89 protein-coding genes and 3 pseudogenes (2 of these 92 cut by a window edge) are annotated in these 115,343 nt (G+C 72.1%); 40 read left to right on the forward strand and 52 right to left on the reverse strand.

What is annotated here, in order from left to right:
• The 5 genes in view from AB0950_RS19030 to AB0950_RS19050 are tightly spaced (each overlapping or abutting the next) and all read left to right on the forward strand, a layout consistent with a single transcriptional unit that may run on beyond the window.
• Nucleotides 1-589: the 3' portion of a sugar phosphate isomerase/epimerase family protein gene (locus AB0950_RS19030; protein ID WP_366779011.1), read on the forward strand. Its footprint begins 287 nt before the window's first position; 589 of the gene's 876 nt are visible here — the last part of the coding sequence; its start codon lies off the left edge, out of view; its stop codon occupies nucleotides 587-589.
• On the forward strand, nucleotides 586-1,884 hold the full coding sequence (locus tag AB0950_RS19035) for a M20/M25/M40 family metallo-hydrolase (protein WP_366779012.1): 1,299 nt from the start codon (nucleotides 586-588) through the stop codon (nucleotides 1,882-1,884). The genes AB0950_RS19030 and AB0950_RS19035 overlap by 4 nt, the downstream gene beginning before the upstream one ends.
• Nucleotides 1,881-3,023, forward strand: a complete 1,143-nt coding sequence (locus AB0950_RS19040) for an Ldh family oxidoreductase (RefSeq protein ID WP_360158633.1) — start codon at nucleotides 1,881-1,883, stop codon at nucleotides 3,021-3,023. Before AB0950_RS19035 ends, AB0950_RS19040 begins: the two co-directional genes overlap by 4 nt.
• Nucleotides 3,020-3,958 carry a Gfo/Idh/MocA family oxidoreductase gene (locus AB0950_RS19045; RefSeq protein WP_366779013.1) on the forward strand — a complete coding sequence of 313 codons (939 nt, stop codon included), beginning with the start codon at nucleotides 3,020-3,022 and terminating at the stop codon, nucleotides 3,956-3,958. Before AB0950_RS19040 ends, AB0950_RS19045 begins: the two co-directional genes overlap by 4 nt.
• Nucleotides 3,955-4,389 carry a hypothetical protein gene (locus AB0950_RS19050; protein ID WP_366779014.1) on the forward strand — a complete coding sequence of 145 codons (435 nt, stop codon included), beginning with the start codon at nucleotides 3,955-3,957 and terminating at the stop codon, nucleotides 4,387-4,389. The genes AB0950_RS19045 and AB0950_RS19050 overlap by 4 nt, the downstream gene beginning before the upstream one ends.
• Nucleotides 4,390-4,480: 91 nt before the next feature.
• Here AB0950_RS19050 and AB0950_RS19055 read toward each other — a convergent pair whose 3' ends face one another.
• From AB0950_RS19055 to AB0950_RS19090, 8 genes are all read right to left on the reverse strand, one after another.
• Complete coding sequence (locus tag AB0950_RS19055; RefSeq protein ID WP_360158642.1) at nucleotides 4,481-5,014, reverse strand: EF-hand domain-containing protein; 534 nt, start codon at nucleotides 5,012-5,014, stop codon at nucleotides 4,481-4,483.
• 202 nt (nucleotides 5,015-5,216) lie between these two features.
• Entirely contained in the window at nucleotides 5,217-6,476 is a 1,260-nt protein-coding gene (locus AB0950_RS19060) for a nucleotide sugar dehydrogenase (protein ID WP_366779015.1), read from the reverse strand.
• Nucleotides 6,477-6,611: 135 nt separating this feature from the next.
• Nucleotides 6,612-6,920, reverse strand: a complete 309-nt coding sequence (locus AB0950_RS19065; RefSeq protein ID WP_360158648.1) for a hypothetical protein — start codon at nucleotides 6,918-6,920, stop codon at nucleotides 6,612-6,614.
• A 236-nt stretch (nucleotides 6,921-7,156) separates the two neighbouring features.
• On the reverse strand, nucleotides 7,157-8,440 hold the full coding sequence (locus AB0950_RS19070; protein ID WP_360158651.1) for an FAD-dependent oxidoreductase: 1,284 nt from the start codon (nucleotides 8,438-8,440) through the stop codon (nucleotides 7,157-7,159).
• 235 nt (nucleotides 8,441-8,675) lie between these two features.
• Nucleotides 8,676-9,650: an L-threonylcarbamoyladenylate synthase gene (locus AB0950_RS19075; RefSeq protein ID WP_360158654.1), complete on the reverse strand. Its 975-nt coding sequence runs from the start codon at nucleotides 9,648-9,650 to the stop codon at nucleotides 8,676-8,678.
• A gap of 234 nt (nucleotides 9,651-9,884) precedes the next feature.
• Nucleotides 9,885-10,712, reverse strand: coding sequence for an SAM-dependent methyltransferase (locus AB0950_RS19080; RefSeq protein ID WP_366779016.1), 828 nt, complete (start codon nucleotides 10,710-10,712; stop codon nucleotides 9,885-9,887).
• A gap of 81 nt (nucleotides 10,713-10,793) precedes the next feature.
• Nucleotides 10,794-11,045, reverse strand: coding sequence for a DUF397 domain-containing protein (locus AB0950_RS19085; protein ID WP_360158660.1), 252 nt, complete (start codon nucleotides 11,043-11,045; stop codon nucleotides 10,794-10,796).
• A complete protein-coding gene (locus AB0950_RS19090; RefSeq protein ID WP_360572151.1) occupies nucleotides 11,042-11,914 on the reverse strand; it encodes a helix-turn-helix transcriptional regulator in 873 nt (290 codons plus the stop codon). The genes AB0950_RS19085 and AB0950_RS19090 overlap by 4 nt, the downstream gene beginning before the upstream one ends.
• A 383-nt stretch (nucleotides 11,915-12,297) precedes the next feature.
• Between AB0950_RS19090 and AB0950_RS19095 the strand changes: the two genes are divergently transcribed.
• From AB0950_RS19095 to AB0950_RS19115, 5 genes are all read left to right on the forward strand, one after another.
• Nucleotides 12,298-12,531, forward strand: coding sequence for a hypothetical protein (locus AB0950_RS19095; RefSeq protein WP_360158666.1), 234 nt, complete (start codon nucleotides 12,298-12,300; stop codon nucleotides 12,529-12,531).
• A gap of 276 nt (nucleotides 12,532-12,807) precedes the next feature.
• Complete coding sequence (locus AB0950_RS19100; protein ID WP_366779017.1) at nucleotides 12,808-15,348, forward strand: Helicase associated domain protein; 2,541 nt, start codon at nucleotides 12,808-12,810, stop codon at nucleotides 15,346-15,348.
• A gap of 64 nt (nucleotides 15,349-15,412) precedes the next feature.
• Nucleotides 15,413-15,940, forward strand: a complete 528-nt coding sequence (locus AB0950_RS19105) for a DinB family protein (RefSeq protein ID WP_360572155.1) — start codon at nucleotides 15,413-15,415, stop codon at nucleotides 15,938-15,940.
• Complete coding sequence (locus tag AB0950_RS19110; protein WP_360158675.1) at nucleotides 15,937-16,062, forward strand: hypothetical protein; 126 nt, start codon at nucleotides 15,937-15,939, stop codon at nucleotides 16,060-16,062. Before AB0950_RS19105 ends, AB0950_RS19110 begins: the two co-directional genes overlap by 4 nt.
• Nucleotides 16,059-16,604 carry a hypothetical protein gene (locus tag AB0950_RS19115; RefSeq protein ID WP_366779018.1) on the forward strand — a complete coding sequence of 182 codons (546 nt, stop codon included), beginning with the start codon at nucleotides 16,059-16,061 and terminating at the stop codon, nucleotides 16,602-16,604. Before AB0950_RS19110 ends, AB0950_RS19115 begins: the two co-directional genes overlap by 4 nt.
• 59 nt (nucleotides 16,605-16,663) lie before the next feature.
• Here AB0950_RS19115 and AB0950_RS19120 read toward each other — a convergent pair whose 3' ends face one another.
• Nucleotides 16,664-17,323 carry a DUF1707 domain-containing protein gene (locus AB0950_RS19120; protein WP_366779019.1) on the reverse strand — a complete coding sequence of 220 codons (660 nt, stop codon included), beginning with the start codon at nucleotides 17,321-17,323 and terminating at the stop codon, nucleotides 16,664-16,666.
• A gap of 502 nt (nucleotides 17,324-17,825) precedes the next feature.
• Between AB0950_RS19120 and AB0950_RS19125 the strand changes: the two genes are divergently transcribed.
• Entirely contained in the window at nucleotides 17,826-20,003 is a 2,178-nt protein-coding gene (locus tag AB0950_RS19125) for a SpoIIE family protein phosphatase (protein WP_360158684.1), read from the forward strand.
• A gap of 33 nt (nucleotides 20,004-20,036) precedes the next feature.
• Here AB0950_RS19125 and AB0950_RS19130 read toward each other — a convergent pair whose 3' ends face one another.
• The 5 genes from AB0950_RS19130 to kdpF all read right to left on the reverse strand — a co-directional run bounded on the left by AB0950_RS19130 (nucleotide 20,037) and on the right by kdpF (nucleotide 26,329).
• Nucleotides 20,037-21,221, reverse strand: a complete 1,185-nt coding sequence (locus AB0950_RS19130; RefSeq protein WP_360158687.1) for a type III polyketide synthase — start codon at nucleotides 21,219-21,221, stop codon at nucleotides 20,037-20,039.
• Nucleotides 21,222-21,730: 509 nt separating this feature from the next.
• Complete coding sequence (locus tag AB0950_RS19135; RefSeq protein WP_366779020.1) at nucleotides 21,731-22,438, reverse strand: potassium-transporting ATPase subunit C; 708 nt, start codon at nucleotides 22,436-22,438, stop codon at nucleotides 21,731-21,733.
• 5 nt (nucleotides 22,439-22,443) lie between these two features.
• Nucleotides 22,444-24,570, reverse strand: coding sequence for a potassium-transporting ATPase subunit KdpB (kdpB, locus tag AB0950_RS19140; protein ID WP_366779021.1), 2,127 nt, complete (start codon nucleotides 24,568-24,570; stop codon nucleotides 22,444-22,446).
• A complete protein-coding gene (kdpA, locus tag AB0950_RS19145) occupies nucleotides 24,570-26,231 on the reverse strand; it encodes a potassium-transporting ATPase subunit KdpA (RefSeq protein ID WP_360572165.1) in 1,662 nt (553 codons plus the stop codon). The genes kdpB and kdpA overlap by 1 nt, the downstream gene beginning before the upstream one ends.
• A gap of 8 nt (nucleotides 26,232-26,239) precedes the next feature.
• Nucleotides 26,240-26,329 carry a K(+)-transporting ATPase subunit F gene (gene kdpF, locus AB0950_RS19150; RefSeq protein ID WP_037727062.1) on the reverse strand — a complete coding sequence of 30 codons (90 nt, stop codon included), beginning with the start codon at nucleotides 26,327-26,329 and terminating at the stop codon, nucleotides 26,240-26,242.
• Nucleotides 26,330-26,704: 375 nt separating this feature from the next.
• Here kdpF and AB0950_RS19155 point away from each other — a divergent pair, with 375 nt between their 5' ends.
• Complete coding sequence (locus AB0950_RS19155) at nucleotides 26,705-28,282, forward strand: Na+/H+ antiporter (RefSeq protein WP_360158699.1); 1,578 nt, start codon at nucleotides 26,705-26,707, stop codon at nucleotides 28,280-28,282.
• Nucleotides 28,283-28,405: 123 nt separating this feature from the next.
• Here the strand turns inward: AB0950_RS19155 and AB0950_RS19160 are convergent, their stop codons facing one another.
• Nucleotides 28,406-28,606, reverse strand: a complete 201-nt coding sequence (locus tag AB0950_RS19160) for a cold-shock protein (protein WP_360158702.1) — start codon at nucleotides 28,604-28,606, stop codon at nucleotides 28,406-28,408.
• A 577-nt stretch (nucleotides 28,607-29,183) separates the two neighbouring features.
• On the opposite strand from AB0950_RS19160, the gene AB0950_RS19165 reads away from it, so the two are divergent.
• Nucleotides 29,184-29,480, forward strand: a complete 297-nt coding sequence (locus tag AB0950_RS19165) for a hypothetical protein (RefSeq protein ID WP_360158705.1) — start codon at nucleotides 29,184-29,186, stop codon at nucleotides 29,478-29,480.
• Between the two features lie 200 nt (nucleotides 29,481-29,680).
• Here the strand turns inward: AB0950_RS19165 and AB0950_RS19170 are convergent, their stop codons facing one another.
• The 6 genes from AB0950_RS19170 to AB0950_RS19195 form a co-directional block, all read right to left on the reverse strand.
• Complete coding sequence (locus tag AB0950_RS19170; RefSeq protein WP_366779022.1) at nucleotides 29,681-30,718, reverse strand: PP2C family protein-serine/threonine phosphatase; 1,038 nt, start codon at nucleotides 30,716-30,718, stop codon at nucleotides 29,681-29,683.
• Between the two features lie 141 nt (nucleotides 30,719-30,859).
• Nucleotides 30,860-31,480 carry a DUF6230 family protein gene (locus AB0950_RS19175; protein ID WP_366779023.1) on the reverse strand — a complete coding sequence of 207 codons (621 nt, stop codon included), beginning with the start codon at nucleotides 31,478-31,480 and terminating at the stop codon, nucleotides 30,860-30,862.
• A gap of 150 nt (nucleotides 31,481-31,630) precedes the next feature.
• Entirely contained in the window at nucleotides 31,631-31,855 is a 225-nt protein-coding gene (locus AB0950_RS19180; RefSeq protein WP_360158714.1) for a hypothetical protein, read from the reverse strand.
• Nucleotides 31,856-31,980: 125 nt separating this feature from the next.
• Nucleotides 31,981-35,316, reverse strand: coding sequence for a lectin (locus AB0950_RS19185; RefSeq protein WP_360572173.1), 3,336 nt, complete (start codon nucleotides 35,314-35,316; stop codon nucleotides 31,981-31,983).
• Nucleotides 35,317-35,782: 466 nt separating this feature from the next.
• Nucleotides 35,783-38,185 carry a glycosyl hydrolase family 65 protein gene (locus AB0950_RS19190; protein ID WP_360158720.1) on the reverse strand — a complete coding sequence of 801 codons (2,403 nt, stop codon included), beginning with the start codon at nucleotides 38,183-38,185 and terminating at the stop codon, nucleotides 35,783-35,785.
• 310 nt (nucleotides 38,186-38,495) lie between these two features.
• A complete protein-coding gene (locus AB0950_RS19195) occupies nucleotides 38,496-39,092 on the reverse strand; it encodes a gamma carbonic anhydrase family protein (protein WP_360158723.1) in 597 nt (198 codons plus the stop codon).
• A 164-nt stretch (nucleotides 39,093-39,256) separates the two neighbouring features.
• On the opposite strand from AB0950_RS19195, the gene AB0950_RS19200 reads away from it, so the two are divergent.
• On the forward strand, nucleotides 39,257-39,949 hold the full coding sequence (locus AB0950_RS19200) for a DUF899 family protein (protein WP_360158726.1): 693 nt from the start codon (nucleotides 39,257-39,259) through the stop codon (nucleotides 39,947-39,949).
• A 41-nt stretch (nucleotides 39,950-39,990) separates the two neighbouring features.
• Here the strand turns inward: AB0950_RS19200 and AB0950_RS19205 are convergent, their stop codons facing one another.
• Nucleotides 39,991-41,274, reverse strand: a complete 1,284-nt coding sequence (locus tag AB0950_RS19205) for a phosphatase PAP2 family protein (protein ID WP_360158801.1) — start codon at nucleotides 41,272-41,274, stop codon at nucleotides 39,991-39,993.
• A gap of 277 nt (nucleotides 41,275-41,551) precedes the next feature.
• Nucleotides 41,552-42,052: a DUF3592 domain-containing protein gene (locus tag AB0950_RS19210; RefSeq protein WP_366779024.1), complete on the reverse strand. Its 501-nt coding sequence runs from the start codon at nucleotides 42,050-42,052 to the stop codon at nucleotides 41,552-41,554.
• A 147-nt stretch (nucleotides 42,053-42,199) separates the two neighbouring features.
• Here AB0950_RS19210 and AB0950_RS19215 point away from each other — a divergent pair, with 147 nt between their 5' ends.
• From AB0950_RS19215 to AB0950_RS19240, 6 genes and pseudogenes are all read left to right on the forward strand, one after another.
• Complete coding sequence (locus AB0950_RS19215; RefSeq protein ID WP_366779026.1) at nucleotides 42,200-42,772, forward strand: dihydrofolate reductase family protein; 573 nt, start codon at nucleotides 42,200-42,202, stop codon at nucleotides 42,770-42,772.
• A gap of 30 nt (nucleotides 42,773-42,802) precedes the next feature.
• Nucleotides 42,803-43,000, forward strand: a pseudogene (locus AB0950_RS19220) (hypothetical protein); the annotation flags it as partial.
• Nucleotides 43,001-43,202: 202 nt separating this feature from the next.
• The gene (locus AB0950_RS19225; protein ID WP_360158735.1) at nucleotides 43,203-43,631 is read left to right on the forward strand and encodes a hypothetical protein; all 429 of its coding nucleotides are present in this window, start codon (nucleotides 43,203-43,205) and stop codon (nucleotides 43,629-43,631) included.
• Nucleotides 43,632-43,703: 72 nt separating this feature from the next.
• Nucleotides 43,704-44,771, forward strand: a complete 1,068-nt coding sequence (locus tag AB0950_RS19230; RefSeq protein WP_360158738.1) for a glucose-1-phosphate thymidylyltransferase — start codon at nucleotides 43,704-43,706, stop codon at nucleotides 44,769-44,771.
• Nucleotides 44,772-45,207: 436 nt separating this feature from the next.
• Complete coding sequence (locus AB0950_RS19235) at nucleotides 45,208-46,020, forward strand: amidohydrolase family protein (protein WP_366779027.1); 813 nt, start codon at nucleotides 45,208-45,210, stop codon at nucleotides 46,018-46,020.
• Between the two features lie 72 nt (nucleotides 46,021-46,092).
• Entirely contained in the window at nucleotides 46,093-46,851 is a 759-nt protein-coding gene (locus AB0950_RS19240; RefSeq protein WP_366779028.1) for a hypothetical protein, read from the forward strand.
• Between the two features lie 58 nt (nucleotides 46,852-46,909).
• Here the strand turns inward: AB0950_RS19240 and AB0950_RS19245 are convergent, their stop codons facing one another.
• Complete coding sequence (locus tag AB0950_RS19245; RefSeq protein WP_366779029.1) at nucleotides 46,910-47,851, reverse strand: hypothetical protein; 942 nt, start codon at nucleotides 47,849-47,851, stop codon at nucleotides 46,910-46,912.
• Between the two features lie 301 nt (nucleotides 47,852-48,152).
• Here AB0950_RS19245 and dnaK point away from each other — a divergent pair, with 301 nt between their 5' ends.
• Together dnaK and grpE are read left to right on the forward strand one after the other, a co-directional pair.
• A complete protein-coding gene (gene dnaK / locus AB0950_RS19250) occupies nucleotides 48,153-50,024 on the forward strand; it encodes a molecular chaperone DnaK (RefSeq protein WP_360158750.1) in 1,872 nt (623 codons plus the stop codon).
• Between the two features lie 2 nt (nucleotides 50,025-50,026).
• Complete coding sequence (gene grpE / locus AB0950_RS19255; RefSeq protein WP_360158753.1) at nucleotides 50,027-50,554, forward strand: nucleotide exchange factor GrpE; 528 nt, start codon at nucleotides 50,027-50,029, stop codon at nucleotides 50,552-50,554.
• Between the two features lie 57 nt (nucleotides 50,555-50,611).
• Here the strand turns inward: grpE and AB0950_RS19260 are convergent, their stop codons facing one another.
• Both AB0950_RS19260 and AB0950_RS19265 read right to left on the reverse strand, forming a co-directional pair.
• Complete coding sequence (locus AB0950_RS19260; protein WP_366779030.1) at nucleotides 50,612-51,577, reverse strand: asparaginase; 966 nt, start codon at nucleotides 51,575-51,577, stop codon at nucleotides 50,612-50,614.
• Between the two features lie 95 nt (nucleotides 51,578-51,672).
• Nucleotides 51,673-52,263, reverse strand: coding sequence for an XRE family transcriptional regulator (locus AB0950_RS19265; protein ID WP_366779031.1), 591 nt, complete (start codon nucleotides 52,261-52,263; stop codon nucleotides 51,673-51,675).
• On the opposite strand from AB0950_RS19265, the gene AB0950_RS19270 reads away from it, so the two are divergent.
• Nucleotides 52,262-52,783, forward strand: a complete 522-nt coding sequence (locus tag AB0950_RS19270; RefSeq protein WP_366779032.1) for an N-acetyltransferase family protein — start codon at nucleotides 52,262-52,264, stop codon at nucleotides 52,781-52,783. The two genes, AB0950_RS19265 and AB0950_RS19270, sit on opposite strands and share 2 nt — an antisense overlap.
• Before the next feature lie 50 nt (nucleotides 52,784-52,833).
• Here AB0950_RS19270 and AB0950_RS19275 read toward each other — a convergent pair whose 3' ends face one another.
• The 4 genes from AB0950_RS19275 to AB0950_RS19290 are packed head-to-tail and all read right to left on the reverse strand — an operon-like array spanning nucleotide 52,834 to nucleotide 57,338.
• A complete protein-coding gene (locus AB0950_RS19275) occupies nucleotides 52,834-54,213 on the reverse strand; it encodes a GH1 family beta-glucosidase (RefSeq protein WP_366779033.1) in 1,380 nt (459 codons plus the stop codon).
• A gap of 31 nt (nucleotides 54,214-54,244) precedes the next feature.
• Nucleotides 54,245-55,072, reverse strand: coding sequence for a carbohydrate ABC transporter permease (locus AB0950_RS19280; RefSeq protein ID WP_360158768.1), 828 nt, complete (start codon nucleotides 55,070-55,072; stop codon nucleotides 54,245-54,247).
• Nucleotides 55,073-55,077: 5 nt separating this feature from the next.
• Entirely contained in the window at nucleotides 55,078-56,031 is a 954-nt protein-coding gene (locus tag AB0950_RS19285; RefSeq protein WP_366779034.1) for a sugar ABC transporter permease, read from the reverse strand.
• 11 nt (nucleotides 56,032-56,042) lie between these two features.
• Nucleotides 56,043-57,338, reverse strand: a complete 1,296-nt coding sequence (locus AB0950_RS19290) for a sugar ABC transporter substrate-binding protein (RefSeq protein WP_366779035.1) — start codon at nucleotides 57,336-57,338, stop codon at nucleotides 56,043-56,045.
• A gap of 285 nt (nucleotides 57,339-57,623) precedes the next feature.
• Here AB0950_RS19290 and yicI point away from each other — a divergent pair, with 285 nt between their 5' ends.
• Complete coding sequence (yicI, locus tag AB0950_RS19295) at nucleotides 57,624-59,894, forward strand: alpha-xylosidase (RefSeq protein WP_360158777.1); 2,271 nt, start codon at nucleotides 57,624-57,626, stop codon at nucleotides 59,892-59,894.
• A 98-nt stretch (nucleotides 59,895-59,992) separates the two neighbouring features.
• On the opposite strand, the gene AB0950_RS19300 is transcribed toward yicI, so the two are convergent.
• From AB0950_RS19300 to AB0950_RS19325, 6 genes and pseudogenes are all read right to left on the reverse strand, one after another.
• Entirely contained in the window at nucleotides 59,993-61,234 is a 1,242-nt protein-coding gene (locus AB0950_RS19300; RefSeq protein WP_366779036.1) for a sigma-70 family RNA polymerase sigma factor, read from the reverse strand.
• Nucleotides 61,221-61,562, reverse strand: a complete 342-nt coding sequence (locus AB0950_RS19305; protein WP_360158783.1) for a YciI family protein — start codon at nucleotides 61,560-61,562, stop codon at nucleotides 61,221-61,223. Before AB0950_RS19305 ends, AB0950_RS19300 begins: the two co-directional genes overlap by 14 nt.
• An 84-nt stretch (nucleotides 61,563-61,646) precedes the next feature.
• Nucleotides 61,647-62,885: an FAD-dependent oxidoreductase gene (locus AB0950_RS19310; RefSeq protein WP_366779037.1), complete on the reverse strand. Its 1,239-nt coding sequence runs from the start codon at nucleotides 62,883-62,885 to the stop codon at nucleotides 61,647-61,649.
• 319 nt (nucleotides 62,886-63,204) lie between these two features.
• Nucleotides 63,205-64,347 (reverse strand): enolase C-terminal domain-like protein, encoded by a 1,143-nt coding sequence (locus AB0950_RS19315; protein ID WP_366779038.1) that lies wholly within the window; start codon nucleotides 64,345-64,347, stop codon nucleotides 63,205-63,207.
• Entirely contained in the window at nucleotides 64,344-66,143 is a 1,800-nt protein-coding gene (locus AB0950_RS19320; RefSeq protein WP_366779039.1) for a thiamine pyrophosphate-requiring protein, read from the reverse strand. The genes AB0950_RS19315 and AB0950_RS19320 overlap by 4 nt, the downstream gene beginning before the upstream one ends.
• A gap of 316 nt (nucleotides 66,144-66,459) precedes the next feature.
• A pseudogene (locus tag AB0950_RS19325) lies at nucleotides 66,460-67,380 on the reverse strand (sigma-70 family RNA polymerase sigma factor); the annotation flags it as partial.
• Nucleotides 67,381-67,578: 198 nt separating this feature from the next.
• Here AB0950_RS19325 and AB0950_RS19330 point away from each other — a divergent pair.
• The 3 genes from AB0950_RS19330 (at nucleotide 67,579) to AB0950_RS19340 (ending at nucleotide 70,396) form a co-directional block, all read left to right on the forward strand.
• Nucleotides 67,579-67,947, forward strand: a complete 369-nt coding sequence (locus AB0950_RS19330; RefSeq protein ID WP_360572204.1) for a sensory rhodopsin transducer — start codon at nucleotides 67,579-67,581, stop codon at nucleotides 67,945-67,947.
• A gap of 46 nt (nucleotides 67,948-67,993) precedes the next feature.
• Nucleotides 67,994-68,545, forward strand: coding sequence for an HPP family protein (locus AB0950_RS19335; RefSeq protein WP_366779040.1), 552 nt, complete (start codon nucleotides 67,994-67,996; stop codon nucleotides 68,543-68,545).
• 69 nt (nucleotides 68,546-68,614) lie between these two features.
• Nucleotides 68,615-70,396 carry a glycoside hydrolase family 15 protein gene (locus tag AB0950_RS19340; RefSeq protein ID WP_360162965.1) on the forward strand — a complete coding sequence of 594 codons (1,782 nt, stop codon included), beginning with the start codon at nucleotides 68,615-68,617 and terminating at the stop codon, nucleotides 70,394-70,396.
• Here the strand turns inward: AB0950_RS19340 and AB0950_RS19345 are convergent.
• From AB0950_RS19345 to AB0950_RS19390, 10 genes and pseudogenes are all read right to left on the reverse strand, one after another.
• Nucleotides 70,297-71,418, reverse strand: a complete 1,122-nt coding sequence (locus tag AB0950_RS19345; RefSeq protein WP_360162962.1) for an SDR family oxidoreductase — start codon at nucleotides 71,416-71,418, stop codon at nucleotides 70,297-70,299. The genes AB0950_RS19340 and AB0950_RS19345 overlap by 100 nt on opposite strands.
• Nucleotides 71,415-73,217 (reverse strand): thiamine pyrophosphate-requiring protein, encoded by a 1,803-nt coding sequence (locus AB0950_RS19350; RefSeq protein WP_366779041.1) that lies wholly within the window; start codon nucleotides 73,215-73,217, stop codon nucleotides 71,415-71,417. The genes AB0950_RS19345 and AB0950_RS19350 overlap by 4 nt, the downstream gene beginning before the upstream one ends.
• 121 nt (nucleotides 73,218-73,338) lie before the next feature.
• On the reverse strand, nucleotides 73,339-74,007 hold the full coding sequence (locus AB0950_RS19355; RefSeq protein ID WP_360161987.1) for a flavin reductase family protein: 669 nt from the start codon (nucleotides 74,005-74,007) through the stop codon (nucleotides 73,339-73,341).
• Nucleotides 74,008-74,113: 106 nt separating this feature from the next.
• The gene (locus AB0950_RS19360; protein WP_360161985.1) at nucleotides 74,114-75,130 is read right to left on the reverse strand and encodes a cytochrome c oxidase assembly protein; all 1,017 of its coding nucleotides are present in this window, start codon (nucleotides 75,128-75,130) and stop codon (nucleotides 74,114-74,116) included.
• 298 nt (nucleotides 75,131-75,428) lie between these two features.
• A complete protein-coding gene (locus AB0950_RS19365; RefSeq protein WP_360161983.1) occupies nucleotides 75,429-75,890 on the reverse strand; it encodes a lamin tail domain-containing protein in 462 nt (153 codons plus the stop codon).
• 345 nt (nucleotides 75,891-76,235) lie between these two features.
• Complete coding sequence (locus AB0950_RS19370; RefSeq protein WP_360161981.1) at nucleotides 76,236-76,784, reverse strand: YciI family protein; 549 nt, start codon at nucleotides 76,782-76,784, stop codon at nucleotides 76,236-76,238.
• Between the two features lie 127 nt (nucleotides 76,785-76,911).
• A complete protein-coding gene (gene argS / locus AB0950_RS19375; RefSeq protein ID WP_366779042.1) occupies nucleotides 76,912-78,573 on the reverse strand; it encodes an arginine--tRNA ligase in 1,662 nt (553 codons plus the stop codon).
• A 90-nt stretch (nucleotides 78,574-78,663) separates the two neighbouring features.
• Nucleotides 78,664-79,290 (reverse strand): PAS domain-containing protein, encoded by a 627-nt coding sequence (locus AB0950_RS19380; protein WP_366779043.1) that lies wholly within the window; start codon nucleotides 79,288-79,290, stop codon nucleotides 78,664-78,666.
• Nucleotides 79,291-79,409: 119 nt separating this feature from the next.
• Nucleotides 79,410-81,314, reverse strand: a complete 1,905-nt coding sequence (htpG, locus tag AB0950_RS19385) for a molecular chaperone HtpG (RefSeq protein ID WP_366779044.1) — start codon at nucleotides 81,312-81,314, stop codon at nucleotides 79,410-79,412.
• A 65-nt stretch (nucleotides 81,315-81,379) separates the two neighbouring features.
• Nucleotides 81,380-82,625: pseudogene (locus tag AB0950_RS19390) on the reverse strand (RNA-guided endonuclease TnpB family protein).
• A gap of 27 nt (nucleotides 82,626-82,652) precedes the next feature.
• Between AB0950_RS19390 and tnpA the strand changes: the two are divergent.
• Nucleotides 82,653-83,069 carry an IS200/IS605 family transposase gene (gene tnpA, locus AB0950_RS19395; protein ID WP_366779045.1) on the forward strand — a complete coding sequence of 139 codons (417 nt, stop codon included), beginning with the start codon at nucleotides 82,653-82,655 and terminating at the stop codon, nucleotides 83,067-83,069.
• A 244-nt stretch (nucleotides 83,070-83,313) separates the two neighbouring features.
• Complete coding sequence (locus tag AB0950_RS19400; protein WP_366779046.1) at nucleotides 83,314-83,931, forward strand: TOPRIM nucleotidyl transferase/hydrolase domain-containing protein; 618 nt, start codon at nucleotides 83,314-83,316, stop codon at nucleotides 83,929-83,931.
• 27 nt (nucleotides 83,932-83,958) lie between these two features.
• On the opposite strand, the gene AB0950_RS19405 is transcribed toward AB0950_RS19400, so the two are convergent.
• Nucleotides 83,959-86,811 (reverse strand): AAA family ATPase, encoded by a 2,853-nt coding sequence (locus tag AB0950_RS19405; RefSeq protein WP_366779047.1) that lies wholly within the window; start codon nucleotides 86,809-86,811, stop codon nucleotides 83,959-83,961.
• A gap of 1,264 nt (nucleotides 86,812-88,075) precedes the next feature.
• Nucleotides 88,076-89,278, reverse strand: a complete 1,203-nt coding sequence (locus tag AB0950_RS19410; RefSeq protein WP_366779048.1) for a helix-turn-helix domain-containing protein — start codon at nucleotides 89,276-89,278, stop codon at nucleotides 88,076-88,078.
• A 203-nt stretch (nucleotides 89,279-89,481) separates the two neighbouring features.
• Here AB0950_RS19410 and AB0950_RS19415 point away from each other — a divergent pair, with 203 nt between their 5' ends.
• From AB0950_RS19415 to AB0950_RS19435, 5 genes are all read left to right on the forward strand, one after another.
• A complete protein-coding gene (locus AB0950_RS19415) occupies nucleotides 89,482-90,207 on the forward strand; it encodes a response regulator transcription factor (protein WP_360161967.1) in 726 nt (241 codons plus the stop codon).
• A 4-nt stretch (nucleotides 90,208-90,211) separates the two neighbouring features.
• The gene (locus tag AB0950_RS19420; protein WP_366779049.1) at nucleotides 90,212-91,696 is read left to right on the forward strand and encodes a HAMP domain-containing sensor histidine kinase; all 1,485 of its coding nucleotides are present in this window, start codon (nucleotides 90,212-90,214) and stop codon (nucleotides 91,694-91,696) included.
• Nucleotides 91,697-92,386: 690 nt separating this feature from the next.
• Entirely contained in the window at nucleotides 92,387-93,610 is a 1,224-nt protein-coding gene (locus AB0950_RS19425; protein WP_366779050.1) for a HAMP domain-containing sensor histidine kinase, read from the forward strand.
• Between the two features lie 1,011 nt (nucleotides 93,611-94,621).
• Nucleotides 94,622-97,312 (forward strand): ATP-binding protein, encoded by a 2,691-nt coding sequence (locus AB0950_RS19430; RefSeq protein WP_366779051.1) that lies wholly within the window; start codon nucleotides 94,622-94,624, stop codon nucleotides 97,310-97,312.
• Between the two features lie 69 nt (nucleotides 97,313-97,381).
• Nucleotides 97,382-100,279, forward strand: a complete 2,898-nt coding sequence (locus AB0950_RS19435; RefSeq protein ID WP_366779052.1) for an AAA family ATPase — start codon at nucleotides 97,382-97,384, stop codon at nucleotides 100,277-100,279.
• A 316-nt stretch (nucleotides 100,280-100,595) separates the two neighbouring features.
• On the opposite strand, the gene AB0950_RS19440 is transcribed toward AB0950_RS19435, so the two are convergent.
• Entirely contained in the window at nucleotides 100,596-100,814 is a 219-nt protein-coding gene (locus AB0950_RS19440) for an acyl-CoA carboxylase epsilon subunit (RefSeq protein ID WP_360161957.1), read from the reverse strand.
• Between the two features lie 38 nt (nucleotides 100,815-100,852).
• Nucleotides 100,853-101,623, reverse strand: coding sequence for a thioesterase II family protein (locus AB0950_RS19445; RefSeq protein WP_366779053.1), 771 nt, complete (start codon nucleotides 101,621-101,623; stop codon nucleotides 100,853-100,855).
• A 295-nt stretch (nucleotides 101,624-101,918) separates the two neighbouring features.
• Between AB0950_RS19445 and AB0950_RS19450 the strand changes: the two genes are divergently transcribed.
• From AB0950_RS19450 to AB0950_RS19475, 6 genes are all read left to right on the forward strand, one after another.
• Entirely contained in the window at nucleotides 101,919-102,770 is an 852-nt protein-coding gene (locus AB0950_RS19450) for a metallophosphoesterase (protein WP_366779054.1), read from the forward strand.
• Nucleotides 102,767-105,460: an NDP-hexose 2,3-dehydratase family protein gene (locus tag AB0950_RS19455; RefSeq protein ID WP_366779055.1), complete on the forward strand. Its 2,694-nt coding sequence runs from the start codon at nucleotides 102,767-102,769 to the stop codon at nucleotides 105,458-105,460. Before AB0950_RS19450 ends, AB0950_RS19455 begins: the two co-directional genes overlap by 4 nt.
• Nucleotides 105,444-106,208 carry an NAD-dependent epimerase/dehydratase family protein gene (locus AB0950_RS19460; RefSeq protein ID WP_360161947.1) on the forward strand — a complete coding sequence of 255 codons (765 nt, stop codon included), beginning with the start codon at nucleotides 105,444-105,446 and terminating at the stop codon, nucleotides 106,206-106,208. The genes AB0950_RS19455 and AB0950_RS19460 overlap by 17 nt, the downstream gene beginning before the upstream one ends.
• Before the next feature lie 111 nt (nucleotides 106,209-106,319).
• Nucleotides 106,320-107,288 (forward strand): ABC transporter ATP-binding protein, encoded by a 969-nt coding sequence (locus AB0950_RS19465; protein ID WP_360161946.1) that lies wholly within the window; start codon nucleotides 106,320-106,322, stop codon nucleotides 107,286-107,288.
• 3 nt (nucleotides 107,289-107,291) lie between these two features.
• Complete coding sequence (locus AB0950_RS19470) at nucleotides 107,292-108,059, forward strand: ABC transporter permease (RefSeq protein WP_366779056.1); 768 nt, start codon at nucleotides 107,292-107,294, stop codon at nucleotides 108,057-108,059.
• Nucleotides 108,060-108,158: 99 nt separating this feature from the next.
• Entirely contained in the window at nucleotides 108,159-108,935 is a 777-nt protein-coding gene (locus AB0950_RS19475; protein ID WP_366779057.1) for an FkbM family methyltransferase, read from the forward strand.
• Between the two features lie 95 nt (nucleotides 108,936-109,030).
• On the opposite strand, the gene AB0950_RS19480 is transcribed toward AB0950_RS19475, so the two are convergent.
• Together AB0950_RS19480 and AB0950_RS19485 are read right to left on the reverse strand one after the other, a co-directional pair.
• Nucleotides 109,031-110,089, reverse strand: a complete 1,059-nt coding sequence (locus AB0950_RS19480) for a ketoacyl-ACP synthase III family protein (protein ID WP_360161942.1) — start codon at nucleotides 110,087-110,089, stop codon at nucleotides 109,031-109,033.
• 85 nt (nucleotides 110,090-110,174) lie between these two features.
• Nucleotides 110,175-115,343, reverse strand: partial view of a type I polyketide synthase gene (locus AB0950_RS19485; RefSeq protein ID WP_366779058.1) — the final stretch only. Its footprint extends 5,406 nt past the window's final position; 5,169 of the gene's 10,575 nt are visible here — the last part of the coding sequence; the start codon falls outside the window, past its right edge; the stop codon is at nucleotides 110,175-110,177.

The raw sequence follows: 115,343 nt of genomic DNA on the forward strand, positions 1-115,343 counted from the left end.
CGTCCTCGCCGAGCGGTGCGCCGCCCTGGGCTGCCGGTTCGTGCGGATCATGTCGTACCCCAACGACGGCCTGGGCGAGACCGAGTGGGCCGATCGGGTCCTCGCCCGCATCGCCGTCCTGGCCGACCGTGCCCGGCGTGCGGGCCTGGTGCTGGTGCACGAGAACTGCGCGGGCTGGGCCGCAGAGCGCGCCGACCGCACGCTCAGGCTGCTGCGCGCCGTCGACAGCCCGGCCCTGCGCCTGCTGTTCGACACCGGCAACGGCGTGCCGTACGGCTATCGCGCACTGGATCTGCTCCGCGAACTCGCCCCGTACGTGGCCCACGTCCACATCAAGGACGCCGTGCGCACCCCGGACGGGGACACCGCGTACACCCTGCCCGGTGAGGGGGACGCCGAGGTGGCCGCCTGTCTGCGGATCCTCGCCGCCCACGGCTACACCGGCGCCCTCTCGCTCGAACCGCACCTCGCCGTACGCCCCCACGAGGGCCTGCTGCGGGCCGGTGAGGACGCAGCCGGCCTGTTCGTACGGGCCGGGCAGGCGCTCACCCGGCTGCTGCGGACCCTCGACTCGGACGGTACGGCGTGACCCCTCTGTTCACTGACCGGGACCGGAACCTGCTGCTGGACCTGCTGCGGTTGCCCAGCGTCAACCCGCTGGAGGCCGGACCGGACGATCCGCCGTCGCAGCTGCCCGGCATCCTCGAGCGGTACGCGGCGGCCGCGGCCGAGGCCGGGTTCCGCACCCTGCGTCTCGCCGCTCCGCCTGCCGCCTGCCTGGAACGCCCCGGGATGCCCGCCACGGTCCGCGCCGCCGCACGCGACCGGCGTTTCCTCGCCGGCCAGCCGAGCCTGCTGCTGCGGCTGGGACCCGAACGGGCGCGCGCGGACACCGTGATGTTCAACGTCCACCTCGACACCGTCGCCGGACACGTCCCGCCCGCCTTCGACGGCGTGACCTTCACCGGGCGGGGCGCGGTCGACGCCAAAGGTCCCGCCGTCGCCCTCCTCGCCGGGCTGCGGGCCGCCGCGACGCACCCGGCCGTCGGACGGAACGTCACCGTGCTGCTCCAGGCCGTCGCGGGCGAGGAGGGCGGCGCCCTGGGCAGCTACGGCACCCGCCCCCTGCTGGAGGCCGGCCACTACGGGCGCCTCAACGTGTTCTGCGAGCCGACCGGACTGCGCGCGCTGCCCCGGGCCACCGCCTCGATGACCGCCCGGATCACCGTCACCGGCGAGGACGCCGTGGACGACCACCCGGACGCCGGGCACAACGCCACCGTACTGCTCGGCTTTCTCGCCCAGCACCTCGCCGCCCGTCTGGACGGGGCCGTGCCCGGGGCCCGGGTGTGCCTGGCCGGGCTGCACACCGGCAGCACCCACAACCGCGTCCACGGCACCGGCACCCTGCTGGTGAACCTCTCCTACCGCACCACCGAAGCCGGCCGGCGCCTCGGGGACGCGGTGGCCCGGCACGTCACCGGCGGCTTGGCCCGCTTCGCCGAACTCTTCGCCAGCACAAGGGAGTTCGCCCGCACCGCACGGGACGCGGCGGACATCACCCGGCTCGACTGGGACAAGCACGGTCTGCCCGCGCTGGACAACCGCGATCCCTGGGCCGAGGCCCTGCTGGCCCGCGCCGGAGCCCGCCCGGCGGCCGACGACCCCGGTTTCACGTGCGACGCCATCTGGGCCGCCGGCCTGGACGACGACGCCTTCACCGCCGTGCTCGGCCCGGGCGACCTGGCCGCCAACCGCGCCCACGCGCCCGGGGAGTTCGTCGCCCTCGCCGACCTGGAGGAGTTCGCGGGCGTCGTCCACCGCCTCGTCACGCTCTTCGCCGAAGACCGCCGACCCACCTCTCCCCTAAGGAACCCTGGATGACGGCACCCACCCGCTCCCCGGCACCCGCCCCCTCCCCGGAGGCCGACGAGGACTCCACTGTCGTCGTCGGCCACGCCGAGCTGCACGCCGCCCTCACCGGCCTGTTCACCGGGCACGGCATTCCGGAGCCGAGGGCCCGGCTCGCCGCCGACGCGCTGTGCCACGGCGACCTCACCGGCCTGGACTCGCACGGGGTGTTCAACCTCGCCCGGCTCTACGTGCCGCTGCTGGAGTCGGGCCGCTGCGACCCCCGCGCCGAACCGCGGACGCTCACCGACCTGGGCGCCTGCGCCGTCGTCGACGCCCGCCGCGCCCTGGGCCTGTGGGCCGCGGCCGAGGCGATGGACGACGCCGTGGCCAGGGCCCGCCGGCACGGCGTGGGCCTGGTGTCCGTGCGCGGCGCCACCCACTTCGGATGCGCCGGCTTCCACGCCGTGCGCGCCGCGCACGCCGGGATGATCGGCGTGGTCACGAGCAACTGCGGGGGCCAGCGCCTCGCACGGCCCCCGGGCGGCGCCGTGGCCATGCTCGGCACCAACCCGCTGAGCGTCGCGGCCCCCGCCCTCGACGGCCACCCCTTCCTGCTGGACATGAGCACCACCGTCGCGCCGACCGGCCGGGTGCGCGTCGCCGCCCGCCGCGGCACCCCGGTGCCCGCGGGCTGGCTGGAGGACGCCGCGGGCAACCCGGTGACCGACCCGTCCGCCTTCGACCGCGGCGAGGCGTTCCTGCGCTGGCTCGGCGGTACGGCCCAGACCGGTGTCCACAAGGGCTACGGCCTCGGCATCGCGGTGGAGCTGCTGTCCGCGGTGGTGTCCGGAGCGGCCACGGGACCGGCGCCCGCCGCCCTGGAAGGGGACGGCCGGCCGCACGGACGGGACGACGACATCGGCTTCTTCCTCCTCGCGATCGCCCCCGACGTGCTGCGTCCGGACGCGGACATCGCCGGTGCCGCCCGGTCCCTGTTCGGCGCGCTCACCGACTGCCCGCCGGTGCCCGGCGGCCGGCCGGTGCGCTACCCGGGCTGGTACGAGGCGGAACGCGCCGCCGAACGCCGCCGCACCGGCATCCCGCTCCCCGCGCACCTGTACGACGAACTGGCCGGACTCGGCCTCTTCGGCCCGGGGAAGCAGCCGTGACCCGGCCGCTGCGCCTGGGCGTCATCGGCCTCGGTGCCATCTCCCCGTACTACCTGGCCGCCGCCGAACGGCTGCCCGGCTGGGAGCTGTCGGCCGTGTGCGACACCCGCGCCGAGGCCCTGGACCGGTACACGGGCCCGGCGGCCCGCTTCCGCGACCATCACGCGCTGCTGGCCGGAGCCCGGCCGGACGCCGTGGTCGTGGCCGTGCCCAACCACGCGCACCTCGCGGTGTGCCGGGACGTGCTGGACGCGGGTGTCCCCGTGTGCGTCGAGAAACCCCTCGCCCTGACCGTCGCCGAGGGCCGCCTGCTGACGGACGTCGCCCGGCACCGTGGAGTGCCGCTGATGACGGCGTTCCACCGCCGCTACAACACCGCCGTCCGCGCCCTGGCGTTCCGGACGGCGGGCCGGGAGATCCGCGCCGTCCGCGTGCGCTACCTGGAGCGGATCGAGGAGCATCTCGGCGGCGAGGACTGGTATCTCGACCCCGCCCGCTGCGGCGGCGGCTGCGTGGCCGACAACGGCCCGAACGCCCTCGACCTGGTGCGGCTGCTGCTCGGCGAGGTCACCGTCACCGGCTGCGAGACCCACCGCGACGGCGCGGGCGTCGACCGGCAGGCCATCATCCGCCTGCACAGCCCCGCCGGGGCCACCGCGTCGGTCGAGCTGGACTGGTCGTACCCGGGCGAACTCAAGGACGTCCAGGTGACCATGGCCGGCGGAGAGGTCCTGCACGCCGACATGCTGGCCGGCCACACGGGCTTCAAGGCGTCGCTCTGGCACGAGTACGAGGCGATCCTCACCGAGTTCGCGGCGCTCGCCGCCGGCCGCACCCCGGCCGGAGCGGGGGCGCACGGCGGCCTGCCGGCGCTGGAGCTGGTGGAGGCGGCCTACCACCGGGCTGACGGCCCGGCGGCGGAGGCGGACCGGTGAACCCGGCGGAGGACGGTGCGAAGCGCGTGGTGCGCGGCGCCCTGGTCAAGGTGCTCACGCACCACCGCACCGACCGCGGTATGCGGCTGGAGGACCACGCGGCCCGCTGTGTGCGGCGGGGCGAGGTGCACGAACTGGTCAGCACCGACCAGTGGGACCCGCGGCCCGGCGCCCGGATCGACCGGGTGGGCTTCCTCGGCTTCGCTGAGCTGGTGTGCGGCGGCGTGATCGACCGCGGTGACCTGGTGAGCATCGGGGACACGCCGGTCGGCACGGTCCTCGGCTTCGACGCCTGCCACCTTCCCAACCACTACAACATCCTCATCCACACCGCCCGCCCGGTCAGCGGCCGCGACCTGCGGCTGTCGCCCGAGGCCCGCGTCACCTTCGTCCAGGGCGCTCCCCTGGACCAAGGCGCGGCGCCTGGCTGAACCGGTACGGCGTCGGCCGTTCGGCCACCGGCGCCGTACAGGGCTGTGACCCCGGAGGATCTCCCTCCGGGGTCACAGCGTGTCAGACGGTTCAGCCGAGGAGTTCGACCTCCAGCCGACCGAAGTGGAAGTCACGGACCACCTGCAGCAGTTCGTCCTCGGACAGGCGGCCGTCGCCGTTCGCGTCGACCTTGCGGAACATGTCGCCGGCCTGCGAGGCGGGCACGCCGACGGCGGTCAGCCAGGCGCGGAACTCGCGGTCGTCGATCTGTCCGTCGTGGTTGTCGTCGCACAGGGCGATCAGCGCCTTGACGATCGGGGACAGGGCGCGGTTGAAGCCGGCCTCACCCTCCTTGAACAGCATGTCCCCCGTGGCACTGAGGAACTGCTCCCGGCTGATGCCGCCCCCGGCGGGGACGCCGGCGCGGTCGGCCAGGTGCTCGTAGAGCCCCTGGAACGCGCTCACGAGCGCCTGGGCCTCCGGGGAGCCGGCGTCCCTGCCCAGGTTGTCGAGGATCCGGGCGGCCTCGCCCTGGAAGTCGCTGGGCTCGAGGACGCCGTTGCCGTCGGTGTCCCACTTCTCGAAACGCTTGGCCAGACGGTCGTTGGCGACAGCGGTGCTCATGTGGTGTCTCCTTCTGTGCTTTCTCGGGTGGCCTTGTCTCGCAGAGACGACGGCCCGCGGCGCCTGGTCAGGGGCCGCTACCGCGCAGGGCGGTGCGCTGCGCGGAGTGTGGGGATGCCGGCGGCACGCCGGCCGAAGGCGCCGTACGGCGGCGCCGGGTGAGGGAGTGACAGGGTGCGGGCGGCGCAGGGCCCGCCCGGGGTCAGAGCAGCGTGACCTTGCTGCCCACGGCCTTGCCGCGGGTGTCCAGCAGAGCGCACCGGGCTCTGCCCAGCGCTTCTCTGGCGTAGCAGGCGTGGTCCTGCAGCAGGACCGCCACGTCCGCCTCGTCGAGGGCGGCACGCAGATCCGTGGCGCGCGGCAGGGGCCGGCCGTCCACGGTGAAGTCGGTGACGTACGGGTCGTGGTAGGACACCCGGACCCCGGCCGCGAGCAGCCCCGCGGCCACCGGTCTCGCCGGTGTCTCCCGTACGTCGGCCACGTCGGCCTTGTAGGTGACGCCGAGCAGGAGGGCGCGTGCGTCCTCGGTCCGGCCGCGGGCCTCACCGAGCAGGGCCAGGGTCCGGTCCACGACATGCCGCGGCATCCGGGTGAGGACTTCCTGCGCGGCCGCCAGCATGCGGAAGGGGAAGCCCTGGGCCTCGGCCCGCGCGGCCAGATAGCGGGGATCGACGGGGATGCAGTGCCCGCCGACGCCGGGGCCGGGGGTGAACGGTGCGAAACCGAAGGGTTTGGTCGCGGCGCAGTGCAGGACGTCCCAGACGTCGATGCCGGTCCGGTGGCAGAACAGCGCGACCTCGTCGGCCAGGGCGATGTTGACGTAGCGGTAGGTGTTCTCCAGGAGTTTGGCCATCTCCGCCTCCCGCGTGCCGCGGGCGACGACGAGCTGGTCGACGAACCGCCCGTAGAAGGCGGTGGCGTACTTGGTGCACAGAGCGGTGCAACCGCTCACGATCTTCGGGGTGTTGGCGACTCCCCAGGTGGGGTTGCCGGGGTCGATGCGCTGGGGCGAGTACGCCAGATGGAAGTCCTCGCCCGCGCGCAGGCCGCTGCCGTGCTCCAGCAGCGGCCTGACGACGTCCTCGGTGGTGCCCGGGTAGCTGGTGGACTCCAGCACGACGAGCATGCCGGCGCGCAGTCGGGCCGCGACGGCCCTGGAGGCGTCCTCCACCGCGGACAGGTCGGGTAACCCTTGCGGGGTGAGCCCGGTCGGCACGCAGATCACCACCGTCTGCGCGCCGTCCAGAACCGCGGGGTCGGCGGTGGCGCGGAAACCGGCGCCCAGCATGGCCGCCACGTCCGCGTCCGAGACGCCGCCGACATGGGAGCGGCCCTCGGCGAGACCGGACACCACCGTGCCGGACACGTCGTATCCGGCGGTGGCGAGGCCGGCCGAGAGCGCGGCGCGGGCGAGCGGTAAGCCGACATGGCCGAGCCCCATGACGACGACGTCGACGGTCATGTGCAGCAGTTCTCCTGGTCCGAAGGGGAAACGCAGGGCGGACGGCGCCTGGTTCGGTTGGGTTCGGGTGATCCGGGGGGTCCCGGTGATCCGGGTGGTGGCTTGATCGGCCGAGGTGTTCTGTCCGCTTCCGTTTCAGGCGGAGAAGCTGCCGCTGCCGGGCGCCACGTGTGCTCCGTATCCCGGTTGCACGATGAGGCCGGGGGTCAGGCAGAACGGGTCGCCGTACACCGTGACCGGACGGTCGGTGCGGTTCGTCAGCACATGCGCGTCCACCGGGAGTTTATGGCAGCCGTGCGGATTCTGGTAAACGGTCAGCGGTACGAATTCATTTCTGAAGACGACGACATCGCCGGAATCCGCCGCCACAGCCGTACCGGAAGCCGCAATTCCCGCGAGCAGCACACTGCTCACTGCAAGCCCAAAAATCCTGGTGAAGCGCATGGTCAACCTCCATTGGAGTGCGTCCCTGTGATCATTCTCCGCACGACAACGGCGATCTAATCACCTGATCTCCGGCATGCGCCCGAATCAGCGATACCGTCAAATCAGATTGACGCAAGCAGGGGGCTGAAGCGCTTTGAGGGCCTGGTGGGAAAGCCGCCGCGCGAATAAATGCGGCGGCGAGACTTTCATGCCTTGCCCTCGTGGTCCAGGGCTGCTGAGCGATCGCTGATCGGTCAGTGGCGGATCGTACGTTGAAGGGCGCCGGCGGCGATGCGTGTGGCTGCGAAGCGGGTTCCTGCCACGAAGCGCAGCATCGGGCCGAACGTGGGGGCGGCGAGGGAGCCGGTGAAGTAGAGGCCGGGTACGGAGGACTCGAACCGGCTGCTCAACCGGGGCGCCTTCGAACCGGGTACGCACTCGACGTCGCGGAGCACCGCCGGGAGGAGGAAGGGGAGGGTGCCGAGGTCGAGCCGGTAGCCGGTGGCGGCCAGCACATGATCGACGGCCAGCGTCTCGGGCTCGCCGGGCGGCCCGGCCAGCTCCAGGCGTGCCTCCGTCCCGGCTGCCTCGGCGCGGACCACGCGGCATGCGGTGCGTACCGGCACCACGCCCTCGACCCGGTCGCGCAGCCACCAGCCGCCCGAAGGTCCGAGCGCCCGCCGGAACAGCAGCATGCGCGCCGCGGGCGGCAGGCGCCGCACGGCCCCGGGCGCCCGGCACACCGCCGCCAGCGTCCAGCCGGGCCCCAGGGGCGAAGTGGGCCGGGCGAGCCGTCGCGGCATGGGCTTGTCCGGCTGCGGGACCGCTCCCCACCGGACCTTCCGCTCCCGCACCAGTACCTGCACCTGAGCCCCGGCTTCATGCATCAGCGCGGCGCTCTCCAGGGCGGACTGGCCGCCCCCGATGACCGCGACCCGTTGTCCGGCGAAGCAGGAGAGGTCACTGTGGTGGCTGGTGTGCGACACCAGGGCCTCGGGGCCGATCCCCTCGGGTGCCAGGCGCTGTAATTCGGCGGGCACGTGGGCCAGCCCGTTCAGGCCGGTGGCCACCACCACGGCGGCCGCCGCGATGTGCTGTCCGTCGTCCAGTCGGACGGTCAGCGCGCCTTGGTCCTCCGCGCGGTCGACGCCCACGACGCGGACCGGATCGACGTCACCGACGTACTGTTTCTGAAACCACTGGCCGTAGCGAACGAACACCTCGCACGGGATCGGCGTCAGTTCGGTCAGCTTCGGTTCGCCGTGCAGGCGCCGGAAGTCCGCGAGCCGACCGCCGGGCTCCGGGGCCGACAGATCCACGGCGTCCGGGGTGGACTTGAGGAACATGCCGGTGGCCATCGCATGCCGCCAGCTGCCCATGACCTCGCCGTAGACCCGCACGGGGACTCCGGCGGCCCGTAGATGCGCCGCCACCGACAGCCCGTAGGGGCCGGCGCCCACCACGACCCACGGAAGCCCGCGATGGCCGTCGGCCACCCTCCTGCGGGCAGGGCGCTGCCCGGAAAGCGACTGCGTCATGCATCCCCCACCGATCGACCGCCGCCCCTCCCCAGGGCGGCGCGTCACCTCGGGACGCCCTGCTGGGCCGTCGCCGGCGCAGGACTTCCCCCCTCCGCGCCCCAGTCTGCCCGGACTCGCGGAACACACCCACGGAATGGACACACCTTGACCAAAATCTGGTCGAAGCGCCACAACCGCCCCGGTGCGCGGGTGGCTCGGGCATGCCCCGCCCCGACAGTGGGGGTACGCCGCCTCAGGAGGGCCGGGGTCCCGCGGCGCGGCGGAGCCGGTTGGCGATCGCCAGGCCCAGGCCCTCCTCCACGGGCAAGGACGCGATGATGAGGTCGCACCCCCGCTCGTCCAGCTCGCGCAGGAACCCGTACAGCCTCTGCGCGTAGGCGGCCGTCGAACCGGGGACCGCCACCACGGCGTGCGCCTTCACCGGAGTGTCGGCGAGGGCGGGGGGAAGGAAGACGCCGACCTTGTGCCCCAGCTCCTGCGCGAGCTCCGCTTCGATGACGACCTTCTCCGGCTCGACGAGGACGACCCGCGCCCGCGGCGCGTAGTGCGAGGGATGCTGGCCCGGCACCCGGACAGGGCTCGTCGAGGGCACCGCGACCGGGCCGCCCAGCACCGCTTCGAGGTCCTCGCGCGTCACCCCGCCCGGCCGGAGGATGCTCGGGGTCTCGCCCGTGGCGTCGACGATGGTCGACTCGACACCGACCTCGCAGGGGCCGCCGTCCAGGACGAAGTCGACGGCGTCACCGAGCTCCGCGCGGACGTGGTCCGCCGTGGTGGGGCTGACCGAGCCGAAGCGGTTGGCGGACGGAGCCGTGACACCGCCGCCGAACGCCGACAGCAGCGCGAGCGCGACCGGGTGGTCGGGGACACGCACGGCCACCGTCTCCAGTCCGCCCGTGGCCTCGAGGGGCACCCGTCGACCGCGCCGCAGGACCAGCGTGAGGGGGCCCGGCCAGAAGTGTTCGGCCAGCAGCCGCGCGGTCGCGGGCACGTCCGCGACCCAGTCGTCCAGGTGCTGGGCGCCGCCGATGTGGACGATCAGCGGGTGGGACGGCGGGCGTCCCTTGACCTGGAAGATGCGCGCGACGGCGGCGGGATCTTCGGCGTTGGCGCCGAGGCCGTAGACCGTTTCGGTCGGGAGAGCCACGAGGCCCCCGGCGCGCAGGACCTCGGTCGCCTTCTCGATGTCACTGGTTCTTGCTGTCACTCTCCTAATCCTCTCACTGTTCCGCTCCCCCACTGCCGCCGGCAGCGACGCACCGGCGCCTCGCCAAGATCATCGCCTGGTGTCCATGGCTCCCGCGGCGTGCGAGCCGTCGCCGCGGAGGCCCGCGGACCGGGGCATGCCTGGCCGGCGCCGCTCACGGCGGCACCGCCGGGCGGCCGCCCGGCGGTGCCGGCACGCAGGAACAGCTCAGGAAGGGAAACGCCGCTGCGATGGCTACGGCTTGATGCCGACACCCGTCCACAGGCTGACTTCGGCGTCCGTGGGCGGCTGGGCCGCGGTGGCGTCCCCGCTCGGCGGGTCGGGACGCCAGTGGTGACCCAGCGTGATGCCGGGGTCGAGGAGTTCCAGACCGTCGAAGAAGCGGGCGACGGCGGCGCGGGTGCGGAACTGCACGGGTGTTCCCGCGTTGACGTAGATGTCGGTGACCTTCTGCCAGGTGTCCGGATCGAAGTCGGGCGTGCAGTGGCTCAGTGCCAGGGCGCTGCCGGAGGGCAGGACGTCGAGCAGACGGTTGACGATCCCGTACGGGTCCTGCCGGTCCGGCACGAAGTGCATCAGGGCATTGAGGGACAGCGCCACCGGCTTGTTGAGGTCCAGCACCTCGGTGAGGACGGGGGCGTCCAGCAAGGAAGCGGGGTCGTTGACGTCGGCCTCGATGTACGCGGTGCGGCCCTGGGCCGTGCTGCGCATCAGGCGCTCGGCGTACTTCAGCACGAGAGGGTCGTTGTCGGCGTAGACGACCCGGGCGTCGGGGACGACGGACTGGGCCACCTGGTGCAGGTTCGGCTCGGTCGGGATGCCGGTGCCGACGTCCAGCCACTGGCGGATGCCGTACTCCCGCGCCAGCACGCGAGTCGCCCGGTGCATGAAGGACCGGTTCTCACGGGCGCACACGAAGATCCCGGGGTAGACGGACGCGACGGCCTCGGCCGCCTGCTTGTCCACCTCGAAGTGGTCCTTGCCGCCGAGGTAGTAGTCGTACATGCGTGCGGAGTGGGGCCTGCTGGTGTCGATGTCCCGCGAGGCCGACGTGCTGCTCATGCTCTTCCCTTCCGATGGTTGCGTGGCGTTGAGGGCGAGGGTTCGGCCTCGTGGCGGCGGCTTCTCCCGATCGCGCTGAGGTCAGCCGGCCACCAGATGATCGGCTAGGCCCTTCTTGACTCCCTCGAGGAATGCGCTGATCTCCGCGGTGGTGTAGATCAGCGCGGGCCCCGAAGGATCCGTCGACTGCCGCAGCGCGACGCGGCCGTCGGCGAGTTGCTTGGTCTCCACGCACTGGCCCCCGTTGGGGCCGCTCCACGGGCACTCCCAGCCGTGCTCGCCGAGGTCGGAAGCGGGCATCCCGTTGTAGACACTGCCATGGCTAGTGGTCATGAGTACTCCTTGCGCATGTGTTGCAAGAGCGCCCTGCTGTCTGCGGACGAGGTCAGCAGCGACATCCGGTTGTGCGCTTCCAGATGGGCGGCGACGTCGGAACGCTGGTCCAGGTACATCGAGGCGGTGAGGATCTCGCTGTAGACGACGTCGGGCAGCTCCGGCTCCTCGAACCGGAAGTAGGTGAAGGGGGCGCACGCGCCGACGTGGGCGCCCGCGGAGAAGGGAACGACGTCGATGCTGACGTGTTCCAGCTCCGAGGCCTCGAGGAGCCGGTCGATCTGCGCGCGCATCACCTCCGCACCGCCGACGACGCGGTGCAGGACGGCCTCCTCCATCACCACCCACAGCGTGGGAGCGTCCTTGCCCTCCAGCAGGTTCTGCCGGCGCAGCCGCAACTGGACGCGCCGCTCGAGGTCTTCCTCGCTGTCGTTCGGGAATCCGCCGCGCAGGACGGCGCGCGCGTAGTCGTACGTCTGCAGGAGCCCGGTGACGTAGTGCGGCTCATAGGTACGCAGAGTCCTGGCGCTGGTCTCCAGGCTGACGTAGGCCGAGAACCAGCTGGGCAGCACGTCGCGGTAGGCGTGCCACCAGCCCGGCTCGTTGGCCCGCTCGGCCAGGGCGACGAACTCGTCGATCTCCTGCCGGTCCGCGCCGTACGCCTCCAGCAGCTTCTCCACATACAGGGGCTTGAGCGCGACCTCCGCCTTTTCCAGGCGCCGGATCGTCAGCGGCTTCACCCGCAGGGCCCTGGCAGCGTCCTCCAGCGACACGTCGGCGCTCTGCCGCCTCTCCCGCAGTCGCCGACCGAGGATCATCCGAAGCACTGTCGGCGCGCTGGTCCCCGCCCCCGAACGGCCCTCCATCACGCAGACCCCATTCCCTGACGGACAGTCACCATGGCGCGCAGCATAGCGCTTTGGCGGTGTTACCAACCGGATACCGCCTGGCTGAAATTATCAGGGAAGCAGTTGCAGCGTGAAGTCGACTGCGAGCATAGTTACATCGTGAGCGGTCCAGCCGAACGTCCAGGCCCCCATCGCCAACGTCCCGCGCGCTGTGGGGAGTTGGTACGCCCAGATGTTCGACGGTCCGCACATCGAATCGAACACGGCTGTCGGGAAGGCATCGCCGCCGCTCCACATCCTCGCGTCCCGGCCCCGGATGGAAGGCAACCACCATGTCCCCCCACAGAGCGCTCCTCACCACCCCGCCGACGGGCACTGGCACCGGGTCCCCACGCGGAGCAGCCGTGACCTCCACGGGCTTGATGCACCGCTCCCATCCCTGGCTCGGTCAGCTGGTGACGGACTCCGCGACAGGACGGCGCGGGATCCTCCGCGCCATCGCCCCCGAGGGCACGGCGCTGACGCCGGTCGCCTGGCTGGCCCCGCCGCGAGGCGGCATCGAGTGGACGACGGCACCGGAAAACCTCACCGACCCCATGCCGATCACGCCGGCCGGCCGCGGGGAGGAGAGGATCTGAGACGGCGGACCGGGACACCCTCGGCACGAGTCGGGGCACCTTGAGCGGGCCGGCCGGGCCTGCTCCGCCTCGACCGGCGCGACGTTCTCCCCGCCGGAGATGATCACATCCCCGCTGCGGTCGCGCAGTTCGACGCAACCGGCATGACCTCGCGGAGCACGGCCGCCCGGACGCCGCGGTCGGCCCGTGCACGTGCGTGACCACCCGCTAGCCTCCGACCTGGCCACCTGCATTCTTGAAGGCACAGGCGCAAGCCAGGACGTCGAGGACGGGAACGTGACGAAGACACTGCGCGCTCATCAGCGCGAGGCGGTCGACGCGGTGCTCCGCGCACTCGAGCTGCCTGCGGATCACACCGTTCCCGAGCGCGGGCTGCGGACTCAGGTGGTCATGGCGACCGGCTCGGGGAAGACTCTCGTCGCCGTGCGCAGCGCGGAGGAGCTGCGGGCCGGCCGTGTGCTGGTCCTCGTGCCCTCGCTGGACCTCCTCGCGCAGACCGAGGCCGCGTGGCGGGAGGGCGGCCGTGCGGGGCCGATGATCGGAGTGTCCTCCCTGCGCGGGGACGAGGCGGCGTTCCCCAACACCACGGACGTGGGCGAGCTGGTCGACTGGGTGCGGCCGTTCGACAAGGTGACCGTGTTCGCCACGTACGCCTCGCTCGGGCTGGGCACGCTGGAGCGCGCGCATGCCGCCGGCCTTCCGGGCTGGGGGCTGATCGTGGTCGACGAGGCGCACCGGACGTCCGGGCGGATCGGCAAGCCCTGGGCGGTCGTCCACGACAACACCCGCATCCCGGCCCTGCGGCGCCTGTACATGACGGCCACGCCCCGGCTGTGGCAGCTGGACGAGGACAGCGAGCCGGGTGTGCCGGGTGAGCTGGTGGCCTCGATGGAGGACGACCCTGCCGGGCCGTTCGGTGCGCGCTGCCACACCCTGACGCTCTCGGAGGCGATCGACAGGGGGATCTGCGCGCCGTACCAGGTCGTGTGCCTGGACATCACCGACACCCAGCTGCAGGCCGCCCAGCTCCTGGGCGTCGAAGGCCGCTCGGACCGGGTGCGCGGGGCGCGGCTCGCCGCCCTGCAGGCCGCGCTGGTGAAGGCGTCGGCCGAGGAGAAGTTCCGGCGCACGCTCGTCTTCCACCACCTGGTCAAGGAGGCGGAGGCGTTCGCGGCCGGCCTTCCCGACGTCGCCGCACGGCTGCATGCGCAGGACCCGGCGCCGTACCCCGGGACGGTCTGGGCCGACTGGCTGTGCGGCGATCACCCACCGGTCCACCGCAAACGTGTCCTCACCGAGTTCGCCCGGGGCGTCGCGACCGACGGCACGGCGGTGGAGAAGAGCTTCCTGGGATCCGTGAAGGTCCTGGGCGAGGGTGTCGACACCCGCACCTGCGACTCGGTCTACTTCGCCGACGTACGCGGCTCCATGCCCGACCTCGTCCAGGCCGTCGGCCGGGCTCTGCGCATGCGGCCCGGCGAGGGCAAGACGGCCTCCCTCGTCGTACCCGTCCTGCTGGGGCCCGGAGAGACACCGGACTCCATGCTCACCAGCAGGGCGTACGGCGGCCTCGCCAAGCTCCTGGAGGCGCTCCGGGCCCACGATGCCCGTGTCGTGGAGCAGCTCGCCCAGCCGCAGGCCCAGAGCCGGGTCAGGGGCGTGCAGAGCCGCAGCTCGGGCGAGGAGGACGAGGGCGCCGGCAGCGGCGGAAGCGGCCGGCTTTCGGTGCCGGCCCAGGAGCTGCTGAAGTTCTCCACCCCGCGTGACCCCGCCCAGCTGGCCGCCTTCATCAATCTGCGGGTCCTCAATCCCGAGCACGCCCACTGGCGGCGCGGCGTCGAAGCCGCCACCCTCTACGCCCGCGCGCACGGTGACCTGAGGGTCCCCTTCACCTACCGCGCGCCCGGCCGCGACGAGCAGGAGGCCGAGGCCGAGGGGTGGCCGGCCTCGCTCGCCGGGTTCCCGCTGGGGCAGTGGATCGCCGACGCCCGCAGGTTCCACGCCCGCGGGACGCTGGACGCCGACCGCGTCGAGCAGCTGGAACGGCTCGGCATGATCTGGAGCCACTTCGACGTGGCCTGGGAGGAGGGCCTGGCCGCCGCGCGCGGGTGGGCCGAGGAGAACGGGCACCTGCTGGCCCCGCTGGACGCCACGTACCAGGGGTACAAGGTCGGCATCTGGCTGAAGAACCAGCGGGCCGCCGCGCGCAGGGCCGCGGAGATCGAGCAGCAGGATGATGCCGAGGGCCTGCCGGTGGGGGCGTCGGCCGGAGTGCTGTCCCAGGAGCGACGCGAGCAGCTGGAGGACATCGACCCGTCCTGGTGCCCGGCCTGGCCGGTGGCATGGCAGCGCTGCTTCCATCTGGCCCGGCTGCACCTGGAGGCCGGCGGCACACTCCCCATGGCGCCGGGCGAGGTCGTACGCCAGGGCGAGGACCTCGGACGGTGGGTGCGCGCCCAGCGGCTCGGCTGGGACCGGCTCACCGCCGCGCAGCAGTGGCTGTGCGAGCACGTCCTCGGCATCGAGCCCGCGGCCGAGGACGAGAAACCCGGGCCGCGCCGCAGCCACGCCGACAAGTGGGCCCTCAACTACGCCGCCGCCCAGCAGTTCTACCAGCGCGAGGGACACCTCCGAGTCCCGCGCAAACACGTCGAACGGATCGTCCTCGAGGCCCGTCGGGACGGCGCCGCCGACGAGGGCCGGGAGATCCGGGAGCTCAGACTGGGCGCGTGGATCAGCAACCAGCGCAGCAGAGCGGCGACCCTCTCCCCCGACCGGATCAAGAAACTGTCCGCCATCGGCATGCGCTGGACGTAGCGAGTCCTGGGCGGCATGTCGAAGGCGGTCGTCGTCCGCGGTCATCTGCTGCCAGGGTGTGTTCATGACTACGACACCGGATGGACGACCTGTCCCGCCCCCGTACGCCGACGAGCGCGCCATGCTGGAAGCGTGGCTGGACTTTCACCGCGCGACGCTCGCCCTGAAGTGCTCGGGCCTCAACGACGACCAATTACGGCGTGCCGCGGCATCCCCGTCGTCTATGACGCTGCTCGGTCTCGTGCAGCACACGGCGGAGGTCGAGCGCACCTGGTTCCAGCGTGTCTTCGCAGGTCAGGACCTGCCGCCGGTCTTCGGGGAGGGCAACCTCGACGGCTTTGCCCTCCAGCCCGAACGAGGGATCGACGAGGCGATGGCCGCCTGGCGCACGGAGATCGCCCGGGGGCGTGAGCTGATTGCCGATGCATCGCTGGATGACTCCGGACGTCTGTCCGAGCAGGAAGCGCGACACGTCGGCGGCCACGGAGTTTCCCTGCGCTGGATCATGGTGCACATGATCGAGGAATACGCACGTCACAACGGTCACGCCGATCTCATCCGGGAGCAGATCGACGGAGTCACCGGCGCGTGAGGGTCGCCTGCGGCTTCGGCGGACCGGGCGGTGGCGCGCTGGTCTGGGTGGTGGAACTCGGCGCGGACTCGAACGCGCTGGGCGGGCGAGCCTCGCGTCGCTGGGTGAAGCTGAAAGCGTGAGCATGAGGAGCGAGCACCCGGTAAGTGCCGAGCAGATCCGCGCAGCGCTCGCCGCACTGGCGGCTGAGCCCGCGGCAGAGCCGGAGCGGCGGCCTGAGACGGCGCAGGAGGACGACCGTCTGCAGCTCCTGGGCCGGCTGCTGGCGAAGACGGAGCTCGAGATCACGGCCGCGACCCGGCTCACCGAGGACGGGGAGATCGAGGACGTCCTCGAGACGTTGCTCGGCTGGGGGGAACAGCTGAAAGGTGATCCCGGGCTGGCGGTCAACGTCCTCACGAACCGGCTGCAGCGCACCGCGGTGCAGGTCTCCGAACCCGAGGACGAAGAGCTGCCGCCGGGCCGAGAAGCCGCCTTCGCCGCCGTCATGACCGCCGTATACGTGCTCGGCGCGCAGGTTCACGCCGACCGCGGCGACACGGAAGGAACCCGGCACGCGCTGAGCGGGGCCGAAGAAGCCCTCATCGACATCCTGCAAGGCGTACACGACCTGCGTGTCGCCATCGGCGACGCGCCCGGGCCGGACGAGGAAGCCGGCGACTGACCCGCTCGCCACCGGACAGAGCCCCGGGCAGGGTTCGGGGGCAGTTCCCGACGACGGAGTCAGTCGCCTGACGCAGGCAACGCGGGCCTGCGCAGCAGCCACTGTCCGAACGTCCGGCGCGGGGGCCGTACTACGACGCGGCCGTGGGCCTTCTCACCGACGAGCTCCACTCGCAGAGTGACCGGAGTGCCAGGATCCGTCGGAGTGTGACGGTGCTTGACCCTGCTGTGCACCAAGCGCAGGCCATCGATGTCGACCACGACGCCCGGCCGCGTGACCAGCGTCAGGGTCTTCCCGGTCATGTTCACGTCGATCCGCAAGGCGTCGTGCGTGATCACGGCCTCGGTGAAGTCGAGCGTGACATCGCAGTACGTCACCGCGAGCTCCAGCTTCCGCGGCACCACCCAGCGCCCGGCGCGCTCCACCGCGCCGCTGAAGACCTGTTCGATCCGAACGACGTCCTTGACGTCTGCTCCCGTCACCCCGGCCGTGGCCGACACGGGCGGCAGGTCAGCGGTGAGCGCGGTCAGCTCGCTGAGAGTCCGCGCCGACAGAGCGGCTTCCAGGCGCTCGTCCAGCTCCTCGGCGGTCAGCAGGCCGTCCCCCGCCGCGATGCGCAGCACATCGACCACGCGGTCCCGGTCCGCATGCGAGGCGCGCAGCTCGGGCGGCGAGCCGTGGCCGGAGCGCTTCCCGGTGGGCGACATCTCTCCCGACATGCTTCCGTCCTGGTCTCGTCCGAACGTCTCCGAGCGGGCGCACGCGGCGGCGGTGCGAGGGAAAGAGTAACGCTATATCGCGTCATGGACACGGCCCCCCTCACGAGGAAGCGGGCAGCCGCTAAGGCACCCCACCGGGGCCTGTACGACCCGGTCGCGCCCGAGCTGGTCGCGGGCGACGATGGGGAAGAGGACTGAGCGTCACCCGACACGGGGCCGAGACGGGGCGGAGGGCGTGGTCGCCGTCCGAGGCTGCCGTCGGTCCACGTCATGGCGTCCTGCGCCGTCCGCCTCCCATGGCGGGCGGACTCCGCGAGATGCCGCTGTGGCTTGTCCGGTGGCGCACGGCCCTCCCGGGGTTCAGCCCTCGCTTTCGTCTCTTCGGCGGGCAGGGTATGTGTGCTATTCAGGAGGTGTGCGGTAAGGGATCTCGGGCTTGATCGCACGGACTCGGGAACGCTTTCCGGCATGGGCCGGGAGTCAGTGAGCTGGGTGGAGCTGCATGGACCCCACACCCTCCGCTTCCTCTGGTTCGCCGTTCGACATGGTCAGCGGCGCCCTGGCGAACTACATCCCCAGGGGCGGAAAGAGGGCGGGCACCGGCTCTGCCGCTCCCCCGGACGACCGTCGTGACCGCCGGCCCGCATGCTCCGAGCCGGAGAACGGGGGTCAGGAGCAGATTCTCGGGGCGGTCACCCTCGACCGGGATCTGAGGATCACCAGCTGCAATCTGGACTCGGCCCCTTTCGAGGGCGTGAAGGCCGCGCCGGGAGCGGCTTTCGCCGATCTGCTGCCGCCCGGTGACGTACCGACCGTGAGGCAGCGGCTGCAGCGGGTCCTCGAGACGCGGGAGGCGCACGTCGCCCGGGTCCAGCGGCTGCGGCGGGACGACGGGACGGAGCTGGTGGTCTCGATGAGCATCCTGCCGGCCGCGCCACCGCAGGAAGGTCTGACGGTCTCGCTGATCGCCATGGCCAAGCGGCTGCACCTGTACGCCTCGGCGACCGCGATCGGTACGTCCCTGGACATCGGCGAGACCGCGCAGTCCCTGGCCCAGTCCCTGCTGGCGTGGGGGGACGTGGCCGCCGTCGACCTCGACTACGCCGTGTGGACGGGAGAGGCCGTCACCGAGCAGGCGCAGGACCGCATCCGGTTGCGGCGCGCGGCCCTGGTGCCGGACCGCGCCTGGCCCGAGGGCTATCTGACGCCCGGGGACAACCTTCCCCGCGAGGCGAGCCGTCTGCTGGCCGGTGCGGTCATGCGCGACGACGTACCGCAGCCCATCGTCATCCCCGACCGTGAGGCGATCGAGCGGGTGCTGAAAGACCCGAAGCTGGTGCGCGCCCTGGTGCCCGGCGACCGGCCGGTGAGCGTGGCGTGCATACCGCTGGTCGTGGAAGGTCCGGAAGGCTCACCCGGGCCCATCGTGCTGGGCGTGACGGAGGTGTGGCGGCGGCCGGAGCGCCTCTTCCGCGACAGTGAGCTGCTCGATCTGCAGGAGCTCGTGGCGAAGACCGCCCGCCATGTGGATCTGGCCCGCCAGCATCAGCGTGAACACGCCCAGGTCCTGGCGCTGCAGCGCCGGCTGCTGCCGCGGGCCGGCAGCGACACGATCGAGGTCGCCAGCGTGTACGAGCCCACCACCCCCGACAGTGCCGGCGTGGGCGGTGACTGGGTGAACAGCTTTCCGCTGCCGGGCGACCGTACCGCGCTGGTGGTCGGAGACGTCGTAGGGCACGGTCTCGGGGCGGCGGCGGCCATGGGCCAGCTGAGCATGGAGGCACGCGCGCTGCTGTCGGCGGGGCTGGGCCCCGGGGAGGTGCTGGAGCGCCTGGACGAGACGGTCACCCTCCTCGACGACACGGAGGCGGGCCTGGCGGCGGGCTACAGCGCGCTCGGCTCGACGTGCTGCATCGCGGTCTACGATCCGGTCGACCACCGGATCGTGATGTCCAACGCCGGCCACCTGCCCCCGGTCCTCGTCCATCCCGACGGTTCCGCCAAGACCGTCGCGGCGCAGCCCCACCCGGGGCTGGGAGCCGAGTTCGCCGTGCGGGAGCCGTTCGACGTGCAGGAGTTCGCAGCGCCGCCCGGCTCGCTTCTCGCCCTCTACACCGACGGCCTGGTGGAGGATCCCACGGCCTCGATCGACGAGGGCATCGGCCGGCTGACGGACGTGGTGCGCGAGGTGCATCCCTGGGACGATCTGCAGTCGGCCGCGCGTCGCGTGGTCGCCGCGCTGGCACCGCAGGGGCGCCTTCGGGACGACGTGACGCTGCTGCTCGCCCGCATGTCCGGCCGCCACAGCCGGGACGCCGCGACCTGGCGCCTGCCGGCCCGCGGCGACACCGCCGCCCACAGCCGTGAGCTGGCCTCCCCGCTGCTGCGGCGATGGGATATCAGTGACCCGGTGCGGGACAGTGCGCTGCTGGTGATCAGCGAACTGGTCACCAACGCCGTCCGGTTCGGCACCGGTCCCGTCTCGCTGCGGCTGGTGCGGGCCGGACGGCGCCTGTCGTGCGAGGTCGGCGACAACGGCAACGGCCTGCCGCGCCTGCGCCGTGGTGAGCTGCTCGACGACAGCGGGCGCGGCCTGCACGTCGTCCACAAGCTCACCACGCGCTGGGGCGTGCGGTGGACCGAGACCGGCAAAGCCGTCTGGGCGGAACTGGGCGCATAACGCCCCGGCCGGCATGAGAGCGGCGGACCGCGGCTACAGCCACTCGCCTTCCAGGGCCGTGGCCGTCAGTCCGGGCGCGGCCGCGTACAGGACCGTACGGCTGCCCGGCTTCTGACCGGCGTCGCACGCGCGCCGCAGGATGTCGAGTACGGCGGCGCCGCCGCGGTTGCCGGTGGTGTAGCTGTCCCGGCTGTAGGCCAGCAGCCCCTCCGGCCACGCGTCGGGCATCGTCTGCTCCATGTACTCCAGCACCCGTGTGCCGCCGGGGTGCGCGAGCAGCAGATCGGGATGCCATGCCTCGGTGTCGTCCTGGTGGCGCTCGCGCAGCCACCTCCACATCGCGGCGACCGTCTCCTGCACGGCACGCGGCCCGCGGCGGTCCATCACGAAGTGCGTGCCGTCGGGCCGGGTGTCGAGCCGGTGCAGGTCCGAGGTGCCGGGCAGGGTGTGGTGCCAGGCCGCGTCCAGCCGCAGGACCGACTCCGTCCTGGGGCGGCCGGTGACCACCGCGGCCACGGCGGTGTCCGCGAACAGCAGCCGGACGATCAGGGACTCCAGCGTGTCGTCGGCGGGCTGGTAGGTGGTGCTCAGCGCCTCCGAGATCACGACCAGCACCACCCGGTCGGGGTCCGCGGCGACCAGATCGGCCGCCAGCGCCAGCGACCGGGTGCCGGCTATGCAGGCCCACTGGGTGGCCGGCAGCAGCAGCACGTCGTTGCGCAGAGGGAGTTGGTTGAGCAGGGACAGGTCCAGCCCGGGCAGGGCCGGGGTGGTGGAGTGACTGGTGATCAGGCAGTCGACGTCGCTGGTGTCCAGTCCGGCGATCTCCAGGGCCTGCCGGGCGGCGCGTTCCCCGTACGTCTGCACGGCCGCCCAGGCCGGCGCGGTGCGCTCCTCGACGGTCTGCGGCGCCGGTATCGCTTCCAGTGCGGCGATCACGCGGTTCACCTCCTGGTCGGTGAACCCGTCGCGGGCCAGTGCCTCACGGGCCGGACCGACGCCCGGAGTTCGCAGTCCGCTCCCCCTGCCGGGCGCGGTGGCCGCCTCCAGCGGCAGCATCCACCCGCGGGAGACGATGCCCGTGCTCTCGGCGATGCGGTCGATGCGCGGCAGCCACGGCGCCTGCGGATGCCGGCTCCGCACCTCCGCCAGGATCTGGCCGGTTTCCACGGCGTGTTCGCCGTGTATCACGGACGGAGGACACAAGTAGGCGCCCACGATATGTACCTTTCTCCGGAAATCTCACGGTTGGCAGGAAGCGCCCGAATTTCCGCCTTCTTTGGCGGAGTAGGGTCAAGACGCGGTCATCGCACTCTACTTCGCATTAGATCCTCATTGGACTGTGCGACGAGTGAACGACGTCACGACCGTTGTGTCCGACATGAGTGCAGCACCCAAGGAATGACATACCGTCAACAAACGGGTCATCAGCCATACGCCGACCTCGGCGTTCACCGCACCGCGCGGTCCGCGACCGGCACCGACCACGGCCTGAGCCCGGATGTCTGTCGCGGACATGACATGGCACTGTTCCGGCGTGAGTCATCACACACAGAGGGGTGTGCGCCGGACCACTGCGACACGAAGCCGCTCTGATGTATTCGGCGCGAGCGACGCACTGGGCCGGGCGCGCCGGCACCGGGGCGGCCGACGTCATGGCAGCGGAAGCCGGCGGCCCCGGGATGTCTCCCGGGGCCGCCGGCTCCCTCATCGTTCGGGCAAGGCCGTCAGTGTTTCGCGGTGAGATCCTTGAGCGCGATGTTCAGCTCCAGGACGTTCACCCGGGGTTCGCCGATGAAGCCGAGGGTGCGGCCGGTCGTGTGGTCACGGACCAGCTCCTCGACCGTCGCGACCGGCAGACGGTTGCGGGCCGCGACGCGGTGGACCTGCAGTTCGGCGTAGGCCGGGGAGATGTCCGGGTCCAGGCCGGAGCCGGAGGAGGTCACCGCGTCCGCGGGGACGTCCGAGGGCTTGACCGGGTAGCCGGGCACCGAGTTGTCCTTGACGACGGCGGCGCGGGCGGCGAGCACCTGGGCGCACAGCGTGCCGTCCGCGGGCTGGGCGGGGCATGCGCCGTGCACCGCGCCGCTGTCGGCGGACAGGTTGGTGGCGCCGGACAGGATCAGCTTGTACCGCGTGTTCACGCTGTTGGCGCCGAGGCCGTCGGCCGGGCGGCCCTGGAACCACATCAGGTCAGCCTGCGGGGTCTGCTGCCCCTTCTTCAGGGGCCGGGTGTACGACTGCCCGATCAGGGAGGAGCCGGCGACCTTGCCGTGCGCCGTGATCTCGGAGCCGTTGGCCTTGTCCTGGAACAGCGTCTGGGCCACCCCGGTGACGGCCAGCGGATAGATGACGCCCGTGAGCACGGTCAGCACCAGCAGCGCCCGCAGACCCGCGCCCAGCAACCGGGCTGTGTTGACAAAGGAGTTGTTCATGGCGGTCAGCCGACTCCGGGGATGAGGGAGATGAGCAGGTCGATGATCTTGATGCCGGCGAAGGGCGCGATCAGGCCGCCGAGGCCGTAGATGCCGAGGTTGCGCCGCAGCATCCTGTCCGCGCTCATCGGCCGGTAGCGCACGCCTTTCAGGGACAGCGGCACCAGCGCGACGATGATCAGCGCGTTGAAGACGACGGCGGAGAGGATCGCGGAGTTGGGCGAGGACAGGTGCATGATGTTCAGCTTGTCCAGGCCGGGGTAGACGGCCGCGAACAGCGCCGGGATGATCGCGAAGTACTTCGCGACGTCGTTGGCGATGGAGAACGTCGTGAGCGCGCCCCGGGTGATGAGGAGTTGCTTGCCGATCTCGACGATCTCGATCAGCTTGGTGGGGTTGGAGTCGAGGTCGACCATGTTGCCGGCCTCCTTGGCGGCCGACGTACCGGTGTTCATCGCCACGCCGACGTCCGCCTGCGCGAGCGCGGGCGCGTCGTTGGTGCCGTCACCGGTCATCGCGACCAGCTTGCCGCCGGCCTGCTCCCGCTTGATGAGGGCCATCTTGTCCTCGGGGGTGGCCTCCGCGAGGAAGTCGTCGACGCCCGCCTCCTCGGCTATCGCCTTCGCGGTCAGCGGGTTGTCGCCCGTGATCATGACCGTCTTGATGCCCATGCGGCGCAGTTCCTCGAACCGCTCCCGCATGCCGTCCTTGACGACGTCCTTGAGATGGATGACGCCCAGCACGCGGGCGCCCCGGTCGTCCTGGACGGCGACCAGCAGCGGAGTGCCGCCGGCCTCGGATATGCGGTCCGCCAACTCCCGGACGTCCTCGGCGACTTCGCCGCCGTGTTCGGTCACCCAGGCGATGACCGAGGCCGTGGCGCCCTTGCGTACCCTGCGGCCGTCGACGTCGACACCCGACATCCTGGTCTGGGCGGTGAAGGCGATCCACTCGGCGTGCGCCAGCTCGCCCCGGCGGCGTTCGCGCAGCCCGTATTTCTCCTTGGCGAGTACGACGACGGAGCGGCCCTCGGGCGTCTCGTCCGCGAGCGAGGACAGCTGGGCGGCGTCGGCGAGCTCCGCCTGCGTCGTGCCGCGGACCGGAACGAACTCGGCCGCCCGGCGGTTGCCGAGGGTGATGGTGCCCGTCTTGTCCAGCAGCAGGGTCGACACGTCACCGGCGGCCTCGACAGCACGCCCGGACATCGCCAGCACATTGCGCTGCACCAGCCGGTCCATGCCCGCGATGCCGATCGCGGAGAGCAGGGCGCCGATGGTGGTCGGGATCAGGCACACCAGCAGGGCCACCAGCACGACCATGGTCAGGTGCGTGCCCGCGTAGTCCGCGAGCGGCGGCAGTGTGGCGCAGGCCAGCAGGAAGACGATGGTCAGCGACGCCAGCAGGATGTTCAAAGCGATCTCGTTGGGCGTCTTCTGCCGGGCCGCGCCCTCGACCAGGTTGATCATGCGGTCGATGAAGGTCTCGCCGGGCCTGGTGGTGATCTGGATGACGATCCGGTCGGACAGGACCTTCGTGCCGCCGGTCACGGCCGAGCGGTCGCCGCCGGACTCGCGGATGACCGGCGCGGACTCGCCGGTGATGGCCGACTCGTCCACCGAGGCCACGCCCTCGACGACGTCGCCGTCGCCCGGGATGACATCGCCGGACTCGCAGACCACCAGGTCGCCGATCCTCAACTCGGTGCCGGGCACCCGCTCTTCGGTCTCCCCCACGATCCGGCGGGCGACGGTGTCCGTCTTGGCCCTGCGCAGGGTGTCGGCCTGGGCCTTGCCGCGGCCCTCGGCCACCGCCTCCGCCAGGTTGGCGAAGAGCACGGTGAGCCACAGCCAGGCGCTGATGGTCCAGCCGAACCAGTCGCCCGGGTCCGTGCAGGAGAACACGGTGGTCAGGACCGAGCCGATCCACACCACGAACATCACGGGCGACTTGACCATCACCCGCGGATCGAGCTTGCGGAACGCCTCGGGCAGGGACTTCACGAGCTGCCCGGGTTCGAAGAGGCCCGCGCCGACACGGCCCGGCGCGGGCGTGTGCCCGGCAGGCGTGTCCTGGTGGGGCGCAAGGGTGGGAGTGGACATCGCGTCCTCGTGCTTCTTGGTCTCGGTGGTCATCACGCCAGCCCCTCGGCGAGCGGGCCCAGCGCCAGCGCCGGGAAGTACGTCAGACCGGTGATGATCAGGATCGTGCCCACCAGCAGACCGGTGAACAGCGGCTTCTCGGTGCGCAGGGTGCCCGCCGTCACCGGCACCGGGCTCTGCTTCGCGAGGGATCCCGCGAGGGCCAGGACGAACACCATCGGCAGGAAGCGGCCCAGCAGCATCGCGAGCCCGGTCATGGTGTTGAACCAGTCGGTGTTCGCGTTCAGGCCGGCGAAGGCCGAACCGTTGTTGTTCGACGCGGACGTGAAGGCGTACAGCACCTCGGAGAACCCGTGCGCCCCGGAGTTGAGCATCGAGTGCGGCGGGGTCGGCAGCGCCATCGAGGCCGCCGTGAACACCAGCACCAGCGCCGGGGTGACCAGGATGTAGCAGGCGGCGAGCTTCATCTCGCGGCCACCGATCTTCCTGCCCAGGTACTCGGGCGTACGGCCCACCATCAGACCGGCGATGAACACCGCGATCACCGCCATGATCAGCATGCCGTACAGGCCGGAGCCGACACCGCCGGGCGCGATCTCGCCCAGCATCATCCCGAGCATGGCGATGCCGCCGCCGAGCCCGGTGAAGGAGGAGTGGAAGGAGTCCACGGCGCCGGTGGAGGTGAGCGTGGTAGAGGCCGCGAAGATCGACGAGGAGCCCACACCGAAGCGGACCTCCTTGCCCTCCATCGCACCGCCTGCCGCCTGCAGCGCCGGGCCGTGGTGGGCGAACTCGGTCCACATCATCAGCGAGACGAAGCCGACCCAGATGACGGCCATGGTCGCGAGGATCGCGTAGCCCTGCCTCACCGAGCCGGTCATCACGCCGAAGGTGCGGGTCAGCGAGAACGGGATGACCAGGATCAGGAAGATCTCGAAGAGGTTGGTGAAGGGGGTCGGGTTCTCGAAGGGGTGGGCGGAGTTGGCGTTGAAGTAGCCGCCGCCGTTGGTGCCCAGTTCCTTGATGGCCTCCTGGGAGGCGACCGCGCCGCCGTTCCATTGCTGCGATCCGCCCATGAACTGACCGACCTCGTGGATGCCGGAGAAGTTCTGGATCGCCCCGCACGCCACCAGCACGACGGCGGCGACCGCGGCGGCCGGCAGCAGGATGCGCAGCGTGCCCCGCACCAAGTCGGCCCAGAAGTTGCCGAGTTCACCGGTGCGGGACCGGGCGAAGCCGCGCACCAGGGCGACGGCGACCGCCATGCCGACGGCCGCCGACACGAAGTTCTGCACGGCCAGACCGGCGGTCTGCACCACGTGCCCCATGGTCTGCTCGCCGTAGTACGACTGCCAGTTGGTGTTGGTCACGAACGACACGGCCGTGTTGAACGACTGCGCCGGACCGACCGAGGAGAAGCCCATCGAGCCGGGCAGGACGCCCTGGAGCCGCTGGAGCAGGTAGAGGAAGAGGACGCCGACGGCGGAGAAGGCGAGCACACCGCGCAGATACGCGGGCCAGGTCATCTCGGCGTCGGGGTCGGCGCCGATGGCCTTGTAGAGCCACTTCTCGACGTGCAGGTGCTTCTTGGAGGAGTAGACCCTGGCCATGTAGGCGCCGGCGGGGACGTGGACGAGCGCCAGCGCGCCCACGAGGGCGAGCAGTTGCAGCACGCCCGCGAGTACGGGACCCATGTGTGCGCTCAGAACCTCTCCGGGAAGAGCAGGGCGAGGACGAGATAGCCCAGCAGGGCGACGGCCACGACCAGGCCGACGATGTTCTCGGCGGTCACAGCTTCGTCACCCCCCGGGCGACGAGAGCCACCAGCGCGAAAGCCGCGAGCGCGGTGACGACGAAGGCCAGATCGGCCATCGCGAACTCCTGGAGTGAGGTTCGACGGAAACGGACGTGTCCGAGGAAACCCCTTCTCCGTCCGGATCCGGCCACCGTTGACGGCCCTCTTACGGCGGCCCCGACACCCTTGACGGAACCCATACGGCTCCCGACTCGCACCGGCCGGCTGTTCCGCGGCGGCGGCTCCGGTGACCTTGACGCTTTTTTGACGTGGCCCGACCCGATAGGGTGAACGCAGGTGTGCCGGGAAGTCTGGTCGGCCGGGAGCCGGGGCGGCTTCCGCAATCCCCTTCCGCATCCCCCGGGGGACGGCATGCGCAGCGTCGGTACGGTTCTCTCCCTCGTGGTCCTCGCCACGGTGGTCGCCACCTTCGCGCGCCGCTGGCGGATTCCCGCCCCCTCCCTGCTCGTGGTCGCCGGTCTCGGTGTGGCGCTGCTGCCGGGCACCCCGGAGATCGAGATCAGCCCGGACGTCATCGGACTCGTGGTGCTGCCGCCGCTGCTGTACGCGAGCGCCGAGGACATGCCGTGGCGGGAGCTGCGCGCGGTGTGGAAACCGGTCGGGATCCTCGCCATCGGCCTGGTGCTGGCATCCGCGGCGGCCGTCGGCGTGGTGGCGTCCCTGGTGACCCCGCTGTCCTTGCAGATGGCGTTCGTGCTCGGCGCGGTGCTGGCCAGCACCGATCCGGTGGCGGTGACCGCGCTCGGCCGCCGGCTCGCCCTGCCGCCCCGGGTGCAGGTGCTGGTGCAGGCCGAGAGCCTGTTCAACGACGCCACCTCACTGGTGCTCGTGCGGGTGGCGGCCGGCATCGCCGTCGCCTCGGCCGCCGTGCACTGGGATGCGGCCGGGGCCGAGTTCCTGCTGCTCGCGGGCGGCGGCACGGTGATCGGGACCGCGGTGGCCGGCGTGATCACCCTGATCCGGCGCCGTACCGAGGACCCGGTGCTGGAGACGGTGATCGCGCTGGTCACCCCGTACGCCGCCTACCTGCTGGCCGAAGCGGCGCACACGTCCGGCGTCACCTCGTGCGTGGTGGCCGGAGTCGTCCTCGGGGGCCGGGGCGACCGGCTCACCAACGCCCGCATCCGGCTCCAGCTGCACGCCGTGTACGGCACGGTGGTGTTCCTGCTGGAGAGCGTGGTGTTCAGCCTGATCGGGCTGGCCCTCCCCGCCGAGGTGCGGGCCCTGCCCCACGGTGACCGGGCCTGGCCGCTGTACGCCCTCGCCGTCGCCGCCACGCTGGTCGCCGTACGCCTGCTGTGGCTGGCGCCGCTGTCGGCGGTCGTGCAGCGCAAGGGCGGGATCGGCAAGCTGAACTGGCGGATACCGATGGTGCTGACCTGGGCGGGGACGCGCGGGGTGATGCCGCTGGCGGCGGCGCTGTCCATCCCGGAGGTGACGAGGCACGGCACACCGCTGGCCGACCGGCCGCTGGTGCTGGTCCTGACCACGTCGGTCGTGGTGGTCACCCTGGTCGGACAGGGCTTCACCCTCGCGCCGGTCGTGCGCGCCTCCGGCATCGCCCTGGAGCCCGCGCACACCGCGCGGGAGGAGGCCGAGGCCCGCGCCCACCTCGCGCACGCGGGCCTGGCCCGCCTGGAGGAACTCGCGGAGCTGGAGGTGGTGCCCGAGGTGGTTCTCGACCGGCTGCGGCGCGGCCTGACCGCCCGCCTCGACGACGCCCGCGACCGCCTCGCCGAGAAGGACGGCGCCGAGGGCGTGGCCGCGGAGTCCGCCGACCTCGTCTACCGCCAGCTGCGCCGCGACCTGATCACCGTGGAGGCCGGCGAACTGCAGCGCCTCTACGACGCCCACGTCATCAGCGACACCACCCGGCGCCGGCTCCAGCGCGCCCTGGACCTGGAGGAGGCCCGGCTGACGGACGTGTGAAGCCGCTCCTGGAACACGGGTCGCGGCCGGCACGCCGGCCGAGCGGCCCGGGACATGCCGAGGGCCGGCGCCTCGCGGCACCGGCCCTGGTCATCGGGTACGGCAGGTCAGACCCGCCGTACCTCAGAGCGCGCGAACCCGTGCGGCCTGCGGGCCCTTGGGGCCCTGCACGACCTCGAACTCCACGGGCTGGTTCTCCTCGAGGCTACGGAAGCCGTGGCCCTCGATCTCGGAGTAGTGCACGAAGAGGTCCGGACCGCCGTCCTGGGCGATGAAGCCGAAGCCCTTCTCGGCGTTGAACCACTTGACGGTTCCCTGAGTCATTTCTTGCTCCTTGCAGGGGCTGGGTACGGGATCCGCACCGTGCGGTGTCCCGGGCCGGCCTGGACGCGACTTCTCCAGTTCCCTGAAGGAAGGCGCCCGCGACATCGTTCTTCGCGAGCGTGCGGTGAAACACAGACACAAAAACTTCGACCGTTATGTACAACAGGCCCCCCGTCGGATTCATTCCCGACGCCGAAGAGCCTGGTCAGAGCGCCGGCCGGGAGAGGCCGGGCGTCCCCCGAGCGGAGGCCCACCCATCGTTACAGAAGCGATTGGGCCATTCGGGAGAGTCGAGGCCGCGAGACGGCGAGGGGGTCAGGAGGTCTCCGTCGTGTTTTCGCTGCTCGGGGGGTGCTCCGGTGCCGGGACGGACCGGTGGCCGAGCCTCATTCCAGATGAATGGCCCATACAAGGGAGAGTTACGGATATATGCGTGCTTTGTAACGCGAACCCTGTCGCCGCTCCGGCGCCGCCGCGCCCGGCCACAGTGAGGGCCCTCGGCACCTAGCCGGGAATGTCTGGATTGCGCACCGGCCCTCACGAGGGTCGTGGCGCACGAACGTGAGGTGACAGATTCATGTCTGTGTCTCGTACGGCGGTCCGTCTGATCGCCACCTGTGTGGCCTCGGGCGCCCTCGTCGCCGCGGCCGCCATGCCGGCCCTGGCCGCCGGAGGCGACCACGACCGCGACAACGGGAGGGGCTACTCGCACAGCCGCTGGAGCGGCCACGACCACGACGGCCGCTTCGGCGACCGGGACGGCGGCCGGCACTGGGGCTGGCACCACGACCGGGGCTGGCACTCCGGCTGGCACCGGCACCACGGCTGGTACGGCGAGCACTGGGGTCACGACCGCTACCCCGGCCGCCGCTAGCCGGCCCGCCTCGGGCCGTGCTGTGGCGCGGAGGCCGACGACAGCCTGAGCCGCCCGCGTCGTGACCGGCACGGCCGGATGCATCCCGCCGGAGGGCCGAAGCACGTTCCTCGAACGTGCTTCGGCCCTTCGGCCATGTGCGGGGAAGCGGCGCCTTCCTCAATGGACAGGCACCCGTACCGGCGACGGTGACGGGTGGCTCAGGCGGTCTCCCCCCGCGGGCTGTCGCGGACGCGCACCGCGAGGGCCGCCACGTCGTCGTTGAGTCCGCCGCCGTGCCTGAGGAGATCCCGGTGCAGCCTGTCGAGCAGTGCCCTGGGCCCGTCCGGGGCCTGGCGACGCATCCAGTCCTGCAGGGCGAAGAACTCCCCTTGGCAGTTGCGGCTCTCGATGACGCCGTCGGTGTAGAAGAGCAGCTGGTCACCGGGGGCGCAGGCGATCGTGTCGGTGGTGTACTCGGTGCCGATGAGCGCCGCGAGGTTGAGCATCGGAGAGGCCGTGCTGGGGGCCAGGACGCGCAGCTCGCTGCCGCGCAGGAGCAGCGGCGGAGGATGCCCGCAGTTGAGCAGCCTGAGGCAGTCGCCCCGGTGCGGGAACTCGGCGAGCACCACGGTGGTGAACTGCTCCAGCAGGTCCTCCCCTGGCTGCGTACAGCTGTGCCGGGTGCTGCTGGTGTCCAGGCGGCGGACGATGTCCTCCAGGGTCGGCTCGTCGTAGGCGGCCTCCCGGAAGCAGTTGACCACCGCCGCGGCCGCGCCCACGGCGGGCAGGCCCTTGCCCCGCACGTCGCCGATGATCAGTCGCGTGCCGTACGGGGTGGCGACGGCTTCGTAGAAGTCCCCGCCGATGCGGGCCTGCGCGGCGGCCGCCACGTACATCGACTCGATCTCGAGGCGGCCGACCCGGCGAGGCAGGGGACGCAGGAGCACTTTCTGCGCCGCGTCGGCGACCAGCCGGAGCTGGAGGAAGGCCTGTTCCCGCAGGATGCGGACACGGCAGGCGTACGCGGCGGCCACCGTGACGGAGGCGATGGCGCCCACGGTGAACCAGGCGCCCAGGTCGGGGTAGACAAGGCTCAGCCCGATCATGATCGCGATGCAGACCGCTCCCAGCAGAACGGTGGGCAGCACGGGCCAGACGGACGCGGCGAGGGCCGGCACGGCGGTCAGCAGCCGGCTGAAGGCGACCTTTCGCGGAGTGGAGAACGCCAGGCACGTGATGACCACAGTCAGGATCACCGGTGCGAGCAGGGCGGGACTCCACCGCTTACGAAGCGGACGTCGGGGCCGCATCCACCCGATCCAGGGCATAAAAGGGAGCATAACGGCATATGCCAGGCATACGACTTAAGACGCGTCGGGCGTGGGCGGCATCAGCGGTCAGGGGCAGGCGCGGTTGCCGTGCTCGAGTCGTACGCGCAGGCCGGGGATGCTGAACGTGCCGGCGGACACCGCGACCGCGTTCACCCGCACGTCGGTCAGGGTGGTCGACACGGCCTGCTGGCTGACGCCGTCGGGATCGAAGAACCGCGAGTCCCGGTCCCCGGGCCTGACCGTGCCCTTGGTCAGGGCGCCCTGAGCGACGCCGATGTCCAGGCCTGTGAAGTTCGCGCCTGAGGCCATCTCGGAGGTCGCGTCGATGAACAGGTCCGACGCCTCGGCCGGCCGTTCACCGCCGGTGAGGCGCAGGGTCTGCGTGCCCAGCACCGGGATGTCGACGACGTAGGACTGGCACAGCCCGCGAACCGTGGCGCGCCGGAAGCCGCTGACCACGACAGGGACGAGGTCGTGCTTCCGGGTCACGTCGACCATGCCGTAGAGGCTGAACCCGCGCGCGGTCAGCGTGTCGGCGGTGACCTGGAACGGCCGGCCGGAGATGAAGAAGGAGGCGGCGAGCACTCCTTGCGCCATGGCGATGCAGACCGCCGCACAGGCCGCGACGCCGGGCAGCAGGACTACCGCGAACCGCCTCCAACGGGTTCTCCCGGCGCAGTGCGACATCCCGTCTCCTTCAGTTGCGCGGCCGACCCGTCCATGCCGCAAAAGGGCATGAAGATCACATTTGTCCGGTAATGGATCCTAGGGTTCCGGGCGCCGCGACGGGATGCACTCCACGCCCGCCGTACGAGTGACGACAGGTCCCGCCGGGCGCTACACCTCGCCGGTGGCGAACAGCTCCAGGTGCCCGCACTTGGGGCAACGGAACGCCTCTATCTGCCGGCGGGGCCGGCCCATCCGCTTGGCGCCCCCGAAGATGCCCCGTTCCAGCGCACCTTCGATCCAGCGCGCGTAGCCGCGCGAGTGCTCGCCGGCGTCCTCGATGAAACCTTCCACCAGTCCGACGGTGCCGCAATGGGTGCACGTGTTGTTGGTCATCCGGCGAGTGTAGGAGACGCTGCGCATGTCCATGACGCCGGTCACCGGCCTGACACACGCACGGCGGGCCGGCCCCGGCGCTCGCGCTCCGGGAACCGGCCCGCCGTCTCGGTGTCCGACGGGCCCTACTGGCCGAAGCCGTAGGCGAACAGGTGGTCGGTGCCTGTCGAGCCCGTCACGGGCAGGGTGATCGACGCGACCTGCTTGGCGGCGTCGAGCGGGACCTTGGTGGCGAAGACGTAGGTCTTCACCCCGTCCCGGCCTCCGCTGCCGGTGTTGCGGTAGGCCGTCGTGACGGCCGTGGTCTCACCCGGGAGCGGCTTGCTCGAACCGGCGTTGAGCGTCCAGTCGGAGAAGCCGACCGTCGCCTTCGAGGTGCTGCCGTCGGTGTAGGTGACGGTCAGCGTCCCCGAGACCCCGCTGCCGTCGGTCGGTGCGTTGGTCGCCGTGCCCAGCAGGCCCAGCGACGCGCCCGACGTGCCGGCCGGCATCGGGATGGTCTGGCCGGCCATCTCCAGGTTGTCCAGCCGGCCGGAGGCCACCGCCGGCCAGGTGTACGCGATGCCGTCGACCGTGACGGCGGAGCCGCTCGTGACACCGGCCGCCGACAGCGCGTTCTGCGAGAACGCCCAGCCGCCGCTGTCGAAGCCGCCCGAGAACTTCGCGCCGTCGGGGTAGATGCCTTCGTTGGTGTTGTACGGCCACAGCTCGCCGGCCTTCGCCACGGCCACGCGGAGGGCCGCCCCGCTCAGTGCCGTCCCGGTGCTGTGGTCGGTCAGCGCGAAGGTGACCGGGAACGTTCCTTCGTCCCCGCCCGCCGTCACGTGGATCTTCGCCTCGGCGCTGCCCGAGGCGGGCACGTTCACCGAGCCGGAGGAGGTCGCCAACGTGACGCCGGAGGGCGCGGTCGCCTTCCAGTCGACGGTGACGTCCTTGCCGCCGAGGTTGGTGAGGTCGAGCGTGGCGTCACCGGACGCGCCCGGCTGGAGCACCAGCCCGTCGGACGGGCCGGTCGCGGCCAGCACCCGGTCGCCGCCCGTGGTGTCCGACGGCGGCGCCGCCGACGGGTCGGACGCCCAGGACGTGTCGGGCTGGGTGCCGAGGGCGAAGTCGAGCGTGCCCGCGTCCTTGAACTGCTGGTAGGTCAGCCAGGAGGTCTTCCACTCCTTGCCCTTGACGTCGAGGGACTGCACGTACGGTGCGTCGGGCGCCGCCTGCGGCGCCTTGATCTGCACCGTCCTGCCGCCCGCGAGGGTCACCTCGGCGACCGGGAAGACCGGGCTGCCGAGCGCCAGCGTGTCCGTGCCCGGGGTCTCGGGGTACATGCCCAGCTCGGACCAGACGTACCACGAACTCATCGCGCCGAGGTCGTCGTTGCCGAACGAGCCGACCGGAGCGTTGAAGTACAGCTTCTGCTGGGCCTCGCGGACGGCCGCCTGGGTCTTCCACGGCTGGCCCGTGTAGTCGTACTCCCAGGGGATCTCCACGCTGGGCTCGTTGCTCAGGTTGGCGTCGGTGTTGCCGGGGTCGGTGATGTCGTCCAGCAGGCTGTCCAGGTAGGACGAGTACGCCTTGTCCCCGCCGCGCGCCTGGATGAGCTGCCGCACGTTGAACGGGACCATCGGGGTGTACTGGGCCGAGGTGCCCTCCACGAAGCCGTTGGAGGTGCCGGGGGTGAAGCCGCCCGCGAACTGGCCGTCCTTGTTCTTGGCCTGCATGTAGCCGGTCTGCGGGTTGAAGACGTTCATCCAGTCCTGGGCGCGGGTGGCGAACTTCGTGTAGACGTCCGTCTTCCCCAGCGACTTGGCGAAGGCGGCGAGGGCGTAGTCGGCGGAGTCGTACTCCAGCTGCGTGGAGACCGGGCCGTAGAAGTTGCAGCAGCCGTAGTCGTTCTCGTCCACCGGGAGGTAGCCCTTGGCGTCGCGGACCGACTCGCCGGGGCGGTCGTTGTTCGGGACGGTGGCCTCGTGCTGCAGGGCGGCGAGCGCCTTGCCCGTGTCGAAGCCGCGGGCGCCGAAGGCGTACGCGTCGGCGATGATGCCTGCGGCCGGGTCACCGACCATGACGTAGCTCTCGCCGTTGTTCGAGGCCCACTTGGGCAACAGGCCCGTCTGGTCGTAGCCGTTGAGCATCGAGGTGACGACGTCGCTGGTGACCTTGGGCTCGACCATGGCCATCAGCTGGGTCTGGGAGCGGTAGGTGTCCCAGCCGGAGTAGTTGGCGTACTGGGCCTGCTGGCCCTTGGCCAGCTTGTGGATCTGGTTGTCCATGCCCATGTACTGGCCGTTGTCGTCCGAGAAGACGTTGGGGTGCAGCAGCGCGTGGTAGAGGGCGGTGTAGAACTGCACCTGCTGGTCCGAGGTGCCGCCGCCGATCCGGACCTTGTTCAGCACCGCGTTCCAGGCGTCGTGGTTCGCCTGCCGCAGGGCGTCGAAGTTCCAGTTCCTGATCTCGGCGGCGAGGTTGCCCGCCGCATTGGCGTCACTGGTGTAGGAGATGCCGACCTTCGCCTTGACCGTCGTGTCGGACGAGGTGTCGAAGGTCAGGTACATGCCGTTGGCGCCCGTCGTCGGGGGCTCGGCTGCCGGCGTCCGGGGTGCCGCACTGGCGCTCGGGGCCGGCGACGACGTGCCGGAGGACTTGGCGGTGCTCCCGTGCAGGGTCGGGGACGGGGCCGCCGGCACGGTGAAGTGCTTTTCCTTCAGCGGTTTCGAAGGGTGTGTCTGCAGGTTCTGCCGGACCTTGCCGGCCTTCAGCGAGGTCGCGCCCGGGTTGATGGTGCTGCCGACCCAGGTGCCGCCGGCGGTGAACGGCTGGTCGAACTTGATGTCGAAATGCAGGGTGTAGCGGTTGTCCGCGCCGCAGAAGTGGCCGCTGTCGACCGAGCCGCTGATCTCCTTGTCGTTCACCACCTGGACGCGGGTGCCGTCCACCTGTGTGGCGCCGCCGCTCAGCTTGAACAGCAGGTTCGCCTGCTTGCCCGCGGGGAAGGTGAAGGCGCCCAGGCCGGCGCGGGTGGTGTCGGTCAGCTGGGTCGTGACCCCGTTTGCGTCGGTGACCTTGTAGTACCCGATGCCGGGCTGCTCGTCGTCGTGGCTGAAGCCGACGGACGCGCTGCCGAGGTTGCCCGACAGCGCGCCGGTGACCGGCAGGACGGGCAGGTCGCCCGCGACACCGCAGCCGGGTCCCGAGACATGGGTGAGGCTGAAGCCCGTTATTTTGTCGTCGTTGTACTCGTAGCCGCCGCCGGAGGGACGATCGGGCGTCGTGTCGGGACCCCACTGCATCATGCCGGCCGGCATGTCGGGGCCGGGGAAGGTGTCCACCTCTCCGGAGGTGCCGATGAGGGGGTTGACGAGGGACGCGGGGTCCGTCACCAGGGCCGGTGCCGCGGCGCTCGCGGCGTAGGCGCCCGCGGTCGCGGTCAACGGCAGTGCCGCGATGCCCAGGACGCAGATCACGGCCAGGCGTTGGCGGAGTCTTCTTCGGTTACGTGGCGCAGCTGGACGTCGAGGTCGGACCATCGGTTGCCTCCGCAGCGGTTTGTGCTTCGCACCGGTGCTGACGTGCCGGGGAAGCGGGCACGCCAGTGACGGACAACGGAACCGGGCGCCCCGCAAGGTGCCTGACAACGTTGCCATTCACGAGTGTCGAGTGAAACGCGTGAGCTCACGGCCTGTCAACGAGGCCAACAGCGGTTTCTGAGCGCGAAGTTCGCAATGAGGCGAGGAGAGGTACGCCACCGCGGCCGACTGCAGGCACGGGTTCGCGTGCGGGACGGTCGCGCGACCGGGGCCAAAGGAGATGGCCCGCCCCGGCAGCGACTTGCCCGGCGCGCACCGGCAACGCCCCAACGTCCCTCGCGACTTCGCGCCTGAAAACCCGTCACAGGGCACGCTCACTGCCGCTTCGCCACATTGAGCGCACCTAGTCGTGTGTGGCCGGCCCGTCCCTTTCCGCGTCCCCGACCAGCACGCCCAACGGGCGGCGGCCCGGCGGCTGTTGCGGTTCGGGCAGCATGGGCGTGGGCGGGATCCGGCGTTCGACCGTCGCGTCGGCCGTCACGGTCACCGGTTCCCCGTGGTCCAGTACGACCAGCGGCTCGCCCTCGAGAAGCCGGTACCGCGCATGGGACGGACCGATGTCCACCCTCAGTCTGCGGCCCCGCACCAGCACGGTGAACGCCACCTTGGACAGCGCCTCCGGCAGGCGCGGGGCGAACGCGAGCAGCTCGGGTTCCCCGTCGCCGCCGATGCGTCGGCGCATACCGCCGAAACCCCCCACCAGTGCGATCCAGGTCCCGGCCAGGGAGGCGATGTGCAGCCCGTCACGGGTGTTGTGCTCCAGGTCGTCCAGGTCCATCAGCGCGGCCTCGGCGAGGTAGGCGTAGGCCAGCCGCAGGTGGCCGGTCTGGGCAGCGAGGACCGCCTGGCAGGACGCCGACAGGGACGAGTCCCGGACGGTCAGCGCTTCGTAGTACGCGAAGTTGCGCGCCTTCTGCTCGTCGGTGAAGGCGTGCGGGCACTCCATCATCGCCAGCATCAGGTCGGCCTGCTTCACGACCTGCTTGCGGTACAGGTCGAAGTAGGGGTAGTGCAGCAGCAGCGGGTAGTTCTCCGGCGGGGTCGCCTCGAAGTCCCACCGCTGCAGGGTGGTGAAGCCGTCCGACTGTTCGTGGACGCCGAGGGACTCGTTGTACGGCACCGCCATGCGCGCCGCGGCGTCCCGCCAGGCCGCCGTCTCCTCGTCGTCGACTCCCAGTTCGGCGGACCGGTCGGGATGGCGCGCCGCCGCGTCCGCGGCGGCGAGGAAGTTCTGCTGGGCCATCAGGTTGGTGTAGAGGTTGTCGCGGGTGATGGCGCTGTACTCGTCGGGCCCGGTGACCCCGTCGATGTGGAAGACGCCTTCCGCGTCGTGGTGTCCGAGGGTGCGCCACAGCCGGGCGGTGTCCACGAGGAGGTCGAGGCCCTCACCTCGCTCGAACTCCTCGTCGCCGGTCACCGCGACGTACCGTACGACGGCCATGGCGATGTCGGCGTTGATGTGGAAGGCGGCGGTCCCGGCCGGCCAGTAGGCGGAGCATTCGGGACCGTCGATGGTCCGCCAGGGGAACACCGCCCCGGACAGGCCGAGTTGGCGTGCGCGTTCCCGGGCCTGGGGCAGCGTCCTGTGCCGCCACCTCAAGGCCGACGAGACGGTCTCGGGCGCGGTGAACGTCAGGACGGGCAGCACATAGGACTCGGTGTCCCAGAAGGAGTGACCGTCGTACCCGGTTCCGGTCAGGCCCTTGGCGGGGATCGCCCTGTTCTCGCCGCGGGCGGCGGCCTGGAGCACGTGGAAGAGGGCGAAACGCACCGCCTGCTGGATCTGTGCGTCGCCTTCCACCTCGACGTCCGCGCCGGCCCAGAAACGGTCCAGGTACGACCGCTGGGCTGCCACCAGTCCGTTCCAGCCGGTGCCCATCGCGCCCGCCACCGCTCCGTCCACCTGGTCGTGCACGGCGGGCAGCGAGCGCTCCCCCGACCAGCCGTAGGCCACGAACTTCACCAGCCGCAGCGGCTGTCCGGGCACCAGATCCGCGGTCACCGTCAGACGGCTGACGTCCGGTTCGCTCTGCGCCGTCCACCGGACGCTCTCGGGCCCGTCGATCAGGTGGTCGGCCGCCGCGCCCACCCGCAGCCTGCTCCGCTCGGTGCAGTGCACCAGCCGCAGCCGGGTGTCCTGCGCGAAGTGCTCCTCGGGCACCAGCGGTGACTCGGTCGCGGCGGCGACCCGTGGATCCCCTTCGAAACGGGGAAGCTGCTCGTTGGCGACGAGTTCGGACTGCAGCGCCACCGTGGCCGGTCCGTCGACCGGCTCGATCTCGTACACCACCGCGGCCACCGCGCGCTGGGTGAAGGACACCAGCCGCTGCGAGGCGATCCGTACCGTACGGCCGCCGGGTGACGTCCACCGTGCGGTGCGGCTGAGGATGCCCGAGCGGAAGTCCAGGACCCGCTCGTGTGCGACCAGCCGGCCGTAGCGCAGATCGAACGGGTGGTCGTCGACCAGCAGGCGGATGATCTTGCCGTCGGTGACGTTGATCATCGTCTGGCCGGACTCGGGGTATCCGTAGCCGGCTTCCGCGTAGGGGAGTGGATGCCGTTCGTGGACGCCGTTGAGGTACGAGCCGGGCAGTCCGTGCGGTTCTCCCTCGTCGAGGTTGCCCCGCCACCCGATGTGGCCGTTGGAGAGGGCGAAGACCGATTCGCTCTGGGCGAGCACGTCCAGGCTCAGCTCGGTCTCGCGCAGGCTCCACGGCTCGACCGCGAAGCAGGGGTGGGTGATCACCGGTCCTCCAGAAGCTCGGCCGGGCCACGCCCCTGGAGACGGGCGTCGGACGTCTCTTTCCTGTTCCTGGCGGCGGCACGACCTTTCGCGGTCCGGGTGAGTACTCCGTCGAGGTCGGGCAGGCAGGCGCGGACGCGCGCGGGAAACCCCAGCATGCCGCCAGGCTAGAAGGCGCGCGCGAGCACCCGGGCCAGGCTGCGGCGCGGCACGCTGGAAGGCACCCGCCCGGTCGAGCCAGACGGGGTGTCCGCCTACGACTGGTGGGGCCTACTTGCGGGGCTCGTCCTCCCGCGTGACCGCCCACGGCAGCTCAGCCGGACAGCGGCCGGTCGTCCCGGTGCGCCCCGTAGAAGTCGGCCTGCCGGGCCATGATGGTGCGCATGGACGTGCCCCGCGGCACGCCGTAGACGGTGCCGGGGAAGTCCAGGCGCTGCTGCTCCTCCCAGAGTTCGGCGTGCTGGTCCGGGGAGAACAGCCGGGCCGGGTCACCGGCCGCGATCCAGCCGATGGGCACCACGCTGTCCGGCGGCAGCCTGGAGTTGACGTGGAGGACGCTGTTGATCCGCAGCTCCGAGTGTGTCCCGGCCACGGATCCCGGGAACATCGACACCCCGGTCGCCACGAAGACCTCGTCCTCGGCACGCGCGCCGTTGACATGGGCGTGCGGCCCGATCAGCACCGCGTCGCCCAGCACCGCCGGATGGTTCGCCCTGCCCCGGACGAGGGCGTTCTCCATGATCACGACATCCTCGCCGGTGCGCACCTCGCCGTCCTCGGCGGTCAGGACGGCACCATGCAGGACGCGGGCCCGCTCACCGAGAACCACCGCGCCGCACAGCACGGCTGACGGAGCCACGTAGGCGGACGCGGGTACGACCGGTCGCCGTCCACGGTGTTCGATCAACATGTCTGCAAGCCTAGGCCCGGGCTGCCGGGCCCTGTCCTCGGCCATCGGGCTGTTCCTGGCGGAGGTGTCGGTGAGGTTCCTGGCGGATGCGGACCGATGAGTTCGGCGGCCGGGCGTGGTCTACTCCTCAACACCGCATACCGCGCACACGACAGTGAGGGACCATGAGCAACAAAGCGCTACCGCCCGTCGTCGACGCCGAGACCTGGCAGCGGGAGCTGGAGGCCCTGCGTGCCCGGGAGAAGGCCGCGACCCGGGAACTCGACGCGATCGCCGCCCAGCGTCGCCGCCTGCCCGTGGTGAGGATGCCCGAGTACACCCTGGAGGGTGAGAGCGGGCCGGTTCGGCTGGTGGACGTCTTCGACGGCAGGACGCAGCTGATCGTCTACAACCACATGTGGTTCCCCGGCAAGCAGTGGCAGTGCCCGGGCTGCACGGGCTTCACCTCGCAGTTCACGCGACTGGAGTTCCTGGACGCCTACGACGCCCGGTTCGTCGTCGTCACGCAGGGGCCGATCGGCGAGGCGCTCGCCTACAAGCGGCGGGTCGGCAATCGGATGGAGTGGTATTCCACGGCGAACAGTCCCTTCGGCAGCGATGTCGGCGCGCCGCCCGGCGGCGGGTTCGCCGTCAACGTCTTCCTCCGTGACGGGGACACCGTCTACCGGACCTGGCACACCACCGGTCGCGGCGTCGAGCAGCTCAGCCACTCCTTCGCGCTGATCGACGTGCTGCCGTACGGCCGGCAGGAGGAGTGGCAGGACTCTCCCGAGGGCTGGCCGCAGGATCCGACCTACAGCCGGTGGAGTTCCTCCGAAGACATCGCGGCGCTCTACGGGCCGGGAGAGCCCGCGTAGACATGCTGCCGGCCGGCTCGCCGCTGCCGCTGCGACCTGCCTCAGACGGGTTCGGGTTGCGGTTCCGCGCGCAGTGCGGGCGCGGTGTGGGGTTCCCACACTCGGGTCGTACGTATGTAGCCGTGGACCACCGAGGCCATCGTCAGCAAGAGAAGCGGTCCGTACACCCACGGGTGTGCGGTCATTTCCAGCGGGAGGTAGCGGTAGGAGACCAGGAGCGCGGCGAATGCCGTCGCGCCGTGCGCGACGAGCAGGGTTCCCGACCGGTCCCAGCCGCGTTCGAGCGAGCGCAGGGCGGCCTCGATCGTGAGCGAGAAGACGACGCCGGCGACGAGGTCCGCGCCGTAGTGATATCCGAATCCCAGCGTCGCGCCGAGCGTGGCGATCAGCCAGAAGGTACCTGCGAAACGCAGCCACCGCGGGCCTTTGCGGGAATGGACGAAAATCGCCGTCGCCCACGCCGTGTGCAGGCTGGGCATGCAGTTGCGCGGGGTGATCTCGTCGAACGGCATCGGGTGCGGCAGATGGACCGGCGGCGGCGTGTGGGGCCACAGATCGGACACGGCCCAGTGCCCGCCGTCGGCGCCGTAGGCGAAGACCGGTCCGACGACGGGGAAAACCATGTAGACGGCCGGCCCCAGAAGGCCGATGACCAGAAAAGTGCGGACCAGATGGTGGCGCGGGAATCGGCGCTCGACCGCCACATGGCGCAGCTGGTACATCGCTACGACGGCTGCGGCCACGGCGAGCTGGGCGTAGACGTAGTCGAGAAGGTGGGCGCCGATCGGCCCGGTGGCGGCGACGGCCCGGCCGGCCAGCCAGGACGGGTTGCCGAGCGCGTGATCGACGGTCGCGACGTACTGGTCCAGCACCGTCGGGCGGCTCTTCGACGTGATGAGCAGCCAGGTGTCTCCGGCCTTGCGGCCGGTCACCAGCAGCAGGCCCAGACCGACGCCCTTCAGCAGCAGGGTCCGTTCCGGACCCGTGCGGCGCGTGACGGCGATCACCGCGCAACCCAGCATCACCCACAGTGCCCCGTTGCCGAAGGGATGGCCCTCGGTAATGGTGAAGCCCACCGCCCGCCGCACCAGAAAGAAGACGACGTCGATGCCGATCGCGGCACCAGCCGCGATCATTCGTTGCCGCCAGGTGAGCACCACCATCATCAACGCCATACTGGCGTACAGCAGGAAACCCGACTTCGGGGGCAATATCACCTCTTTCGCCTGATTGGTGATCGGCCCCGGCAGACCGTAGCGACGCGCGGCGATCTCCAGCGTGACGAGGAATCCGAGGACCACCACGACTGCCACGGCCCGCAGCATCGCCCGTGGTTGACGCCACGCGGCGACGTTGATGCTGCCGTTGATTCGCGACAACGTGCGCGATGCTCTAGATATCAATTGTCCGGCCGGTTTGGGTAGGTGTTATTCACATCGGTCGCCCTTCACGCCCGTTGGCATGGTTTTCCATGTGACGGGCGAGCAATAAGGGCACTGGTCATGATTTCGATCATGTTACCGGAGCGGCGCAAGCGGATTTCGCCGATTGCGGTTGATGGCCCAGCAACAACGGGGCTCCGCCGGTTCTACGTCGGTCCGGTCAGGCGCGGAGCCGTTCGGTGGCGAGTGCCGCTGAGCCGGCCACGGTCAGCACCGCACCGATGGTGAGCGCGAGCCATCGCTGCTCGATCAGGTCCCAGGCGTTCCAGCGGAGCACGCCGGCCGCCTGCGCGTCGTCCGGGTGCGCGGGGTCGTAGACCACCGTGGTGCGGATGTGACCCTCGGCGTCCCTCGGGCCGTTCGGTACGTACAGGGTGTGGGCCAGGCGGGGTTCGGCGGCGAACCGGGACAGCCCCTTGGCGTCGTGGAAGCTGAGCCACACCGCGCTCGTGGAACACCCGGCGCCTCGACCGGACGAGCACGTGTGCAGCACCAAGGCGTCGCCGGGGACTTGGCGTCCGTGTGCGCGCAGCGCGGAAATCCGGTGATCGCCCTGCACCACCTCGACGCTGTTCGCGGCCAGGATGCCCACCCCGAACAGCGTCATCACGAGGGCGACGACAGGGCGGGTCCAGTTTCTCGTACGCGTGCTGATCTCCACGCGGCCACGCTATCCGGCGGCGCTGCACGAGCCGCGCCCGACCAGGGCGCTGCTCCCGTAACCGACAATCAGAGTCTCCTTGACAATTTTATTTGTCGGTAGCAGGCTGAGGGACAGCGGAACCGGACCCGAAGCCCAAGGAGCCCCATGCGTACTCTGATCAGCACCGCCTTCGTCTCGCTCGACGGTGTCGTCGAGGCCCCGGGCGGCGAGCCCGGCTACCGGAACGCCGGATGGACCTTCAAGGACATCGAGTTCCTCCCCGATGCCTTCGAGATCAAGGGCCGGGAGCAGAAGGAAGCCACCGCGATGCTGCTGGGACGGGTCAGCTACCAGGCGTTCAGTCCCGTCTGGCCGGACATGGAGGAGTTCGGCGACTACCGGTCGATGCCCAAGTACGTCGTCTCCACCACGCTCACCGACGACGATCTGGTGTCGAACTGGGGCGAGACCACCATCCTGCGCTCCCTCGACGACGTGGCCGCGCTCAAGCGGACCGAAGGCGGCCCGATCATCGTCCACGGCAGCGCCGCCCTGAACCATGGCCTCTCCGACGCCGGCCTCATCGACCGCTACCACCTCCTCGTCTTCCCGCTCCTCCTCGGCGCCGGCAAGCGCCTGTTCAGCGCCGCCGACAAGGACGCCCAGAAGCTGCGGCTGACCGAGCACGAGGTCTACGCCAACGGGCTGCAGAAGCAGGTCTTCGACGTCGTCCGCTGAGCCGGTGGCGGAGCCGCCGGCAGGGCATCACGCCTCCCCGCTCCCGCGGGACCCGTCGGCGAAGGCGCCGTCGCGGCGCGGCAGTTCGACGCCGCGTTGACGTCCGTGGCTTCAAGCTGTCGGCCGAGTTGCTGGAGCATCTGTCGCGACTGTCCGAACCGGCAGTGGTCGACGGCGACGCTGGACACCGTGCCGGAGATGGCCGGCGACCACGTGCGGCACGGGCTTCCTTCTCACCACTCCTTGAATCCAGCCTCTTCGCTTTCCTCGCCGCCTACTTGCGGCCTCCGGCGGTCCCACACCAGGCCGGGCTGCCGGAGGACCGGCGCGGGCTCCCGTGCGGGTCCCTGCCTCTCCTCCGGCCCCGGGTGACCGTGCGCGACGGCCGCCGGTGCCGCGTGGCCTGTCCGGCTCACCTATGATCACGGGCATGTCACGACTGCACGAGCGCTCGGCCCACAGTCAACTGGCGCCCGGTGAGCAGCTGTTGGGGTACGGCTCCGTCGTACCCGCCAAGAGCGCCAAGGGCGTGGGATTCGGCGTCACGCGGGCGATCGGGAACCAGTTGGTCAACGCCGTCGGCGCGCAGTCCGGTTCGGCCGGCAGTATCGCCGCCGGGATGCCGTCCACCTCGGGCGCGCTGCTGCTGCGCGTGACCGACCAGCGGGTCGGCCTTGTCAAGCCCCTGGACGGCACCCCGGTCTGGGAGGTGCCGCGGGCCTGGGTGACGCGGGTCGAACGCCGCCCGCGGACCCAGCTGATGGCCCGCTTCCGGCTGCACTTCGCCGACGGCTCCTGGCTCGCCTTCCTCACCATGCGGCGTCGTACGACGGAGGAGTTCCGCTCTCTGATCGGCTGACGCCGCTTCTCGCCGGGACCGGGGTGAGCGGAATCCCTCCGCCGGCGAGTCCGGCATAAGTAGGGTGAGCACATGAAGGCACTTTTGTTGTCTGGTGGGTCAGGTACCCGTTTGCGCCCCATAACCCATACCTCGGCGAAGCAACTGGTACCGGTCGCGAACAAACCGGTGCTCTTCTACGGCCTCGAGGCGATCGCCGAGGCCGGCATCACCGACGTCGGGATCATCGTCGGGGACACCGCCGAGGAGATCCGCGAGGCGGTCGGCGACGGTTCCGCGTTCGGTCTCGACGTCACCTACCTCCCGCAGGAGGCGCCGCTGGGGCTGGCCCATGCGGTGCTCATCGCCCGCGAGTACCTGGGCGAGGACGACTTCGTGATGTACCTCGGCGACAACTTCGTCGTCGGCGGCATCACCGACCTGGTGGAGGGCTTCCGAGCCGAGCGGCCCGACGCGCAGATCCTGCTGACGAAGGTGCCGAACCCCACCGAGTTCGGAGTGGCCGAACTGGACGCGGCCGGTCAGGTGATCGGCCTGGAGGAGAAGCCCCGGCACCCCAAGAGCGAACTCGCGCTCGTCGGCGTGTACCTCTTCTCCCCCGCGGTGCACGAGGCCGTACGCGCCATCAAGCCGTCCGCGCGCGGCGAGCTGGAGATCACCGACGCGATCCAGTGGCTGATCGACGCCGGACGCGACGTGCGGTCCACGACGATCTCCGGGTACTGGAAGGACACCGGGAACGTCACCGACATGCTCGAGGTCAACCGCTCGGTGCTGGAGACCCTGGAGCGCCGGATCGACGGGACGGTCGACGACGACAGCGAGATCATCGGCCGGGTGCGGATCGAGGCCGGGGCGAAGGTCACCGGCAGCCGGATCGTGGGCCCGGTGGTCGTCGGCGCGAACACCGTGGTCACCGACTCGTACGTCGGCCCCTTCACCTCGATCGCCGGGGACTGCCGGATCGAGGACAGCGAGATCGAGTACTCGATCGTGCTGCGCGACTCCTCGGTGAGCGGTGTCCGGCGGGTGGAGGCCTCCCTCATCGGCCGCAACGTCGAGGTCACCCCCGCGCCCCGCAAACCCGCCGCCCACCGTCTCGTCCTCGGCGACCACAGCAAGGTGCAGATCGCGTCATGACGGGGCCGCCCTGGTGCGTTCCGGTCACCGGAGACGCCGGCTTGGTCCGCTCGCACTACGTCCGCACGCACCTCGGCCCCGCCGGCCCGGCCGATGGGGCAGTCCCGCCAGGTACGCCACGCAGAGCGCCGGGTCCACGACGGTCGGTGGGCTATGACCTGGGCCACAATCCGGGGGGCTTCCGCCGCGAGCGGTGGGAGGCGTAGGTTCCGTTTACCCCGCGAGAGCGCCTCTCCGGCGCCGGTCCGCCAGTCCCGGGTCCGTGGACCAGCGGGGGCCAACTTGCATACATGCGGGCAGTGAGCGGTCACGGAACGACGGCCGCCGGCCTTTCCGGAACGGTGGCCGACGACCACGCCCCAGCCACTAGGGTGCGTAAGCGATCGCTTACACGCCAGGCGGCACGCGGTGGTGCCGGAAGAGAGGCGAGGAGCCCGTGTCGGTCATCGACGTGTGGATGCAGCACCCCACCCTCCGTCACTCCAACCACGAGATGTTCGAGTCGCTGCGCCAGTGGACCGGGCAGGGGCTGCTGGAGGAGCCGCTGCCGGTCAAGGCCACCGTGGCCGCGCTGGCCGCGGCGGACGTGGAGATCGGGCTTTCGGCGGCCTGGTACGGCCCTCAGGGCCCGCTGATCAGCAACGACGAGGTGGCCGAGTTCGTCGCCCAGTCCGAGGGCCGGCTGCGCGGGGTCGCCGGCGCGGACCTCACCCGCCCGGTCCAGGCCGTGCGCGAACTGCGCCGCGCCGTCGAGGACCTCGGCTTCGTGGCGCTGCGGATCATCCCCTGGCTGTGGCAACGGCCGCCCACCGACCGGCTGTACTACCCGCTGTACGCCGCCTGCGTCGACCTCGGCATCCCCTTCTGCACCCAGGTCGGGCACACCGGCCCGCTGCGCCCCTCGGAAACCGGTCGCCCGATCCCGTACATCGACCAGGTCGCGCTCGACTTCCCGGAACTGACCATCGTCTGCGGGCACATCGGCTACCCATGGACGACCGAGATGATCGCCGTGGCCGACAAACACGCCAACGTCTACATCGACACCAGCGCCTACACGGCCCGCCGCTACCCGCCGGAACTGGTCGAGTACCTGCGCGGCCGGGGCCGCAGGAAGGTGCTGTTCGGCACGAACTACCCCATGATCACCCCGGCACGGGCGCTGGAGCACCTCGCCGGTCTCGGGCTGGACGACGAAGCCACCGGCCTGTTCCTCTCCGGGAACGCCCGCCGGATCTTCAGCCTCTGAGGCCGCCTCGGCGATCTTCCGCGATCGCCAACTGGCCTCTCCGCGCCGGACCGTTGCTGCATGATGATCAGCATGACTTCGATCGCCCAGACCCCGATCACCGGCCTGGACCTCACCGGATTCACCGAGCGTGAATCCGGTGTGTGGACCGACGCGGCGGGGCTCGTCCTCTCGGTCCACTTCTTTCCGCTCGTCCCGGATCTGCCGGCCCCGCTGCACGAGCCGGAGCGGCTCCGGTTCGCGCGTGCACAAGGCGTGGCGGCGTCCGGCGGCGGTCTCATCGAGGCGGTGGCCGGGACCGTGGACGGGGTCCCGGCGCTGCGCCAGCTGATCAAGGTGCCGTTGCAGAGCAGGCAGGGGCAGGCCTTCATCGGGAGCTGGACACTGCCCAAAGACCGGTGCAGCTCCGTCGTGAAGGTGCAGGCCGCGGAGGGCGCGACGACCGGCCTGCGGGAGGCCGTGGTGATGAGCCAGGTGGGACCCGCCGACTACTTCCAGCCACACCCGTACGCCGGCGGAGGGCAGCTCGGCGGACTGCCGTACCACGTGGCCGACCTGGAGCAGTGGGATCCCCAGTTCCCGGACCACCCCCTCACCCTGGTGCGCGCCGCGCTGCACCGCATCACACCGACGATCACCCTCCACGACCAGTTCAAGACCCTCCCGGCGTTCACCGGCCCGACACCCCCCAACGCCTTTCCCGGCCCGCCGCCGTCCCCGTACGGCGGCCCGGTCCCGCCCGCGGCACCCGGCCCCACTCCCCCGCCGTACCCGGGCCCGGCCGCCCCGCAGGCGCCGCGCCGCGGGTGGTTCCGTCGAGGAGGCGCGTGACCGGCTCCTGCGGCCAAGGCGCGCACCGCGTCTTCGCGCAGGGGGCCGGGCCGCGGTGTCACCTGTGACGGCGGTAGTAGGTGATGTCGTCCGTGGTGGCGTAGTCGCCGTGGTCGACGTCGATGACGGTGAGCACCGCGATGTCGCCGGTCGTCGTGTCGCGCAGGCAGAAGGTGGCGCCGGGGGGAACCTGGCGGAAGTGCAGCCAACCGTGGGCGGGGCGGTCAGTGGCCTTGGCGGCACACTGGCCGGCGGTCGGGACGGCCCTGCCCGGTGGGACGTACGCGTCGGTGAGCGGCTGGAGTTCGAAGGCGCCGTCGCCGTCGCCCCCGGCGTCCGTGCTGAGGCTCCAGGCGGTCTCCGATCCGCTGACCGCGCCCGCGCGCAGGTCGACGTAGAAGGTGTAGTTCTTCAGGGCCAGCGTCCGGTGACGGTAGACCAGGGTGTAGTCGTGCGGAGCCGGAGCCGTCGTCCCGGCGCCGGACGGGCGAGTCCCGGAGGCGGTCGCGGTCGAGGCCGCGCGGGCGTGGCCGGTCTCGGGTGCCAGTGCCCCGTAGACCACCGCGCACAGCGCGGCCGTGACGGCCGCCGAGACCAGGGCGGTCGTCACACGGTCCCGGGTCGGCCACCGGCGCCCGCCGGGCGGCTCCGGCGGAGGGCTCGCAGGATCGGGCGAGGGCGTGGAGGAATCCGGCGGGGCGCCGTCCGGATCCGTGTCGCTGCGGCCTGGTGGATCAGTGCGCGGAGGCGTCGTCGACGCGGCCGGGCGGCCGTTGCCCTGATCCGCGGAGGGATCGTGCGGGGCCTGGGCGGCCCACGGTGAGAGTGCCTTGTCCGCGGCGCCGGAAGCCGCCACGGCGAAGGCGATGGCGATGGCCCACCGATCGGCCGCGTCGCGTGTCAGCCAGATACCCGTCAGCGCGTAGAGCCCGGCCAGCGCGGCGGCAAAGGTCCCCAACGTCACCACCAGCAGGGCCAGACGCCGGCGTCCCGCGCTCACATCCGCTCCCCCCGGTATCCGTGGCACAGCGACCCGTCCAGCCTGGCATGAAACGGACACGAGGGGGAGACCGCCCTCATCGGTCGGCCTCGTCTGCCTGACAGGACTTGACGAGGATGCACTCAAGTTTTATCTCGGTTACTGAGGCAATCGGAACCGAAATGGGCAGCTCGCGGTGGTCGGCCGGGTGGCCGAAAATGGAGGTGCCCGCCGCCAGGGGGTACCCGGCCGCCGCCCGGGCGTGCCGTTCTCGGCGGGCCCGCCCCGGCGGACAGGGCACAGACGAGGAGGGTGAGTCCCGATGGCGCGTCCAGTCGGTATAGACCTGGGAACGACGAACTCCGTGGTCTCGGTCCTGGAGGGCGGCGAGCCCACCGTGGTCACCAACGCGGAAGGCGCCCGGACGACGCCTTCGGTGGTGGCGTTCGCGAAGAACGGCGAGGTGCTGGTCGGCGAGGTCGCCAAGCGGCAGGCCGTGACGAACGTGGAGCGCACCGCGCGATCCGTGAAGCGGTACATGGGCGACCACACCTGGCGGTTCCCGGAGCACGGTGACGTCGACGGCAAGCGGTACACCGCGCAGGAGATCTCCGCGCGCGTGCTGCAGAAGCTCAAGCGGGACGCGGAGGCGCACCTGGGCGAGGACGTCACCGACGCCGTGATCACGGTGCCCGCCTACTTCGACGACGCGCAGCGGCAGGCCACCAAGGAGGCCGGGGAGATCGCCGGCCTGAACGTGCTGCGGATCATCAACGAGCCGACCGCGGCGGCGCTGGCGTACGGCCTGGACAAGGAGAACGACCAGACCGTCCTCGTCTTCGACCTGGGCGGCGGCACCTTCGACGTCTCACTGCTGGAGATCGGCGAAGGCGTCATCGAGGTCAAGGCCACCAACGGCGACACGCACCTCGGCGGCGACGACTGGGACCAGCGCATCGTCGACCACCTGGTCAAGACCTTCAAGAACAACTACGGCATCGACCTCGCCCAGGACAAGATGGCCGTGCAGCGGCTGCGGGAGGCGGCGGAGCGGGCCAAGGTCGAGCTGTCGAGCTCGACGGAGACGAACATCAACCTGCCCTACATCACGGCGTCCGCCGAGGGCCCGCTGCACCTGGACGAGAAGCTGACCCGCGCGCAGTTCCAGCAGCTGACGGCGGATCTGCTGGACCGCTGCAAGGCGCCGTTCCACAACGCGATCAAGGACGCCGGGATCAAGGTCTCCGACATCAACCACGTCATCCTCGTGGGCGGTTCGACCCGCATGCCCGCGGTGACGGATCTGGTGCGGGAACTGACCGGCAAGGACCCGCACAAGGGCGTCAACCCCGACGAGGTCGTGGCCATGGGCGCCAGCCTGCAGGCCGGTGTCCTCAAGGGCGAGGTCAAGGACGTCCTGCTGCTCGACGTCACCCCGCTGTCCCTCGGCATCGAGACCAAGGGCGGCATCATGACCAAGCTGATCGAGCGCAACACCACGATCCCCACCCGCCGTTCGGAGATCTTCACCACCGCCGAGGACAACCAGCCCTCGGTGACCATCCAGGTCTACCAGGGCGAGCGGGAGATCGCCGCGTACAACAAGAAGCTCGGCATGTTCGAGCTGACCGGCATCGCGCCCGCCCCGCGCGGGGTGCCGCAGATCGAGGTCGCCTTCGACATCGACGCCAACGGCATCATGCACGTCTCCGCCAAGGACCTCGGCACCGGCAAGGAGCAGAAGATGACCGTCACCGGCGGTTCCGCGCTGCCCCGGGACGACATCGACCGCATGGTCCGCGAGGCCGAGCAGCACGCCGAGGAGGACCGCCGGCGCCGGGAGGGCGCCGAGACCCGCAACCAGGCCGAACAGCTCGTCTACTCCACCGAGAAGCTCATCAGGGACAACCCCGACAAGATCCCGGCGGACGCGAAGAACGAGACCGAGACCGCGCTGGCCGACCTGAAGGAGAAACTGAAGGGGGAGGACACGACCGCGATCCGGCAGTCCATGGAACGTGCGGCCGAGGCGGCGCAGAAGATCGGCACGGCGATGTACCAGCGGTCCGGCACGGAGAGCCAGGCAGGCGCGGACGCGGGCGCGTCCGCCGAGTCGGGCGCCTCCTCCGACGAGGACGTGGTGGACGCCGAGATCGTCGACGAGGACAAGAAGGACAGGCCGGAGGCGGGCTGACGATGGACAAGGGCCGGCTGCAGAACCCGGACCCCGCCCAGCTGCAGCGTCTGCTTCGGGAGCGCACGGCCGACCTGCAGCGGGTGAAGGCCGAGTACGACAACTACCGCAAGCGGGTGCGCCGGGACCGCATGGCCGTGCGCGAGATCGCCGTGGCCAACGTCCTGCGCGCCCTGCTGCCCGTCCTGGACGCCGTGGACCGCACGTGCGCGCACGAACCCATGACACCGGGCCTGACGGACATCACCGACACCCTGGCCACCCAGTTGGGGTCCCTGGGAGTCGAGGCGTTCGGGGAGGTGGGCGATCCGTTCGACCCGGCGTGCCACGACGCGGTCACCCACCACGTCCGCCCCGGCGCCGACGAGCTGATCTGCACCAAGATCCTGCGCCCCGGCTACCGCCTCGGCCTCCAGCTGCTCCGTCCGGCCCATGTGGAGGTCACCGGTCCGCCGCCGCCCACGAGGAATCCGCTCGGACACGAGCGGGCGGAATCCCCGCCGGCTCCGGTGCGCGAGCTGCGGCGCTGAGTACGGCGCCGGCTGCCCCTTCCGCGGGCAGCCGGCCCCCCGGATCAGGGGCCCGGCTCAGCCCCGTACGGCGAACGCTTCGGCGACGGCGTCGCGCCCGGCGCCGGACGCCAGCAGGAGCCGGAGCAGGACCCGGGCCTTGAACGGGTCGAGGAAGCCGCCGTCGATCAGCCCGCGGCGCCGCAGGTCCGTCTCCGAGCCCGGCGCGTGGTAGGTGTGCCGCAGCACCGAACCGCTCCCGGTGCGCGAGGTCAGCACGACCGGCATGTGCTCGGCCAGGGCGCCGAGCCGGGGCGCGAGCGCGCCCGGCACATGCCCGACGCCGAAACCGGCGACGACCAGGCCCCGGTGCGTGCTCTCCAGCCCCTGCAGCTGCGCGCCGTCGTCGTCCAGGGTGACCACGTGCAGCGCGACACGGGTGGCCTCGAGGCGTTCCCGGTCCGGCCCGGCCTTCAGCGGCTCGTGCTGGGGCGCCGCGAGCAGCATCCGTACCCGGCCCTCCACGACGTGCCCGAGCGGGCCGGCGCTCGGCGAACCGAAGGTCGCGGGGTTCGTGCTGTGCGTCTTGCGCACCCATCGCGCGGCGTGCACCTCGTCGTTGAGGACGACCAGCGCGCCCGCGCCGCGCGCCTCGGGCGCCGTCGCGACGCGTACGGCGGCGAGCACGTTGGCCGGCCCGTCCGCACCCGCCAGGGCCGGCTGCCGCATCGCGCCGGTCAGCACGAACGGCGCCTCGTGCGGCCACACCAGGTCCGCCAGGAAGGCGGTCTCCTCCAGAGTGTCGGTGCCCTGCGTGACGACGACGCCGTCCGCGCCGTCCGCCACGGCCCGCGACGCGAGCTCGACGACGTCGAGGACCTGCCCGAAGGTGAGGCTTCCGCTCGGTACGGCGTGCACGTCCCGCACGTCCAGAACGACGCCCAGCTCCGCCAGTCCGGGTACGGCCGCGGTGATCTCCGCACCGGTCAGCCGCGCTCCCCGCGCGCCGCCCGGCACCGATATGGTCCCCCCGAGTGCCACCATCACGACAGCCAACGCCCGCCCCCTCACCCCGCTGTGCGCCCGGCAGGGCTCCACCGGGCGCCCTCAACCTACAAGGGCGAGAGCAAGTGAGTGGCTCAAGGCTGTGCGCCTCGCGTGAGGATGACGGCGTAACGGCACTCCGTGTCGGTGGTGTTGGCGAAGACGCGCTCGGCGGGCTCGCCGAGTTCGAGGGTGTCGCCGGCGTCGAGTTCGTGGACGGTGTCGCCGTCGTGGAAGGTCAGGTGTCCGTCCAGGACCCAGACGACCTGGCGGACGAAGGCGAACGCGGCGGCCGGATACGGCACTCGGGCCCCGGCGGGCAGGCGGATCTCGGCGACCTCGGCGGGGAAGTGGGGTCCGGTGATCTGGCGGCGCCGGAAGCCGGTGCCGGGGTCGCGCCACTCGGCCGCGTCCGTCCCTCGGCGTACGCCCGGCACGCCCCGCGCCTCGTCCGGGGTCTCTTCGGCGAGGGCGAGCAGGGAGGCGACGCTGAGCTGGAACGCGGCCGACAGTTTGCCCAGGACGACCGCAGTGGGGCTGCTCTCCCCGCGCTCGATGCGGCTGATCATCGCCTGCGACACACCTGAGACGTCCGCGAGCTGGGCCAGGGTCCACCGGTGCCGCTCCCGCTCGGTGCGGACGCGGGCGGCGATCCGCCCCACCAGCGGATCTACTATGTTGGACATGAATCCAATATACGAGAGGGGCGGCGTGACCGTCACCGTGCGCCGAGCCCGCCCCGGTGACGCCGAGGCTATCCGCGCAATCCGCAACCACGCGATCGAGCACTCCTTGGCCCTGTGGACCGAGACCCCGCAGTCCCCCGCCGAGGGCGCCGCCTGGCTCGCGGCCCACCTGGAGCGTGGCTCGGCGTTCGTGGCCGAGACCGGAGACGAGGTGGCCGGGTTCGCCGTCTACGGCCCCTGGCGCGAACTGCACGGCTACCGCCACACGGTCGAGGACTCGGTCTACGTCCGCGAGGACCGGCACGGCCTCGGCATCGGCTCCGCACTGCTGACGGCCCTCATCGCCTCGGCACGGGACGCCGGACACCATGTCATGATCGCCGGTATCGAGGCCGGCAACGGCGCGTCGGTCCGGCTGCACGAGCGGTTCGGGTTCGAGCACGTCGGCACGGTGCCGGAGGTCGGCACCAAGTTCGGCCGGTGGCTCGACCTGACCCTCATGCGGCTGCCCCTGACCTGACGGGCACACCCGGACTCGGCCGCGCCGCTGCCCTTTCGGGCCGGACGGCGTCAGCGCCGCTGGGCAGCGATCATCGCCTTGTACCAGTGGTAGCTGTCCTTCGGTGTGCGCCGCTGGGTGTCGTAGTCGACGCGGACGATCCCGAACCGCTTGCCGTAGCCGTACGCCCACTCGAAGTTGTCCAGCAGGGACCAGACGCAGTAGCCGCGGACGTCCACGCCGGCGTCCAGCGCGGCGCGCAGCGCGGTGAGATGGTCGCGCAGGTAGGCCACCCGGTCGGCGTCGTGGACCGCCCCGTCGGGGCTCACCTCGTCGTGCTCCGCGGAGCCGTTCTCGGTGATGTGCACGGGCGGCAGGGCGTCGCCGTAGCGGTCCTTCAGCCGCACCAGCAGATCGGTGAAGGTGGCGGGGGCGACCGGCCAGTCCATGGCCGTGTGCCGTACGCCCGTCAGGCGTACCTCCTCGTAGCGGTTGTCCGTGGCCACGCGCCGCGCGAGGTCGGCCTCGCGGTGCGGGGCGTCGGCGACGACGATCGGGCGGTAGTAGTTGATCCCGAGGAAGTCCAGCGGCTGGGAGATCAGTTCGAGGTCGCCGTCCTGCCGGAAGTCCTGCCGGGTGATCAGTTCGCCCCAGGTCTCCTCCTCCGTGACCGGGTAGCGGCCGGCCAGGATCGGCTCGGTCCACACCAGGTTGTGCTGGGTGTCCGCGCGGACGACGGCCGCGAGGTCGGCCGGCGCGTCGGTGGCCGGCAGGTTGTGGTCGAGGTTGAGCGTGATGCCCACCTCACGTGCTCCGGCCTCCCGCAGGGCCCGTACGGCCAGGCCGTGGCCGACCAGGAGGTGGTGGGCGGCGGCCAGCGCTCCCCTGCCCTCCCGGGCGCCGGGTGCGTGCCGGCCCACGGAATACCCGAGGAAGGCGCTGCACCAGGGCTCATTGAGGGTGATCCAGCGCGGCACGCGGTCGGCCAGGTGCTCGGCGACGACGGCCGTGTACTCCGCGAACCGCTCCGCCGTCTCCCGCACCCGCCAGCCGCCCCGGTCTTCGAGCGCCTGCGGCAGGTCCCAGTGGTACAGGGTGGCGGCGGGCTCGATGCCGGCGGCGAGCAGCTCGTCGACCAGCCGGGAGTAGAAGTCGAGCCCCTTGGGGTTGACCGGGCCGGTGCCCTCCGGCAGCACGCGCGGCCAGGCGATCGAGAACCGGTACGACCCCACGCCCAGCTCGCGCAGCAGTGCCACGTCCTCCCGGTAGCGGTGGTAGTGGTCGCAGGCGACGTCACCGGTGTCACCGCCTGCCACGAGGCCGGGGGTGTGGCTGTAGGTGTCCCAGATCGACGGGCCGCGGCCGTCCTCGCGGGCCGCGCCCTCGATCTGGTAGGAGGCGGTCGCGGCGCCGAACACGAAGCCGGGCGGGAAGCGGGGGAAGTCACTCATGCGATGAGGTCCGATTCGAGGCGGGAACGGGTCACTTGACGGAACCGCCGGTGATGCCGGCGGCGATGTACTTCTGGGCGAGGACGAGCAGGATCGCGGCGGGCACGGCGGACAGCACGGAGGCGGCCATCACCGAGCCCCAGTCACCGACGTGCGCGCCGATGTACTGGTAGATGCCCAGCGTGACCGGCTTGACGTGGTCGGTGGTGTTCAGGGTGAGCGCGAACATGAAGTCGCTCCACGCGAACAGGAAGGCGAACAGTCCCGAGGTGATCAGGGAGTTGCGGCTCATCGGCAGCACCACCCGCAGGAACGTGCGCACCGGCCCGGCGCCGTCGAGCTGGGCCGCCTCGATCACCTCGCCGGGGATCGAGACCATGAAGGAGCGCATGAGCACGATGGAGAAGGGGATGCCGAGCGAGGCGTCCGCCAGCATCAGGCCGGCGTAGGAGTTGACCAGGCCCAGGGAGACGTAGGAGTTGTAGAGCGCGTTGGCGATGACGATGCCCGGCACCATCTGGGTGATCAGTGTGCCGAACACGATCGTCCGTGCGCCCCGCAGCCCGAACCGGGCCAGTCCGTACGCCGCCGGTGCGGAGATCGCCAGGCAGACGACGACCGCGCCGAGCGCGACCACCAGCGAGGTCAGCAGATGACCGCCCTGGTCGGTGAGGGCCTTCGAGAAACCGGACAGGTCCAGGCTGTGCGGCACCGGGTCGACCTGGAGCAGCCCGGCGCCGGGCTGGAGCGCGGTGTTGAGCATCCAGTACAGCGGGAACAGCATCACGCACAGGATGAGCACGCCGGCGAGGGTGGAGCCCCAGCGGCGCCGGGATGTCGTGGGTGTGGGAGCGGCCACGGACGTCACTTCCCCTCGGTGCGGTTGGCCCGCAGGTAGAACACCGCGAACACCGCGGAGATCAGGATGAGTACGTTGCCGACGACCGCGCCGGCGCCGAAGTCCAGCTGCACGAAGGACTGCTGGTAGGTGAGCGTGCCCAGGGTCTGGGTGGCGTCGGCGGGGCCGCCGTCGGTGAGGGCGAGGATCAGGTCGAGGATCTTGACCGTCGACATGAAGCCGAGCACCAGGACGACCGTGATGACCGGCCTGAGCATGGGCAGGGTGATGGAACGGAAGGTCCGCCAGGCGGAGGCGCCGTCGAGGGAGGCGGCCTCGTACAGCTCCGTGGGGATCTCCTGCAGGCCGCCGTAGAGGATGACCATGTTGAAGGGGATGCCGATCCAGATGTTGACCAGGACCGCCGACAGCAGGGCCATGCCGGGGCTGGTCAGCCAGGGGGTGTGGCCGCCGAGGCCCAGGGCGCCGAGGAAGGAGTTCAGCACGCCGGTGTCCTGGTCGAGCATGCGCCGCCAGACGACGCCGGACACCACCATCGGCACCAGCCAGGGCAGCAGGATCAGCGAGCGCAGGACGCCGCCCAGCGGGAACCTGCGGTGGAAGAACACGGCGAGCGCCAGGCCGATGCAGAACTGCCCGAGCAGGGAGCCGGCGGTGAACAGCATGGTGTGCCACAGCGCCTTGCCGAACAGGGCGTCCTGGAAGACCTTCGACCAGTTGTCGACGCCGTTGAAGGGGGCGTCGCCGGTGAAGAAGGTCTTCGGCGTGTAGTGCTGGAAGCTCATCACGACGTTCCGGACGAGCGGGTAGCCGAAGAACAGCAGCATGAAGAGGACGGCGGGAGCGACGAACCCCCACTGCGCGAGGCGGCCGCGCAGCCGGACCCGTCGGGGATCCGGGGTGCCGGTCCGCTTCCGGGCCGTGGCGGCTGCCGGGACGGTGACGGTGGACGTGGTCATGTGCGCTTACCTCAGTTCCCGCTCGTGGCCCGCTGCTGGGCGCGCGTCAGGGCGGCCTTGCTCGACTCGCCGGTCAGGGCCGACTGGAAGGCGCTCTGCAGGGCGAGCGACACGCTCGTCCAGCCGGCGCCGAGTTCAGCCGTACGGGAGCGGGCCGCGGCCACCTGGCCGGCGAGCGCGTCCAGTTCGGGCACCCGCTTGCGCCACACCGCCGCGGCCTTCTCGTTGGCGGGGACCATCCAGCTGTTGAGCGCGTAGGTCAGCTGTTCCTTCTCGCTCGACAGGCAGCCGACGATCCGCCCGGCCATCCGCTCCCGCGTCCGGTCCCCGGTGTTCGGCACGGTGAGCACGGCGCCGCCGAGGGGCCCCACGGACTTGTCCCCGGCCCTGGGCACCGGGATCCGGGCGATCCCCCAGTGCAGGGACTTCTTGGTGTTCAGCGTCTCGACCTGCCAGGGCCCGTTGATCATCATGGCGGCGTTGCCCGCCATGAACTGGTCGTTGACGTCGGCCTGGGTCCAGCTGACCGTCGACTTCGACAGCGAGCCGTCCTTCAGCAGGCTCTTCCAGAAGTCCAGGGCCTCGACGACGCGCGGTCCGTCGAGCCGCCTCTCGTCGCCGCCGTTGGACCACATGAACGGCGTGAACTGGAAGACGCCGTCCTCGGCGCCGCCCGCGCTCAGCGCCAGGCCGTACTGCTTGCCGTGGGTCAACTGCTCGGCGGTGCGGCGCAGTTCGTCCCAGGTGCCCGGGACCTTCAGGCCCGCCTTGGCGAGGATGTCCTTGTTGTAGAACAGCGCGAGCGTGTTCACCGAGCGGGCCGCGCCGTAGTACGTCCCCTTGTACGAGCCGAATTCGACGATGCCCCGGGGGATGTCCCGGGTGCTCAGCCCGAGGGTCCTGAGGTCGATCAGCCCGCCGGCGTCGGCGAACGTCGGCATCTCCGAGGCGTCGAACTGCACGATGTCCGGCAGCGACTTCGACGACGCCATGCGCAGCGCCTTCGTCATCACCTGTGCGGCGGGGACGCTCTGCTGCTCGATGGCGACGCCGAGCCGCTTGCCGCAGCGGGCCATCGCCTCCGCGTCCCAGCGGTGGTAGGTCTCGTCGGTCGAGGAGTTCAGCACGGTGAACACGTGGCTGTCGCGCTGCTGACCGCATCCGGTCAGGCCCGCCCCCGCGACCAGCACGGAGACGGCGGCGAGCGGCACCACACGCCTGCGGGGGCGTCCGCGGGTCCGGCGGCCGACGGTGCGGAGTCCGAGAGTGAACCTCTCCTCGGGAGTGGTGTTGAAGCGCTTCAACATGTGGCGGCCCTTGCTGTCGTCACTCTCGGCGCCCTCGCCCCGAGAATATGTTTGCCGTGATGACTAATACGTCAATCCTGGGTGCCGCGCTAGCCCCGTACGCGTGTCCGTTTCCGTACGCTCCGAGACCCCACCCTGTGCTCATTTTTCAATAAGCCAAGTTCAGAGTGCATCTACGCGCGGTGACACAAACAGCGGCGCCCTGGGTCCTGTGTACGATCAAGTCGCCGGGCGACAGCCTCTTCCCAGCCTTCGCCGACCACCTCCGCTCCCTTGAGGAAGACCATGAAGTTCACCAACGGGTTCTGGCGCATCCGCGACGGCGTCCAGGTGGCGTACGCCACCGAGGTGCGCGACGTGCGCGTTCAGTCGAAGCGCTTCACCAGCCATGCGGCCGTCCAGAAAGTGACGCGCAGAGGGGACACGCTCAACGCGCCGCTGATCACCGTCGACTGCTTCTCGCCCGCCGACGGGGTCATCGGCGTCCGCGTCACCCATCACGCCGGCAAGCGGCACCCGGGACCGGACTTCGCACTCGCGGCCGAACCCGGCGGTGCGGGCGAGGTCCGCCGGCAGGGCACCGTCACCGAGTTGGTCAGCGGTCCGCTCACGCTGCGCCTGGACCGGGCCGCGCCCTGGTCGCTGACCTTCCACGGTGCGGACGGACGGGAGCTGACCCGCGCGGGCCGCAAGGGCACCGCCTTCGCCACCACCGACGACGGCGCGCACCACGTCCTGGGCCAGCTCGCGCTCGGCGTCGGCGAGCAGATCTACGGACTGGGCGAGCGCTTCACGCCGTTCGTCAAGAACGGCCAGGTCGTGGACACCTGGCAGGCGGACGGCGGCACCAGCAGCGAACAGGCCTACAAGAACGTCCCGTTCTACCTGTCCTCACGCGGCTACGGCGTCTTCGTCAACCACCCCGGCAAGGTCTCCTTCGAGGTCGGCTCCGAGTCGGTCGGGCAGGTGCAGTTCAGCGTCGAGGACCAGACGCTGGAGTACTACGTCGTCGCCGGGCCCACCCCGAAGGACGTCCTCACCCGGTACACCGCCCTCACGGGCCGCCCGGCGCTCCCGCCCGCCTGGTCGTTCGGGCTGTGGCTGACCACGTCGTTCACCACGGACTACGACGAGGCGACGGTGATGTCGTTCGTCGACGGCATGGCCGGGCGCGGCATCCCGCTGTCCGTCTTCCACTTCGACTGCTTCTGGATGCGCGAGTACCAGTGGTGCGACTTCGAGTGGGACCCCGAGGTCTTCCCCGACCCGGAGGGCATGCTCGCCCGGCTGAAGGCCAAGGGGCTGCGCGTCAGCGCCTGGATCAACCCGTACATCGCGCAGAAGTCCCCGCTGTTCGAGGAGGCCGCGGCGCTCGGTCACCTGGTGCGCCGGCCGAACGGCGACGTGTGGCAGTGGGACCTGTGGCAGGCCGGCATGGGGCTGGTCGACTTCACCAGCCCCGACGCCCGCGCCTGGTTCCAGTCCAAGCTGAAGCCGCTGCTGGACCAGGGCGTGGACTGCTTCAAGACCGACTTCGGCGAGCGCATCCCCACCGACGTCGTCTGGCACGACGGCTCGGACCCGGAGCGGATGCACAACTACTACACGCACCTGTACAACCAGACCGTCTTCGAACTCCTGGAGAAGGAGCGCGGTCAGGGCGAGGCCGTGCTCTTCGCGCGCTCGGCGACCGCGGGCGGTCAGCAGTACCCGGTGCACTGGGGCGGCGACTGCTGGTCGTCGTTCGAGGCCATGGCCGAGTCGCTCAGGGGCGGCCTGTCGCTGTCCCTGAGCGGCTTCGGTTTCTGGAGCCACGACATCGGAGGGTTCGAGGGGACGCCCGAACCGTCGGTCTTCAAGCGCTGGCTGGCCTTCGGCCTGCTGTCCTCGCACAGCCGGCTGCACGGTTCGTCGTCCTACCGGGTGCCGTGGGAGTTCGGTGACGAGGCCGTCGCCGTGGCCCGGCGGTTCACCCGGCTCAAGCACCGCCTCATGCCGTATCTGTACGGCGCCGCCGTCGAGGCCCACCACACCGGCGTCCCGCTGATGCGCCCCATGCTCCTGGAGTTCCCGCACGACCCGGCCTGCCGCACGCTCGACCGCCAGTACATGCTCGGCTCCGACCTGCTGGTGGCCCCGGTGTTCAGCGAGGACGGCGAGGTGGAGGTGTACCTCCCCGAGGGCACCTGGACCCATCTCCTGTCCGGCGAGCAGGTCACCGGCCCGGCGTGGCGCACCGAACGGCACGGCTACGACAGTCTTCCGCTGTACGTCCGCGAGGGCGCCGTGCTGCCGCTGGCCTCGGACGACAGCCGGCCCGACGGCGACTGGCTGGACCGTCCGACGCTGCTCGTCCACCCGTCGGCAGCGGCCGGCCACACCGCTCGTGTCACCGTGCCCGACCCGACGGGCGCGCCGGCCGCCGTGTTCCACGTCCGCAGTGAGGGAGGCGTCCTGCGCGTCACCGCGGACGGCACCGACCGGCCCTTCACCGTGCGCGTCGCCGGTGGCGCGAGCGCGGAGGGGACGGGAGAGGTGACGGTGCCGCTGGGATGACGCAGCGGCCGGCACGAGCGTCGCGACGAGGGCCGCCGCGTTCCGGCAGCTGGCACGCAGCAGCTGTTGCCCGATGCCGGGGCAACGGCATCGGCGCGCTACCCCGTCGGCCTCAGTCGCGCGGTGAGCAGGGAGCGTTCGGCGGGGTTCGCGGTGAGGCGCAGGGCCTGCCGGTCGGCCTCGGCGGCCTCCTCGTCGCGGCCGAGGTCGCGCAGGAGCGCGGCGCGGGTGGCGTGGAAGAGGTGGTAGCGGCCCAGCCGGTCCGCGAGGGCGTCGACGTGGGCCAGGGCGGTGGCCGGACCGTCGGTGTGGCTGGTCACGATGGCCCGGTTGAGGCGCACCACGGGTGAGGGGTCGACGGCGAGCAACATGTCGTACAGGCGCAGGAGTTGCGGCCAGTCGGTGTCCTTCCAGGTGGGCGCCTCGCAGTGCACGGCGGCGATGGCGGCCTCGATCTGGTACGGGCCCGGTCTGCCGAAGCCGGCCGCCCGCTCGATCAGCGCGGTGGCGCTGCGGATGCGCCGGCCATCCCAGCGGGTACGGTCCTGGTCGGCGAGCGGTATCAGCCGCCCGTCCGCGTCCAGGCGGGCGGGCCAGCGGGCCGCGTGCAGCCGGATCAGGGCGAGCAGGGCGAGCGGTTCCGGCTCCTGGGGCAGCGCGCCGGCCAGCAGGGCGGCGAGCCATTCGGCGTCGTCGACGAGTTCGCGCCGTACGCCCACGTCTCCCCCGGTGGTGAAGCAGCCCTCGTTGAAGACGAGGTACACCACGCGCATGACCTGGGGCAGCCGTGCGGCGCGCTCCTCCGGCTCGGGCGCCCGGTAGGGGATCCCGGCGGTCGCGATCTTGTGCTTGGCCCGGGTGATCCGCTTGGCGAGGGTGGCCTCGGGCACCAGGAACGCCCGCGCGATCTCGGCGGTGGTCAGGCCGGCCACGGCGCGCAGGGTCAGGGCGACCTGGGCGTCCGGGTCGAGGGCCGGGTGGCAGCAGGTGAAGATGAGCCGCAGACGGTCGTCGGGCTCGCGCTCGGCCGAGTCGGGCAGCGCCTCGATGCGGGCCGCGAGGTGCGGGAGCCGGTCGTGGAAGCGGGCCTGGCGCCGGACGCGGTCCAGGGCCTTGTTGCGGGCGCACGTCAGCAGCCAGGCTCCGGGCCGCCGGGGCGGGCCCGTGCTCGGCCAGTGGCGCAGCGCCTCCACGACGGCCTCGCTGACCATCTCCTCGGCCAGGTCGAAGTCGCCCAGGAGGCGGACCAGGCTGGCGGTCAGCCGGCCCGCCTCCTCGCGGAAGACCCGCTCGATCAGCGACCGGGTGTCCCGGTCGCCGGCCGGGTCAGCGTTCGACAAGCGGCCGCACCTCCACCTTGCCGTCGGGCACCGGGAAGCTCGCCGCCAGCTCCAGCGCGGCGTCCAGGTCCGGCACCTCCACCACCGCGTAGCCTCCGATCGCCTCCTTGGCCTCCAGCAGCGGACGGTCGATCACGGTGGAGCGGCCCTCCTCGACCACGACGGTGGTAGCGGTCTCGGGTTCGCGGAGCTGCTGGGCCTCGACGATCGTCCCGTCGGCGCGGTGCTTGGTGAACCACTCCATGATCCGGCCGTAGACCTCGCCGCGCTCCTGGTCGGAGCCCTCCTCCTGCCAGGCGCCCCGGGTCAGCAGCAGTACGTACTTCATCGTGTCCTCCTCGGTCGTCGTGCCTGTCACACCTACACGACGAACAAGCCGGCGCCGACAGGACAGCACCGCGACCTCGTTTTGTCACGGCACCCGGCGTACGGCCGCCTCGGGTGCGCGTTCGCGCAGTGCGCCGTAGGCGATGAAGTAGGCGGGCAGGCGGCGCAACGGTGATCCGGCGACCAGGCGCGCCAGGCGCCGGGCCCGGTCCGGACCGCCGAGCGCCGGCCGGCCCTGCAGGACGGGTGCGATGAAGCGGGCGTGGGCCATCCGCTGGAGGGTCTGTGTGGCGACCGTGGTGGGACGGCGGCGGCGCTGCAGACGGCGCAGGTCGCGCCGCCGCACCCGGCCCTGGCGCAGTGGCCCGACGAGGTAGCGGGCGGCGGCCACGGCGTCCTGGACCGCGAGGTTGATGCCGATCCCGAAGACCGGGGACATGGCGTGCGCGGCGTCACCGATGCACAGCAGTCCGGGGCGGTACCAGCGGCGCAGCCGGTCCAGCCGTACGTCGAGGAGCTTGACCTCGTCCCACGAGCGCACGGCGTGCGTGCGGTCGGCGATCCAGGGCACCGCCGCCGCGAAGTCGGCCAGGAAGCGGTCGAGGCCTGCGGCACGCCGTCGGCTGTCGGTGCCCTTGGGGATGAGCCCGGCGCACTGCCAGTAGTCGCCGCGGTCGATCATCGCGGTCAGGAAGCCGTTCCCGGCGCCGCCGTAGAGCCCCTGCGGGTCGCTCTCGCGGCGGGGCAGCCGGAACCACCAGGCGTCCATCGGGCAGGTGAAGCGGCGCAGGCCCAGTTCCGGGCGGGTGCGGGCGAGTGATCCGCGCCCGTCGCAGGCGACGGTCAGCAGGGCGCGCAGCTCGCCGGTGCGGCCGTCGGCGGTGCGGTAGCGCACGCCCGTCACACGCCCGGACTCGATCAGGAAGTCGGTCGCCTGCGTGTTCATCCGCAGGTCGAAGGACGGCTCACGCCGGGCCTCGTCGGCGAGCAGGTCCAGCAGGTCCCACTGGGGCACCATCGCCACGTAGTCGTACGGGCCGCGCAGCACGGTGAGGTCGCCGACCGTCACGGTCGAGCCGTCGGCTCCGACCGGCAACTGGACCGTGCGCACCCGGCGTTGGGGCAGCCGGGCGAAGCGCTCGCCCAGGCCGAGATCGTCCAGCAGCGCCAGGGTGGAGGGGTGGACGGTGTCGCCGCGGAAGTCGCGCAGGAAGTCGCCGTGCTTCTCCAGCACGGTCACCGGGACACCGGCCCGGGCCAGCAGCAGGGCGAGCACCATGCCCGCGGGGCCGCCGCCGACCACACAGCATGTGGTCCGTTCCATCGCGTGCCGCCCTTCAGGAGAGCATCAATTCATCGACCGATGAATATCCTATCTCCACCGGGGCCCGGCTGCCATGGCGGCACCGTTCACCGGCGTACGATCCGCAAGGTTTCGGCAGCGGGGCGGCGCCGCGTTCCGGGTGCGGGGTGACCGCGTGCCTGCCCTTGTCCCGGGCCGGCTTCATCACCTCGGCGGGGTGCAGGGCGTGCCGTCCGGTGCCGGCGTCCTTGATCTGGGTCTTGCAGGAGAAACCGTCGGGCCTGTTCGCCGCAGTCCATGTGCCGCCCAGGGACACGCACAGGTCGGGTGGAGAACCGGGTCAGGTGGTCCGTGGTCCGTACACGCGGTAGCGCTCGGCGTCGGGCCACTTGACCTCCAGGCCGAGGCCGGGCCGGCCGGTGTCGGGGCGCAGCGCGCCGCCGTCGGGTGACAACGTGCCGTCGAACAGCAGGCGTTCGAGCCGCACGTGGTCGTGGAAGTACTCCAGGTGCCGCAGCCGGCGCACGGCGCAGAACGCGTGCGCCGAGACCGCCGGCGCGCAGTGGGCGGACAGGTCCAGATGGTGGGCCGCCGCAAGGCCCGCCGCCTCCAGGACGCCGGTGATGCCTCCGCAGCGGGTGACATCGGCCTGCAGGCAGTCCACCGCGGGTCCGTCCACGAGGTTGACGAAGTCCCGTGTGGTGTACGCGTACTCGCCCGCCGCGATCTCCAGCCGCTCGGGGCCCCGCTCGCACAGCATGCGCAGGCCCTCCAGGTCGGCGGAGCTGACGGGCTCCTCGAACCACCGCACGTCCCACTCGTCGTGGAACCGGCGGGCCCAGTACAGCGCCTGCTTGCGGCCCAGGGCTCCGTTGGCGTCGGTGAAGATCTCCGGCTCGTCGCCGATGGCCTTGCGTACGGCCGTCAGGCGCTGCGGGTCCCGTTCGGGGTCCCGGGAGGTCTTGAGCTTGACGCGTGGGATGCCCTGCTCCACCCATCCGCCGAGCTGGTCGGTGAGGCGGTCGAGCGGGTAGTTCGTGAATCCTCCGCTGCCGTACACCGGGACCCGGTCGTGCCAGGCGGGCAGGAGGTGGATCAGCGGCAGGTCCAGCAGCCGCGCCTTGAGGTCCCAGAGGGCGACGTCCACCGCGGAGACCGCCATGGCGCCGACGCCGGGGCGGCCCGCGTTGCGGATCTGCCGTCCCATCAGATGCCAGACGGCGGAGGGCGAGGCGACGGACTGGCCTTGTACGACGCCCACCAGCTTTGACTCGGCGAAGGAGGCCACCGACACGTCGCCGTACGTGTAGCCGATCCCGGTACGGCCGCCGGCGTGCACCCGGACCAGGACCATGGTCGTGGACTCCCACTCCAGGGTCCCGTCCTGCTCCGTGCCGTCCGGGCCGTCGGTCGGCACCTCGAAGGCGTGCACGTCGACGGAGTCGATCCGACAGGCCGTCAGGTCCGGTACCGCGGCGCTCACGAGTGCCGTCCCGGCAGATGCTCGGCGACCTCGGTGAGCTTCTGCCGCATGCCCTTGGCCGCGATGCCGGCCCGCTCCGGGTCCCGTACGGCGGCCTTCGCGGCTTTCTTCCCCTGTGCCAGCATGATGTGCGGCGGGATCGGCGCGATCTCCTGGTCCACCTTGAACTCCAGGACGACCGGTACGTCCGAGGCGAGTGCCTCGTCCCACGCCTTGCCGACCTTCTTCGGCTTCTCGCAGAAGATGCCCTTCAGACCCAGCATCTCGGCGTACTGGGCGTAGGGCACGTCGGGGACGGACTGCGAGCCCGGGAACTTCGGGTCCCCGGCCATGGCCCGCTGCTCCCAGGTCACCTGGTTGAGATCCTCGTTGTTGAAGACGCAGAAGATGAACGGCGCCGGGCCGGACAGCCGGTCCAGGTACCGCTTGACGGTGATCATCTCGGCCATGCCGTTCATCTGGAACGCGCCGTCACCGACGAACGCGATCACCGGCCGGTCCGGGTAGGCGAACCGGGCCGCGATCGCGTACGGCGTCCCCGGCCCCATGGTCGCCAGGGTGCCGGACAGCGACGCCTGCATGCCCTTGCGCAGCTTCAGGTGCCGGGCCCACCAGTTGGTGCCCGAGCCGGAGTCCGCGGTGAGGATGCAGCCGTCGGGCAGGCGCGGCGACAGCTCGGACGCCACCGCCTGCGGGTTGATGGTGCCGCCGAAGTGCTGGCCGGCCCGCTTCTGGCAGATCGCGTCCCACTCCCGGACGTCCTTCTCGATCTGCTGCCGCCAGCCGCGGTCCTGCTTGCGTTCCAGCAGCGGCAGCAGGGCCTTCAGGGTCTCCTTGGAGTCCCCGACGAGATGGGCGTCCATGGGATAGCGGATGCCGATCATCCGCCCGTCGATGTCGATCTCGACACCCTTGGCCTGCCCCTCGTCCGGCAGCCACTCCGCGTACGGGAAGCTCGTGCCCACCATCAGCAGGGTGTCGCAGTTCTGGATCATGTTGTCGCTGGCCTTGCTGCCCAGCAGACCGATCGGCCCGGTCACGAACGGCAGGTCGTCCGGCAGCACCTCCCGGCCCAGCAGCGCCTTCGCGACCCCGGCCCCCAGCAGTTCCGCCGTCTCCACGACCTCGCTCTCGGCGTGTGCGGCGCCCTGCCCGATGATCACGGCCACCTTGGTGCCCGCGTTGAGCACGTCCGCCGCCTTGCGCAGCTCTTCGGGGTCGGGCAGGACCCGGGGTTGGCTCCAGCCGACGCTGGAGAACACCGAGCCGTGCGTCTTGGGCGGGGACGGCTGGGCCTTCTCCTCCTGCACGTCCTCCGGGATGATGATCGTGGCGACACCGCGCGTGGTCAGGGCCGTCTTGAAGGCCCGGTCGATGACATGGCGGGCCTGCCCGGGGTGCATGATCATCTGGCAGAACTCGGAGACATCGGCGAACAGCCGGGCCAGGGGGATCTCCTGCTGGTAGTGGGCGCCGAGGGAGAGCCGTTTCTGCTGGCCGACCACGGCGACCACCGGCTGGTGGTCCAGTTTCGCGTCGTACAGCCCGTTGAGCAGGTGGACCGCGCCGGGGCCGGAGGTCGCGGTGCAGCAGCCCACCTCCCCGGTGAACTTCGCGTGCGCGCACGCCATGAACGCGGCCATCTCCTCGTGCCGCGTCTGGATGAACTCCGGCTCGCCCTGGGCACGGTCGAAGGCGCCCAGCAGCCCGTTGATCCCGTCTCCGGGATAGCCATAGACCCGCTTGATCCCCCATTCCCGCAGGCGTTGCAGGACGTAGTCGGCCACCAGCGTCATGACATGCTCTCCCTCGGACGCGCACCTCTGCCGTCGGGACTGGGTGACCCATGGGCGCGTCCCGCAAACGGACGCCGGGCGCGGTCCCTCCGTCTGGCCGAACAACTGCGCGCCGGTGGCGCCGGGCCGGGCCGGGACAGGGCACACGCCGTCCGCTGCGGCCCGGGACGCCGGACGGCGTACGACGCGCTTCGGCGTCGACCGCCGGGACTTCGGTGTGCCGGGGTGGTGCTGTTCGCGCCTGCCCGACCGCTTCTGCGGGATTTCCCCGGTCCGTGCCGGTGACGGACGGGGCGAGGCCCGCGAGCGTCTGCCGCAGCTGTGCGAGGCATCGGGTGAGCAGGCGCGACACGTGCATCTGCGAGATCCCCACGGCCGCCGCGATCTGCTGCTGGGTCCGGTCGTGGAAGAAGCGCAGGACGAGGATGCGGCGTTCCCGGTCCGGGAACTGCCGCAACGCCCTGATGACCTCGACGCGTTCGGCGGCGGCTTCCAGCCGGGGGTCCTGCTCGCCCAGCGTCTCGGCGAGCGCGGGACGGGCGGTGTGGCCGGCCGCCTCCGGCGGTGCGTCGAGGGAGCGGGGGCGCAGCGCGCCCTGGGAGCGCACGGCCTCGGTCACGGCGCCCTCGGACAGGCCGCAGGCGCGGGCGATCTCGGCCCGCGAGGGCGCGCGGCCACCGCACCGCTGCTCCAGCTCCTGCCGTGCCCGTTCGACCTGTTGCCGGGCTTCCTGCACGGAACGGGGCAGCCGGACGAGGCCCGTCCGGTCCCGCAGGTGCCGCTTCAGTTCGCCGGTGATCGTCGGCAGCGCGTACGACAGAAAGGCGTGCCCCCGGCCGGGTTCGTAGCCGTCGATCGCCCTGACCAGGCCCAGACAGGCCACCTGGACCAGGTCGGCGTGCTCCTCGCCCCCGATAGCGCGGTACCTGGCGGCGATCCGGCGCGCGAGCGGGACCAGGGTGCGGACGGCCATCTCGCGGGCGGCCTCCCGGTCCCGGCCCGGGGGCAACCGGCTGATCCGGGCGACGAGTTCGTCGATCCGCTCGGAGGAAAGGGCGCCGCCGGGGGTGCGTTTCCGTGGTGCTCGGGGAGTGCTGAGCGGGGTCATGGGCGCCTCTGCTGTGGCCGGGCTTCCGTGCACAACGGCTGGGTATCCAGATTCCGTTGCACTAGGCAATGCTCCCGCGGGGGCGCGGGCCGCGCGCGCAGCGTCGGGGCCATACGGCCGAACGGGCATCCCAGGCCGAGCGTGCGGAGTCACCCCGAAAGGTCTTGCCGCCTGCCGGAGCCGTGCGTTCGGGTGCGGAGTGGCCTGGGTACCGGAGTCTGGTGCGCAGTGGCGCACCGCACGCCGGGGCGGTGATCAGATCTGAAGGCGTCCGTCCTCGGGGGTCTACCGCGCCGAAGCCCACCCTTCCCGAGAGGAGACCGGAGCATGGAACACATCGGGCACCGTGTGTGGGCGATCCCGGAGGGGTTCGTCCCGGACGGGAGCACCGGGCCGGAGTCGATGGCCAGCCATGAGACGGCGTGCATCCTCAACACCGGGGACCAGGACGCGCATGTGAAGATCACCCTCTTCTTCCCGGACCGCGAACCGGCCGGGCCGTACGAGGTCACCGTGCCCGCCCGCCGTACGCTGCACCAGCGGTTCAACGAACTCACTGACGACGGCTCCGTACCGGTCGGCGCGGACTATGCGTCCGTGCTGGTCAGTGATGTGCCGGTGGTCGTGCAGCACACGCGTCTCGACAGCCGGCAGGCGGCCAACGCCCTGCTGTCGACCATCGCGTACGCATCATGACGACCGCACCGCTCCCCAGCCCCGACGCGCTCATGGTGGAGGGACCGTGAGCGCCCGGCAGGCGTCGGGCACGCCCTCCTCCGGCGGCTTCGGCGCCGTACCGGGCCGGCTGCTCGGCGGCGTACGTCTGTTCCTGCTGTCCGCCCTGCTCCTCGCCGGCGTCGGGGCCATCGGCCATCTCATCGGGTGGGTGGCGCTGACCACGACGCTGGGGCCGACCGCCTATGTGCTGCTGGCTCATCCGGAGTCGGAGGGCGCGCGGTTGCGCAGCGCGGTGACAGGGCACGTCCTGGCCATCGCCGTGGGGCTGGCGTGTCTGGCCGTCTTCGGGCTGTGGAGCCACCCGTCCATCGCGCAGGAGCACCAGGAAACCGTCCAGCAGATCGGCGCGGAAGCCCTCGGGGTGGGACTCACCCTGCTCCTGCTGCACCTGTGCGACGCCCATCACCCGCCGGCCGCCGCCACGGCCCTGCTGATCACGTCGGGCCTCTCGCGACCGGGACCGCCCCTGTACGGCCTGCTGGTCGGGCTCGCCCTGGTCCTGGCGATCGCCCCCCTGATCGGCATGGCGACGTCCCGGAGCGGAAGGCGCCCCTGACCGCTCCAGCCGTCCTCCGTCGGCGTACGGTTCGTTTCCTCGGGGGGAAGCGGGGAAAACCACAGTGCCATGGGTGACGGAGCGGACAGGCCGGTGCGCGTGCCGAGCGACATGTGTCCGCCATGGGTGCTGCGGGAGTACGCGGTCCTGGCCGACGGCGAGCGCGGCGCCGTCGTGGACCCGGAGGGACGGATCGTCTGGCTCTGCGCCCCGCGCTGGCACAGTGACGCGGTGTTCTCCTCACTGATCGGCGGCTGCGGGTACTTCGGTGTGGAACCGGAGGACCGCTGGCACGTGTGGGGCGGCTACTACGAGGACGGCACGCTGATCCGGGTCAGCCGCTGGCTGACCGCCGACTCCGTGATCGAGTGCCGTGACGCGCTGGCGATGCCGGCCTCGGTGGACCGGCTCGTCCTGCTGCGCCGGATGCGCGTCGAACGCGGGGAGGCACGCCTGCGGTTCGGCCTCGACCCGAGACCCGGCTTCGGCGCGGGCCGGGTGCGCGACCCCCGGCTGGACGGCGGGGTGTGGACCGCGGACGCCGACGGTCTGCGGCTGCGGCTCCTCGGGGCGCACCGGGCGGCGTGGAACCCCGAGTGCGGCCTGCGCGGTGAGGTCCGCCTCCGCAAGGGCGAGCAGCACGACCTGGTCCTGGAGCTGTCGGAGAACGGCAGCTTTGAGGAGCTGGACCCGGAGGAGCTGTGGACACGGACCGAGGACGCCTGGCGGCGGGCCGTGCCCGACTGCTCCGGCCTGGCCGCACCGCGCGACGCCCGGCACGCCTACGCGGTCCTGCGCGGGCTGACGAGTTCCTCCGGCGGCATGGTCGCGGCCGCCACGACCTCGCTGCCGGAGCGGGCGAACACCGGCCGCAACTACGACTACCGCTTCGCCTGGCTGCGGGACCAGAGCTACGCGGGCCTCGCGGTGGCCGCGCACGGCCCGCACGAGCTGCTCGACGCCGCCGTGCGCTTCACGGCTGAACGCGTTCTCGCCGACGGTGATGGCCTGCACCCCGCGTACGCCGTCGACGGCAGCCCCCTGCCGGACGAGCGGGGGCTTCCGTTGCGCGGCTACCCGGGGGGCAACGACCGCATCGGGAACCGCGCGGCGCGGCAGTTCCAGCTCGACGCGTTCGGCGAGGCGCTCCAGCTGTTCGCCGCCGCCGCTCACCACGACCGGCTCTCCTCGGATGCGGAGCAGGCGGTCGCGGTGGCGGTCGACGCGGTGGAGCGGTACTGGCAGCGGCCCGACTCCGGGCTGTGGGAACTGGAGGAACGGTGGTGGACCCAGTCCCGGCTGAGCGTCGTCTGCGGGCTGCGCCGCATCGCCGAGGTGCTGCCGGGGCGCACGGCGAAGCGGTGCGCCCCTCTCGCCGAGGCCGTCTTCGCCGAGACCCGGCGCCGGTGTCTGCGCGCCGACGGCCGGTGGCGGCGGGCCGCCGACGACGACGGTCCGGAGGCCGCCCTGCTGATGCCGCTGGCCCGGGGCTGCCCTTCCGCCGACGACCCGAGCAGCCCGGCCACCCGCCGCTACATCGAGGAGCAGCTCGCCGAGGACGGATACCTCTATCGCTTCGCCCACCCGGGCATGCCCCTGGGCGAGGCCGAAGGCGCCTTCCTGTTCTGCGGGTTCACCATGGCGCTGGCCACCGATCACCTCGGCGACCGCACCGGCGCGCTCCGCTGGTTCGAACGGACCCGGGCGGCCTGCGGTCCGTCCGGGTTGTTCGCGGAGGAGTACGACGTACGTCAGCGCCAGCTGCGCGGCAATCTGCCCCAGGCGTTCGTCCACGCCCTCCTGCTGGAGTGCGCCGTCCGCCTCAACGACGCCTCGGCGCTTCCGCGCTGAGACGGCCGGGGCAGCGGGCGCAGGCCCGCCGCGAGAGCCGTGCCGGCCGCGCCCAGGGCGGCCGCGGTGAGCGCGAGGGGACGCCGGTGGCGGGAGGCCCACAGCTGGAGGCTGCGGGAGTGCGCCTCGTCGTCGAAGATCCCGTGCGGGCCGTGGTCGGCGCCGTGCGTGTCGTCGACCGGCTTCCACAGGTTGGCGGGCCGCGTGGGGTCCAGGGGCTGGTCCGTCTGCTGCGAGTCGTAGCCGGTCCGGGCCAGGTACCTGTCCAGCAGGCCGGCCGCGAACCGCTGCCCCAGCAGGGTGGCGACCGTGGAGCCGCCGATCCAGTGCTCGCTGCGCTGGGGGTGGTCGGCCGCGTGCAGGATGCCCTCGGCGGCGACCTCCGGCTGGTAGACCGGCGCCACCGGCCGCGGATGCCGGGGCAGCCGTGTCCGCACCCAGCTGAACTGCGGCGTGTTCACCCCGGGCAGGTGCGCCGTGGTCACCCGTACGCCGCTGCCGTCGTGCAGCAGCTCGCAGCGCAGCGCGTCGGTGAAACCCCGGATCGCGGCCTTGGCCCCGCAGTACACCGCCTGCAACGGCACGCTGCGGTAGGCCAGGGCCGAGCCGACCTGGACGATCGTGCCCCGGCCACGGGGCAGCATCCGGCGCAGGGCGGCCTGGGTGCCGTGGACGAAGCCGAAGTACGTCACCTCGGTGGCGCGGCGCAGCTCCTCCGGGCGGACCTCCGTCACGGGCGCGAACACCGTGGCGAACGCGGCGTTCACCCAGATGTCGATCGGCCCGAGCTGGTCCTCCACCTGCTGTGCGGCCGCTTCCACGGCCTCCGGGTCCGCGACGTCGACGACGAGGGGCAGCGCCCGTCCGCCGGCCGTGCGGACATCGTGCGCGGCCTGCTCCAGGCCCTTCTGCCCGCGTGCCAGCAGCGCCACGGCGGCACCGCGCGCGCCGAACGCACGGGCCGTGGCCCGGCCGACACCGGCGCTGGCGCCGGTGACGACCACGACCTGGGGGTTGCTCATTTTTCCCCCCGGCCGGGGAGGTGCTCGGCATATTCGGTGAGCTTCTGCCGTACGCCCTTGGCCGTGATGCCGGCCTTCTCCGGGTCGTGGAGCGCCGCCATGGCGGCCTTCTTGCCCTGGGCCTTCATGATGTGCGGCGGAATGGGTGCGATCTCGTTGTCGACCTTGAACTCCAGCACCACCGGCCGGTCGCACGCCAGGGCCTCGTCCCAGGCCGCGCCGACCTTGTCGGGGTCGTCGCAGACGATGCCCTTCAGGCCCAGCAGCTGGGCGTAGGCCGCGTACGGCACGTCCGGGATCTCCTGCGAGGCCGGGTACTTCGGGTCGCCGGCCATGGCTCGCTGCTCCCAGGTGACCTGGTTGAGGTCCTGGTTGTTGAAGACGCAGAAGATGAACGGCGCCGGGCCGGACAGCCGGTCAAGATACCGCTTGACGGTGATCATCTCGTTCATACCGTTCATCTGGAACGCGCCGTCACCGACGAAGGCGATCACCGGACGGTCCGGGTAGGCGAAGCGGGCCGCGATCGCGTACGGCGTCCCCGGACCCATCGTGGCCAGCGTCCCCGACAGCGACGCCCGCATGCCCTGGCGCAGTTTCAGGTGCCGGGCCCACCAGTTGGTGCCCGAGCCGGAGTCCGCGGTGAGGATGCAGCCGTCGGGCAGGCGCGGCGACAACTCGGCGGCGACGGCCTGCGGGTTGATCGTGTTCTCGAAGTGCTGGCCGGCCCAGCGCTCGCACAGGTCGTACCACTCGCGGACGTCCTTCTCGATCTGCTCGCGCCAGGTCCGGTCCTCCTTGCGGTGCAGGAGGGGGATGAGCGCGCGGAGCGTCTCCTTGGCGTCCCCGACGAGATGGGCGTCCATGGGATAGCGGATGCCGATCATCCGTCCGTCGATGTCGATCTCGACACCCTTGGCCTGCCCCTCGTCCGGCAGCCACTCCGCGTACGGGAAGCTCGTGCCCACCATCAGCAGGGTGTCGCAGTTCTGGATCATGTTGTCGCTGGCCTTGCTGCCCAGCAGACCGATCGGCCCGGTCACGAACGGCAGGTCGTCCGGCAGCACCTCCCGGCCCAGCAGCGCCTTCGCGACCCCGGCCCCCAGCAGCTCGGCGACCTCGACGACCTCCGCCTCCGCCTTGGCCGCTCCCTGGCCGACGAGCATCGCGACCTTGGATCCCTCGTTGAGGACCGCCGCGGCCTTGCGCAGCTCGTCGGGATCGGGCAGCACGCGGGGCCGGCTCCAGCCGACGCTGGAGAACACCGAGCCGTGCGTCTTCGGCGGGGACGGCTGGGCGTCCTCCTCCTGCACGTCGTTCGGAATGATGATCGTGGCGACACCGCGCGTGGTCAGGGCCGTCTTGAAAGCGCGGTCGATGACGTGCCGCGCCTGTCCCGGGTGCACGATCATCTGGCAGAACTCGGACACGTCCGCGAAGAGCAGCTCGAGATCCACCTCCTGCTGGTAGTGGGCGCCGAGGGAGAGCCGCTTCTGCTGGCCGACCAGGGCGACCACCGGCTGGTGGTCCAGCTTCGCGTCGTACAGCCCGTTGAGCAGGTGTACGGCACCGGGACCGGAGGTCGCGGTGCAGCAGCCCACCTCCCCGGTGAACTTCGCGTGCGCGCACGCCATGAACGCGGCCATCTCCTCGTGCCGCGTCTGGATGAACTCCGGCTCGCCCTGGGCACGGTCGAAGGCGCCGAGGAGTCCGTTGATGCCGTCTCCGGGATAGCCGTACACCCGTTTCACGCCCCATTCGGTGAGGCGTTGCAGGACAAAGTCGGCGACTTGGGTCATGGGGGTTCTCCTGAGCCGGGGTGCGAAGGGTCGCGCCTGGGGGTTGCCTCGACGGCCCGGGCGTAAACGCCGCGCGCGGCCGTTCGGGGAAGGTTCCAGCCGACCGGCTCAGCGGCCGACGTCACCTGCCGGGCACGGCGCTCACCGGCCGGCCCGTGCGAGGGGTCTCGGACACGCCGCTGCGGCCGAGTTCCGGGCCCAGTCCGAAGTAGTGCCGGAAGTTGTAGATCAGCGGGCTCCAGGCGGCGGGATCGATGTGCTGGGTGCCGGGGACCACCAGACGCGGGTCGGCGTGCACCTTCAGCACCTGGGCCTCGACGATCAGGAAGTCACCGGCGGCGGCGGTGCCCACGCGGGCGGCCCGCGCCTCCAGCTGGACCGGGCATTCGGCCACCCGTGGCGGGCGGACGGTGTGCGAAGTCTGCGCCCGGAAGCCGGTGGCCCCGAACTTGTCCGGCTCGTAGCGGGCGCGGCGGGGGCCCTGCCCGGCCGCTTCGGGCCGGCCGGTGAGCCCGCCCAGGTGCTCGACCATCGGCCAATGCCCGGGCTCAGGCAGGCTGATGACCATCTCCGGACGGACCGCCAGGTTCGCTCCGGTCTGCCCGTGTTCACCGAGCCCCAGCACCACCACCTGCCCGAGGGCCCAGGCGGACGAGATCGGGGCCAGGTTGAAGGTCCCGTCGGCGTTCTCGGTGGTCAGCAGCACGACGGGCGTGCCGAAGTAGAGGATGCTCGGGGTGATGGTCAGGTGGCTGCCGGTGGGCCTGGCGGGGTTCGGTGCGGTGTCCATGCGGTGACCGTAGGGCGCCGGTCGTTCGGCGGGAGCCGAACCGATCACCGGTGATCATCGGCGGCAGCGGGGAACGAGCAGCAGCCGTCTTCCGCCGGATCTCGCCTCACTTCTCCCGGTGCTGGCTCCGGATCCGGGCGGCCACCTCGTTCTGCTCGGTCTCCCACCACGGCCGTACCCGCTCGGGCGCGGGCACCGGGCCAGGGTCCGAGGCGGGCGGCGTGACGGGGGCGAGTTCCGCGTCGAGCCGGCGGTCCAGGTCCGCGGAGTGGACCCGCTCCGCGCGCGCCCACTGGTACAGCAGCGCCAGCAGGAAGGGCAGCGCGACCAGCTCGGCGATGCTCAGCATGGCGCCGCCGCCGATCTGCTGGTCGTGTTGGACGTCCGGGGACCAGGCCGGCGCGTGGTGCAGATACCAGGCGCCCGCGATCAGCGTGCCGTGCGTCATCACGACCACGCCCGGCACCGCGTCGACGATGCCGTCCACGAACACCAGCGCCGCCCGCACCGGGTGGGTGCACCAGGCGGGCAGCGTCTCTTCGCGGGTCAGCACGGGCACGACGAACAGGCAGCCGGCCACGAGCAGATGGAGATACATCAGCTCGTGCAGCCAGCCCACCCGCAGGGCGGTCGCGAAGTACGGCGTGAAGTACACCGTCAGCTCGGTGCCGAGCACCAGGGCGGTGCTGACCAGGGGGAACGTCAGCACCCGGATCAGGCGTCCGGTCATGGCCCGGCGCACCCGCCCGCCGGCGCCCGCCGGCAGTGCCTCGACGGCGAGGCGCAGCGGGTCACCCAGAGCCAGGCCCAGGGGGGCGACGAGGTCGAGGAGGATGTTCTGCACGGCGGCAGGCCAGAACAGCACGTGGTCGTAGACGGCCAGGGCGGACATCGTGGCCACCACCAGCGCGCCCAGACCGAGCAGCACGAACGCGGTCACCCGGACCGGCGGCCAGGGCGTGCCCCGCCTGCGCAGCCGCGCGACGCCCCAGCCGTAGAGCGCGCCGAGGGCGATGACCAGCAGCAGCGCGGGGATGTCCAGCTGCCATGTGGACAGCAGACGTCCCGTGGTCAGCTCGGGGAGTGCGCCGGCCGACAGTCCGGTCATCGCGTGACCATCCATGCAGTTCGTCCTCCTTCGGATCGACACGGACCAAGGTCGGTCGGATCCGTGCCGGGACGACGCTAGTCCCCGGTGCTCGGAAGGCGGGTATCGGGGTGCCACACGGCGGGGTGAAATCCGGGGATGGAGCAGGACGGGCGGGCGTACGGCCGTGTCGGCGCATCCGGTGCCGGACGTGGGCCTGGGCGCGCCCTACCGGGACGTGCGGCGGCTCCGGACGGGGGACAGCCCCGGTCGGCGAGGACGCCGTCCGGGGCTGACTCCGTTCAGTCAGTGCGGTGGTTCACCGCAGGAGAGCTCAGTGGTGCCGGCCGCCCTCTCGGTGGCTCCTGCCCCAGGAGACCGAGTCGACGAGGCGGCCACGGTCGTTGCGCAGGACGGCGGTGTCGGCGTTGACGTCCCACACGCGCGCGTGGCGGTCCTGGTACAGGTCGGTCCTGGTGTCCCGGCCGAAGCCGGTGTGCACGCGGACGGTGGCCCGGCCCCGGAGCAGCACGTGGTGGAAGGTGTAGGTGTGGCCGTCCCGGTCGGACAGCGTCCAGCCGTCCAGGTTCAGCGCCCGGCGGGAGTCGTTCGTGATGTCCACCCACTGCGCGTTCAGCGCGTGGTTGGATCGGTCGCCGCGGATCGCCCAGGCGTGCTGTACGCCGCTGATGAAGACCGCCGCGTGGTGCGTACGGTCCGGCTGGTGACCGGCAGCCGCGGCCGGGAGGGCCGTGGCGCCCACCATGGCGGCGGCCACTGCGGCGGCTGCGGTCATACGGCGGACGGAAGAAGAAACGGACACGAGGTCCCCCTTCGCAAGATGCGCTGGTCAGCGGCCGGTCGGCCGCACAGCCACACCTTGCGACTTACGTCCGGTTTTGTGAGGGAAACCGCGCACGCCATTACGGATCCCGCAACATTCCATAACTCTCGCGTGTAATGTCCATTTAACTCATGAAGGCATTGCTCTGATGCCGTATAGGCGCAAATTTCCCGTGAAAACAGAGCCTGAGGCAACCAATCGCCAGTTCCCGCCACCCCACCGGTCACTCCTGCGGCCACTCGAAAGTGGGTAACAAGGGCTACGCCGACCGGAGCAGCCGCAGCACGAGGGCCGGCGTCATCGCCGGCCGCCGAACTGCCAGTCGTGGACCTGGATGTCGGCGTAGCGGTCGACGGTCAGGACGTTGCGTGCGGTGTCCGCGTCGGGTGCGCGCACCAGTGCGGCCGTACCGAGCCAGGTGGTGCCGTCGTCGGACAGCAGCGGCCCGTAGGCGATCAGATCGCAGCGGTCGGAGGGCACCGTGAGGTCGGCGGCCTGCCCCTCGCCGAGGCCGAGCACCAGATGGCGCCGGCCGCCGGTGCGCCCGCCGGGGAAGTCCCACATCGTGCGCCCCAGCAGGTTGCGCCACCGGCGCAGCAGGACGTCCTGGTACACACCCGCCTGGTAGCCGGGCTCGTCGAAGGCGAACGCCCGGGCTGCGGCGGGATCGGGCAGATCGACGATGTGCACGCTGCCTGTGGGCACTTCACCGTCGCCGGTGAGCGTCGGGCCGCGGGCGATCAACTCCTTCTCGAACCGGTCCATGTACGACCAGTGGGCTTCCAGCAGCTCCATACGCAGCGCCAGCGAGCCCGGCCGGTCACGGTGGTAGCAGAAGAATTCCATGCCCGCAGTCTCCGGCACACGGGCGCAGGCGCGCAGCGGTTATCGGTTGCCTCTCAGGACTCCGGCCGGCACCACCGCGGACGGCCGGCCTCGTCCGGCTCGCCCACGTGTCTGCGAACGGCCGCGCTCACATCCGTTCCGGTGCCGAGACACCGAGCAGCCGCAGCCCGCCCCGCAGGACCACTCTGGCGGCCTCCGTCAGCCACAGCCGGGCCCGGGTGCGGTCGTCCGGGGCCTCACCGGCCCGCGGCAGGACGCGGCAGGCGTCGTAGAAGCGGTGGTACGCGCCGGCCAGTGACTCCAGGTAGTGCGGCACCCGGTGCGGCTCGCGCAGCGTGGCGGCGGTGGTCACGACCTGCGGGAACTCGGCGAGCATGCGCAGCAGCTCCATCTCCCGCTCGTGGGTGAGCTGAGCGGGGTCGAAGTCCTCCGGGGCTCCCTTGTCGATCCCGGCTTCCTTCGCCTTGCGCAGTACGGCGCAGGGCCGGGTGTGCGCGTACTGGACGTAGTAGACCGGGTTGTCGTTGGACTGCCGGGTCAGCAGGTCGATGTCCAGGTCGATCATCGCGTCCACACTGGCCCGCGCCAGCGCGTACCGCGCGGCGTCGACGCCGACCGCCTCGGTCAGGTCGTCGAGTGTGAGGACCGTACCCGCCCGCTTGCTCATCCGGACCGGCCCGCCGTCCTTGACCAGGTTGACCAGCTGGCCGATCAGGATCTCCAGATGCCGGTCCGGGTCGTCGCCGAAACAGGCCGCCATGGCCCGCATCCGCCCGACATAGCCGGCGTGGTCGGCGCCGAGCATGATGACGACCCGTTCGAAACCCCGGGACCGTTTGTTCAGGTAGTAGGCGCAGTCCGCGGTGAAGTACGTCCAGGAGCCGTCGCTCTTCACCAGCACCCGGTCCTTGTCGTCGCCGAAGGCGGTGGTGCGCAGCCAGACCGCGCCCTCGGCCTCGAAGACGTGGCCGCCGTCCCGGAGCCGGGCCAGGGCGGCGTCCAGGTCTCCCCGGTCGTGCAGGTCCTTCTCGTTGAAGTAGGTGTCGAAGCGGGTTCCGAACGCCGCGAGCGAGGTCCTGATCTCCTCGAACATCAGCTCCGTGCCCACCGCCCGGAACACCGCGTAGCGCTCGGGCGCGGACAGGTCCAGGGTGCCGGGCCGCCGGTGCAGCACGGCGGCGGCGATCTCCTCGATGTACGCGCCGCTGTAGCCGTCCTCGGGCACCGGTGTGCCGTGCGCGGCGGCGAGCAGGGAGCGGACGAAGCGGTCGATCTGTACGCCGGCGTCGTTGAAGTAGTACTCGCGCGACACGTCCGCGCCCGCGGCTTCGAGCAGCCGGGCGAGGACGTCGCCCACGACCGCCCAGCGGGCTCCGCCGATGTGCACGGGGCCGGTGGGGTTGGCGGAGACGAACTCCAGGTTGATCCGCAGCCCGCCCAGCCGGTCGGTGCGGCCGTAGGAGTCGCCGGCCAGGACGATGTCCCGCGCGAGGGAGCCGATCGCCGCGGTCTCCAGGGTGATGTTCACGAAGCCCGGGCCCGCGGCCTCGGCCCTGGCGACTCCGGCGGCCCCGCTCACCAGCGGCGCCAGTATCTCGGCGACGGTCCGGGCGGGCAGGCCCGCGGACTTGGCCAGTCGCAGGGCGACGTTGGTCGAGTAGTCGCCGTGGCCGCGGTGCCGCGGGCGCTCCACGCGGATCTCGTCGGGCACCTCTGCCGAGATGCGTCCGGACCGGATGGCCGTATGGATGCCGTCCGAGATGACGGCCGCGAGATCGTCTGGAGTCACACGGCCGACGCTAGCGGAGCCGCAGCCGCCGGTGACAGCCAATTTCCGGGGGCCGGGTCCGGGGCGAGGTCGTCGTCGGAAGCGGCGGGCTCACGGATGCTTCGCGTAGTTGTAGACCGTCGCCCGGGACACTCCCAGGAGGCCCGCGATGGTCGTGGCGGCGTCGCGCGAGTCGAAGTAGCCGTCCCGCTGCAGCTGCTGGACGAGCGCCTTCTTCTCCTCCCGGCTCAGCGACCGGGGGGTCGCGGCGCGCTGCGCGGCATGGGCCTCGACCGCCTGGCGCAGCTCGCGCGCGGTGCGGTCCCGCAGGGTCTCCAGGGGCTGCTCGGGGTGCTCGGTGTCCGTGGCCACCAGGTTGGCCAAGGTGCGGGTGACCGGTGACAGCACGGAGACGTCGAGGTTCAGGCAGAGGGCCGCGACGTACTCCCCCGCGGCGTTCTTGATGCCGATCGACGTGCTCTTCGCCGGGCGGCCGTCCGGGAACCGGTTGGGGTAGTTCTGGATGACGCTCGGGTAGTCGGGGTCCTCGACGCGGGCCAGGCCCAGCTCCGTGGCGGAGTCGCCGACCCGGCGGCCGGAGAGGTTGTTCTCGATGACCCGGATGGCGTGGTCCGGGTTCCGCAGGTCGTGCAGCACCACCTCGCACAGCCCCGGGAACATGCGCCCCAACGCCACGGCGATCTTCTCGGCCTCACGGATGAGGTGCTCGTCGTCCACGGCAGCCCTCCCCGAGCAGCGGATTGGACTGATTGTCCACCTCTGGATGTGCAGTCTAGCCGGGCCGGCGGCCTGCCCGGGTCTGCGGGACAGGCCGCCGGTCGTCCGGGGGTGCCGGGTTACAGCGCGCGTTCCAGGCGGTCCGCCATCAGCTTCACGAAGCGGGCGGGGTCCTTCGGCCGGCCGCCCTCGGCGAGTACGGCCAGACCGTGCAGGAGTTCGGCGGTCCCGGCGAGTTCCGTGCGGTCCTCGCGCTCCTTGTACGCCTGGTTGAGGCCCTTCACCAGCTGGTGGTCCGGGTTGAGTTCCAGGATCCGCTTGGCGCGGGGCACCTCCTGGCCCATCGCCCGGTACATGTCCTCCAGCGCCGGTGTCAGGTCGCCTGCGTCGGAGACGACACAGGCCGGGGAGACGGTGAGCCGGGAGGACAGGCGCACCTCCTTGATGTCCTCCTCCAGTTGCTCCTTCATCCAGCCGAGCAGACCCGCGTACTCCTCGGTCTGCTTCTCCCGCGCCTCCTCGGCCGTGGTGTCGTCGTCCTTGGCGTCGAGGTCGATCTGCCCCTTGGCGACCGACCGCAGCTTCCTGCCCTCGTACTCGCCGACGGCGTCGGTCCACACCTCGTCGACGGGGTCGGTGAGCAGCAGCACCTCGATGCCCCGGTCCCGGAAGGCCTCCATGTGCGGGGAGTTCTCGATGCTCTGCCGGGACTCGCCGGTGAGGTAGTAGATGTCCTCCTGGCCGTCCTTCATGCGCTCCACATAGCTCTTGAGCGTGGTCGGCTCGGTGTCGTGGTGCGTGCTGGCGAAGGAGGCGAGGGCGAGGACGGCGTCCCGGTTCTCCGGGTCGGTGACCAGGCCCTCCTTCAGGACGGTGCCGAACTCCCGCCAGAACGTGGCGTACCGGTCGGGGTCCTTGGTCATCATGTCCTTGACCGTGGACAGGACCTTCTTCGTCAGCCGTCGCCGCATCATCTCGATGTGGCGGTCCTGCTGGAGGATCTCGCGGGACACGTTGAGCGAGAGGTCTGCCGCGTCGACGACGCCCTTGACGAAGCGGAGGTACGGCGGCAGCAGCGCCTCGCAGTCGTCCATGATGAACACGCGCTTGACGTACAGCTGCACACCGCGCTTGAAGTCGCGCGTGAACAGGTCGTGGGGGGCGTGCTCGGGGAGGAACAGCAGGGCCTGGAACTCGAAGGTGCCCTCCGCCTGGAGCCGGATCGTCTCCAGCGGATCACGCCAGTCGTGGGCGATGTGCTTGTACAGCTCGTGGTACTCGTCGTCGGACACCTCGTCGCGCGACCGGGCCCACAGCGCCTTCATCGAGTTGAGCGTCTCAGGCCCGGGCGTCGTGTCTCCGTCCCCGGAGCCCTCGGGCGCCATCCGGATGGGCCAGGTGATGAAGTCCGAGTACCGCTTGACGATCTCCCTGATCTTCCACGGGGAGGTGTAGTCGTGGAGCTGGTTCTCCGGGTCGGCGGGCTTGAGGTGGAGGGTGACGGAGGTGCCCTGCGGGGCGTCGTCGGCCGGCTCCAGCGTGTACGTGTCCTCGCCGCGCGAGGTCCAGCGGGTGCCCTTGCTCTCGCCGGCCCGCCGGGTCACCAGGGTGACCTCGTCCGCCACCATGAAGGCGGAGTAGAACCCGACGCCGAACTGGCCGATGAGCCCCTCCTCCCCGGCGGCGTCCTTGGCCTCCCGCAGCTCCTTCAGGAACTGCGCGGTGCCGGAGTTGGCGATCGTGCCGATGAGCTGCCCGACCTCGTCGTACGACATCCCGATGCCGTTGTCCCGCACGGTGAGGGCGCGGGCGTCCTTGTCGATGTCGATCTCGATGTGCAGATCGGACACATCGGCGTCCAGCGTGTCGTCCCGCAGCTTCTCCAGACGCAGCTTGTCCAGCGCGTCGGAGGCGTTGGAGACGAGTTCCCGCAGGAAGACGTCCTTGTTGGAGTAGACCGAGTGGATCATCAGCTGCAGCAGCTGACGGGCCTCTACCTGGAACTCCAGCGTTTCAGCCGGCATGTTCGCGAATACCTCACAGGTCTGTCGCCTGAACTGATGGCAGACACTTTGACGTGCTCCCTGGCCTAAAGTCCAGGGATTCCGGCCTGGGTCGTCCGACCCTTCCGGGGGCTTCCTGGTTCACCGCGCTGTGCAGGCACGCGTACCCGTCTTATCGGCGCTCCACAGGCGTTCAGCGTCTCCGCACGTCCGGCGGCGACGATACGGCGTCCTTCGAACAGGACGTTGCGGGCTGCGTTGTGGTCGCGGTCGTGCACCGTGCCGCACTCGCCGCACGTCCACTCCCGAACGTGGAGAGGCTTGGGGCCGTCCCGGAATCCGCAGGCCGAGCAGACCTGCGAGGACGGGAACGTCCGGTCCACCTTGGCGAAGGTGCGGCCGTGTTTAACCGCCTTGTACTCCAGCATGCCGACGAACGCGGACCATCCCGCGTCGTGCACGGACTTGGCGAGCCGGGTCCGGGCGAGAGCGGACACCGCGAGGTCTTCCACATATACCGCTTGGCTGTCGCGGATGATCTGTGTGGATTGCTTGTGGTGCCAGTCCCGGCGCCGGTCCGCCACCTTGACGTGCTGGCGTGCGACCTTGATACGGGCCTTGGCCCTGTTCTTCGAACCCTTCTGCTTGCGGGACAGCTCCCGCTGCAGGCGCCTGAGCTTCTTCTCCGTCCGGCGCAGGAAACGCGGGGCGCTGATCTTCGTCCCGTCGGACAGGACGGCGAAGGGCGGACAGGCCCAGGTCGATCCCGGTGTCGCTGTCCAGCCCGGGCAGGAGGTCCGGCTCGGTGTCCACGACGAAGCTGAGGAAGTACCGGCCACAGCTGTCCTTGGTGACGGTCAGGGACGTGGGCGCGGCAGGAAGCCGGCGGGACCACGTCACCTTGAGATCACCGACCTTGGCCACGTACACCGTGCCGTCACCCTTCAGGCAGAAGGCGTTGGCGGTCAGGCGGATCGACTGCCGGGTGTCCTTCTTCGACTTGTAGCGGGGAGGGCCCACCTTGCGGCCCTGCCGCTTGCCGATGATCGAGTCGAAGAAGTTCTTGTAGGCGGCATCCAGGTCCCGCAGGGACTGTTGCAGGACGACCGCCGAGACGTCGGCGAGCCAGGCGCGCTCTGCGGTGCGCTTGGCCTGGGTGATGCGCAGCCGGGACAGCTCGGCCGACTTCACGTACGGCAGCCCCGCCGCGTGCGCTTCCCTGCGGTCGCGCAGGCAGTCGTTCCACACCACGCGGGCGCACCCGAACGCCTTCGCCAGCGCACGGCGCTGCAAGGCGTCCGGGTAGGCCCGGTAGTTGTAGCGGAGCTGCATGACCGAGATGCTACTAGCGCTGGTCTCATGGATGCGCGGAACGATTACAGACCTGGCAGGCATGTTGTTTCGGCGATGCACGTGCACTTGGTCTTCGTGACGAAGTACCGACGTGGAGTGTTCAACGACGAGATGCTGACACGCTGCGAAGAGATCATGCGCAAGGTGTGCGACGACTTCGAGGCGGAGCTGAAGGAGTTCAACGGCGAGCGCGATCACGTCCATCTCCTGGCGCACTACCCGCCGAAGGTCGCCGTCTCCAAGCTGGTCAACAGTCTCAAGGGCGTCTCCGCGCGCCGGATACGGCAGGAGTTCACCGGCCGTATCAATCGCGCCGTCATGCACGGGCACCTGTGGTCACCCTCGTATTTCGCCGCATCGTGTGGCGGAGCACCGTTGGCGATCGTCCGCCAATACATCGAGCAGCAGAAACGCCCGCTCTAAAGTGCACGTCAGAGCAGTCTTGAGATGCATTCATCCCCGGCGTGAACGCCGAGGCTTTCTGCAAGAGTCCCGGTAAAACGCGCTCGCGCCGGTCACACATCGCTCACGGCGAGGGGTTCCCCTGAAGACGAACACCGCACGCGGGCCCCGCCGTTGCCGCCGTGCAGCACTGGCTGCCTTGCCGTCGCCCTCCGCGCCGGGAAATTCCCTGCCGTGGCGGGCGGGAAGGGCGGAGACTCGTCCCATGAGTGACATGGGGGCGTTCCGAGAGGCGGTCATCGCGTGGGCGGCCGGTGGCCATGGCGGGCCCGCGCGCGACCTGGCCGTGCGGCTGCCGGTCCGGGCGGCCGTCCTGCTGGAAGGGCTGAGCGATGTCGCGGCGGTCGACGCGCTGGCCGCGCGCCACGGCCGGAACCTGGCGGCCGAGGGTGTGTGCGTGCTGCCGATGGGCGGCGCCATGAGCGTCGGGCGCTTCGCCCGTCTGCTTGGTCCGCACGGCCTGGGCCTGCGCCTGACGGGACTGTGCGACGAGCGCGAGCGTGACTACTACGCCCGCGCCCTGGAACGGGACGGCGCGGCTCGGCACGGGTTCTTCGTCTGCGCGGCGGATCTGGAGGACGAGCTCATCCGCGCGCTGGGCGTGACACGCGTGGAGGAACTCGTCCGGGCGGAGGGCGATCTGCGTGCCCTGCGCACATTTCTGCGTCAGCCCGCGCAGCGGGGCCGCACCGCGGAACAGCAGCTGCGCCGCTTCCTGGGCACGAAGAAGGGCCGCAAGATCCACTACGGCCGGGTCCTGGTCGAGGCCCTCGACCCCGACCGCGTCCCCGCCCCGCTCGCCGGCCTGCTCACCAGCTTGTGACCGCGGACCGCCCGTCAGTTGGGGGGTTCAGCCGTCGGTGCGGGTCTCGGTGAGGGCTGCCGCGATCTGGTGGCGGCCCCGGATGCCGAGTTTGCGGTAGACGCTGGTCAGGTGGAACTCGACGGTGCGCTGGGTGAGGAACAGGGCTTCCGCGATCTCCCGGTTGGTGGCTCCGGCGGCGGCGCGCTCGGCGACCTGGCGCTCGCCGCCGCTGAGGGACTCGGCAGGCGAGGTGGTGCCGCGCCGCAGTCGGCCGCGCGCGGCGGCGAGGACCGGCCGCACCTCGTCGAGGAGCATTTTGTCCCCGCTCAGGACCGCCGCGTCGATGGAGCGGTGCAGCCGGGTCCGGGCGCCCTGGGCGTCGCCGCGGTCGAACAGGCGCCGGCCGAGGAGGTATTCGGCGCGGGCGTGCTCCAGCCGGCCGGGGCTCCTGCCCAGCAGGTCGGCGGCCTCGGTCAGGTGGCCGAGGCCGGTGTCGCCCGGGGTGAGGACACCGCGCGCCAGGGCCAGCATGCCGCGCGCCCGGACGGTCCCCCACTCGTCGACCGGCGCCGTGACGCGCTCTACGACGGCGTGCCCCTCGTGCTCGCGGCCGAGCCGGGCCAGCAGCTGGGCGGCGTCGAACCACCAGGGCGCCAGTACGGGGTTGCCGATGCCGGCCGCGGTGAGGCTGTCGCCGCAGCGCAGCAGGTCGTCCAGCGCGCCTTCGAGGTCGCCGAGGGCTTCCCGGGTGCGGGCGCGGGTCATCAGGTAGGTGTGGTACTCGAGGGTGAACTGCTCCAGCCGGGGCCGCTGGATCCGGTCCAGGAGCTGCCGGGCCTTCTCCGGTTCGCCGCGCCGCACGTGGACGGCGGCGAGGGCGCACTGCGGGGAGACCGAGGTCGGCATCCGCAGTTCCCGGTCGAAGAGGTCGTGGGAGAACTGCGCGTCGGACAGGGCCTGGGTGACGTTCCCGGCCCACAGGTGCAGCTGGGCGCGGGTGGTGGAGACGAGGGCGCACTGCCAGGCCTCGCCGCGGGCCCGGGCCTGGGCGAGGAGCGTGCTCAATGCGGTGTGGACGGGGTCGATCTCGTCCGCCAGGTACAGGGTGAGGGAGGCGCCGAGCGCTCCCCAGCCGCCCCGGGGGCCGTCGCCGAGGCGCAGGACGCGCTCGGCGGCGGGCACCAGCTCGGCGGCGGGCCGGCCCTCCAGGGTGCGCAGCGCGCACAGCATGCCCAGCAGCAGGCGTTCGTCCGGCGTCTCCCCGGGCGGGGGCGTGTAGTCGCTGAAGCGGCGGCTGACCCGGCCGACGGTGGACGTCTCGTCAAGGCCGGAGATCAGCACCATGGCCTCCACGCGGGCGCGCAGGGCCTGGTCGGCGGGGGACGTGCCGAGTTCCCCGGCGGTCACGTCGAGGGTCTCGTTGACGAGGTCGAAGGCGCGCAGTGAGTTGTGGGCGCCGAGCGAGGTGACGCCGTACTGCAGGACCAGCCGGCAGCGGGTGCGGGGGTCGGCCGGCAGGGACAGCGCGTGTTCGAGGTGGCGCAGGGCGGTGCCGGGCGCGATGTGCGCGAAGACCCTGGCCGAGTGGGACAGCAGGTCCAGGTCGTCGGGGACGTGGTGCAGGGCGCGGGTCAGGTACTGGCCGGCCGTCGCGGGCGCGCCCCGCAGTTCGGCGCCGAGGGCGGCGGAGCGCAGGGCGGTGACCATCCAGGCCTCGGGGCTGGCCGGGAGCAGCATGAGCTGGACGGCGACCTCCTCCACGGGGCGTCCGGCCTCGTCGAGGAGCCGGGCGGCGCGCTCGTGCAGCGCGGCGCGCTCGGCGGGCCGCAGGGTCTGCAGGACGGCCTCCCGGATGAGGTCGTGCCGGTAGGCGAGGGCGTCCGGCCGCAGCAGGCCGGCCGCGCGCAGGTCCTCGACGACGCGCTGGGCGGGCTCGGGCTGGGTGTCGGCGAGGGCGGCGACCGTGTCGACGGTCTCCTCCTCCAGTACGGCGACGGCCCGTGCCACGGCGAGCCGTTCGGCCGTGAGCCGGTCGATCTGGAAGCGGGCCACCAGGCCGAGGCCCGCTCCCTCGTCGGCCTCGGCGCCGGGCCCGGTGAGCGGGTCGCGTTCCTTCCACCGGCCGGCCAGCAGGTGCACGAGGAAGGGGGTGCCGCCGGTGATGCGCATGCAGGTGTCGACGAGTGCGGCGTCGGGCCGGCCGCCGAGGGCCTGGGCGAGGAGGTCGCCCACGGCTTCCTCGCCGAGCGGGTGCACGTCGAGGGTGAGGCAGGACGGGACGTCGGCCATCTCCTCCAGTGCGGCGGGCAGCGCCTCCTCGGCCTCGGTGCGCAGGGTGAGGAGCAGTACGAGCGGCAGGTCCTCGGCGCGGCGCAGCAGGAAGCCGAGCCAGCGCAACGACGCCTCGTCGCACCACTGCAGGTCGTCGACGGCGAGGACGACCGGGCGCTCGGCGGCGAGTCCCGCGGTGAGCCAGTACAGGCCCTGCATCACGGCGTAGAGGTCGGCGGGGGCGGCGTCGGCGGTGCGGCCCGGGGTCAGGGCGGGCAGGGCGAGGCGGGCGCTGCCGCGCAGCAGCGGGTGGCCCGCGGTGTTGCCCTCGGTCAGGTGCAGCGGTGCGAACAGGGACCGGACGACCTCGTAGGCGCCGCTGCCGTTCTCCGGGCATTTGACGGTGAGCACGCAGGCGTCGTCGGTGGCCAGTTGCTCGGTCGCGGCGTCGATCGCGGCGCTCATCAGCCGGGTCTTGCCGATGCCCGCGGGGCCGCGCAGCAGCACCGCGCGGCCGGTGTCCTTGACCTGCTCGCGGATGAGCGAGAGTTCCGCGTCCCGGCCGACGAGCCGCGGCGGGACCTCGCCGCCTGCGCTTTCTCCGTTTCCGACGCTGAACAGGGCCACCGCGACTCCTAACACCGCCCGACGGAACACGGCGGAGGTGCCGGTCCGTTCGTGGGCTTCATTGATGGGGGGTTGTTGCGGGAGGCGGTCACGGGACGCGCCTCATGGGTGCGGTCGGTTCCTCGCACCCCGGCGAGCCGGCCCCGCCCCGGCCGTCGCGTCGGTGGACGGAGGACCAAGGCGTATGGGGGCGCGCAGGGAGGAACGCGGCCTGGTCGGAACCGCGCTGCCCCGCTGGTCACCGGGGTCGCGCGATCACCGTACCAGGGCTGGTCCGGACCGCCACCGGCTCGGCTGCACGGTCGGTGCAGGCCGCGACACGTTTGCTTTCGTATTCGGGCACGGGTACCGGTGATTCGGGCACGACGGTACGGGTGTCGGGCAGGGTGTCCGTCATGCCGGCTGGTCGTGGCCGGGGAGCGGAGGCGGCGGTGTCATGGGTGCTGACGTGGGTTTTTCTTGACTCGGTCCGGTCGGGCCGTGAGGTATGGAGCGGTGTCCGGGGTGATGGGCGGATACGCCGATTCGGGCACGGACAGAGGGCAATTCGGGCACAGGCACAGGGCATTCGGGCACGAGCGTGCTGCTCGGGGTCGAGCGTGGGCCGGGGCGCCGGGCACGTGAGCCGGTGGGTTCGGGCAGGCGGCCCCGGGGTTCCAGGTGCACGGGCCGGGTTGGGCTCGTCGGCCTGAATCGGCTGCGCGGGCCGGGGTTCGGTGCGCAGGCTGGGAGTTGGGCTCGCGGACCGGGATCGGGCATGTAGGCCTGGGCTTGGAACGCGCGCCGGGGGTCGTGAGCGTGCGGGCGCCGTGCGGTCGGCTGCATGGGCGGGGGGTGTGCTCATGGGCCGGGGTCGGCTGCACGGGCGGGAGTTGTGCCCAAGGGCCGAGGTCGGCTGCACGGGCGGGACTTGTGCCCAAGGGGCCAGGTCGGCTGCAGGGGCGGGGGGTGTGTCCATAGGCCGGGGTCGGCTGCACGGGCGGGAGTTGTGCCCAAGGGCCGGGGTCGGCTGCACGGGCCGGGATTGGCGCGCGGGCCGACGCGTTTAGCCGGCGAGGGTGATCGCGCTCGAGGGGGGAGCGGGCCGCATTGGGTCCGCAGCCGAGGGGGTGGGGCTGCGGCAGAGGTCCTCACTGGCTCTGCGGGTTCCCGGGTGATGTGTCCCGGCCCGGGGCGCTCCTTTGGGGCTGGGGCTCCAGTCCGGGGCCGGCGTCGTCGGGGTGGGAGCCGGCGGTCCGGGCGGGGCCCGCTGGTGCGGACGGCGTCAGGAGGCCGCCGCGGCGATGCGTCGGGACGGAGGAAATGCCGCGGGGTGCGGGTGGTGCTTCCGGGCGGCGGAGGTGTCGTGTCCGGCGCGGCGGGCGCTGCGCTGGAGACGGGTCACGGCGACGACGGCGAGGGCCGCGCGCAGGGTGGCGAGACCGCGCAGTCCCTCGGGGCGCTGACCGGTCAGCAGGGCGATCCGCTGGAGCCGGCGGTCGAGGGTGTTGCGGTGGATGCCCAGGCGCAGACAGGCCCGGTGGCGCACTCCGTCGGCGGCGATGAGGGCGGCGAGGGTGTCCCAGAGCACGGGGTGCTCGTGCAGCGGCTCGACCATGCGGACGAGCCGTTCGGAGACGGCGGGGGTGGCCGCGGCGCCGTACTCGACCAGGACGTCGTCGAGTTCGTACACGCCGGGCGGGGAGCCGAGCGCGAGGAGGGTGGCGCAGATGCCGTCGACGATCGACAGCCCGCTCTCATCGAGCAGTTCGCGCGGGTCGGTGCGACCGGTGCGGGGGTCCTGCCGGTGGACGGCGATCCACACCTCGCCCGGCAGGTCCTGGTGGACGGCGCGGGCGAGCGCGAGGGCCGCCTTCTGGTCGGTGGCGCAGAGCAGCACGTGGGCGCCCTCGGGGGAGCCGAGCACCGTGGTGACGGCGTGGCCCCGGAAGGCCCGTTCGATGTCGGCGCGGGTGCAGGACGGCCCGCGCACCCCGAGCACCGCGCAGGTGTCGGGGGCGGAGTCCGAGCCGGCCACCGGGGTGGGGGCGAGGGCGGCGGGGGGTGCCTGCCGCGGCAGTTCGGGGGCGGTGTCGGCGTCGATCTCGAAGAAGCCGCAGCTCAGTTCCCGGCCGACCCGGCGGCCCGCGTCGCCGAGCCGCAGCACGGTGACCTCGTGTCCGAGGGAGTCCTGTTCCTGGCCGCCGACGGTGCAGCGGTCGATGAGCCGGCGCGTCATCGTGCGCAGCATGGCGAGCAGGTCGTCGACGGATCCGCCGCGCCGCGCCCACGCGCGGCCCTCCGCGCGGATCCGGGCCGCGCTCTCGGTGCTCCAGTCCCCCTGGCCGGACACGACCTCGGTCAGGGCGGAGAAGATCTCCCACTGCACTCTGCGCCGAGCGTCGTCGGCGTCGTCGTCGTTCCCAGGGGCCCCTTCGGCCGGGAAGAGCAGGTCAGGCTCGGGTGTCGCCGCCGCGTATGTCCTCATGTCCGGTCAGCAAAGACCACGAACATCAAAGGTGCATCAAAGCTCGCTCAGAGAGCGCTCGGAATCCTGAGCCGTCTGATCACCCCTGTGCCATCATGACCACAACGGCAAGTGGTTTCTGTCTCCTTCGACTCGGCGGCGGATGTCGGGAGCAGATATCGGCGGCGCAGGTCCGAACTCACTCCTATGGTGCGACACACACGATGACCAGAAGCGACACGTCCGCGAAGTCCACGGTGCTCGTCGTGGAGGACGAGTCCAGCATCGCCTCCATGCTCACGATGGCGCTCCAGTTCATGGGCTTCGAGGTGGTCACCGCGGCGTGCGGGTCCGAGGCCCTCGACCGCGCCGCCCGGCACGCCCCGGACGTGATCCTGCTGGACGTCGTCCTGCCCGACATGGACGGCTTCGAGGTCTGCCGGCGGCTGCGCGACGCCGGCGTCCACGCGCCCGTACTGTTCCTGACCGCGCGGGACGCCGTCTCCGACAAGATCCGCGGCCTGGAACTCGCCGACGACTACGTGACCAAGCCGTTCGACCTCAACGAAGTGGTGGCGCGGATACGTGCCGTGATGCGCCGCGGCCGTGAGATAGCGCCGTCCAACAGCCGCAGGCTGCGCGCCGGCTGGGTGGAGCTGGACCGCGACACCCGGGAGGTGTGGCGGCACGGCCAGCCGGTGCAGCTGTCGTCGACGGAGTTCGCGCTGCTGCGGTACCTGCTGGAGAACGCCGACCAGGTCATCTCCAAGGCGCAGATGCTCGACAACGTGTGGAGTTACGACTTCCAGGGCGAGTCGGGCATCGTGGAGACGTACATCTACTATCTGCGCCGCAAACTCGGGGACACCGACCAGACTCTCATCCACACCGTTCGCGGAGCGGGCTATCTGGTGCGCACCAGCCCTCCCTCGCACATCACGGAGGGCTGACCCCGTGCCCACCGCCACCGGCGCCGCGCCGGACCGCCCCGGGACGGCGCGGACCCGCCCCGCGCTCAGCCCGAAGTCCCGCAGGCTCACCCGGGCCCTCCTGGCCCTCACCGCCCTCGGCGTGCTCGGCACGGAGGGCTACTGCGCGCTCCCCCTCTCCGACCGGCCGCGGGACCACTCCGATCAGCAGCGCGTGTCCGTGGCTGTGTCGGCGGCGGCCGACACCGGGCGCGGACGGGGTGTGGTGCGGGCGGTGCGGCTGCGGCCAGGTGACGCGCCGGCGACCGCCGGGCGGACTCCGGGTAAAGCCGCGTATCCCATCAGGCAGTTGGACCCTGGTCGGACCACGGCGAACGCGGGTGCCCAAGAAACGGTACGGCTGTCCGCGGCCCGAATTTCCGGTGACGACCGCCCGGCTGACACGCGAACGACCCCGGTTGACGCCCGAACGGCCGCCTTGGGCGCGGAGTCCGGAGAACAATCGGCACTGTGTCCCGTCGTTCGGGCCGAACTCGTCGTCGGCGTCCCGGTGATGGGCCTGCTCGTGCTCGGGGCGCTGTGGTGCAGTCGCCGCGCCCTGCTGCCCATCCGGGAGATGAACCGCACCGCCCGCCGGATCGCGGAGGCCAGCGACGAGCCCTCCGAGCGGCTCCCCTCGGTCCCGCGACCGCCGCGGGAACTGCAGTGCACGGCCGACACCCTCAACTACCTGCTGCGGCGCATCGAGGAGGGAGCCGTGCGGCGCAAGCAGGCGGAGCTTCGGCTGCACGAACTGGTCGGCGCGGCCAGTCATGAACTGCGCACCCCGCTGACCACCATCACCGGGTACACGCAACTGGCCCGCATCGGGGCGCTGGACGACCCGCGCCGGCTCAACCACGCGATGGAACAGGTCCAGCGTGAGATCCACCGCATGAACCGGCTGGTGGAGGACCTGCTGCTGCTCGCCCGGCTGAGCCAGGGCGGGATGCTCGAACAGCGTCCGGTGGACCTGGCCGAGGTGTGCGCCGACGCCGTGGCCCGGGCGCAGTCCCCCGGCGCCCGGCACGCGCTGCGCTGTGTGACGGAGTCCCCGACCCATCTGGTGGAGGGGGACCGTCACCGGCTGGAGCAGGTGATCGGCCATCTCGTCTCCAACGTGCTGGCCCACACGCCCGAGGACACCTCCGCCGAGGTACGGCTGCGGCTGGACGGCGACCGTCAGGTGATCGACGTGGTGGACGACGGCCCGGGCGTTCCCGAGGCGGCCCGGGAGCACGTCTTCGAGCCGTTCTTCCGCGCGGAGAACACGCCGTCGGCGCCGGACGGCGATCCCTGCCGGGGGCGCGGACTGGGGCTGAGCGTGGCCGCGGCAGTGGTGAAGGCGCACGGCGGCACGATCGCCCTGCGGCCGTCCGAGCGGGGGGCGTGGTTCCATGTCACGCTGCCCGCACTGGACGAGCGAGCCCGGGCCGAGACCGCCTCGGTGGCGCGGGCCACCCTCTCCTAGCGGCTGTCGCCGGCCGGGGCTCTGCTCGCGCAGGCCGCCGGTTTTGTGGCGTACGCCTGTTGCGTCCCGCATCCAGTACGTCGAGTCCGTCACGTATGCGAGCGCCGTGCGGGGTTTTCCGCGGGCGAGCGCCATGTGTCTCTGCGCGATGGCCTGTTCCCCGCCTGATCGCGTCCTCTCGTGTCCTCTCGTGTCCCGGAGTCGTGCGCGATGGCCACTGTCAGCCTGCGGGTGTCACGCGGATCACGGGGAAAACCAGGGATTTCCCTAGCTTTTCCCGGACGAGGGTCGTGCGGGTACGGGGTCGGGCGGGGCAGCGCCGGCGACGCCTCGCGCGCGGCCAGGCCCGGTTGCCCACGCCCCGTGCCGCACCTCGACTCGCCGTAGTGAACTGGGGTTTCGTGCAGTCGTCGCACGCGGCGACGGAAGCGTCGCGGGGCGCTACGTCCGGTAGTCGCGACTCGTCCAGCGGCCCCGCCCCGCAGGTGCGCGTCGTGCCGTCCCCGGCGCGCGCGACCGCCCCCGCGAGGGGTGTCTACGCGGGCCCACCTGCGAAGGCCTGGCTGTCAACTTCTGTCGGCCTTCGAAAGATCTCAGCCAGCCCCTGAAACCCTGCGAATCCCCGAACTTGGGTATCGTGCCGCAGCAAGGCTTTTTCCCGTCGCTTTCACACCGCGACCTGGACGGACGGTGAGGTGTTCCATCGACGGCCTTCTGGGCAGACCGCCGTTCCGGCGGGGCGCGCCCCTGTACGCCTTACGGCTACGGCGCGGCCCGGCGGCCCTCGGGGCTGCGTTGCTGCTGGCCGCGGTTCTCGCGGCCGCGGGGTCGTACGCGCACGATCCCTCGGCCCACCTCATGGGCGCCGGACGGCCCGTGCGGTGGCTGCAGGTGGCCCACCTCGCCCCGGGCAGCGCGCGGGAGACCACGTCCGTCGCGTACGGGGCGACACCGGTGCCGACGCGGCAGCGGCCTGCGCCTCATGTGGCCGCGGCGCCCCGGACCAGCACGTTCAGCGGGGCGGCGCCCGATGACGGCTCCCCCGCCTCGGCCGGGGCTCGCGGCGACAGCGGCGCCGGCGCCGGCGCCGTGTTCGCGGCGCCCCGCTCGGCATCCCGTCGTACCACCTCACCCACATCCCTCAAACTGCTCCTGATCTTCGCGCTGTTGGCCGTCTCGCTCTGGCTGGCCGCCCAACTGCGACGCGAGCGCGTCAGCCGGCGCCGGTCGGAGCAGCGGATGCTGGAGTTCCTGGCCACCGCCGGGCACGAGCTGCGCACCCCTCTCACGGCGATCTCCGGCTACGTCTCGCTGGCCAGGATGGGCGGGCTGGCCGATCCGGAGAAGTTCGAGGTGGCCATGGACCGGATGACGGACGAGACCCGGCGCATGTCGGCGCTGATCGACGAGTTGGTCCTGCTCGCGCGGCTGGACCTGGGCCAGCCCCTGCACCGCGAACCGGTGAACCTGGCCCGGCTGTGCCGCGACGCGGTCGCCGACGCGCAGGCCTCTTCGCCGCGCCATCCGGTCCGGCTCACGATCCTGCCGGGCCAGTACACGGTCGTCGGCGACCGGGACCGCCTCTACCAGGTGGTTGCCAATCTGCTGGCCAACGTCCGCCACCACACGCCCGAGGGCACACGCACCGTCCTCGGGCTGGGCAACGAGGACGGCCACCGGGTCATCGAGGTGATCGACGACGGGCCCGGCGTACCGCCCGAGTTGCGAGAGACCGCGTTCGACCGGTTCGTGCACGGCGGAAAGCCGACCGCGCCCGTGCCGAAGGAGGGCGCCGGCGGTGGCAACGGGCTGGGGCTGAGCGTCGCCTCGGCGATCATCGGCGCCCACGGCGGCACGCTGACGCTCGAACCGAGCGAGCGCGGTGCCTGGTTCCGCATCCGGCTGCCCGCCTGACGGCACCCGGCGGACGCGGTGTCCCGTGACTCGCGTGGTACGGCGGCCGTGGCTCACCTCCCGGGCCGCGCTCCGGGCTCGGACGTCCGTTTCCGGCCAACTGCTGTCCCTCGGTGCCACCACAGGTCCACGGCAGGTTCACGACGGTTCGCGACGGGTCACCGCAGCCCCGCGGACCGGGTCCGACAGGCCCCGGCAGGTCCCGGGCAGGTCCCAGCAGGCCGCGACAGGAAGCCCTGACAGGAAATCGACAGCAAGAATTCATGGAGTAATTCCCTGGATTCACCGACGACCGGAACCCGCGCTGCCACATCATGGGGCACTGAGTGCCTGACACGGATGTGACCGGGTGTCGGCGAACCCGGAATTCACCCGACCGCGAGAAGGTCCAGCGGATCATCGCTCAGGCCCGATTTCCCGTGTTCCGGCGGAATGCCCTTCACGCTTCCTCAACATCTCCCCGTGCGAAAGCGAGCAGCGCTCACGTTTACGCGGGCGCGGTATGAACTGCCCGAACCAGGAGCAAAGCGGGCCGAGGCGGACGCCTCTCCCCTTTTTCCCGGAGGGGGCCACGGACTACTTCGGCACTCCTTCGGTACTTTCTTCCCGAGACAGAGGTTCACACATAAGACACAGTTGACAGCTATAATCACCGACGTTGTGCGTGTGACCGACGCCCAACCAAGTGCAGGGTGCCGCAACCGCCCACAAAGCGGTGAAAGCGGTTTTCCCGCAACCGTGCACGCCGGGTCCGCGTCGGCCATTGTCACATCACTTCCGACCGTCAGCCCTCCCGTGACCGCCCCCCACACACAGAACATCCGGTGGCACCGTGAATACCGTTCCGGCCCCGTCAGCCACTCGTCCCCTGAGCCGCGGCTGCCCAGCACCCGTCCCGCGTTTACCGGACCCGTTCCCCCGGCCCGGCAGGGCCGCGATGTCCGCCCGATCCGCCTATGCCCCGGCCCGGCCGAGGCGCAAGCGCTTGCACGCTGCCGGGGGTGAGCCCCGATGAGCGTCACGGGCCACCTGCCGTCGGCGCCCGGCGGACGGCTGCTGCGCGAGCGGGCCACCCAGGACTCTCTCGCGCCGCTGTACGGCCGGGACGCCGAACAGGCCGCGCTGGTGCACCTGGTGACCCGGCTCGCCGCCGGCCAGGCGGGGGTCACCGTCCTCCACGGAGTCCCGGGCAGCGGACGCAGCAGGCTCCTGCGGCGCGGCATCGCCTTCGCCCGCGCGGTCGGGGTCCAGGTGCTCACCGCGCTGGGCTCGGCGTCGTCGGCCCACACCCCGTACGCCTACGTGGCGCAGCTGGAGCCCCGCACCTCCACAGCCGGCACGGCCCGGGCGGCGGTGCCGTACGAGGAGCAGTCCGTGGTGGGCTGGTGCCGCGGTCTGCTGGCCTCCGCTCACCGGCCGACGCTGCTCGCGCTGGACGACGTGCAGTGGGCGGATCCCGAATCCGTGGCCGTCATCGGGGGGTTGCTGCGGCGGCTCGCCTCGGCGCCGCTCGGCGTGCTGATGACCGTCACCGGCACCCGGGGCGAGTTCCCCGACCACTGCGCCCCCCTGGTCGACCAGGCGGCCTTCTGCCAGGACGGCGGGGGCCTGCTGCTGGAACTGGGGCCGCTCGGTGCGCCGGAGGTCCGCTCACTGTTCACCGCGACAGGCCTGCCCGAGCCGGCCGGACCGGGCGATCCGTGGTGGGAGCACGCCGCCCGGATCAGCCGGGGCAGCCCCTGGCTGTTGCGGTGGGTCCTGGACGAACTGCGTCGCGAGCCGGGCGAGATGACCGCGGCCCAGCTCAGGGCGGCGTTCGCCGAAGGGATGGAGACGGCCCGTTCGGAGCTGGCGGGGCAGACGGTCGCGCGTCTGGCCCAGGCGCCGCTGACGCTGCTGCGCGGCCTGTTGGTGTGCCGGGGGCTGGTGCCCGTGGACCGGGTGGCCGCGCTCGTCGGCCTCGACGCGTCCGAAGTCCCCGGCGCGCTCAGGGAGTTGAGGGCGCACGGGCTGATCGGCCCCGGTGACCCGCCGCGGCCCGCGCTCACGGAGCGCACCGCCTCGGTGCTGGCCGGGGTGCCCGCCGAGGCCCGGGCACGGCTGCGTGCGGACGCGGCCCGCTGGGCCCACCGGTGCGACGCCGCCGAGGAGGACGTGGCCACGCTGCTGCTGAGCACCGGGCCGCTGGGCGATCCCTGGGTGCCGCCGGTGCTGCGGCGCGCCGCCCGGCTGCGTCTCGTGCGGGGCAGGCCCGCGGAGGCGGCCGAACTGCTGGAGCGTGCGCTGCGCGAGCCGCTCACCGGGGCGGAGCGCGCCGAGGTGCTGCTGGAGGCCGCCGAGGCGTACGCGGTGACCGCGCCGGAGGCGGCGCAGGTGCGGATCGGCGAGCTGCTGTCCGGGGCGCCGCCCGGCCCGCGGCTGCGCGCCGCCGCCACCGACCTCGTCCTCGCCCGCGGCGAACCGGTGTGCACACCGGCGGCGCCGGTCCCGTCGTACGACGGCGACGGCGCACGGCCTGCGCTGCCCTCGTGTGCCGACGGCGGCGACCGGACGGCGGACCTGCTGCGGTGGGCGAAGGGCGCCTCCTGGGACGACGTTGCACAGCCGGGCCGTCCGGCCGGTGGCGGGCGCCGGGGCGGCGAGGGTCCCGTACGGCACGACAGCCCGGTCGGGCGGGGTCGTACACGTCAGGCACGCTCCGCCGGGGGACTCGCTGCGGCAGGCGCGTCGCACGGCGCTCTCGCCCCGGCGTTCGGCACGGCGGACCCCGGTTTCGATCCGGCGGTGCTGGCGGCCGACGCGTGGCGGCAGGCGATGCGGGGGGACGACGCCGCCGCCGTACGGGAGATGAGCCTCAAGGTGCTGCGGGCGCCGCTCGACGGGCCGCTGTTCCCCCGGTTCACCGCGGTCTGTGTGCTGTCGCTCGCGGACGCGCACTCCGCGGCGCGCGACGCGCTGGACGCCACGCTCGCCGAGGCGGGCAAGCGGGCCAGCCCGACGGTCGTCGCGACGGGTCTGCTGCTGCGGGCGCGGCTGAACCTGCGGGCGTGCGACCCGGAGACGGCCGCACGCGACCTGGCCGCCTGCCGCTCCCTGGCGCCGCCGCACGTGTGGCATCCCACCCGGCTGACCGAGCTGCGGGCGGCGCAGATCCGGGTGCTGATCGCCCGGGAGCGGTTCGCCGAGGCCGACCTGCTGGCCGCCGAGGAGCTGCCGCCGGGCGCCGAGGAGAGCAGCGCGTGGACCGAGCTGCTGTACAGCCGCGCGCAGCTCATGCTGTGCCGGGGGCGGCCCCGGCAGGCGCTGGCCGAGGCGGAGGAGTGCGGCCGGCGGCTGTCGGTGCGCGGCTGGCGCAACCCGGCGCTGCTGGCGTGGCGTTCACTCGCGGCGCTGGCCCATCTCGGCTGCGGCGACGAGGACCGGGCGGCCGGGCTGTTCGCGGAGGAGCTGCGGCTGGCCGAGCGCTGGGGCACCGAGTCCGCGCTCGCCTGGACCGAGCTGCGCCGCGGCCTCGCCTCCCCCGCCCCGCAGGCGACCCGGCTCACCGAACGCGCGCTGCGCCGGCTCGGCCGTACCCCCGCGGCCCGCCGGTTCGCGCAGACCCTCGTCGCCCGGGAGACGGCCGGGCTGCACCCGCCGGCCCGGGCGGACGTCCCCGCGTCCGTGGTCCGGCGGCTGAGCGACCACGCACGTGCGACCTGACGTCCACCGACCGACGTTCCTCCCATCCACCCCCCATGCTCAACCACACCGCGCAAGGAGGCCGCTGGCATGCTGCTTGAGCGGCAGAACGAACTGAAGGTGGCGGCCGAGGCCCTGCGGCTCGCCCAGCACGGCAACGGATCGCTCATCGTGATCAGCGGCCCGCCCGGCATCGGCAAGTCCGCGCTGCTGACGGAGATCGGAGAACTGGCCGCACGGTTCACCGCCGGGCCGTCGGCCGGTGCGACGGCTCCGCCCCGCGCCCTGGTGATGCGGGCGTACGCCGCCCCGGCCGAGCGCGACTTCCCCCTCGGGGTGACCCGGCAGCTGCTGGAGCCGGTGCTGACGTCCGGGTCGTTCGTGGCCCGGTGGTGTTCCGGGCCGGCGCGGCCCGCCCTCGCCTTCCTCCAGGGCGACGCGGAGTCGAGCAGGCAGCGCACGGCGACGGCCGTGCGGGCGCTGCTGTCGATGGTGGAGAACATGACCCACGACCGGGTGCCGGTGCTCCTCGTCGACGACGTGCACTGGGCCGACGAGGAGTCCCTTCAGTGGCTGGACCAGTTGGTCAAGCAGGTGACGCACCGGCGGATCCTGGTGGCGGTCACCCTCTGCGAGGGCGAGCCGGCGGCGGAGCGGCAGGAGGTCCGGCCGCTCGCCGCCGCCGAGCACACGCTGCTGCCGGCGCCGCTCGGTCCGGCCTCCGTCGACGGGCTCCTGCTGGAGCGGCTGGGTGTGCCGGCCGACCCGGAGTTCACGGCGGCGTGCCACGAGGCCACCCGGGGGAACCCGCTGCACCTCGTGTCGCTGCTGCAGGAGTGCCAGACCCGCGGCGTCGCGCCGGAGGCCGCCGAGGCATCCGCGGTGGCGGCGATGGTGCCGCCGGCGCTGCGCCGCAGACTCCTGCTGTGTCTGCGCGAGCAGCCGCCGTACGTGCTCGCCGCGGCCCGGGCGCTGATGGTCCTCGGGGACGACGCCGACCGGCAGGTGGTGGGCGAACTCGCCGGGCTTGACCCGGTGGACCTCGACGAGAGCCTGTGGCGGCTGCGCCGGCTGGCGCTGGTGACCCGGCAGGACACCCTGCGGCTGGCCCACCGGGCGGTGCACGAGGTCATCGACGACGGCACCTCCCCGGACGAGCGCAACCGTCTGCATCTGCGGGCCGCCGCGCTGCTGCGCTACCGGGGCGGCGCGCCCGAGCGGGTCGCCGGTCATCTCCTCGCCGCCACCGCGCAGTTGGACGACGACGCGGTGGCCGTGCTGCGGCGCGCCGCCGACGCCGCGGTACGGCGCGGGGCGCCCGAGACCGCCGCCCGCTATCTGCGCCGGGCCCTGCGCGACATCCCGCCGCACAGCGAGGCCCGGGCCGGGCTGCTGGTGGAACTCGCTCATGTGGAGCGCAGCTTCGCCCCGTCGGTGGCCGTACGGCACGTCGCGCAGGCGTTCCCGCTGCTGCCCGGCCCGCTGGCCCGCGCGCAGGCGCTCGTGGCGCTGACGCCCGTCGCGCCGGCGGCCACGCTGCTGTCGCTCACCGATCTGCTGCGGCGCACGGCGGACGAACTCGGCGCGGCGGACGAACTCGCGGGCCCCGGCGGGCCGACGGCCGCCCACCGCTCGCTCCGGCAGCGTCTGCAGGCCCGGATGTACTACCTGTGCGAGAACGACCCGGAAGTGCTCGCGTCGGCCGCGGACCGGCTGTCCCGGCTGGACGAGCGGCCCGAGACGGCGACCGGCGAGCAGCGGGAGCTGCTGGTCGCCCTGCTGCACGCGGCGACCGTCTCGGCGGGGCTGCCGGCCGCGCACATCGGGGCGCTCGCCCACCGGGTGCTGGACCACGAGCCGGCCTCCGCCGCGCACGTCCATACGATGCTGCCGCTGCTGGTGCCGATATCGGTCGCCGCGGACTCGGTGGCCGGGCTGCTGCCCTGGCTGGACAAGGCCCTGGTGGACGCCGTACGGCGGGGCGGACGGCTGGAGGAGTCGGTGGTGCTGGCCGAGCAGGCGCTGGTGCTGCTCGCCCAGGGCCGGCTGGCGGCCGCGCGGGAACGGGCGGTGCGGGCCGGCGCCGCCGTCGCCCCCGAGGAGGCCACCATGCTGTCCGCGCTGGCCCTGGTCGCGGTGGCGCTGCGGGCGCGGGAACCCGAGCTGGTCGCCGCGGTGCCGGAACGCTTCCGCGGACTGCACGAGAACTGCGAACTCGCCGCGCTGCTCACGCTGGTCCGCGGCATGGAGGCCGAAGCCCGCGGCGAACCGGGCACGGCGGTGGAGCACTACCTCGACGCCGGGTACGCCCTGGACCGGGCGGGCTGGCGCAACCCGCTGGTGGTGCCCGCGGCCTACTGGGCGGCCCGCGCCCTGCACCGCACCGGCGAGGCCGACCGGGCCGAGCAGCTGTCCGAGCAGTACCTCGAGCAGGCCCGCCGTTGGGGCGCCCCGTCGGCGCTCGGCCGTGCGCTGGCGCTGCGGGCCGCGGTGGGCGACGAGGCCGCCGCACCCAAGCTGCTGCGCGAGGCCGCCGGGGTGCTGGAGGACTCGGCCGACCTGCACACCCGGGCCGCGGTGCTGCTGCGGCTCGCGGAGACGGTGGCGCCCCGTCACGCCGCCGAGGCGGAGGCCGCGCTGCGCCGCTCCTTGGAACTGGCCGTGGAGTGCGGCGCGGGGCGGATCGCCGCCCGGGCGCAGGAGACGCTGGGACCGGCGGCGGCCGGCGTCATCGCCCGCACCCCGCTGACGTCCGCGGAACGGCTGGTGGCCCAGATGGCCGTCCAGGGGCTGACCAACCAGGCGATCGCCGACTCCCTCGGCGTCTCCCGCCGGGCCGTGGAGAAGCACCTGACGAACTGCTACCGCAAGATGTCCACCTCCGGCCGGTCTGGCCTGGCCACCGCCCTGGCGGAAGCAGGCCTCCTCGACACCCCCGACGCCCCCGGCGACCCGACCGGGGCCGTACGACCCCAGGGGGCGGCGTGACACGGAGGGGCGGGGGCCGGCCGTGGCAACGAGTGTTCCCCAACCGGGGGCGCCCGGAGACGAGGGCACCGGCGCGCCTCCCGGGCCCAGGGCGGCCTGACACCGCGGGACGGTCCCGTACGAGGGAGTGCCTCTGCGCGCGGGGGAAATCCGGCGCGCCGCCCGGACCAGCTGGACCATGCGGGAGCGCCTCACATGCGAAGGCAACCCCGCATGTCTCACCTCACCAGGCGCGGCCGGGCGCGGAGGAGCGCTCGCCCAGGAGGAAAGCGCCACCCGCCAGGTGACCGGCCTCGTCCCTGATGTGCCCTTCGGGTCAGGCTGGGGCCTGCCAGCTGAGGGGTGACTGGTAGAACCGGTGTCGTTCCAGGCGGTTCCAGTGGGCGGTGGCGCGGGGGCGCCGGGCGGTGTCGCGGGTGTGGCCGTGGGCCGCGGCGGCGCGGGCCAGCAGGAGCGCGGTCAGTGCCGCGAGTTCCTCCTCGTCGGCCACGCCCCGCTCGACCCGTACAAGGGCCGTGTCGTGGAGTGTGTTCACGTGGGTCCCTCCTTACTGTCGGGGGCCGCCCGAGCCGGTCAGCGGGCGTGCGCGGCGGCCTGAGCCGTGAAGTGTTCGTCGAGGATCCTCAGTACGTCCGCGGCGCGGCTGTTGAGGTAGAAGTGGCCGCCGGGCAGGACGTGCAGGCGGAAGCCGGCGGTGGTGTGCTTCTGCCAGTCCTCGGCCTCGTCGACGGACGTCTTGGGGTCGCTGTCGCCGACCAGCGCGGTCACCGGGCAGGCCACCGTGGCGCCCGGCTCGCACCGGTAGGTCTCCACCGCCTTGTAGTCGCCGCGCAGCGCGGGCAGGATCATCCGGATCAGCTCGTCGTCGCCCAGCAGCCGGTTGTCTGTGCCGCTCATCGCCTTGACCTCGGCGATGATGCCGTCGTCGCCGCGCTGGTGCACGTTCTCGTCGCGGTACCGGGAGGGCGCGCGCCGGCCGGACGCGAAGAGCCGCACCGGGCCGCCGCCGTCCCGCTCGAACCGCCGGGCCACCTCGAAGGCGACGACCGCGCCCATACTGTGCCCGAAGAAGGTCAGCGGGCGGTCGTCCCAGCCGCACAGGGCGCCGTACACCTGGTCCGCGAGCGCGCCGATGTCGTCGATCAGCGGCTCGTTGCGCCGGTCCTGCCGGCCGGGGTACTGCACGGCGACGACGTCGACGCGCGGGCTGAGGGCCGTGGCGACGGGGAGGTAGTAGCTGGCCGAGCCGCCCGCGTGGGGGAAGCAGACCAGGCGGTGGGCGGCCTCGGGAGCCGGGTGGAAGCGCCGGCACCACAGGCCGTCGTCGGCGGGGGAAACGCTCACGCTGCTCGTCCGTCCTCTGTTCGCGGGCCGCCGTGCGCTGCGCACGGGCCCGTTCGCTGGCGGGGATGTGCCGCCACTATCCGGCACGCCGGCGGTCCGGGCGCGCCCGACGGGGGGAAGTCTGGGCGTTTCCCCTGTCCTTGGCCGCGGGGGCCGGTTGCGCGTTGTGCGGGCGCGCGGGCCGGTGGCATAAAGCTGACCGCCGGCCGCGGACCGACGCGCCGGACGCGCCACGAGGAGTTCCCATGCCCACCATCCCGGACGCCCGGCCCACGAGCGGTGCGGCGGCCCCGCCGTGAGCCGTGATGCGGGCGGCAGGCTCTTCGCCGTCAGTGATCTGCACGTCGCCTACGAGCAGAACCGCGCCGTCGTACGCGGGTTGCGGCCGTCCGACCCGTCCGACTGGCTGATCGTCGCCGGTGACATCGGCGAGCTGACCGCGGACGTGGAGTGGGTGCTGCGGCTGCTCGCCGACCGGTTCGCGACGGTGGTGTGGGTACCGGGCAACCACGAACTGTGGACGCACCCGGACGACCCGGTGACCCTGCGCGGCGAGGCCCGCTACCGGCACCTGGTCGAACTGTGCCGGTCCCTCGGGGTGTTGACGCCCGAGGACCCGTACGTCACCTGGCAGGGCCCCGACGGGCCGGTGGTGATCGCGCCGCTGTTCCTGCTGTACGACTACTCGTTCCTGCCGCCGGGTGCGACGGGCGCCGCCGACGCGCTGGCCCGCGCGGAGAAGGCGGGCGTGGTCGCCACCGACGAGTTCCTGCTGCACAGCGACCCCCACCCCGGCCGGGCGGCCTGGTGCCGGGCGCGCCTCGCGTACACCCGGGAACGGCTGGACGCCTGCCCCCCGGACCTGCCGACCGTGCTGGTCAACCACTTCCCGCTGGTGCGCGAGCCCACCCGGATCCTGCGGTACCCGGAGTTCGCCCTGTGGTGCGGGACCACCGCCACGCACGACTGGCACCGCCGCTACCGGGCGGCGACCGTCGTCTACGGCCATCTGCACATCCCGCGGACCACCTGGCACGACGGCGTGCCGCACCGCGAGGTGTCGCTGGGCTACCCCCGCGAGTGGCAGGCCCGCACCCTGCCCGATCCCCTGTTGCGCGAGATCCTGCCCCGGCGAGGTGCCCGATGACGCCGCTGATGCGTCGGCTGCTGCCGGACGTGACGGAAGTGACCGAGGTGCGCGGCGAGTTGTCGGCGCCGCCGCTGTTCCCCGAGGAGGAGGCGGTGGTCGCGCGGTCGGTGGGCGAGCGCCGGCGGGAGTTCGCCACCGGCCGGCGCTGCGCGCGGCTGTCGCTGGCCGCGCTGGGCCTGCCGGCCCAGCCACTGCGGTCAGGGCCGCACGGGGAGCCGCTGTGGCCCGAGGGAGTGGTCGGCGCGCTCTCGCACTGTGCCGGCTACCGGGTGGCGGCCGTCGCCCGCGCCACGGACCTGGCGGCGCTCGGCATCGACGCGGAGACGGCCGGCCCGCTGCCCGACGGCGTGCTGGAGGCCGTGTCGCTGCCCGAGGAGCGCGCCCACCTGGCCCGGCTGCGGGCCTCGCAGCCGCACCTGCCGTGGGACCGGCTGCTGTTCAGCGCGAAGGAGTCGGTCTACAAGGCGTGGTTCCCGCTGGCCCGCACGATGCTCGGCTTCGACATGGCCCGGCTGAGCTTCACCGTCGTGCCGGACGCCGGGAGCAGCGGGGTGCGGGGCACGTTCTCGGCGCGGCTGCTGAGGCCGCTGCCGCCCGCGTTCGCCGATGCGGTCGGCGGGCCCGTCCTGGACGGGTGGTGGCTGGTCGACGAGGGACTGGTGCTCACCGCGATCGCGCCGCCCGTACGCCGTACGACGGCCGGCCCCGGCGACAAGACGTCCGCGGACCGGGCCGGGCCCGGCCCTTCCCACCCGGCGGGACCCCGCACCTCCCACCGGCCCGCGGTCACCCTTTCCGGCCCACTCCCGGCCAGTACCACCCACCGGCCTACCGGCACCCCTTTCAACCCAGTCCCGGCCGGTACGTCCCACCGGCCCGCGGTCCCTGCTCCCAGCCCACTCCCGGCCGACACCACCCACCGGCCCACCGGCACCCTTCCAACCCACTCCCGGCCGGCACGTCCCTTCGGTCCGCGGTCCCTGCTTCCGGCCCACTCCCGGCCGACACCACCCACCGACCCGCCGGCACCCCTTCCAACCCACTCCCGACGGGAGCCACCCACCGGTCCGCGGTCTCCGCTTCCGGCCCGCCCGCGCCCGCGTAGTTCCCCCGCGTCCGCGGCGGGTGCCGCGGGCCGACATCGATCCGATGGAGAGACAGCGATGCCCCAGCTCAACGCGACCGGTCCCGACTCCCCCAGCGAGGCGGTCCTCGCCGCGCGGCTCGCCCTGTCCGCGACGGCGACGGGCGGCGAGGCCATGTCCGACGTCGAGTTCTTCGAGTGGCTGGACGCACGACGCCCCCGGCACCGCCAGGAGGTGCGCCGCACCACGTTCGCGGAGCTGTCCGGCTGGCACTTCGCCCCGGAGACCGGTGATCTCGAGCACCGCAGCGGGCGCTTCTTCTCGGTGCGCGGCCTGCAGGTGCGCAGCGACTTCGGACCGGTCCCCGAGTGGAGCCAGCCGATCATCCGGCAGCCGGAGATAGGCATCCTCGGTCTCGCGGTGCGTGAGATCAACGGCGTGCTGCACTGCCTGATGCAGGCGAAGGCCGAGCCCGGCAACGTCAACGGCGTGCAGCTGTCGCCCACCGTGCAGGCCACGAAGAGCAACTACACGCGGGTGCACGGTGGTTCGGCGGTGCCGTACCTGGAGTGCTTCCGGGAGCCGTGGGCGCGCGGGCACCGGGTGCTGGCGGACGTGCTGCAGTCCGAGCAGGGCTCGTGGTTCTTCTGCAAGCGCAACCGCAACATGGTCGTCGAGGTGGGCCCCGAGGTGGAGGCCGGCGAGGACTTCTGCTGGCTGACGCTGCGTCAGCTCCACGCGCTGCTGCGGTACGAGAACCTGGTCAACATGGACTCCCGTACGGTGCTGTCCTGTCTGCCCGACTGGCAGCACGGCCCCGGACCGTCCCCCGCGCTCCACTCCGACGTGGCGATCCGCAACTGGATCACCACCCAGCAGAGCGAGCGCGAGGTCTGCGCGGAGCTGGTGCCGCTGCGGGAGATCGAGACCGAGGGCTGGCACGTCGGCGAGGACCGCATCGCGCACGAGCGGGGCCTGTACTTCAGCATCGTGCCCGTGGACGTCTCCTCCGACCGGCGCGAGGTGGCGTCCTGGTCGCAGCCGCTGCTGGAGCCGCACGGCACGGGCGTGGTGGCGATGCTGGTGCGCCGTATCGACGGCGTGCCGCACTGCCTGGTGCACGCCCGCGTCGAGCCCGGCTATCTGGACGTCATCGAACTGGGCCCCACCGTGCAGTGCACCCCGGAGAACTACGCCCACCTGCCGGCCTCCGACCGCCCCCGCTTCCTCGGCCTGGTGGAGCAGGCGCGGCCGGAGCAGATCCTGTTCGACACCGTGCTGTCGGAGGAGGGCGGCCGGTTCCTCGACGCGCAGAGCCGCTACCTGATCGTGGAGGCGGACGGCGACGGGCCGGACGACATCCCCGACGACTACCAGTGGATGACGCTCCGTCAGCTCGGTGAGCTGCTGAAGTACAGCCATTACGTGAACGTGCAGGCGCGGACCCTGGTCGTCGCCCTGCGGTCGGTGCCGGCCATCACCGCGCACCTGCCGGGCGCCCGCGAGGCGCTCACCGTACCCGCGGCGGCGACGGCCGTGGCCCACGGCCGCGCCACGGCCGGCACCACGGACGAGGGGGCAGGGCGTGCGGATCATCGGTGACGGCTTCCTCGCCCGCAATCTGGCCGAGGAGTTCGGCGACCGCTTCCCCGGCGTGACGGCACTGGCCTGCGGCGTGTCCAGCACGTCCACCGCGGCGCCCGCCGAGTACGACCGTGAGGCGCAGGTCCTCTACGACGCGCTCGACGACTGCGCCCGGCAGGGCCGGCAGCTGTTGTTCTTCTCCACGGCGTCCTTCTCGATGTACGGCTTCACGGACGGCGGGGGGGCGGCGGCCGAGAGCGACCCGGTGCGCCCGCCGAACACGTACGGGCGGCACAAGCTGGCGCTGGAGAGCGTGGTGCGCTCCTTTGGCGTCGAGTACCTGGTGCTGCGCCTGAGTCACGCGGTGGGCGGCCATCAGCGCCCGCACCAGCTGCTGCCCACCCTCGTCCGGCAGGTCCGCGCCGGTGAGGTGACCGTGCATCAGGGCGCCCACCGCGACCTGCTGGACGTGCGGGACCTGCTGCACGCGGTCGGGCGGCTCCTGGGGGACGGGGTGAGCGGCGAGGTGCTGAACGTGGCCTCGGGCGTCCCGCAGCCGGTGGAGTCCATCGTGACGGCGATCGAGCGGCGCCTGGGCGTCACGGCCCGCCGACTGGAGCGGCCGGGCTCCCCCGCCGTGACCCGGGTGTCGCTGGAGCGGCTGCGCCGGTTCGTGCCGGACTTCCGGGCCACGCCGGACGAGAAGTACCTGGACGCCCTCCTGGACGCCTATCTGCCGTACTACACGGCGCTGTCCCGGGCCTGAGACACGAGGTCGCACCGCCGCGGGCTTCCACTCGTTCCCCGCACTGCGAGAACCCCTAGACAATTGCCCCGCCCCGGGACTGGAGTCACCCGTTCCGCCTAGCGTGGCCGCATGATCGAGCTTGCGGGAGTGACCAAGCGGTACGGCCGCAAGGTGGTGGTCGACGACCTCACCTTCACGGTCCGAGCCGGCTGTGTGACCGGCTTCCTCGGGCCCAACGGAGCGGGCAAGTCCACCACGATGCGGATGATGCTCGGCCTGGACCGCCCCACGTCCGGCCGGATCCTCATCGACGGACAGCCCTACGCGCGGCTGAAGGAGCCGCTGCGGCACGTGGGCGCCCTGCTGGACGCCAAGGCCATGCACGGCGGGCGCAGCGCCTACCAGAACCTCAGATGCCTGGCGCTGAGCAACGGCATACCGCTGGCCCGGGTCGACGAGGTCCTGGAGGAGGTCGGCCTCGCGTCCGTCGCGAAGAAGCGGCCCAAGGGCTTCTCCCTCGGCATGGGGCAGCGGCTCGGCATCGCGGCGGCGCTGCTCGGCGACCCGGAGATCGTGATGCTGGACGAGCCGGTCAACGGCCTCGACCCCGAGGGCATCCACTGGATCCGCACGCTGATGAAACGGCTGGCCTCCGAGGGCCGTACGGTGTTCGTCTCCAGCCATCTGATGAGCGAGATGGCACTGACCGCCGACCATCTCGTCGTCATCGGCAGGGGCCGGCTGCTCGCCGACACCGGCATGCAGGAGTTCATCGACCGCAACACGCGCTCGTCGGTGCGCATCCGCACCCCCGAACCGGAGAAGCTGCGCGACGCGCTGGCCGCCGCGGGGATCACCGCCACCGAGAGCGGCACCGGCGCGTTCGAGGTGACGGACGCGCCGTCGGAGCGACTGGGCGAGCTGGCGCTCGAGCACCGGATCCCGCTGCACGAGCTGAGCCCCCAGCACGCCTCGCTGGAGGAGGCGTTCATCGCGCTGACCGGTGAGGCCACCGAATACCGCACCGGACCGCTCGCCACGGGAACCGTCCCGCCCGGCGGCCCGCTGGTGCCCCAGACCACGCGAACGGAGTCCTGAACCATGTCCGCACCCGTCGCGGCCCTCCGCTCGGAATGGGCCAAGCTCACCACGGTCCGCTCCACGGCGTGGACGCTGATCGCGGCCTTCGCCGTCACCGTGGCCTTCGGCACCCTCGTCAGCGCCCTGTCCAACGCCCGGTACGACGACCTGTCCCCGCAGGACAAGCTCACCTTCGACCCGGCCGGCACCAGCTTCACCGGCGGTGTCCTCGGCCAGCTCGCGATGATCGCGTTCGGGGTCATGGTGATCGGCGGCGAGTACAGCACCGGGATGATCCGCAACTCGCTGGCGGCGGTGCCGCGCCGCGGCGTGTTCTACGTCAGCAAACTCGCGGTCGCGACCGGCGCGGCCCTCGTCGTCGGCATGGTCACCAGCTTCGTCACCTTCTTCGCCGGGCAGGCGGCGCTCGGTTCGCACAGCACCACCGTCGGCGCCCACAACGTGCTGCGGGCGACGCTGGGCGCCGGTCTCTACATGACGCTGATGGCCGTGTTCTCGATGGGCGTGGCGACGATGCTGCGCAGTTCCATGCTGTCGATGGGCATTCTCATGCCGTTCTTCTTCCTGGTGACGCAGATCCTCGCCTCGGTGCCCGGCGCCAAGAAGGTCGCGCACTATCTGCCGGACCAGGCCGGTGAGGCGATGGCCCGGGTGGTGCGCAACCCTGACGTGCCCTACGGGCCGGGCGGTGGCCTGGTCGTCATGCTGGTGTGGGTGGCCGCCGCGGTGCTCGGCGGGTACCTGGTGCTGCGCGGCCGGGACGCCTGATCCCGCCCACGACTCGTCCGCCGGGGACGGAAGTCTAGGAAATTGCCGGTGTTCCAGGCGGCACACTGAGCAGCAATTCCACGGCTCAGGGAGCATTTCATGACCGAGATCAGGTCGGTTCAGGTGGCGGACGGGTTCTCCGTCGCCGTGCCGCAGACGGAGGGCGCGCTGTTCTCCGAGGTCGACTTCATCTACAACGAGATATTCGTCGAACGCGCCTACCTCAGGCACGGCATCCAGCTCTCCGACTCCTCCCGGGTCGTGGACGCCGGTGCGAACGTGGGGCTGTTCTCCCTCTTCGTCAAGCAGGAGTTCCCCGGCGCGAAGATCCTCGCCTTCGAGCCGATCCCCGCCATCCACCGGGCACTGGTGGAGAACCTGGACGGTCACGGCGCGAAGGACGTGGAGGTGGTGCGCGCGGCGCTGGGCCGGCAGGCCGAGGAGCAGGTCCGGTTCACGTTCTACCCGGCGATCCCCGGCAACTCCACCCGGTACCCGGAGCAGAAGAAGGTCGGCCAGGAACTGACCGTGTCGCAGATCGGCCAGGAGGCCGTGGACCGCATCATGGCCGGCATCGAGGTCGAGGCCCAGGTGCGCCGGCTCTCGGACGTGCTGCGCGACTGGGCGCCCGAGGGCCCGGTCGACCTGCTGAAGATCGACGTCGAGGGCGCGGAGCTGGAGGTCATGGAAGGCCTCGACGCGGCCGACTGGCGCCGTGTACGGCAGACCGTCATCGAGGTCCAGGACCTCGACGGCCGGCTGGACGCGGTGCGGGGCATCCTCGACGCCCAGGGCTTCGCCGTGACCGTGGAGAGCGCGGCGAACCTGCCGGAGGTGTTCCGCTACTCGATGGTGTACGCCCGCCGCGAGGACTGACCGCGACGGCGGCCGCCGCACCGGCGAGCGAAGCGCCCCGGCACCGGGAAGGTGCCGGGGCGCTGTGCTGTGCTGTGCTGTGCGCGGCAGGGTGCTCAGGACAGGGCGTTCTCCTTCGCCCAGTCGGGCAGCTCCAGGACGGTCAGGACGGCGGAGGTGGAGACCCAGCCGGACGCCGAGGTGGTCATCAGGACGTGGTCGCCGGGTGACAGCATCCCGTTGAGGAGCAGGTGGTTGAGGGAGACCGCCATGTCGCAGGCGCCCATGTGGCCGTACTCCTTGCCGAAGTCCCAGGTGGAGCGGGACATCGGCAGGCCCAGCGGCTGCATCTTCATCTGGTCGATCATCCGCGAGTCGCTGTTGGCGGCCACCACCCAGCGCAGGTCGGCGGCGTTCAGCCCGGCGTCCACCAGCGAGCGGTGCACGATGTCCAGCTCGAAGTCCCGGATCATCTCCATGCACTTGTCGAGCGGCATGACGTGCTGGTTGAAGTAGGAGAGCAGGTCCATCGTGCCGGACGCCTTGCGCTGCTCGCCGCGGAACGGCAGCAGCGACTCCTCGCCGCGGTGCCACTGCTCCAGCTCGGGGAGGGTCCCGGAGTTCACCGCGCGCAGCGCCGCGAAGCCGCTGTCGCCGCTGAGCAGGACGGCGGCGCCGCCGTCGCTGGCGGTGAAGCCGGTGCCGAATCCGGTCCAGCGGTCGATCAGCGGGCTGGTGAAGTTCTCCGCCGCGGTGACCAGCGCCGTCTCCGCCCCGGCGGCGCCCGTCAGCTGCCCGACGGCGACCTCGATGCCGGCCAGCAGGCCGTTGGAGTGCTGGCGCACGTCGGTGCTGGCGACGCCGCTCGCGCCCAGCTCGCGCAGGACGTAGCCGGGCGGGTAGAAGCCCTCGGGGCCGTGCTGCACCGCGGTGCAGTGGACGTGGAAGTCGAGGTCCTCGATGTCGTACGAGGACCGGCGGAACGCCTGCCGGGCGGCGCGGACCGCCATGTCGAGCGCGGGCAGGTCGCCCGCGATGTAGGCGGCGGTGAGCCCGGTGCCGTACTGGACGGAGTACTCGTCGTAGAGCCCCTCCTCGACCGCCTGCTCGACGCTCACCCACCGCTCCGGGATGTACGCCCCGACCGTGTCGACATAGACGCCGTCCGTCTTCATGAGTGATGGTTCTCCTTGCGTGTCGTGGGTCTGCCGTCGGGGTGCGGGGTCGTGGGTGTGCCGGGGCCGGGACGCGGGGCGCGCGTCACAGCCGCTGGAGTTCTTCCTTGAGGTGGGCGGCGAGCCGTCCGGGGGTGTCGGCCTCGAACAGCAGGGTGGCGGGCAGGCGCAGTCCGGTGGTCTCGCGCAGCCGGTTGCGCAGCGCGAAGGCGGTCAGGGAGTTCAGGCCGATGTCCCGGAAGGCGCGGGTGGCGTCGACGGCGTCGGGCGAGGGGTAGCCGAGGACGGCGGCGACGTCGGCGCGGACCAGGTCGGTCAGGACGGCCTCGCGTTCGGCGTCGCCCAGTCCGGCCAGGCGGCGCCGGAGCGTGCTCAGGGCGCTGGCGCCGCCCCGCTGCCCCACCCGGCGGCGGGGCGGCGGCCCGGCGAGTGCGCGCAGGGCTGCGGGCAGGCTCGCGCCGTCGGGCCGGCCGGCGAGGGCCGCCGGGTCGGGGCGCAGCAGGACGGCGGCCGGGGCGTCGAGGAGGCACGCGGCGTCGAACAGGTCGAGACCCGCCGACCGGGGCAGCGGGGCGACGCCGGCGGGGGCGCCGCCCACCGTGGTGCCGTCGGCGTCCCAGCGGCCCCACGCGACCGACGTGCCCGGCAGGCCCTGGGCACGGCGGCGCAGGGCGAGCGCGTCGAGGAAGGCGCCGAGCGCCGCCTCGCCGCTGCGGCCGGGGGCGCCCAGCGTGCCGGCGGCGGACGACAGGAGCAGCAGCGGCACGGCCGTGCCGGGGTCCTGGAGTCCGGCCAGCTCGGCGAGGTGCCACGCGGCGCGCATCTCCCGTTCCAGCAGCGCCTGTTCGGCCGCGATACCGTCGCGGGGCTCGGGAAGCCGGGCGGCGTGCACGACGGCGGCCGGCGGCCGGCCGCCCGGCGTGCGGTGCAGCAGCGCGGTCACCGCGTCGCGGTCGGTGAGGTCGCAGTCGGTCACGGTCACCTCGGCGCCCGCGGCGGTGAGTTCGGCGGCGAGCGCGACCAGGCCGTCGCCGGGTGCCGTGTCGGCGAGCACCAGCCGGGTGACGCCCCGCCCGGCCGCGAGGTGGCGGGCGACGGCGGCCGCGGCCGGGCGGCCGGCGCCGGTGACCAGGACGGTGTCGCCGGTCCCGGTCAGCAGCCCGGTCTCCCCCGCCCGCACCGGCACGGCGGCCAGCCGCGGGACGCGCACCGAGCCGCGTACGACGGCCAGTTGGGGCTCGGGCAGGGACAGCGCGGCGGGCAGGGCACGCCAGGAGGCGCGCGCCCCGTCGAGGTCGGCGAGGACCAGCCGGCCGGGGTCGGCCAGGTGGAGGGAGCGGATCAGTCCCCAGACGGCGGCCGCGCCGGGCTGCGGTCCCTCGGGGCCGTCCGCGCCGCTCAGCGCGCCGCGGGTGAGGAACACCAGCCGGATGCCGGCGAACCGTTCGTCGGCCAGCCACTCGGCGGCCAGTTCGGCCGCGTCGCGCACCGCCCGGGCGGTGTCGTCGGGTCCGGGCAGTACTCCGGTCAGTACGGCCTCGGGGACGGGGACCCCGCAGTCCAGGGCCTTGGCGAGGGCGGCCGGGCTGTCATGGGCCTCGGTGTAGACGCCGGCCTTCATCAGGGCCGCGCGGGCGCCGAGCACGTCGGGGCCGACGAGCACCCAGCGGGGCTTGGCGCGGGGGGTCTCGCAGCCGGTCTCCGGCCACTCCAGGCGGAACAGCGGGCCGCTGCGGGCGGCGGTGAGCGCGGCCCGGTCGCCGGGGGCGAGGCGGACCGCGCCGACCGACGCGACGGGCAGGCCCAGGTCGTCGGCCGCCTCGACGGCGACGGTGTCGGTGCCGGTGCGGGTCAGCCGGACCCGCAGCGCGGGGGCGCCCTCGGCGTACAGGGCGACCTGGTGCCAGGAGTCGGGCGCCGGCGTCGCGCCGAACGCGTCCTGCCCGGCGAGCGGCAGCGCGCGCAGCGCGGTGTCCAGCAGGGCCGGGTGCAGCGCGTGCCGCCCGCCCTCGCCGGGGTCGGTCAGCGCGACCTCGGCGAACAGGTCCTCGCCGCGCCGCCACAGTCCGCGCAGTCCCTCGGGGACGGACGGCCCGTCCAGGGCGACGGGTTCGGCCTCGGCGGGCGGCCACAGCTCCAGGTCGAAGGAGGCCCGGGTCTCGCCGGTGCACAGTACGGCACGGGCGTTGAGGGTCCACGCCGTGCCGGGCAGCGCGCCCGCGGGCCGGGAGTGGATCCGCAGGGGCCGCTCCCCCGACGGGCCGGGATCGCCGACGGTGACCCGCAGCCGCACCTCGTCGCCCTCGGGCAGCACGAGGGGCGCCTGGGCGGTGAGTTCGGCGATGCGGTCGCAGCCGGCCCGGTCCCCCGCCTGCACGGCGAGTTCCAGCAGGACCGGCCCCGGTACGGCGACCGGTCCGGCCTGCGCCGGGCCGGCGCCGGGCAGGTTCGCCCGGGAGAGGGTGCCGGTGAGCAACAGGCCGCCGGGGTCGGGAAGTTCGACGCACGCGTCCAGCAGGGGGTGCCGCTGCGCGGACCCGTCGGCGGCGGCCGGGGCCTCCGGCGTCATCCAGTAGCGGCGAGTGGCGAACGCGTAGGTCGGCAGCGGCACACGGTGCGCCCCGGCGGGGGCGAGCAGCGCCGCCCAGTCGACGTCCGCGCCCCGGGCGTGGAGCCGGGCGAGGAGCGCGGTGAGGCCGGTGCCGCTGAGGGGCAGCAGTTCCGCTTCGGCCTCTATGCCGGGTGCCTGTTCGCCGAGGACGACGACGGTCCGGTGGCCGGCGTCGGCAAGGGCGCGCAGCGCTGACCCGGCGTCGGCGGGCGGCTCGGCGAGGGCGGCGGCCCACGCGCCGGCGCCGGTCTCCCGCTCCGGCTGCAGCAGGGCACCGGTGACGGCGGAGGCGAGCGGCAGCTCGACGGCGGCGAAGCGGACGGTGGGCGCGGGAGCGGTGGGTGCCGGGACGGTGGGCGCCGGGTCCACGGGGGCCGGGTCCACGGGGGCCGGGTCCGCGGGCGCCAAGTCCGTGGACGCCGAGACCGCGGGCGCCAAGTCCCTGGACGCCAAGTCCCCGGACGCCTCCGAGTGCATGGGTGCCGCCGAGTCCGTAGGCGCCGGGTCCGTGGGAGTCGAGTCCGCGGGCGCCAAGTCCCCGGACGCCAAGTCCCTGGACGCCAAGTCCCCGGACGGCAAGTCCCTGGACGCCGCGGAGTGCGTAAGCACCGCCGCATGCGTCCTACCGCTGTGGTGGACGGCGAGGCGGGCGCCGGTCTCGAGCGGGATCAGCCCGGCGGCGCAGGCGGCGGCGATCTCGCCGTACGACTGCCCGCCGACCGCGCCGGGTTCGACGCCGTAAGCGCGCAGCTGCGCGGCGAGTGCGACGGCCACCGCCCAGCCGAGCGGCCCGGCGATCTCCGGCCGCTCCTGCCAGCCGGGGGCGGTGCGCCCGGCCAGCACGTCGGCGGGGGTCCAGTCGACCAGCGCGGTCAGGGCGCGCCCGCACGCGGCGAGGGTCTCGGCGAACACCGGGCAGGATCCGGCGAGGGCCGCCGCGCCCGCGGTCCAGCGGGGGTCGGCGGGCGGGAAGTACAGGGCGACGGAGGGCGGCACGGAACCGGTGGGGACCGTGCCGGTGGCGAGGGTGACACGCGCATCGTCCTCGGCGGGAGCCGTGCCGTCCGCGAGGGCCTTCAGGGTGCGCAGAGCCGCCTCGCGGTCGGTGACCGTGAGGACCGCCCGGTGTTCCAGCGCCGACCGGGTGGTGGCCAGGGACAGTGCCACGTCGGGCAGGCGGAGCGCGGGCCCTCCGGCCAGGAGGGCGTGCAGCCGCGCCGCCTGTCCGCGCAGCGCCTCGGGGGTGCGGGCGGACAGCGGCAGGGGGATCCCGCCGGGCAGCGAGGGGTGGGCCCCGGGCGGGGTGCCGCCGGCGGCCGGGGCATCGACCGGGGTGTCGGTGCCGTCGAGCCGGCTCTCCCCGTCCCGGGGCGGCTCCTCGATGATCACGTGGGCGTTGGTGCCGCTGATGCCGAACGACGAGACGCCGGCCCGGCGCGGGCGTTCGCCGCGGGGCCAGGGCGCGTCCTCGCGCAGCAGCTCCACGGCTCCGGCGGACCAGTCGACGTGGGAGGAGGGCCGGTCGGTGTGGAGGGTGCGGGGCAGCACGCCGTGGCGCATCGCCATGATCATCTTGATGACGCCGCCGGCCCCGGACGCCGCCTGGGTGTGCCCGATGTTGCCCTTCATCGAGCCCAGCCACAGCGGCCGTTCGCGGTCCTGCCCATAGGTGGCGAGAACGGCCTGCGCCTCGATCGGGTCGCCGAGCGGGGTGCCCGTGCCGTGTGCCTCGACGGCGTCCACGTCGGAGGGCTCGAGGCCGGCCGAGGCGAGGACCTGGCGGATCAGCCGCTGCTGGGCGGGGCCGCTGGGCGCCGTGAGGCCGTTGGAGGCGCCGTCCTGGTTGACGCCGCTGCCGGCGACGCGGGCCAGGACGGGATGGCCGTGGCGCCGGGCGTCGGAGAGCCGCTCCAGCAGCAACAGGCCCACCCCCTCGGCCCAGTTGGTGCCGTCGGCGTCCTCGGAGAACGGCTTGCAGCGGCCGTCCGCCGCGAGGGTGCGCTCCCGGCTGAAGGCGACGTACGGGTCGGGCCGGGACATCACCGCGACCCCGCCGGCCAGCGCCAGATCGCACTCGCCGGAGCGCAGCGCCTGGGCCGCCAGGTGCAGGGCGACCAGCGAGGAGGAGCAGGCGGTGTCCACTGCGACGCAGGGGCCCTGAAGGCCGAAGGCGTACGACACCCGGCCCGCGGCCACGTTGCCGGCGGTGCCCATCTGCATGCCGGACGCGTAGTCGTGGTAGGTCACGCCCGCGAACACGCCGGTGCGGCTGCCCTTGAGGGAGGCGACCGGGATCCCGGCCCGCTCGAACACCTCCCAGGAGGTCTGGAGCAGCAACCGCTGCTGCGGGTCCATCGCGAGGGCCTCGCGGGGCGAGACGCCGAACAGTTCGGCGTCGAACTCGCCGGCGTCGTAGAGGAATCCGGCTTCGCGGACGTAGGTGGTGCCGGGGCGGTCGGAGTCCGGGTCGTACAGGGTGTCGAGGTCCCAGCCGCGGTCGGTGGGGAAGGGGCCGAGGCCGTCGGCGCCGGAGGAGACCAGCCGCCACAGCGCCTCCGGCGAGTCGGCTCCGCCGGGGAAGCGGCAGCCCATGGCGACGATCACGACCGGGTCGTCGTCGGCCGCCTCGCCGGACGGGCGTGC

Source organism: Streptomyces sp. NPDC007189 (assembly GCF_040703635.1).
Taxonomy (GTDB): Bacteria; Actinomycetota; Actinomycetes; order Streptomycetales; family Streptomycetaceae; genus Streptomyces.

Coding starts and splice junctions, on each gene's coding strand:
- AB0950_RS19260 (WP_366779030.1), bottom strand. CDS start 51,577: ATGGTGGCACTCGGGGGGACCATATCGGTGCCGGGCGGCGCGCGGGGA.
- AB0950_RS19480 (WP_360161942.1), bottom strand. CDS start 110,089: ATGAAGACGGACGGCGTCTATGTCGACACGGTCGGGGCGTACATCCCG.
- AB0950_RS19475 (WP_366779057.1), top strand. CDS start 108,159: ATGACCGAGATCAGGTCGGTTCAGGTGGCGGACGGGTTCTCCGTCGCC.
- AB0950_RS19345 (WP_360162962.1), bottom strand. CDS start 71,418: ATGAGCAACCCCCAGGTCGTGGTCGTCACCGGCGCCAGCGCCGGTGTC.
- AB0950_RS19205 (WP_360158801.1), bottom strand. CDS start 41,274: ATGCTGCGGGCCGTGGCAGTCGTGGTGGTCCTCGGATTCCTCGTCACG.
- AB0950_RS19120 (WP_366779019.1), bottom strand. CDS start 17,323: ATGTCGGGAGAGATGTCGCCCACCGGGAAGCGCTCCGGCCACGGCTCG.
- AB0950_RS19435 (WP_366779052.1), top strand. CDS start 97,382: ATGCTGCTTGAGCGGCAGAACGAACTGAAGGTGGCGGCCGAGGCCCTG.
- AB0950_RS19400 (WP_366779046.1), top strand. CDS start 83,314: ATGAGTGACATGGGGGCGTTCCGAGAGGCGGTCATCGCGTGGGCGGCC.
- AB0950_RS19065 (WP_360158648.1), bottom strand. CDS start 6,920: ATGCGCTTCACCAGGATTTTTGGGCTTGCAGTGAGCAGTGTGCTGCTC.
- AB0950_RS19290 (WP_366779035.1), bottom strand. CDS start 57,338: ATGTTGAAGCGCTTCAACACCACTCCCGAGGAGAGGTTCACTCTCGGA.
- AB0950_RS19350 (WP_366779041.1), bottom strand. CDS start 73,217: ATGACCCAAGTCGCCGACTTTGTCCTGCAACGCCTCACCGAATGGGGC.
- AB0950_RS19455 (WP_366779055.1), top strand. CDS start 102,767: ATGACGCCGCTGATGCGTCGGCTGCTGCCGGACGTGACGGAAGTGACC.
- AB0950_RS19125 (WP_360158684.1), top strand. CDS start 17,826: ATGGACCCCACACCCTCCGCTTCCTCTGGTTCGCCGTTCGACATGGTC.
- AB0950_RS19105 (WP_360572155.1), top strand. CDS start 15,413: ATGACTACGACACCGGATGGACGACCTGTCCCGCCCCCGTACGCCGAC.
- yicI (WP_360158777.1), top strand. CDS start 57,624: ATGAAGTTCACCAACGGGTTCTGGCGCATCCGCGACGGCGTCCAGGTG.
- AB0950_RS19175 (WP_366779023.1), bottom strand. CDS start 31,480: ATGTCGCACTGCGCCGGGAGAACCCGTTGGAGGCGGTTCGCGGTAGTC.
- AB0950_RS19410 (WP_366779048.1), bottom strand. CDS start 89,278: ATGAGGACATACGCGGCGGCGACACCCGAGCCTGACCTGCTCTTCCCG.
- AB0950_RS19430 (WP_366779051.1), top strand. CDS start 94,622: ATGAGCGTCACGGGCCACCTGCCGTCGGCGCCCGGCGGACGGCTGCTG.
- AB0950_RS19225 (WP_360158735.1), top strand. CDS start 43,203: ATGTCACGACTGCACGAGCGCTCGGCCCACAGTCAACTGGCGCCCGGT.
- AB0950_RS19465 (WP_360161946.1), top strand. CDS start 106,320: ATGATCGAGCTTGCGGGAGTGACCAAGCGGTACGGCCGCAAGGTGGTG.
- AB0950_RS19080 (WP_366779016.1), bottom strand. CDS start 10,712: ATGAGCAGCACGTCGGCCTCGCGGGACATCGACACCAGCAGGCCCCAC.
- AB0950_RS19415 (WP_360161967.1), top strand. CDS start 89,482: ATGACCAGAAGCGACACGTCCGCGAAGTCCACGGTGCTCGTCGTGGAG.
- AB0950_RS19265 (WP_366779031.1), bottom strand. CDS start 52,263: ATGTCCAACATAGTAGATCCGCTGGTGGGGCGGATCGCCGCCCGCGTC.
- AB0950_RS19310 (WP_366779037.1), bottom strand. CDS start 62,885: ATGGAACGGACCACATGCTGTGTGGTCGGCGGCGGCCCCGCGGGCATG.
- AB0950_RS19200 (WP_360158726.1), top strand. CDS start 39,257: ATGAGCAACAAAGCGCTACCGCCCGTCGTCGACGCCGAGACCTGGCAG.
- AB0950_RS19085 (WP_360158660.1), bottom strand. CDS start 11,045: ATGACCACTAGCCATGGCAGTGTCTACAACGGGATGCCCGCTTCCGAC.
- htpG (WP_366779044.1), bottom strand. CDS start 81,314: ATGCCGGCTGAAACGCTGGAGTTCCAGGTAGAGGCCCGTCAGCTGCTG.
- AB0950_RS19055 (WP_360158642.1), bottom strand. CDS start 5,014: ATGAGCACCGCTGTCGCCAACGACCGTCTGGCCAAGCGTTTCGAGAAG.
- AB0950_RS19330 (WP_360572204.1), top strand. CDS start 67,579: ATGGAACACATCGGGCACCGTGTGTGGGCGATCCCGGAGGGGTTCGTC.
- AB0950_RS19165 (WP_360158705.1), top strand. CDS start 29,184: ATGTCTGTGTCTCGTACGGCGGTCCGTCTGATCGCCACCTGTGTGGCC.
- AB0950_RS19155 (WP_360158699.1), top strand. CDS start 26,705: ATGCGCAGCGTCGGTACGGTTCTCTCCCTCGTGGTCCTCGCCACGGTG.
- AB0950_RS19270 (WP_366779032.1), top strand. CDS start 52,262: ATGAATCCAATATACGAGAGGGGCGGCGTGACCGTCACCGTGCGCCGA.
- AB0950_RS19215 (WP_366779026.1), top strand. CDS start 42,200: ATGCGTACTCTGATCAGCACCGCCTTCGTCTCGCTCGACGGTGTCGTC.
- AB0950_RS19135 (WP_366779020.1), bottom strand. CDS start 22,438: ATGAACAACTCCTTTGTCAACACAGCCCGGTTGCTGGGCGCGGGTCTG.
- AB0950_RS19365 (WP_360161983.1), bottom strand. CDS start 75,890: ATGACCGCAGCCGCCGCAGTGGCCGCCGCCATGGTGGGCGCCACGGCC.
- AB0950_RS19285 (WP_366779034.1), bottom strand. CDS start 56,031: ATGACCACGTCCACCGTCACCGTCCCGGCAGCCGCCACGGCCCGGAAG.
- dnaK (WP_360158750.1), top strand. CDS start 48,153: ATGGCGCGTCCAGTCGGTATAGACCTGGGAACGACGAACTCCGTGGTC.
- AB0950_RS19240 (WP_366779028.1), top strand. CDS start 46,093: ATGACTTCGATCGCCCAGACCCCGATCACCGGCCTGGACCTCACCGGA.
- AB0950_RS19320 (WP_366779039.1), bottom strand. CDS start 66,143: ATGACGCTGGTGGCCGACTACGTCCTGCAACGCCTGCGGGAATGGGGG.
- AB0950_RS19195 (WP_360158723.1), bottom strand. CDS start 39,092: ATGTTGATCGAACACCGTGGACGGCGACCGGTCGTACCCGCGTCCGCC.
- AB0950_RS19275 (WP_366779033.1), bottom strand. CDS start 54,213: ATGAGTGACTTCCCCCGCTTCCCGCCCGGCTTCGTGTTCGGCGCCGCG.
- AB0950_RS19160 (WP_360158702.1), bottom strand. CDS start 28,606: ATGACTCAGGGAACCGTCAAGTGGTTCAACGCCGAGAAGGGCTTCGGC.
- AB0950_RS19360 (WP_360161985.1), bottom strand. CDS start 75,130: ATGGATGGTCACGCGATGACCGGACTGTCGGCCGGCGCACTCCCCGAG.
- tnpA (WP_366779045.1), top strand. CDS start 82,653: ATGGATGCGCGGAACGATTACAGACCTGGCAGGCATGTTGTTTCGGCG.
- AB0950_RS19230 (WP_360158738.1), top strand. CDS start 43,704: ATGAAGGCACTTTTGTTGTCTGGTGGGTCAGGTACCCGTTTGCGCCCC.
- grpE (WP_360158753.1), top strand. CDS start 50,027: ATGGACAAGGGCCGGCTGCAGAACCCGGACCCCGCCCAGCTGCAGCGT.
- AB0950_RS19305 (WP_360158783.1), bottom strand. CDS start 61,562: ATGAAGTACGTACTGCTGCTGACCCGGGGCGCCTGGCAGGAGGAGGGC.
- AB0950_RS19180 (WP_360158714.1), bottom strand. CDS start 31,855: ATGACCAACAACACGTGCACCCATTGCGGCACCGTCGGACTGGTGGAA.
- kdpB (WP_366779021.1), bottom strand. CDS start 24,570: ATGACCACCGAGACCAAGAAGCACGAGGACGCGATGTCCACTCCCACC.
- AB0950_RS19470 (WP_366779056.1), top strand. CDS start 107,292: ATGTCCGCACCCGTCGCGGCCCTCCGCTCGGAATGGGCCAAGCTCACC.
- AB0950_RS19355 (WP_360161987.1), bottom strand. CDS start 74,007: ATGGACACCGCACCGAACCCCGCCAGGCCCACCGGCAGCCACCTGACC.
- AB0950_RS19370 (WP_360161981.1), bottom strand. CDS start 76,784: ATGGAATTCTTCTGCTACCACCGTGACCGGCCGGGCTCGCTGGCGCTG.
- AB0950_RS19070 (WP_360158651.1), bottom strand. CDS start 8,440: ATGACGCAGTCGCTTTCCGGGCAGCGCCCTGCCCGCAGGAGGGTGGCC.
- AB0950_RS19040 (WP_360158633.1), top strand. CDS start 1,881: ATGACGGCACCCACCCGCTCCCCGGCACCCGCCCCCTCCCCGGAGGCC.
- AB0950_RS19060 (WP_366779015.1), bottom strand. CDS start 6,476: ATGACCGTCGACGTCGTCGTCATGGGGCTCGGCCATGTCGGCTTACCG.
- AB0950_RS19340 (WP_360162965.1), top strand. CDS start 68,615: ATGGGTGACGGAGCGGACAGGCCGGTGCGCGTGCCGAGCGACATGTGT.
- kdpA (WP_360572165.1), bottom strand. CDS start 26,231: ATGGGTCCCGTACTCGCGGGCGTGCTGCAACTGCTCGCCCTCGTGGGC.